At 70.8% G+C, this 109,189-nt stretch carries 106 protein-coding genes (1 of these 106 cut by a window edge); 63 read left to right on the forward strand and 43 right to left on the reverse strand.

Annotated elements, in window-relative coordinates:
- Nucleotides 1–176, reverse strand: partial view of a TetR/AcrR family transcriptional regulator gene (locus AC5L36_RS37270; protein WP_441222120.1) — the 5' end (the start) only. Its footprint begins 415 nt before the window's first position; the window shows 176 of its 591 coding nt (coding positions 1–176); its start codon is at nucleotides 174–176; its stop codon lies beyond the left edge, outside the window.
- 59 nt (nucleotides 177–235) lie between these two features.
- On the opposite strand from AC5L36_RS37270, the gene AC5L36_RS37275 reads away from it, so the two are divergent.
- The 8 genes from AC5L36_RS37275 (at nucleotide 236) to AC5L36_RS37310 (ending at nucleotide 9,076) form a co-directional block, all read left to right on the forward strand.
- Nucleotides 236–580, forward strand: a complete 345-nt coding sequence (locus AC5L36_RS37275) for a hypothetical protein (RefSeq protein WP_441222122.1) — start codon at nucleotides 236–238, stop codon at nucleotides 578–580.
- 283 nt (nucleotides 581–863) lie between these two features.
- A complete protein-coding gene (locus tag AC5L36_RS37280) occupies nucleotides 864–1,934 on the forward strand; it encodes a BMP family lipoprotein (RefSeq protein ID WP_441222261.1) in 1,071 nt (356 codons plus the stop codon).
- A 132-nt stretch (nucleotides 1,935–2,066) separates the two neighbouring features.
- Nucleotides 2,067–3,521 carry an ABC transporter ATP-binding protein gene (locus AC5L36_RS37285; protein WP_441222262.1) on the forward strand — a complete coding sequence of 485 codons (1,455 nt, stop codon included), beginning with the start codon at nucleotides 2,067–2,069 and terminating at the stop codon, nucleotides 3,519–3,521.
- The gene (locus tag AC5L36_RS37290) at nucleotides 3,518–4,777 is read left to right on the forward strand and encodes an ABC transporter permease (RefSeq protein ID WP_441222124.1); all 1,260 of its coding nucleotides are present in this window, start codon (nucleotides 3,518–3,520) and stop codon (nucleotides 4,775–4,777) included. The genes AC5L36_RS37285 and AC5L36_RS37290 overlap by 4 nt, the downstream gene beginning before the upstream one ends.
- A gap of 5 nt (nucleotides 4,778–4,782) precedes the next feature.
- Nucleotides 4,783–6,054 carry an ABC transporter permease gene (locus tag AC5L36_RS37295; RefSeq protein ID WP_441222126.1) on the forward strand — a complete coding sequence of 424 codons (1,272 nt, stop codon included), beginning with the start codon at nucleotides 4,783–4,785 and terminating at the stop codon, nucleotides 6,052–6,054.
- Between the two features lie 9 nt (nucleotides 6,055–6,063).
- Entirely contained in the window at nucleotides 6,064–6,747 is a 684-nt protein-coding gene (locus tag AC5L36_RS37300) for a cytidine deaminase (RefSeq protein ID WP_441222128.1), read from the forward strand.
- Between the two features lies 1 nt (nucleotide 6,748).
- Entirely contained in the window at nucleotides 6,749–8,023 is a 1,275-nt protein-coding gene (locus AC5L36_RS37305; protein ID WP_494909508.1) for a thymidine phosphorylase, read from the forward strand.
- 426 nt (nucleotides 8,024–8,449) lie between these two features.
- Nucleotides 8,450–9,076: a DUF4272 domain-containing protein gene (locus AC5L36_RS37310; RefSeq protein WP_441222263.1), complete on the forward strand. Its 627-nt coding sequence runs from the start codon at nucleotides 8,450–8,452 to the stop codon at nucleotides 9,074–9,076.
- Here AC5L36_RS37310 and AC5L36_RS37315 read toward each other — a convergent pair.
- Nucleotides 9,031–9,870 (reverse strand): putative RNA methyltransferase, encoded by an 840-nt coding sequence (locus tag AC5L36_RS37315; RefSeq protein WP_441222132.1) that lies wholly within the window; start codon nucleotides 9,868–9,870, stop codon nucleotides 9,031–9,033. The two genes, AC5L36_RS37310 and AC5L36_RS37315, sit on opposite strands and share 46 nt — an antisense overlap.
- 9 nt (nucleotides 9,871–9,879) lie before the next feature.
- Between AC5L36_RS37315 and AC5L36_RS37320 the strand changes: the two genes are divergently transcribed.
- The 5 genes from AC5L36_RS37320 (at nucleotide 9,880) to AC5L36_RS37340 (ending at nucleotide 16,260) form a co-directional block, all read left to right on the forward strand.
- Nucleotides 9,880–10,944, forward strand: a complete 1,065-nt coding sequence (locus AC5L36_RS37320) for an adenosine deaminase (protein WP_441222134.1) — start codon at nucleotides 9,880–9,882, stop codon at nucleotides 10,942–10,944.
- Nucleotides 10,945–11,359: 415 nt separating this feature from the next.
- Entirely contained in the window at nucleotides 11,360–14,800 is a 3,441-nt protein-coding gene (locus AC5L36_RS37325; RefSeq protein WP_441222136.1) for a sensor histidine kinase, read from the forward strand.
- On the forward strand, nucleotides 14,797–15,201 hold the full coding sequence (locus AC5L36_RS37330; protein ID WP_441222138.1) for a roadblock/LC7 domain-containing protein: 405 nt from the start codon (nucleotides 14,797–14,799) through the stop codon (nucleotides 15,199–15,201). Before AC5L36_RS37325 ends, AC5L36_RS37330 begins: the two co-directional genes overlap by 4 nt.
- 89 nt (nucleotides 15,202–15,290) lie before the next feature.
- Nucleotides 15,291–15,668, forward strand: a complete 378-nt coding sequence (locus AC5L36_RS37335) for a DUF742 domain-containing protein (protein WP_441222264.1) — start codon at nucleotides 15,291–15,293, stop codon at nucleotides 15,666–15,668.
- Between the two features lies 1 nt (nucleotide 15,669).
- On the forward strand, nucleotides 15,670–16,260 hold the full coding sequence (locus tag AC5L36_RS37340; RefSeq protein WP_173040105.1) for a GTP-binding protein: 591 nt from the start codon (nucleotides 15,670–15,672) through the stop codon (nucleotides 16,258–16,260).
- A gap of 1,121 nt (nucleotides 16,261–17,381) precedes the next feature.
- Here AC5L36_RS37340 and AC5L36_RS37345 read toward each other — a convergent pair.
- Both AC5L36_RS37345 and AC5L36_RS37350 read right to left on the reverse strand, forming a co-directional pair.
- Nucleotides 17,382–20,348 carry a transposase gene (locus AC5L36_RS37345; protein WP_441222140.1) on the reverse strand — a complete coding sequence of 989 codons (2,967 nt, stop codon included), beginning with the start codon at nucleotides 20,346–20,348 and terminating at the stop codon, nucleotides 17,382–17,384.
- 61 nt (nucleotides 20,349–20,409) lie between these two features.
- Nucleotides 20,410–21,354: a SatS C-terminal domain-containing protein gene (locus AC5L36_RS37350; protein ID WP_441222142.1), complete on the reverse strand. Its 945-nt coding sequence runs from the start codon at nucleotides 21,352–21,354 to the stop codon at nucleotides 20,410–20,412.
- A 145-nt stretch (nucleotides 21,355–21,499) separates the two neighbouring features.
- Here AC5L36_RS37350 and AC5L36_RS37355 point away from each other — a divergent pair, with 145 nt between their 5' ends.
- Nucleotides 21,500–21,841 carry a PadR family transcriptional regulator gene (locus AC5L36_RS37355; RefSeq protein WP_441222144.1) on the forward strand — a complete coding sequence of 114 codons (342 nt, stop codon included), beginning with the start codon at nucleotides 21,500–21,502 and terminating at the stop codon, nucleotides 21,839–21,841.
- On the opposite strand, the gene AC5L36_RS37360 is transcribed toward AC5L36_RS37355, so the two are convergent.
- The 12 genes from AC5L36_RS37360 to deoC all read right to left on the reverse strand — a co-directional run bounded on the left by AC5L36_RS37360 (nucleotide 21,831) and on the right by deoC (nucleotide 33,360).
- Nucleotides 21,831–22,514: a permease prefix domain 1-containing protein gene (locus AC5L36_RS37360; protein ID WP_441222146.1), complete on the reverse strand. Its 684-nt coding sequence runs from the start codon at nucleotides 22,512–22,514 to the stop codon at nucleotides 21,831–21,833. The two genes, AC5L36_RS37355 and AC5L36_RS37360, sit on opposite strands and share 11 nt — an antisense overlap.
- A 57-nt stretch (nucleotides 22,515–22,571) precedes the next feature.
- The gene (gene cydC / locus AC5L36_RS37365) at nucleotides 22,572–24,194 is read right to left on the reverse strand and encodes a thiol reductant ABC exporter subunit CydC (RefSeq protein ID WP_441222148.1); all 1,623 of its coding nucleotides are present in this window, start codon (nucleotides 24,192–24,194) and stop codon (nucleotides 22,572–22,574) included.
- Nucleotides 24,191–25,843, reverse strand: coding sequence for a thiol reductant ABC exporter subunit CydD (cydD, locus tag AC5L36_RS37370; RefSeq protein ID WP_441222150.1), 1,653 nt, complete (start codon nucleotides 25,841–25,843; stop codon nucleotides 24,191–24,193). The genes cydC and cydD overlap by 4 nt, the downstream gene beginning before the upstream one ends.
- Nucleotides 25,840–26,832 carry a cytochrome d ubiquinol oxidase subunit II gene (locus tag AC5L36_RS37375; protein WP_441222152.1) on the reverse strand — a complete coding sequence of 331 codons (993 nt, stop codon included), beginning with the start codon at nucleotides 26,830–26,832 and terminating at the stop codon, nucleotides 25,840–25,842. The genes cydD and AC5L36_RS37375 overlap by 4 nt, the downstream gene beginning before the upstream one ends.
- A gap of 12 nt (nucleotides 26,833–26,844) precedes the next feature.
- Nucleotides 26,845–28,107 carry a cytochrome ubiquinol oxidase subunit I gene (locus AC5L36_RS37380; RefSeq protein WP_441222154.1) on the reverse strand — a complete coding sequence of 421 codons (1,263 nt, stop codon included), beginning with the start codon at nucleotides 28,105–28,107 and terminating at the stop codon, nucleotides 26,845–26,847.
- A gap of 117 nt (nucleotides 28,108–28,224) precedes the next feature.
- A complete protein-coding gene (locus AC5L36_RS37385; protein WP_441222156.1) occupies nucleotides 28,225–29,163 on the reverse strand; it encodes a M56 family metallopeptidase in 939 nt (312 codons plus the stop codon).
- 5 nt (nucleotides 29,164–29,168) lie between these two features.
- Nucleotides 29,169–29,546, reverse strand: a complete 378-nt coding sequence (locus AC5L36_RS37390; RefSeq protein WP_441222158.1) for a BlaI/MecI/CopY family transcriptional regulator — start codon at nucleotides 29,544–29,546, stop codon at nucleotides 29,169–29,171.
- 50 nt (nucleotides 29,547–29,596) lie between these two features.
- Entirely contained in the window at nucleotides 29,597–29,737 is a 141-nt protein-coding gene (locus AC5L36_RS37395; RefSeq protein ID WP_441222160.1) for a hypothetical protein, read from the reverse strand.
- A 6-nt stretch (nucleotides 29,738–29,743) separates the two neighbouring features.
- A complete protein-coding gene (locus AC5L36_RS37400) occupies nucleotides 29,744–30,127 on the reverse strand; it encodes a Uma2 family endonuclease (RefSeq protein ID WP_441222162.1) in 384 nt (127 codons plus the stop codon).
- A gap of 35 nt (nucleotides 30,128–30,162) precedes the next feature.
- The gene (locus AC5L36_RS37405) at nucleotides 30,163–30,990 is read right to left on the reverse strand and encodes an aldehyde dehydrogenase family protein (protein WP_441222164.1); all 828 of its coding nucleotides are present in this window, start codon (nucleotides 30,988–30,990) and stop codon (nucleotides 30,163–30,165) included.
- Complete coding sequence (locus AC5L36_RS37410; RefSeq protein WP_441222166.1) at nucleotides 30,980–32,404, reverse strand: aldehyde dehydrogenase family protein; 1,425 nt, start codon at nucleotides 32,402–32,404, stop codon at nucleotides 30,980–30,982. The genes AC5L36_RS37405 and AC5L36_RS37410 overlap by 11 nt, the downstream gene beginning before the upstream one ends.
- A 2-nt stretch (nucleotides 32,405–32,406) precedes the next feature.
- Complete coding sequence (deoC, locus tag AC5L36_RS37415; protein ID WP_441222168.1) at nucleotides 32,407–33,360, reverse strand: deoxyribose-phosphate aldolase; 954 nt, start codon at nucleotides 33,358–33,360, stop codon at nucleotides 32,407–32,409.
- A gap of 38 nt (nucleotides 33,361–33,398) precedes the next feature.
- Here deoC and upp point away from each other — a divergent pair, with 38 nt between their 5' ends.
- Nucleotides 33,399–34,031, forward strand: coding sequence for a uracil phosphoribosyltransferase (gene upp, locus AC5L36_RS37420; protein WP_441222170.1), 633 nt, complete (start codon nucleotides 33,399–33,401; stop codon nucleotides 34,029–34,031).
- A gap of 79 nt (nucleotides 34,032–34,110) precedes the next feature.
- Nucleotides 34,111–34,812, forward strand: coding sequence for a GOLPH3/VPS74 family protein (locus AC5L36_RS37425; RefSeq protein ID WP_441222172.1), 702 nt, complete (start codon nucleotides 34,111–34,113; stop codon nucleotides 34,810–34,812).
- Between the two features lie 5 nt (nucleotides 34,813–34,817).
- On the opposite strand, the gene AC5L36_RS37430 is transcribed toward AC5L36_RS37425, so the two are convergent.
- Both AC5L36_RS37430 and AC5L36_RS37435 read right to left on the reverse strand, forming a co-directional pair.
- On the reverse strand, nucleotides 34,818–36,503 hold the full coding sequence (locus AC5L36_RS37430; protein ID WP_441222174.1) for a phospho-sugar mutase: 1,686 nt from the start codon (nucleotides 36,501–36,503) through the stop codon (nucleotides 34,818–34,820).
- Between the two features lie 42 nt (nucleotides 36,504–36,545).
- Nucleotides 36,546–38,477 (reverse strand): serine/threonine-protein kinase, encoded by a 1,932-nt coding sequence (locus AC5L36_RS37435; protein WP_441222176.1) that lies wholly within the window; start codon nucleotides 38,475–38,477, stop codon nucleotides 36,546–36,548.
- A gap of 182 nt (nucleotides 38,478–38,659) precedes the next feature.
- Between AC5L36_RS37435 and AC5L36_RS37440 the strand changes: the two genes are divergently transcribed.
- Complete coding sequence (locus AC5L36_RS37440; RefSeq protein WP_441222178.1) at nucleotides 38,660–40,228, forward strand: acyl-CoA mutase large subunit family protein; 1,569 nt, start codon at nucleotides 38,660–38,662, stop codon at nucleotides 40,226–40,228.
- Nucleotides 40,229–40,646: 418 nt separating this feature from the next.
- Complete coding sequence (locus AC5L36_RS37445; protein WP_441222180.1) at nucleotides 40,647–41,912, forward strand: amidohydrolase; 1,266 nt, start codon at nucleotides 40,647–40,649, stop codon at nucleotides 41,910–41,912.
- A gap of 1,205 nt (nucleotides 41,913–43,117) precedes the next feature.
- Here AC5L36_RS37445 and AC5L36_RS37450 read toward each other — a convergent pair.
- A complete protein-coding gene (locus AC5L36_RS37450) occupies nucleotides 43,118–43,852 on the reverse strand; it encodes a DUF4349 domain-containing protein (RefSeq protein WP_441222182.1) in 735 nt (244 codons plus the stop codon).
- 322 nt (nucleotides 43,853–44,174) lie between these two features.
- On the opposite strand from AC5L36_RS37450, the gene AC5L36_RS37455 reads away from it, so the two are divergent.
- The 3 genes from AC5L36_RS37455 to AC5L36_RS37465 are packed head-to-tail and all read left to right on the forward strand — an operon-like array spanning nucleotide 44,175 to nucleotide 46,428.
- A complete protein-coding gene (locus AC5L36_RS37455) occupies nucleotides 44,175–44,804 on the forward strand; it encodes an MBL fold metallo-hydrolase (RefSeq protein ID WP_441222183.1) in 630 nt (209 codons plus the stop codon).
- Complete coding sequence (locus AC5L36_RS37460) at nucleotides 44,804–45,664, forward strand: hypothetical protein (protein ID WP_441222184.1); 861 nt, start codon at nucleotides 44,804–44,806, stop codon at nucleotides 45,662–45,664. The genes AC5L36_RS37455 and AC5L36_RS37460 overlap by 1 nt, the downstream gene beginning before the upstream one ends.
- On the forward strand, nucleotides 45,661–46,428 hold the full coding sequence (locus AC5L36_RS37465; RefSeq protein ID WP_441222185.1) for an SCO6745 family protein: 768 nt from the start codon (nucleotides 45,661–45,663) through the stop codon (nucleotides 46,426–46,428). The genes AC5L36_RS37460 and AC5L36_RS37465 overlap by 4 nt, the downstream gene beginning before the upstream one ends.
- Before the next feature lie 93 nt (nucleotides 46,429–46,521).
- Here the strand turns inward: AC5L36_RS37465 and AC5L36_RS37470 are convergent, their stop codons facing one another.
- Nucleotides 46,522–46,977 (reverse strand): gamma-glutamylcyclotransferase, encoded by a 456-nt coding sequence (locus tag AC5L36_RS37470; RefSeq protein WP_441222186.1) that lies wholly within the window; start codon nucleotides 46,975–46,977, stop codon nucleotides 46,522–46,524.
- Between the two features lie 72 nt (nucleotides 46,978–47,049).
- Between AC5L36_RS37470 and AC5L36_RS37475 the strand changes: the two genes are divergently transcribed.
- A complete protein-coding gene (locus tag AC5L36_RS37475; RefSeq protein WP_441222187.1) occupies nucleotides 47,050–48,453 on the forward strand; it encodes an NAD(P)H-quinone dehydrogenase in 1,404 nt (467 codons plus the stop codon).
- A 241-nt stretch (nucleotides 48,454–48,694) separates the two neighbouring features.
- Here AC5L36_RS37475 and AC5L36_RS37480 read toward each other — a convergent pair whose 3' ends face one another.
- Nucleotides 48,695–49,315: a DedA family protein gene (locus AC5L36_RS37480; protein WP_441222188.1), complete on the reverse strand. Its 621-nt coding sequence runs from the start codon at nucleotides 49,313–49,315 to the stop codon at nucleotides 48,695–48,697.
- Between the two features lie 298 nt (nucleotides 49,316–49,613).
- Between AC5L36_RS37480 and AC5L36_RS37485 the strand changes: the two genes are divergently transcribed.
- The 4 genes from AC5L36_RS37485 to thrS all read left to right on the forward strand — a co-directional run bounded on the left by AC5L36_RS37485 (nucleotide 49,614) and on the right by thrS (nucleotide 54,421).
- Complete coding sequence (locus AC5L36_RS37485; RefSeq protein ID WP_441222189.1) at nucleotides 49,614–51,194, forward strand: circularly permuted type 2 ATP-grasp protein; 1,581 nt, start codon at nucleotides 49,614–49,616, stop codon at nucleotides 51,192–51,194.
- Entirely contained in the window at nucleotides 51,188–52,216 is a 1,029-nt protein-coding gene (locus AC5L36_RS37490) for an alpha-E domain-containing protein (RefSeq protein WP_441222190.1), read from the forward strand. The genes AC5L36_RS37485 and AC5L36_RS37490 overlap by 7 nt, the downstream gene beginning before the upstream one ends.
- A complete protein-coding gene (locus tag AC5L36_RS37495; RefSeq protein WP_441222191.1) occupies nucleotides 52,213–53,076 on the forward strand; it encodes a transglutaminase family protein in 864 nt (287 codons plus the stop codon). The genes AC5L36_RS37490 and AC5L36_RS37495 overlap by 4 nt, the downstream gene beginning before the upstream one ends.
- A 127-nt stretch (nucleotides 53,077–53,203) precedes the next feature.
- A complete protein-coding gene (thrS, locus tag AC5L36_RS37500; RefSeq protein WP_441222192.1) occupies nucleotides 53,204–54,421 on the forward strand; it encodes a threonine--tRNA ligase in 1,218 nt (405 codons plus the stop codon).
- Nucleotides 54,422–54,766: 345 nt separating this feature from the next.
- On the opposite strand, the gene AC5L36_RS37505 is transcribed toward thrS, so the two are convergent.
- Genes AC5L36_RS37505 through AC5L36_RS37515 form a run of 3 tightly spaced genes read right to left on the reverse strand, consistent with a single transcriptional unit; the run spans nucleotide 54,767 to nucleotide 56,999 of the window.
- Complete coding sequence (locus AC5L36_RS37505) at nucleotides 54,767–55,564, reverse strand: ABC transporter permease (protein ID WP_441222193.1); 798 nt, start codon at nucleotides 55,562–55,564, stop codon at nucleotides 54,767–54,769.
- Nucleotides 55,561–56,520, reverse strand: coding sequence for an ABC transporter ATP-binding protein (locus tag AC5L36_RS37510; protein WP_441222194.1), 960 nt, complete (start codon nucleotides 56,518–56,520; stop codon nucleotides 55,561–55,563). The genes AC5L36_RS37505 and AC5L36_RS37510 overlap by 4 nt, the downstream gene beginning before the upstream one ends.
- A complete protein-coding gene (locus AC5L36_RS37515; RefSeq protein ID WP_441222195.1) occupies nucleotides 56,517–56,999 on the reverse strand; it encodes a MarR family winged helix-turn-helix transcriptional regulator in 483 nt (160 codons plus the stop codon). The genes AC5L36_RS37510 and AC5L36_RS37515 overlap by 4 nt, the downstream gene beginning before the upstream one ends.
- 86 nt (nucleotides 57,000–57,085) lie before the next feature.
- On the opposite strand from AC5L36_RS37515, the gene AC5L36_RS37520 reads away from it, so the two are divergent.
- Nucleotides 57,086–57,655: a TetR/AcrR family transcriptional regulator gene (locus AC5L36_RS37520; protein WP_441222196.1), complete on the forward strand. Its 570-nt coding sequence runs from the start codon at nucleotides 57,086–57,088 to the stop codon at nucleotides 57,653–57,655.
- Nucleotides 57,656–57,717: 62 nt separating this feature from the next.
- Here AC5L36_RS37520 and AC5L36_RS37525 read toward each other — a convergent pair whose 3' ends face one another.
- Nucleotides 57,718–59,157, reverse strand: a complete 1,440-nt coding sequence (locus tag AC5L36_RS37525) for a GuaB1 family IMP dehydrogenase-related protein (protein WP_441222197.1) — start codon at nucleotides 59,155–59,157, stop codon at nucleotides 57,718–57,720.
- A 10-nt stretch (nucleotides 59,158–59,167) separates the two neighbouring features.
- Entirely contained in the window at nucleotides 59,168–60,898 is a 1,731-nt protein-coding gene (locus AC5L36_RS37530) for an acetyl/propionyl/methylcrotonyl-CoA carboxylase subunit alpha (protein WP_441222198.1), read from the reverse strand.
- 75 nt (nucleotides 60,899–60,973) lie between these two features.
- Between AC5L36_RS37530 and AC5L36_RS37535 the strand changes: the two genes are divergently transcribed.
- The 4 genes from AC5L36_RS37535 to AC5L36_RS37550 all read left to right on the forward strand — a co-directional run bounded on the left by AC5L36_RS37535 (nucleotide 60,974) and on the right by AC5L36_RS37550 (nucleotide 64,599).
- Nucleotides 60,974–61,579 (forward strand): PadR family transcriptional regulator, encoded by a 606-nt coding sequence (locus AC5L36_RS37535; protein WP_441222199.1) that lies wholly within the window; start codon nucleotides 60,974–60,976, stop codon nucleotides 61,577–61,579.
- A 78-nt stretch (nucleotides 61,580–61,657) separates the two neighbouring features.
- On the forward strand, nucleotides 61,658–62,611 hold the full coding sequence (locus AC5L36_RS37540; protein WP_441222200.1) for an ATP-binding cassette domain-containing protein: 954 nt from the start codon (nucleotides 61,658–61,660) through the stop codon (nucleotides 62,609–62,611).
- A gap of 3 nt (nucleotides 62,612–62,614) precedes the next feature.
- Complete coding sequence (locus tag AC5L36_RS37545; RefSeq protein WP_441222201.1) at nucleotides 62,615–63,361, forward strand: ABC transporter permease; 747 nt, start codon at nucleotides 62,615–62,617, stop codon at nucleotides 63,359–63,361.
- 83 nt (nucleotides 63,362–63,444) lie between these two features.
- Nucleotides 63,445–64,599: an MFS transporter gene (locus tag AC5L36_RS37550; protein ID WP_441222202.1), complete on the forward strand. Its 1,155-nt coding sequence runs from the start codon at nucleotides 63,445–63,447 to the stop codon at nucleotides 64,597–64,599.
- Here the strand turns inward: AC5L36_RS37550 and AC5L36_RS37555 are convergent.
- The gene (locus AC5L36_RS37555) at nucleotides 64,577–65,230 is read right to left on the reverse strand and encodes an O-methyltransferase (protein ID WP_441222203.1); all 654 of its coding nucleotides are present in this window, start codon (nucleotides 65,228–65,230) and stop codon (nucleotides 64,577–64,579) included. The two genes, AC5L36_RS37550 and AC5L36_RS37555, sit on opposite strands and share 23 nt — an antisense overlap.
- 42 nt (nucleotides 65,231–65,272) lie before the next feature.
- On the reverse strand, nucleotides 65,273–65,938 hold the full coding sequence (locus AC5L36_RS37560; RefSeq protein ID WP_441222204.1) for a Maf family protein: 666 nt from the start codon (nucleotides 65,936–65,938) through the stop codon (nucleotides 65,273–65,275).
- Between the two features lie 107 nt (nucleotides 65,939–66,045).
- Here AC5L36_RS37560 and AC5L36_RS37565 point away from each other — a divergent pair, with 107 nt between their 5' ends.
- Together AC5L36_RS37565 and AC5L36_RS37570 are read left to right on the forward strand one after the other, a co-directional pair.
- On the forward strand, nucleotides 66,046–66,543 hold the full coding sequence (locus AC5L36_RS37565; protein ID WP_441222205.1) for a SigE family RNA polymerase sigma factor: 498 nt from the start codon (nucleotides 66,046–66,048) through the stop codon (nucleotides 66,541–66,543).
- The gene (locus tag AC5L36_RS37570; RefSeq protein WP_441222206.1) at nucleotides 66,536–67,321 is read left to right on the forward strand and encodes a hypothetical protein; all 786 of its coding nucleotides are present in this window, start codon (nucleotides 66,536–66,538) and stop codon (nucleotides 67,319–67,321) included. Before AC5L36_RS37565 ends, AC5L36_RS37570 begins: the two co-directional genes overlap by 8 nt.
- Before the next feature lie 22 nt (nucleotides 67,322–67,343).
- Here the strand turns inward: AC5L36_RS37570 and mycP are convergent, their stop codons facing one another.
- From mycP to AC5L36_RS37590, 4 genes are all read right to left on the reverse strand, one after another.
- Nucleotides 67,344–68,387 carry a type VII secretion-associated serine protease mycosin gene (gene mycP, locus AC5L36_RS37575; RefSeq protein ID WP_441222207.1) on the reverse strand — a complete coding sequence of 348 codons (1,044 nt, stop codon included), beginning with the start codon at nucleotides 68,385–68,387 and terminating at the stop codon, nucleotides 67,344–67,346.
- A gap of 50 nt (nucleotides 68,388–68,437) precedes the next feature.
- Nucleotides 68,438–69,631 carry a hypothetical protein gene (locus AC5L36_RS37580; protein WP_441222208.1) on the reverse strand — a complete coding sequence of 398 codons (1,194 nt, stop codon included), beginning with the start codon at nucleotides 69,629–69,631 and terminating at the stop codon, nucleotides 68,438–68,440.
- Nucleotides 69,632–69,633: 2 nt separating this feature from the next.
- The gene (locus tag AC5L36_RS37585; protein ID WP_441222209.1) at nucleotides 69,634–70,047 is read right to left on the reverse strand and encodes a hypothetical protein; all 414 of its coding nucleotides are present in this window, start codon (nucleotides 70,045–70,047) and stop codon (nucleotides 69,634–69,636) included.
- Nucleotides 70,048–70,390: 343 nt separating this feature from the next.
- Nucleotides 70,391–70,591: an acyl-CoA carboxylase subunit epsilon gene (locus tag AC5L36_RS37590; RefSeq protein ID WP_441222210.1), complete on the reverse strand. Its 201-nt coding sequence runs from the start codon at nucleotides 70,589–70,591 to the stop codon at nucleotides 70,391–70,393.
- 84 nt (nucleotides 70,592–70,675) lie between these two features.
- Here AC5L36_RS37590 and AC5L36_RS37595 point away from each other — a divergent pair, with 84 nt between their 5' ends.
- From AC5L36_RS37595 to AC5L36_RS37620, 6 genes are all read left to right on the forward strand, one after another.
- Nucleotides 70,676–72,622, forward strand: a complete 1,947-nt coding sequence (locus AC5L36_RS37595) for a serine/threonine-protein kinase (RefSeq protein ID WP_441222211.1) — start codon at nucleotides 70,676–70,678, stop codon at nucleotides 72,620–72,622.
- A 40-nt stretch (nucleotides 72,623–72,662) separates the two neighbouring features.
- A complete protein-coding gene (locus AC5L36_RS37600) occupies nucleotides 72,663–72,881 on the forward strand; it encodes a hypothetical protein (protein ID WP_441222212.1) in 219 nt (72 codons plus the stop codon).
- A 35-nt stretch (nucleotides 72,882–72,916) separates the two neighbouring features.
- Nucleotides 72,917–73,864: a tetratricopeptide repeat protein gene (locus AC5L36_RS37605; protein ID WP_494909509.1), complete on the forward strand. Its 948-nt coding sequence runs from the start codon at nucleotides 72,917–72,919 to the stop codon at nucleotides 73,862–73,864.
- Between the two features lie 132 nt (nucleotides 73,865–73,996).
- The gene (locus AC5L36_RS37610) at nucleotides 73,997–74,635 is read left to right on the forward strand and encodes a peptidoglycan recognition protein family protein (RefSeq protein ID WP_441222214.1); all 639 of its coding nucleotides are present in this window, start codon (nucleotides 73,997–73,999) and stop codon (nucleotides 74,633–74,635) included.
- A gap of 131 nt (nucleotides 74,636–74,766) precedes the next feature.
- Nucleotides 74,767–75,519 carry a GH25 family lysozyme gene (locus AC5L36_RS37615; RefSeq protein ID WP_441222215.1) on the forward strand — a complete coding sequence of 251 codons (753 nt, stop codon included), beginning with the start codon at nucleotides 74,767–74,769 and terminating at the stop codon, nucleotides 75,517–75,519.
- A 68-nt stretch (nucleotides 75,520–75,587) separates the two neighbouring features.
- Nucleotides 75,588–76,322 (forward strand): M50 family metallopeptidase, encoded by a 735-nt coding sequence (locus AC5L36_RS37620; protein WP_441222216.1) that lies wholly within the window; start codon nucleotides 75,588–75,590, stop codon nucleotides 76,320–76,322.
- 655 nt (nucleotides 76,323–76,977) lie between these two features.
- Here AC5L36_RS37620 and AC5L36_RS37625 read toward each other — a convergent pair.
- Nucleotides 76,978–78,570, reverse strand: coding sequence for an acyl-CoA carboxylase subunit beta (locus AC5L36_RS37625; protein WP_441222217.1), 1,593 nt, complete (start codon nucleotides 78,568–78,570; stop codon nucleotides 76,978–76,980).
- Nucleotides 78,571–78,651: 81 nt separating this feature from the next.
- Here AC5L36_RS37625 and AC5L36_RS37630 point away from each other — a divergent pair, with 81 nt between their 5' ends.
- Genes AC5L36_RS37630 through AC5L36_RS37640 form a run of 3 tightly spaced genes read left to right on the forward strand, consistent with a single transcriptional unit; the run spans nucleotide 78,652 to nucleotide 80,390 of the window.
- Complete coding sequence (locus tag AC5L36_RS37630; protein ID WP_441222218.1) at nucleotides 78,652–78,906, forward strand: hypothetical protein; 255 nt, start codon at nucleotides 78,652–78,654, stop codon at nucleotides 78,904–78,906.
- 9 nt (nucleotides 78,907–78,915) lie between these two features.
- The gene (locus AC5L36_RS37635) at nucleotides 78,916–79,776 is read left to right on the forward strand and encodes a biotin--[acetyl-CoA-carboxylase] ligase (protein ID WP_441222219.1); all 861 of its coding nucleotides are present in this window, start codon (nucleotides 78,916–78,918) and stop codon (nucleotides 79,774–79,776) included.
- Nucleotides 79,777–79,820: 44 nt separating this feature from the next.
- Nucleotides 79,821–80,390 (forward strand): PH domain-containing protein, encoded by a 570-nt coding sequence (locus tag AC5L36_RS37640; RefSeq protein WP_441222220.1) that lies wholly within the window; start codon nucleotides 79,821–79,823, stop codon nucleotides 80,388–80,390.
- Between the two features lie 45 nt (nucleotides 80,391–80,435).
- Here AC5L36_RS37640 and AC5L36_RS37645 read toward each other — a convergent pair whose 3' ends face one another.
- The 3 genes from AC5L36_RS37645 to AC5L36_RS37655 form a co-directional block, all read right to left on the reverse strand.
- Nucleotides 80,436–81,098: a GtrA family protein gene (locus tag AC5L36_RS37645; RefSeq protein ID WP_441222221.1), complete on the reverse strand. Its 663-nt coding sequence runs from the start codon at nucleotides 81,096–81,098 to the stop codon at nucleotides 80,436–80,438.
- Nucleotides 81,099–81,169: 71 nt separating this feature from the next.
- Nucleotides 81,170–81,706 (reverse strand): GtrA family protein, encoded by a 537-nt coding sequence (locus AC5L36_RS37650; RefSeq protein WP_441222222.1) that lies wholly within the window; start codon nucleotides 81,704–81,706, stop codon nucleotides 81,170–81,172.
- A 23-nt stretch (nucleotides 81,707–81,729) separates the two neighbouring features.
- Entirely contained in the window at nucleotides 81,730–82,272 is a 543-nt protein-coding gene (locus tag AC5L36_RS37655) for an RNA polymerase sigma factor (RefSeq protein WP_441222223.1), read from the reverse strand.
- 332 nt (nucleotides 82,273–82,604) lie between these two features.
- Here AC5L36_RS37655 and AC5L36_RS37660 point away from each other — a divergent pair, with 332 nt between their 5' ends.
- The 4 genes from AC5L36_RS37660 (at nucleotide 82,605) to AC5L36_RS37675 (ending at nucleotide 87,301) form a co-directional block, all read left to right on the forward strand.
- Nucleotides 82,605–84,452 (forward strand): phosphoenolpyruvate carboxykinase (GTP), encoded by a 1,848-nt coding sequence (locus AC5L36_RS37660; RefSeq protein ID WP_441222224.1) that lies wholly within the window; start codon nucleotides 82,605–82,607, stop codon nucleotides 84,450–84,452.
- A gap of 19 nt (nucleotides 84,453–84,471) precedes the next feature.
- Nucleotides 84,472–85,311, forward strand: a complete 840-nt coding sequence (locus AC5L36_RS37665; RefSeq protein WP_441222225.1) for a hypothetical protein — start codon at nucleotides 84,472–84,474, stop codon at nucleotides 85,309–85,311.
- 76 nt (nucleotides 85,312–85,387) lie between these two features.
- Complete coding sequence (locus AC5L36_RS37670; RefSeq protein ID WP_441222226.1) at nucleotides 85,388–86,497, forward strand: geranylgeranyl reductase family protein; 1,110 nt, start codon at nucleotides 85,388–85,390, stop codon at nucleotides 86,495–86,497.
- Between the two features lie 33 nt (nucleotides 86,498–86,530).
- Nucleotides 86,531–87,301 (forward strand): isoprenyl transferase, encoded by a 771-nt coding sequence (locus tag AC5L36_RS37675; RefSeq protein ID WP_441222227.1) that lies wholly within the window; start codon nucleotides 86,531–86,533, stop codon nucleotides 87,299–87,301.
- Between the two features lie 36 nt (nucleotides 87,302–87,337).
- On the opposite strand, the gene otsB is transcribed toward AC5L36_RS37675, so the two are convergent.
- The 3 genes from otsB to AC5L36_RS37690 all read right to left on the reverse strand — a co-directional run bounded on the left by otsB (nucleotide 87,338) and on the right by AC5L36_RS37690 (nucleotide 89,220).
- Nucleotides 87,338–88,165, reverse strand: coding sequence for a trehalose-phosphatase (gene otsB / locus AC5L36_RS37680; protein ID WP_441222228.1), 828 nt, complete (start codon nucleotides 88,163–88,165; stop codon nucleotides 87,338–87,340).
- A gap of 52 nt (nucleotides 88,166–88,217) precedes the next feature.
- A complete protein-coding gene (locus AC5L36_RS37685) occupies nucleotides 88,218–88,610 on the reverse strand; it encodes a hypothetical protein (protein ID WP_441222229.1) in 393 nt (130 codons plus the stop codon).
- A 169-nt stretch (nucleotides 88,611–88,779) separates the two neighbouring features.
- Entirely contained in the window at nucleotides 88,780–89,220 is a 441-nt protein-coding gene (locus AC5L36_RS37690) for a helix-turn-helix domain-containing protein (protein WP_441222230.1), read from the reverse strand.
- A 280-nt stretch (nucleotides 89,221–89,500) separates the two neighbouring features.
- Between AC5L36_RS37690 and AC5L36_RS37695 the strand changes: the two genes are divergently transcribed.
- The 8 genes from AC5L36_RS37695 to AC5L36_RS37730 all read left to right on the forward strand — a co-directional run bounded on the left by AC5L36_RS37695 (nucleotide 89,501) and on the right by AC5L36_RS37730 (nucleotide 96,461).
- Nucleotides 89,501–89,827 carry a hypothetical protein gene (locus AC5L36_RS37695; protein ID WP_441222231.1) on the forward strand — a complete coding sequence of 109 codons (327 nt, stop codon included), beginning with the start codon at nucleotides 89,501–89,503 and terminating at the stop codon, nucleotides 89,825–89,827.
- On the forward strand, nucleotides 89,824–90,129 hold the full coding sequence (locus AC5L36_RS37700) for a hypothetical protein (protein WP_441222232.1): 306 nt from the start codon (nucleotides 89,824–89,826) through the stop codon (nucleotides 90,127–90,129). The genes AC5L36_RS37695 and AC5L36_RS37700 overlap by 4 nt, the downstream gene beginning before the upstream one ends.
- Before the next feature lie 441 nt (nucleotides 90,130–90,570).
- Nucleotides 90,571–91,977, forward strand: a complete 1,407-nt coding sequence (gene phoH2 / locus AC5L36_RS37705; protein WP_441222233.1) for an RNA 5'-3' helicase PhoH2 — start codon at nucleotides 90,571–90,573, stop codon at nucleotides 91,975–91,977.
- Nucleotides 91,978–92,199: 222 nt separating this feature from the next.
- Complete coding sequence (locus AC5L36_RS37710; protein ID WP_441222234.1) at nucleotides 92,200–92,892, forward strand: aggregation-promoting factor C-terminal-like domain-containing protein; 693 nt, start codon at nucleotides 92,200–92,202, stop codon at nucleotides 92,890–92,892.
- 124 nt (nucleotides 92,893–93,016) lie between these two features.
- Nucleotides 93,017–93,823: a S1 family peptidase gene (locus tag AC5L36_RS37715; protein ID WP_441222235.1), complete on the forward strand. Its 807-nt coding sequence runs from the start codon at nucleotides 93,017–93,019 to the stop codon at nucleotides 93,821–93,823.
- A gap of 49 nt (nucleotides 93,824–93,872) precedes the next feature.
- Nucleotides 93,873–94,508, forward strand: coding sequence for a rhomboid family intramembrane serine protease (locus AC5L36_RS37720; RefSeq protein ID WP_441222236.1), 636 nt, complete (start codon nucleotides 93,873–93,875; stop codon nucleotides 94,506–94,508).
- Nucleotides 94,509–94,581: 73 nt separating this feature from the next.
- Nucleotides 94,582–95,550: an NAD(P)/FAD-dependent oxidoreductase gene (locus tag AC5L36_RS37725; RefSeq protein WP_441222237.1), complete on the forward strand. Its 969-nt coding sequence runs from the start codon at nucleotides 94,582–94,584 to the stop codon at nucleotides 95,548–95,550.
- 74 nt (nucleotides 95,551–95,624) lie between these two features.
- The gene (locus AC5L36_RS37730; RefSeq protein WP_441222238.1) at nucleotides 95,625–96,461 is read left to right on the forward strand and encodes a phosphatidylinositol-specific phospholipase C/glycerophosphodiester phosphodiesterase family protein; all 837 of its coding nucleotides are present in this window, start codon (nucleotides 95,625–95,627) and stop codon (nucleotides 96,459–96,461) included.
- Between the two features lie 586 nt (nucleotides 96,462–97,047).
- On the opposite strand, the gene glpX is transcribed toward AC5L36_RS37730, so the two are convergent.
- Nucleotides 97,048–98,073 (reverse strand): class II fructose-bisphosphatase, encoded by a 1,026-nt coding sequence (glpX, locus tag AC5L36_RS37735; protein ID WP_441222239.1) that lies wholly within the window; start codon nucleotides 98,071–98,073, stop codon nucleotides 97,048–97,050.
- Nucleotides 98,074–98,174: 101 nt separating this feature from the next.
- On the opposite strand from glpX, the gene AC5L36_RS37740 reads away from it, so the two are divergent.
- The 6 genes from AC5L36_RS37740 (at nucleotide 98,175) to hpxZ (ending at nucleotide 102,850) form a co-directional block, all read left to right on the forward strand.
- Complete coding sequence (locus AC5L36_RS37740) at nucleotides 98,175–98,708, forward strand: DUF4245 domain-containing protein (RefSeq protein WP_441222240.1); 534 nt, start codon at nucleotides 98,175–98,177, stop codon at nucleotides 98,706–98,708.
- A gap of 5 nt (nucleotides 98,709–98,713) precedes the next feature.
- The gene (locus tag AC5L36_RS37745) at nucleotides 98,714–99,379 is read left to right on the forward strand and encodes a GntR family transcriptional regulator (RefSeq protein WP_441222241.1); all 666 of its coding nucleotides are present in this window, start codon (nucleotides 98,714–98,716) and stop codon (nucleotides 99,377–99,379) included.
- Nucleotides 99,380–99,435: 56 nt separating this feature from the next.
- A complete protein-coding gene (biuH, locus tag AC5L36_RS37750; protein WP_441222242.1) occupies nucleotides 99,436–100,128 on the forward strand; it encodes a biuret amidohydrolase in 693 nt (230 codons plus the stop codon).
- A complete protein-coding gene (locus AC5L36_RS37755; RefSeq protein ID WP_441222243.1) occupies nucleotides 100,125–100,796 on the forward strand; it encodes a cysteine hydrolase family protein in 672 nt (223 codons plus the stop codon). Before biuH ends, AC5L36_RS37755 begins: the two co-directional genes overlap by 4 nt.
- Entirely contained in the window at nucleotides 100,793–102,379 is a 1,587-nt protein-coding gene (locus AC5L36_RS37760; protein WP_441222244.1) for a regulator, read from the forward strand. Before AC5L36_RS37755 ends, AC5L36_RS37760 begins: the two co-directional genes overlap by 4 nt.
- A 72-nt stretch (nucleotides 102,380–102,451) precedes the next feature.
- Nucleotides 102,452–102,850 (forward strand): oxalurate catabolism protein HpxZ, encoded by a 399-nt coding sequence (gene hpxZ / locus AC5L36_RS37765; protein WP_441222245.1) that lies wholly within the window; start codon nucleotides 102,452–102,454, stop codon nucleotides 102,848–102,850.
- 614 nt (nucleotides 102,851–103,464) lie between these two features.
- Here hpxZ and AC5L36_RS37770 read toward each other — a convergent pair.
- A complete protein-coding gene (locus tag AC5L36_RS37770; protein WP_441222246.1) occupies nucleotides 103,465–103,668 on the reverse strand; it encodes an exodeoxyribonuclease VII small subunit in 204 nt (67 codons plus the stop codon).
- 91 nt (nucleotides 103,669–103,759) lie between these two features.
- Complete coding sequence (gene xseA / locus AC5L36_RS37775) at nucleotides 103,760–104,989, reverse strand: exodeoxyribonuclease VII large subunit (protein WP_441222247.1); 1,230 nt, start codon at nucleotides 104,987–104,989, stop codon at nucleotides 103,760–103,762.
- Between the two features lie 51 nt (nucleotides 104,990–105,040).
- Between xseA and AC5L36_RS37780 the strand changes: the two genes are divergently transcribed.
- Complete coding sequence (locus tag AC5L36_RS37780; protein ID WP_441222248.1) at nucleotides 105,041–106,045, forward strand: 4-hydroxy-3-methylbut-2-enyl diphosphate reductase; 1,005 nt, start codon at nucleotides 105,041–105,043, stop codon at nucleotides 106,043–106,045.
- Between the two features lie 56 nt (nucleotides 106,046–106,101).
- Here the strand turns inward: AC5L36_RS37780 and AC5L36_RS37785 are convergent, their stop codons facing one another.
- The gene (locus AC5L36_RS37785; RefSeq protein WP_441222249.1) at nucleotides 106,102–107,241 is read right to left on the reverse strand and encodes a DNA recombination protein RmuC; all 1,140 of its coding nucleotides are present in this window, start codon (nucleotides 107,239–107,241) and stop codon (nucleotides 106,102–106,104) included.
- 53 nt (nucleotides 107,242–107,294) lie between these two features.
- Between AC5L36_RS37785 and AC5L36_RS37790 the strand changes: the two genes are divergently transcribed.
- Nucleotides 107,295–108,053, forward strand: a complete 759-nt coding sequence (locus AC5L36_RS37790; RefSeq protein ID WP_441222250.1) for a hypothetical protein — start codon at nucleotides 107,295–107,297, stop codon at nucleotides 108,051–108,053.
- Between the two features lie 128 nt (nucleotides 108,054–108,181).
- On the forward strand, nucleotides 108,182–108,847 hold the full coding sequence (locus AC5L36_RS37795; RefSeq protein ID WP_441222251.1) for a hypothetical protein: 666 nt from the start codon (nucleotides 108,182–108,184) through the stop codon (nucleotides 108,845–108,847).
- The last annotated feature ends 342 nt before the right edge of the window (nucleotides 108,848–109,189 follow it).

Consider the following 109,189-nt stretch of genomic DNA (forward strand, 5'->3'; position numbering starts at 1 on the left):
ACCAGATCGGTCTTGCTCTTGAAGTAGCGGTAGACGGCGCCGACCGAGAGGTTTGCCTCGGCGATCACGTCCTGCATCGACGTGCTGTGGAAGCCGTTGCGGCTGAAGCAGGTGTATGCGGCGTCGAGGATCTGCTGCCGCCGCGCGGCCAGGTGTTCGTCCGAGACTCGGGGCATGGCGGCAATTATATAAAACGAATGCTCATTCCGTAAGCGAGGCGGTATTGTCACCGGCCGTGGAGGCTCTGCGACTCATCCTGCTGTACGCCCACCTGATCGGCTTCGCGCTGCTGCTCGGCGGGGTGGTGGTCCAGTACGTCTCGGGGCCGACCCGGATCAACCCGCCGATGCTCTGGGGCTCGATCACCCAGCTCGTCACCGGCATCGCGCTCGCCGCGCCGCTGCGCGACGAGGACGACGAACCGGCCCCGGCCAAGCTCGCCGTCAAGCTGGTCATCGCACTGATGATCTTCGTGATGGTGTTCTTCTCCCGCAAGCGCGACGTGGTCAACAAGGGCCACTTCCTGGCGATCGGCGGGCTTACGCTGGTCAACGCCGCGGTCGCCGTCTTCTGGCGCTGACGCTTGGAGGAAAGTACGACTGGGCGGGAGCGTCAGCGGGTTCGCTTTGGACACTCCGGGTATTACCGATGGCCCAGGAGCCTGTTCTACTACCCGGAACACGGCTCGCGTTCGGTTTGGTGATCTCTGAACCTGCCGGTCACAGGCGGGTAACAGGGGTTCAACAACAGTGCACGAATCTCAGCCGTCGGGCGTACGGAAGCGTACGCTCCCGACCGTGGAAGCACCGCAATCTTTGCGGTGTGCTTTGGGGAAGGAGACCGTCTTGCGCTCTGCGCGTGGGATGCGGGTCGTCTCGTTGTTCGCGGTGGGCGGGCTCGCGCTGAGCGCCGCCGCGTGTGGAGACGCGCCCGAGGAGAGTGGCAATGGGTCGAGCCCAGCCGCTCAGAAGTACACCGCCTGCATGGTGACCGACGTCGGCGGCATCGACGACCGTTCGTTCAACACCTCCGCCTGGAAGGGCATCCAGGCTGCCGTCAGCGAAAATAGCAACATCGAGCCGAAGAGCGTCCAGTCCAGCGCCGAGGCGGACTACGAGCCCAACCTGACCGGCTTCGTGACGCAAAAGTGCAACTTCATCCTGGCCGTCGGTGGCCTCATGACCGACGCCACGAAGAAGGTGGCGTCGGCCAACACGAGCCAGCAGTTCGGCATCGTCGACTCCAACCCGGGTGTGTCCAACGTGTACCCGATGCAGTTCGACACCGCGCAGGCCGCGTTCCTCGCCGGCTACCTCGCCGCGGGCTACTCGAAGGCGGGCAAGGTCGGCACCTACGGCGGCCTGCCGATCCCGCCGGTGACCATCTTCATGGACGGGTTCGCCGACGGCGTCGCGCACTACAACCAGGCCAAGGGCAAGAACGTCCAGGTCCTCGGCTGGAACAAGCAGACGCAGAAGGGCTCCTTCACCAACGACTTCGTGAAGCAGGACGAGGGCAAGAAGGTGAGCGACACGCTCGTCGCACAGGGTGCCGACATCGTCATGCCGGTGGCCGGTGGCGCCGGCCTCGGCACCGCGGCGGCCGCGCAGGCGTCCAACGGCAAGTTCAGCGTGATCTGGGTCGACGTCGACGGGTGTGAGAGCGCCCAGCAATACTGCTCGACGTTCCTCACCACGGTCGTCAAGAACATCCCCGACGCCGTGAAGGAGGCCGTCTCCAAGGGCGCCAAGGGCGAGTCACTGCCCAGCTCGCCGGGCTTCCTCGGCACGCTGGCCAACAACGGCGTCTCGCTCGCGCCGTACCACGAGTTCGACAGCAAGGTCCCGGCCGAGCTGAAGGCCGAGATCGACAAGCTCAAGCAGGACATCATCTCGGGCGCCGTCAAGGTCACCTCGGCGGCTCAGCCCAAGTAGTCGTGCCTTCGTGATCAGGGCGTCCCCCACAATGGGGGGCGCCCTTGTCACCACCCGGACCGGGAGGTTCCGCTGAAACTCGAGCTGCGCGGCATCACCAAGCGGTTCGGTGAGCTGGTCGCCAACGACCACATCGACCTGACGGTGGAGCCAGGAGAGATCCACGCCCTGCTGGGCGAAAACGGCGCCGGCAAGTCGACGCTCATGAACGTCCTCTACGGCCTGCTCCAGCCGGACGAGGGCGAGATCCTGGTCGATGACAAGCCGGTGCAGATCCGCAGCCCCCGGGACGCGATCAACGCCGGCATCGGCATGGTCCACCAGCACTTCATGCTGGTGCCGGTCTTCACCGTCGCGGAAAACGTGATGCTCGGCGCGGAAAACGTGCGCGGCGGGATCGTCGGCTTCCTCGACCGCCGCCGCGCGCGCCGCGAGGTGGAGGAGGTCTCCACGCGGTACGGCCTGCGGGTCGACCCGGACGCGGTGGTCGAGGACCTGCCGGTCGGCATCCAGCAGCGGGTCGAGATCGTCAAGGCGCTCACCCGCGAGGTCGACCTGCTCATCCTCGACGAGCCGACCGCCGTGCTCACCCCGCAGGAGACCGACGAGCTGATCGCCGTGATGCGGTCGCTCAAGGACGCCGGCAAGTCGATCGTCTTCATCACCCACAAGCTCGGCGAGGTCAAGGCCATCGCCGACCGCATCACGGTGATCCGCCGCGGTCGTACCGTCGGCACGGCCACGCCCGACGCGAGCCGCGACGAGCTTGCGGCACTGATGGTGGGGCGCAGCGTGAGCCTCACCGTGACCAAGGAGGCCAAGGAGCCTGGCGCGCCGGTCCTCCAGGTCGCGGGCCTGGTCGTCAACGACGAGCGTGGCCACCAGGCGGTCGCCGGCGTCGACCTCGAGGTGCGCGCGGGCGAGGTGCTCGGCGTCGCCGGCGTGCAGGGCAACGGCCAGACCGAGCTGGTCGAGGCGATCATGGGCCTGCGCCCGGTGCTGGCCGGCACCGTCACGCTCGACGGGCAGCGGATCGAGGGCTGGTCGGCCAAGAAGGTGCTCCGCGCCGGCGTCGGGTACGTGCCCGAGGACCGCAGCGTCGATGGGCTGGTCAAAGAGTTCACGGTCGCGGAAAACCTCGTGCTGGACATCTACGACCGGCCGCCCTTCGGCTCGCGCGGAGTGCTCCGGCCGGACGCGATCGCGGAGTCGGCCCGGGAGCGGATCGCCCAGTTCGACGTGCGGACGTCGTCTCACGAATCGGCCGTCGGCACGCTCTCCGGCGGTAACCAGCAGAAGGTCATCGTGGCGCGGGAGATGTCCCGCCCGCTCAAGCTCTTCATCGCCGCGCAGCCCACCCGCGGCGTCGACGTCGGCTCGATCGAGTTCATCCACAGCCGGATCGTGCACGAGCGCGACATCGACACCGCCGTGCTGCTGGTGTCGAGCGAGCTCGACGAGGTGATCGGCCTCGCCGACCGGATCGCGGTGATGTACCGGGGACGGATCCTCGCTATCGTCCCGCCCGACACCCCGCGCGAGGAGATCGGCCTCCTGATGGCCGGCGTCGTCCAGGAGGAAGGATGAGCCTCACCGAGGAGAAGGCCCCGGAGCAGCACGAGCGGGAGTCCTTCGGCCAGGCGTTTCTGCATGGCCTGTGGGCCGCCAACACGGTCACCGTCACGATCCTGGCGGTCGTGCTCGCGCTCGTCATCGGCGGCATCCTGATCATTATCTCCGACCCCGACGTGCTGGAGACGTACAGCTACTTCACCGCCCGGCCGCAGGACGCGCTGGAGGCGAGCTGGACAGTCGTCAGCGAGGCGTACGCCAACCTCTTCAAGGGCTCGATCGTCGACCCGTCCGCGGTGAGTGCCTGGATCAGCGGCGACGGCGGCTGGGTGCCGGTCTTCCGGCCGATCTCGGAGACGCTGACGTACACGACGCCGCTGGTCTTCACCGGCCTGTCGGTGGCCCTGGCCTTCCGCGGCGGCCTCTTCAACATCGGCGCGCAGGGCCAGGCGATCATCGGCGTGATCATGGCGGCGCTGGTCGGCTTCCTGATCCCGCTGCCGCCGGTCCTCCACCTGATCGTGGCGCTGCTGGCGGGCGCGCTGGGCGGCGCGGTGTGGGGGTTCATCCCGGGCTTCCTCAAGGCGCGCACCGGCGCCCACGAGGTGATCAACACGATCATGCTCAACTACGTCGCGATCTACTTCCTGACCTGGATCATCGTCCAGAAGGGCGTCCAGAACCCGGGCCGCACCGACGCGATCAGCAAGCCGGTCGACTCCTCCGCCCAGCTGCCCCGGCTGCTCGGCGACGACCTGCGGGTGCATCTCGGCATCGTCCTCGCGGTCGCGGCCGTCTGGGCGGTTGCCTGGCTGCTCGACCGATCGACGCTCGGCTTCGAGCTGCGGGCGGTGGGCAACAACCCGGACGCGTCCCGGACCGCCGGCATCAGCGTGACCGCCACGTATGTCGCGGTCATGGTCATCTCCGGCGCACTGGCCGGCCTCGGCGGGGCCAACATGGTCATCGGCTCCACGGCCGACGCGCTCACCCCGCTGGTGGTGGCCCAGATCGGCTTCGACGGCATCCTCGTCGCGCTGCTCGGGCGGGTCAAACCCTGGGGTGTCGCGCTCGCCGCGCTGCTCTTCGGGGCGCTGCGCGCGGGTGGCAACACGATGCAGTCGGTGTCGAGCATCTCGCTGGAGTTGGTGACCGTGCTCCAGGCGCTGATCGTCATCTTCATCGCCGCGCCGGCCCTGGTGAAGGCGATCTTCCGGCTGCGGGCCGCCCGCGCCGCGCGCCTGTCGACGAGCTTGGCGAAGGGCTGGTGACCCCGGTGTCCACGATCACCGCCGACGACACGGTCGTCGCACCGGTCGCGACCGGCTTCTGGACCCGCGCCCGAAAGGTCGGCGCGGGCCTCGCCGCCGCCGGTGTGCTGGCCGCTGTGCTGTTCGGCTCGCTCGCCACGTCACAGACCGTGCGGTTCACGCTGAGCGACGACGCTCAGGGCGCCGCGCTGTCGATCGGCGGCATCGTCGGTGCGATCCTCTTCGGGCTGATCGCCGCCGCCGCGGGCGCCGCCATGTTCGCCGACCGGTGGTTTCCGTGGCTGCTCGGCATCGGCCTCGTCGGCCTGGTCCTGTCGTTCCTGTGCTGGCAGATCAGCGACGCGCCCACCGGGCAAAACTTCATGCCGCTGGTCAACATCGTGCGCGGCACGTTCCTGCTGGCCGTACCGCTGATCTTCGGCGCCCTCGCCGGCGTGCTGTGCGAGCGCTCCGGTGTGGTCAACGTCGCGATCGAGGGCCAGCTGCTGATGGGCGCGTTCGCCGGCGCGCTGGTCGGCACGATGGCGGCCAACGCCTGGGTCGGCCTCGTCGCGGCGGCGCTCGGCGGCGCGTTGATCTCGCTGCTGCTGGCGATCTTCACGATCCGCTACCTGGTCGACCAGGTCGTGATGGGCATCGTGCTCAACCTGTTCGCGCTCGGCCTCACCGGCTTCCTCTACGAGCGGCTGATGCAGACCGACCAGGCCAAGTACAACCAGCCGCCGCACTTCGGCCAGTGGGACATCCCGCTGCTCAAGGAGATCCCGGTGCTGGGGCCGGCGCTCTTCCAGAGCAACATGTTCCTGTACCTCGCGCTGGTTCTCGTGCTCGTCATCCACGTCGGGCTGTTCCGCACCCGCTGGGGTTTGCGCACCCGGTCGGTGGGCGAGCACCCGACGGCGGCCGACACGCTCGGCGTGCGGGTGCTGGGGCTGCGCTACCGCAACGTGCTGCTCGCCGGCGTGGTGGCCGGGATCGGTGGCGCGTCGTACACGCTGCTGCTCTACTCGTTCACCAAGAACATGATCGGCGGCAAGGGCTTCATCGCGCTCGCCGCGCTGATCTTCGGCCGGTGGAGCCCGACGGGCGCGCTGCTGGCCGCGCTCTTCTTCGGCTTCGCCGACCAGCTCGGCGTCTACCTCGGCGCGATCAACAGCGTGATCCCGAGCCAGTTCCTCGCGATGCTGCCGTACCTGGCGACGATCCTCGCTGTCGCCGGCCTGGTCGGCCGGGTCCGCGCGCCTGCCGCTGATGGCAAGCCGTACATAAAGGGGTAAGAAAGACGCGTGGAGATCGACTGGGAGCAGCTGCGCGTGGCGGCTGTGGAAGCAATGCGCAACGCCTACGCGCCGTACTCGAACTACCCGGTCGGGGTGGCCGGGCTTGTCGACGACGGGCGGGTGGTCGTGGGCTGCAATGTGGAGAACGCGTCGTACGGCGTGACGCTCTGTGCCGAATGCGGCATGGTGTCCTCGCTGCACGCGACCGGCGGCGGCCGGCTCGTCGCCGTCTCGTGTGTCGGCGGTGACGGCGAGCCGCTGATGCCGTGCGGCCGCTGCCGGCAGTTGCTGTTCGAGCACGGCGGCCCGGAGTGCCTGGTCGAGGCGGTGCCCCGGCCGCTGCGGGTCGACGAGCTGCTGCCGTACGCGTTCGGCCCGCAGGATCTCGTCGCGGCCGAGGCGTCGAAGGGGCCGAAGGTACCCAGCCGGCTGCTGCGGTGGCGCGGGCGCGGCACCGTCTTCGTGCACCCCGACCTGGCCGCCGGGCAGCGGGTCTGGACCGGTTACTGGGACCGCTCCACCGGCACCGACAGCAAGGAGACCGGCATCCTGGAGGAGGCACCCTCCTGGGGCAACGTCGACGACGCCATCGCGTGGGGCCGGGTGCGTACACCTCGGGTGGTGCTGATCGACGAAGAGGGCAAGATGCGCTGGGTCGGCGAGGGTGACCCGCCGGCGAATGGAGAGTGAGATGGGCTTCGCCGCGGTTGACGTGATCCGCACCAAGCGCGACGGCGGAGCACTGTCCGACGCGCAGATCGACTGGGTGGTCGACGCGTACACCCGGGGCGAGGTCGCCGACGAGCAGATGTCCGCGCTCGCCATGGCGATCCTCCTGCGCGGCATGACGCCGGCGGAGATCGCCCGGTGGACGGCCGCGATGATCGCCAGCGGCGAGCGGCTCGACCTCTCCGCGGTGTCCCGCCCGACCGTCGACAAGCACTCCACCGGCGGCGTGGGCGACAAGATCACGCTGCCGCTGACGCCGCTGGTGGCCGCCTGCGGTGCCGCGGTGCCGCAGCTGTCCGGGCGCGGGCTCGGCCACACCGGCGGCACGCTCGACAAGCTGGAGGCCATCCCGGGGTGGCGGGCGAGCCTGACCAACGAGGAGTTCGTCGCCCAGTTGCGCGACGTGGGCGCGGTCGTCTGCGCGGCCGGCGAGGGTCTGGCGCCCGCCGACCGCAAGCTGTACGCGCTCCGCGACGTCACCGCCACCGTCGAGGCGATCCCGCTCATCGCCAGCTCGATCATGAGCAAGAAGATCGCCGAGGGCACCGGTGCGCTCGTGCTGGACGTCAAGGTCGGCTCCGGGGCGTTCATGAAGTCGGCGGCCGACGCCCGCGAGCTGGCCCGCACGATGGTGGATCTGGGAAAGGCACACGGCGTCGCGACGGTCGCGCTGCTCACCGACATGTCGACGCCGCTCGGGTTCGCGATCGGCAACGCGGTGGAGGTGGCCGAGTCGGTCGAGGTGCTGGCCGGCGGCGGACCGTCCGATGTGGTCGAGCTGACGCTCGCGCTGGCCGACGAGATGGTCGCCGCCGCCGGGCTGCACGTCGACCCGTCGCAGGTGCTGGCGAGCGGCAAGGCGATGGACTCGTGGCGCGCGATGATCCGCGCTCAGGGCGGCGACCCGGCCGCGCCGCTGCCGGTCGCGCGGGAGACCGAGACGGTGCGCGCCGACCGCGACGGCTACGTCTCCACAGTGGACGCACTCGGGATCGGCGTGGCCGCTTGGCGGCTCGGCGCCGGCCGGGCGCGCAAGGAAGACCCGGTGAGCGCCGCGGCCGGCGTGGTGCTGCACAAGCGGCCCGGCGACCCGGTGCGCGCCGGCGAGGCCCTCTTCGAGCTGCGCGCCGACGACGCCAGCCGCATCCCCGCCGCCTTGGCGGAGGCGGCCAGCGCGGTCGAGGTCGCGGACGTCGCCCCGGGCCCGCGCGCCCTGGTCATGGAACGCATCGCCTAGGTCCCAGATGGAGACGCCGCCCCGGACCACGAAGGCAGCTAGTGCGGTGGCCACCTTCACCCAGGCCGGCGAAGCCAGCCAAGGGTTTGTGGCCATCACACTGGAGGTAAAAGGGGTGAGCGCGGCCAGCGGCGGACGGGTGCGGCCGCGGGAGCAACGGCACGGACCACGACGGGCATCGCGGTAGCTCAGATCTGTCTTTTGGGTGGGGGGTGCCCGCCGAAGCCACCCACAGAGTGCGGCGACGCGGGCCCTGACCACCGCTAACGCCGCTGCCGAGATCCATCGGGAAGTGGGCGTGGTGCGGCTCGGCCGAAACGGCTATTCTCCCAGGCCAGGGGGCGCTGCGACGATTGGCAGGGACGTAGACCAGTGGCTGTTCCGGCTCCCGACCCGCGGCACGTGCGCTTGGCCAGCGTCGAGGAGATGCGCCGCCTGCGGCTGCCGCAGCCGCCGCCGCACTTTCCGCTGGTCTGGGAGCCCGGTGACGAGGTCGAGCTGCGGCCGACCGCGGAGATCGAAGCGCGCGCCGCGATCTTGCACGTGGTGCTCGCCCGCTGCTTCGGTATGCCGCCCCAGGCGGCGATGAGCTGGCTGCTCGGCTCGCACCTGGTCGACCAGGTGACGCCACCGGAGTGGCAGTTCGTGATGGGCGGGCGTGGCGACCACCGCTCGTTCGTGCTGCACCACGACGCCGTGTACGCGCTGGCCTGGCTCCTCGGCCTCTCCAAGCACCTCGACCCGGAGCAGGTCGCCGACGACCGGCTGGTGGAGCTGCTGCCCAACCTGCCCGCGGGGGAGACGTTCGCGGAGTGGCGCTCGCGCACGCTGGCCGCGCCCCGCTCGGCGCTCGACGCCGCCACCGTGCTCGACTTCTACTACTGCCTCGACTGGGGCTACCTCGAGGCCGAGCGGATCGGCGCGCCGCTGCCCGGCGAGATCGACGCCAACGCGATCGGCCAGCGGAGGTGGGCCCTGGAGTGGGCGGTGATCTTCCGGGGGCCTTATCACGATCCGCCGGCCGGCTGGGAAGAGGTCGACCTCTCCACGTAGACGCCCAGCCGCACCGAGGCGGTCACGGTGACCGGGCCGTCCAGCGCCACAGGGGTGGTGTGCCACGCGCTCGGTCCCATCCCGACCAGGGTGGCCGCCTCCTGTGGGCTGAGCGTCAGGGTGCGGGTGAGCGCGGTCTCGCCGGCGAGGGCGAAGTGGCCGTCGAGGCTGGCCGCCACCCGCTCGGCCTTGTCCGGGTCGACCTGGAGCAGCGACAGCCGCTGGACGAGCTCGGCGAGGTGGTCCGGACCGGGCGTCACGACCAGCAGTGCCCCGCCCGGCCGCAGCACGCGGCGAAACTCCGGGCCGTTGCGCGGCGCGAACACGTCCAGCACCACCCCGGCCGCCCCGTCCGCCACCGGCAGCCGGCCCCAGGTGTCGCAGAGGGCGGCGCCGGCCCGCGGGTGGGCGCGCGCCGCGCGGCGCAGCGCCGGCTTCGAGACGTCCAGGGCCAGACCGGGCGCGGCCGGCAGGGCGTCCAGCACCGCCGCCAGGTGCCGGCCGGTGCCCGCTCCGGCGTCCAGGACCAGACCGCCTTGGTACGCGGCGCACGCCGCCTCCGCCAAGGCGGCCGAGATGAAGTCGTAGTGCCCGGCGGCCAGGAACTCGGCGCGTGCCGCCACCATGTCGGCGGTGTCGCCCGGGTGCGGGGAGCGCCCGGCGCTCAGGTTGACGTAGCCCTGGCGGGCGATGTCGAAGCTGTGGCCGTGCGGGCAGCGCAGCGCTCCGGGCGCGGTCTCGAGCGGCTCGCCGCAAACCGGGCACCGCAGCTCTGCGACCACGTCAGCGTCCATAATCTTTCCATGGTCGCAATCGCGTACGAGGACATCGTCAAGGCCCCGAAGGCCCTGTTGCATGACCACCTCGACGGCGGGCTCCGCCCGGCGACGATCATCGAGCTGGCGGCCGACGTGGGCCATCCGCTCCCGGCCACCGACCCGGGCGAGCTGGCCAGCTGGTTCGTGTCAGCCTGCGACTCCAGGTCCCTGGAGCGTTACATCGCGACGTTCGAGCACACGGTCGCGGTGATGCAGACCGAGGCGGCGCTGCACCGGGTAGCCGCCGAGTGCGCGCTCGACCTGGCCGACGACGGTGTGGTGTACGCCGAGGTGCGCTTCGCCCCCGAGCAGCACCTGTCCCGCGGGCTCACCCTGGAGCAGGTGGTCGAGGCGGTGCTCGCCGGGTTCGCCGATGGCGCGACGCGTGCGGCTGCCGCGGGCCGGCCGATCCGCATCGGCACGCTGCTCACCGCGATGCGCCACGCGGCCCGCTCGCAGGAGATCGCGGAGCTCGCCGTCCGCTACCGGGACACCGGGGTGGTCGGCTTCGACATCGCGGGCGCGGAGGCCGGCTTCCCGCCCACCCGGCACCTCGACGCGTTCGAGTACCTCCAGCGGGAAAATTTCCACTTCACCATCCACGCCGGCGAGGCCTTCGGGCTGCCGTCGATCTGGCAGGCGATCCAGTGGTGCGGCGCCGACCGGCTGGGCCACGGCGTGCGGATCGTCGACGACATCACCGGTGACGTGCTGGGGCGTCTCGCGGCGTACGTGCGCGACAAGCGCATCCCGCTGGAGCTGTGCCCGTCCTCCAACGTGCAGACCGGCGCGGCGCCGTCGATCGCCGAGCACCCGATCGGCCTGCTGCGCGACCTGCGCTTCCGGGTCACGGTCAACACCGACAACCGCCTGATGAGCGGCACGTCCATGTCTCGGGAGATGGCGCTGCTGGTGGAGGCGTTCGGCTACGGCTGGGCCGAAATGCAGTGGTTTACGATCAATGCGATGAAGAGCGCTTTTATCCCCTTTGACGAGCGCCTCGCGATCATCAACGAGATCATCAAGCCCGCTTACGCGAAGTTGTTGTAGAACGGTGCCTCCGCCCGGTCCTCAACTGTGGCGATTCGGTCAGGCGGGGCGCACCGAGTGGTTGCTTGGCGGTATGCACGCAGTGCGTAAACCGGCACTTCGGCCTTGCCGTCGTTGGCCGGTCGGGCAATGGTCGGCAACGCGGCAGCGTCGCCATCCTTGGCGAGGTGGTCATCACGGCCCAGATCTAGGCGGGACAAGTTGGACAGCACGTGCGGTCACAGTCAGTAATTGAGCGCGGACGCATTGCTATCAATAGCTACCTTCGCCCGATTGCGGGGACGGTTAGGGCGAACCTGGCCTTTCTCTTTGACACGGGTCGTGATGGAATCTCGGGGGTTCGACCCGACCGGGTCGGTCGATGAGCGGTGCCCAGTTTGACGGGCCGGGTGCCGGAGCTGGAGAGGGCGGTGACGTGAGTAAGCAGCCGAAGACGGCGGACTCTGTCATGTCGCGTCTCCGCCGGCCGCTGGGCCGGCTTCGCGATCTCCCGATTTGGTCCAAGCTTGGCCTGATCATGATCGTGCCCACGCTGGCGACGATCGGGGTCGGCACCAACGGCCTCATCGAGCACCTCGGCACGGCAAACGACGCCGACCGAGCGCGCACGCTCTCACAGCTTTCCGAGGCATCCGGCGCTCTGGTGCACAACCTGCAAAACGAGCGGGCCGCCGCGGCGATGCTGCTCGGCGCCACCGATCAGGCCGGCAAGCAGAGGTACAACGAGGCGTACACGAAGGTGCAGCCGACGGTCGACGAGACCAAGCGGCCCTACCAGCAGGAGCGCAACGCGCTCAACGCCGACGACCTCCCGGCCAACTTCCGGGACACGCTCACCACGATCGACCAGCGCCTCGCGGACCTGCCCGCGATCCGCAGCCAGGTGACCAACGCCAAGCTCCAGCTCAGCCAGACCACCAACAACTACACGACGCTGCTCACGAGCCTGATCTCGGTGCGCGACTCGGCGGCACAGCTCGCCGGCGACACGACCCTCGGCGACCAGATGCGCGCCGGGGCCGCGCTCGCCCGCTACAAGGAGTTCATCTCCCAGGAGCGGATCGTCGGCCTCAGCATCATCAGCACCGGCGCGTTCACGCCCAACCTGCGTAGGGAGTACATCGAGACGCAGACCGGGCAGGAGCAGGCGGTGCAGGCGTTCAAGGCGGTCGCCACCAGCACCGACGGCGAGTTCTTCGACCAGACGGTCGCCGGCTCCGACCTGCGCAAGGTCGAGGGCTACGCGGGCTACCTGCAAAGCCTCGCCGGCTCCGACACGAGTGACCGGCCGTTCGACGCGGCGAGCTGGGATACGGCGCTGCTGGCGAAGGCCGACCTGGTCCGCGAGGTCGAGACCTCCGTCGACGGCGAGATCGTCGACCGCGCCACCACGCTGCGTGACCAGGAGTACGAGCAGCTGCTCGTCGAGGCCGGCGTGCTGCTCGGCGTCCTCCTGCTCGCGATCCTCTTCGCCTGGGCGGTCGCCCGCTCGATGGCCCGGTCGCTGCGCGAGCTGCGGCACGGCGCGCTCTCCGTCGCCCAGTACGGGCTGCCGCAGGCCGTCTCCCGCCTCCGCGACCCGGCCCTGTCCAGCCAGCTCTCGCCGGTGCAGGTGGCCAACCAGATCGCCGAGCCGCTGCCGGTCCGGAGCAAGGACGAGTTCGGGCAGGTGACCGAGGCGTTCAACGCCGTCCACCTCGAGGCCGTCCGCACCGCCGCCGAGCAGGCCGCGCTGCGCGCCTCCGTCGCGACGATGTTCGTCAACCTGGCCCGCCGTTCGCAGATCCTGGTCGACCGGCTGATCGGCCACCTCGACCGGCTGGAGCGCGGTGAGGAAGACCCGGACCGCCTGGCCGAGCTCTTCCAGCTCGACCACCTGGCCACCCGGATGCGCCGCAACGACGAAAACCTCCTGGTCCTCGCCGGTGCCGACTCCACCCGCGTCCAGCGCGAGCCGGCCGCCCTCATCGACGTGCTGCGGGCCGCCCAGTCCGAGGTCGAGCACTACACGCGCATCGAGTTCGGCGTGATCGACCGCGACATCGAGGTCGCCTCCAGCGCGGTCAACGACCTCGTCCACCTGGTCGCCGAGCTGTTCGACAACGCCACCGCGTTCTCGCCGCCCGACTCGCACGTCATGGTCGAGGCGCGCCGGGTCGGCGACCGCGCCGTGCTGTACGTCGAGGACCGCGGCATCGGCATCACGCCCGACCAGATGCACGACCTCAACGAGCGGCTCGCCACGCCGCCGTTGGTCGACGTCGCCGTTTCCCGGATGATGGGCCTCGTCGTGGTCGCGCGGCTGGCCGCCCGCCACGGCGTCAAGGTCGAGCTGCGGCCGGCTAGCGAGCGTGGCACCGTTGCCGACGTGACCCTGCCGACATCGGTGCTCGTGCCGCGCGCGCTCTCCGGGCGCAACGAGCCGGGTGTGCCGCAGTTCCAGGGCACCCCGCATACCGCACCGCCGACGCCGATGCCGGTGCCGGTGCAGCGCCCGCCACTGGGCCCCACGCCGCTGGCCCTGGAAAGTGGTCCGCCCTCCGTCCCGCCCGGGCGGCCGTTCGACCCCGCCCCGCTCAACGGTGGCCGCATGGTCGGCCCCTCGGGTCCGCCGCAGCGGTCGATGCCCGCCTGGTCCGACCTCACCGGCGCGGCCTCGGCGCCCAACGGCACCACCAACGGCTCGGGCACGATGTTCAGCCCGCGTACGCCGACGAACGGCCAGCCGGGCGACCCGCTGCCGCAGCGTCGGGGCCAGCAGGACCACTGGACCGTCGACGGCGAGGTGACCAGCGCCCCTCCGGCGCCGGGCATCCCGCGCCAGATCCCGGCCAATCCGGAGACGCGCGGCGGCTTCCCGCCGGTGCCGCCGGTGTCCGCTCCGCCCGTGCCGCCGGTTTCCGCGCCGCCGGTCCCGCCGCAGGCTCAGGTGCCGCCGCCCGCGTCGGCGCCACCGGTGACCCCGTCCCGGCCCACCCAGGCCACGCCGCCGGTCGTGCCGGCCTCTTCGGCGCCGCCGGCCTGGCCGCCGGTCAGCGCGGCGGAGACGGGCCCGACGACCACGCCACCGGTCCCGGAAAAGCTCGCCGCGGCGCTCGACATGACCGCCGAGCTGCCCAAGGTCACCAGCCGAAACGACCCGAGCGCGACCACTCCGCCGGCCGCTGCCACGCCCGCGTCCGAGGCGACCGCCCCGGCGCCGGCCGCGGCCACGGGGCCGACGACCGCCGCACAGGCCGGGCAGGCGGCCAAGCCGCGGTTCGCAGACGAGACCATGGAGCTGCCGATCTTCCGCGAGTTGGAGTCGGCCTGGTTCCGCACCGGGCGGCGTGCTGCGCCAGAGGAGCCGCGCACACCGTCCGCGCCAAACGGTGACTTCGTCACCGTCGACGCCGCACGACCGGCCAGCCCCGCCCCACAGGGCACCCCGACGGCCAGCGCGCCCACCGCCACACCGGTGCCCGCCGCGGCCACGCGCCCGTCCGTCCCGCCACCCTCCGGTGGCAACGGCAACGGCGCGCGCCGGGAGCCAGCGGGCGGCTGGCAGACCGCCGCTGACGACGGCTGGCGCGCCGCCAGCGCCGCGGCTGAGCGGCCGGCCGCCGAGACCACCCAGGCCGGGCTCCCCAAGCGGGTGCCGATGGCTCAGCTCGTGCCCGGTGGGGTGGACAAGGGCGCCGCTGCCGTGCAGCGTCGTACACCAGAGGCGGTGCGCGGTCTGCTGTCCGCGTACCACCGAGGGGTGCAGCGTGGTCGCACGCACCCCAAGGACGACCAGCCGACACCTTCGGGGGAGACCCCGCAGACCGGTTTGGGCCCCGCGGCCGGGAGCGGCCAGAAGGAGCATGAGGGATGACAACAACGCAGGATCTCGGCTGGCTACTCGCCAACTTCGCCGATCGGGTGCCGGGCGTGGCCCACGCGGTCGCGGTGTCCGCCGACGGTCTGCTGCTGGCAGCGTCGCGTGATCTTCCGCGCGACCGGGCAGACCAGCTCGCGGCCATCGCGTCAGGGCTCGTCAGCCTCACCCAGGGAGCGGCGCGGTGCTTCGAGGGCGGCGCGGTGCTCCAGACAGTGGTCGAGATGGACAACGGCTTCCTGTTCCTGATGTCGATCTCGGACGGCTCCTCCTTCGCCGTGTTGGCAGCGCGCAGCTCCGACGTCGGCCAGGTCGGCTACGAGATGGCGCTGCTCGTCGACCGCGTGGGCGACGCGCTGACGCCCGCTCCGCGTACGACCGCGGGCATGTTGGGTTGAGCGCACAAGCGGTCCGACACGGGGGGCCGCTGATGCACGGATTCTGTTCGAGATTTGTTCGGGTCGACAGGAGGGGGTGAACGGCGATGATGGCGGAACGCGACGAGCCGACCGGTGCGCTGGTGCGACCATATGCCGTTACCCGCGGCCGGACCCGTCCCAGGCTTGAGATCGCGCTCGAGGCGCTCGTGGAGACCACCGTAAGAGGACGGTCCGCGGGCAATACGAAGGGCGGTCAGGGCCGGGAGCATCAATACATCGCCGCGCTCTGTGACGGCCGGCTGCAATCGCTCGCGGAGATCGCGGCGCGGATGCAGCTACCGCTCGGGGTGGCCCGGGTCCTCATCGCCGACATGGCCGCCGACGGCCTGCTCGCGGTGTACGAGCCGACGTCCCTCGACGACGCCAACGACGCGGTGGGCACTGAATTGCTGGAGAGGGTGCTGAGTGGACTTCGCAGGCTCTGACATGTCGCAACGCCCGCCGCTGACGGGGCGCGTGACGTCGGCGAAGATCGTCATCGCCGGTGGGTTCGGCGTTGGCAAGACGACACTGGTCGGCTCGGTTTCGGAGATCACGCCGTTGACCACCGAGGCGATCATGACGTCTGCCGGCGTCGGCGTGGATGACACCCGGCAGGTGCCGGGCAAGACAACCACCACGGTGGCCATGGACTTCGGCCGCATCTCGATCGACCGCGACCTGATCCTCTACCTGTTCGGCACCCCCGGCCAGACCCGTTTCTGGTTCATGTGGGACGAGCTGGTACGCGGGGCCATCGGCGCGGTCGTGCTCGTCGACACGCGCCGACTCGCCGACTGCTTCGCGGCGATCGACTTCTTCGAGCACCGGCGGCTGCCGTACCTGGTCGCCATCAACTGCTTCGACGGCATGCAGTACCACGACCCGCAGGACGTGCGCGACGCGCTCGCCATCTCCAGCGAGATCCCCGTGGTCAGCTGCGACGCCCGCAACCGCGAGTCCACAAAGCACGTGCTCATCTCCCTTGTGGAGTACGTGCTGAGCATGCGCCGCTCCCGGGCGGTAGCACCCGCCTGAGGGCTCGCCACACCTCGCCGCCGGCGGGCCGATGCCCGTCGGCGGCTGCGTGCCATGTGGATATACCCCGGTCCGCGTCACCTGCGGACCGCATGCTCCCGCGGGCACCGCTCCGGCCGGCGGCTCGCCAGCGCTCGCCGAAACCCCGGCCTCCGCTGCCATGTCCGCGGCACAAGCCCGCAGGCAAGGCCATGATCGGCGGCTAGTCCGGCGGTTGTGCGTCGAGCCGTGCCCTTGCTGCTTTCCCCGATGATCGTTCGCCCGATACCCACACTCTTGCCGGCGTGTCGCGTCGTTTCCGGGCGAACGATCATGACGCCGCCCACACGCCGAGCCGCATCCCCCACCAGTGGAAGGGTGGGCCGGCTACCGCCGGTCATGGTGTTCGCGGCCCGGTCAACCCCCGAGTCGCAGCCAGCGTGCTCCCACCGCAACCACCCACCAACAACGCGAAAACAAGGCGAGGCGCCCCCGGTCCGGAGCCTGGGGCCCCCCGCCGGAGGCGCACCAACCACAACCCGAAAGGAACGGAGAAGCGGATCAAACTCCAAAGTCGAGCGGCCCCTATGGGCCCCGTCCGCCTCACCGACGGACCGTATGTTCCCGCGGGCACCGCTCCGGCCGGCGGCTCGCCAGCGCTCGCCGAAACCCCCGGCCGTGCACTGCCAGGTCCGCGGGACAAGCCCCGAAGGGTCTTCGCGGCCCTAACTCTGCCATCCTGACGCAGCGTAACCAGCCAATGGGGGCGAGACTTCGAGATCTTGGAGACGTAGGGTTGAAATAGCGCCTTACTCTCCCAGATCCCGAATCTCGCGCCGTTCACACCGCCGCAGCGGTTACTCTCGGCGACGGAACCCTTGTTGCTTTCCCGGATCGCCGATCCGGGAACAGGCATTGTGGACAAACGTCGACCACTGCCTGGCACAAGCTCATCCCCCCGCCCCTTCTCGCCGGGCCGGTTGCGCGCAGGGATGAGCGTGACCAACGGCGGACGGGTGAGGCCGCGGGAGCAGCGGTCTGGACCACGACGGACATCGCGGTAGCTCTGGTTCGCCTCGGAGCCGCACAGGCCGAGGCCACCTCGACCCCGCGAGAGCTTCGCGGGGCCGGGGGTGTGAGGGTTAGGAGCGGTAGCCGGCGGAGCGGTACTCGTCTTCGCGGTCTACCGAGTCGCGGCTGAAGTCCCAGCCGCCCGCGGACTCGCGGCCCGGGCGGCCGCCGACCGCGTACCCGCCGATCTCCTGCCCGCGACGCCAGCCGCGGAAGTAGCCGGTCGTGTGGGCGGCGATGCTCTGCGCGTCGCGGACGATGCGCAGCGGGCGCTCCTCGCGGGGCGGTAGGGCGGAGCCGGGCACCAGGTTGGCCTGGGGTACGCGGCGGGGCAGGCCCGAGGTGGTCTCGGCGCCCACGGACGGCGTGGCGGCCTGTGAGGCGGCGCGCCAGCCGGTGTCGGCGGACGAGGTCCAGTCGATCTGGTTTTCGTCCTCCGGGTGGCCGACGAACCACGCGGAGCGGGTCTGCGCGAAGATCAGCAGGTCGCCGTCGCCCTCTTCGGCCACTGGCACGGCGCTGCGCTCCACCGCGCGCCGGGAGCGGGCGGTGCGGGCACCGCGGTCGCTCGTCTCGGCGTCGACGAGGCGCAGGGACGGGGCGTCCAGCGCGGTCATGCCGGTGAGCGGGCGGTCGTCGAGCGCGCGGTCGGCCAGCGGTGGCGGCTCCACCAGGCGCAGCATCGGCGGCTCCTGGGGCAGGTCGTCCGCCTGCCACGGCGGCTTTACGCGGCCGTCCGTAGCGGCCTGCTGAGCGGGCCGGTCGAGCTCGCTGTAGCCCGAGTAGGGTTGGTCGCCGTTTGCCCGCTGGTGGGCCCCTCCGCGGGCCGCCGGCTCAGCGTCGAGACGCGATCGCGCCGCTGGCTCGGCGTCGAGACGGGACCGGGTCGCTGGCTCGGCGTCGAGACGGGACCGGGTCGCTGGCTCGGCGTCGAGACGGGACCGCGCCGCTGGCTCGGCGTCGAGACGCGATCGGGTCGCCGGCTCCGCGTCGAGACGCGATCGCGCTGCCGGCTCGGCGTCGAGGCGGGACCGGGAGGCCAGCTCGGCGTCGAGGCGGGACGGGGCTGCCGGCTCGTCTCGGCGCGACCGGGTGGGCAGGTCGGCGTCGGAGCGGGACCGGGCCGCCGGCTCGTCGAGGCGGGACCGTGAGGGCTCGGTGTCCAAACGGGAGCGGTCGTTGTCGGACGAGTTGACCAAAGGCCAGGCGGCGCGGGAGCCGGGCTCGGGCGCGTGTCGCGGCAAGGGCACGCTCAAATCCGTAGCACCAAAACCACCGGGAGTGGGCGAGACACCCTGGTCGGGCGGCGGTGCGTCGTGCCGGGTGTTGGGGCGCGGCGGGATCGGCGTGGGGCGCTGGCGCTCGGCGCGCGCGTTGTTGATCGCGGCGGTGGTGAGCGTCGCGCGGAACGGCTCGCCGCTGTCGGCCGGCGCCAGACCACGCTGGCTAGGCACCACGGCGGCGGGCGCGATCGGCGTGATGCCGGGCGGCGGAGGCGGCGGCGCGGAGACGGGCCTGTTGCTCACCGGCTCGGGGTGGTGCGCCGGCTCCGGCGGGCGCGGCGGCTCGGGCCGGGAAAGCGGCATCGCGATCTGTGCGGTGTCGGCCATGCCGTTGCCATACACCGTCGGGGGCGCCGGCCGCGCGGGCGGCGCCGAGGAGCGGATCGGCAGCGGCGTGGGCGCGCTGATGGCCGCCGGGGCCATCGGGCGGCTCGCCGGGGGCGGCGCCACGGGCGGGCGCACGACCGGCTCGGCCGAGGCGGCCGGAGCGAGTGGCGGCGCGGAGGCCGGAGCGACCGGCGGCGCGGACGCCGGTGCCATCGGCGGGGCCGAGGCTGGCGCGGCCGCGGGGCGGGCGGGCGGCTCGGCGTGACGGCGGCCGGTGTCTCCACCGCGCGCGGCGGCGGGGCGGTTGACCGGCGGGGGCGCGACCGGCGGGCGGGTAACGGGCGCGGGCGCTACCGGCGGCGTGGTCAGCGCCTGCGGGATCGCGGGGGCGGCGCTCGCGGCGGCGGGCTCGGGGCGGGCCCGGCGGCCCACACGGGTCGGCGCGGGCTCCTCGGCCGGCGGGCGGACGGCGTGCAGGCCGGCGCCGGTCGGTGCGGCGGACTGGGCCGTGCCAGCCGTCGACCGGCGCAGCGTGCGGCGCGTGGCCGTCGTGGCCGGAGGGGCGGTCAGGCGGGCGCTCAGCGTCGAGATGAGGGCGTCGCAGCCGAGGTCACAGGCACGCACGGCGGCGACCGCCTGGCGCACGGTCTCGGAGATCGCCGGCACCAGCGCCTTGCTCGTGCTGCCGCGGCGCGGGGTCTCGGCGATGGCCACCCGCAGCGCCGTGATCTTTTCGGAGACCGTCTCGGCGTCGGCGATGCCCTCGGCGGCGAGCTGGCTGATCACGGCGTCGGTGGCGGAGGTGGACTCGCGCCCCCGGCCGGTGGCGGTGCCGTTGAGCAGGCTCGGCTCGGGCAGGGCATCGAGCACCGCGAGTGACACCGGCTCGGCCGGGTCGGGGTACGCGCGCAAGGCGGCCGGGTAGAGCTCGCGAAGCACCTCGCGCAGCGCGACAGCGGCGGAGAGCCGGCCGTTGCAGAGTGCGGCGTGTGCGGCGAGTACCGGCTTGTAGGCCAACAGGTCACGCGGGACGGGCAGGACGACCGCGGAGAGGGCACCGGCCTGGAGGGCGCGCGCGAGGCCGACCGCACGCCGCTCGGCGGCGGGAGACTCCATCTCCTCCACCGATTCGTCATCGGCGAAGCGCTCTGCGTAATCGTCGACCGCGTCGTCGTCGGCGATGGCGAGCGGGCGCCCGGCTGCGGTGAGGAGCGACGGGACCAGGTGATCGTCGCTGTCCGCGGCGATCGCCACCCCGGTCGGCCCGCTGGAACGCTCCACGAGCAGCGCGCCCAGCTGGGCATAACCCCCAGGGTCGTCGCTGACCTCGCAGACGTCGAGCAGTCGCCCCGCGTCATCGACGACAGCGACCGTCAAACGAGACTCGGCCGCCGACGCCAGACCGCAGTACACGCGCACGAGCGCCACGGCGTCGTCCTCCTCCCCGGACTTGAGCGTGTGCCAAGGACTGATGCTCCCTGGTGAGGGGTCAGTCGCGCCAGTCCACAGCGGCAGAGATCTTGCCGATAATCGTGCGCCAGCCGAGACTTGCCTGTTGTGCCCCGATTTTCTTGAGCCGCCGTCGACCCCGGAAGGCACCCAGACCACCACCCGCGGCGGAACGAAGTGCCTCGTCAAGGTCATCGAGGGGCGACCCGGGGGACAGGGCGGTAAGGACCGGCGTGAGGCGCAGGGCGTACGCCAGGTCGCGGGCCGCCTCGCCGGCCTCGATCAGCAGGTTGACGTCCCAGGTGTCGTGGCCACCACGCAGGTTTTCCACGACGAGATCCAGCTCGTACGAGTCTTCGTCGGACGGGGCCACGTGGCTCGGCTGGATCCGCTCGACCACCTCGGGCCACCCGTCGACCTGAGCGAGGTCGTTGGGCGCGCCGGAGCGCACGAAGGTCACCAGCGACTCGGGGCTCTTGAAGAGCAGCAGCCGCCCGCGGTGGCTGAGGAAGACCGGCACCTCCTCGGCCGCCGCCTCCTCTTCCTCGTCGTCGAACTCCTCGGCCGAGGGCTCCTCCGAATCTTCGTCGCGCGCGTGCTTGCCGCGGCGCGCGATCTCCTCGGTGTCGTCGTCCTCGTCGTCTTCGTCCGGGAAGTCGTCGTCGAGGATCACCACGGTGTCCTCGTCGTCTTCCGGCACGGCGTGCTTGGCCCTCGCCTCGAACGGGTCGTCGTCGTCACGGTCGCCGACCTCGGTGGGGGTCAGCGAGGTGGAGAGGCGGTATGCCCGGAGCGTGAAGCCCACGCCGGAAGGCAGCGCGATCTCGACGGGATCGATCTTCGTATCGGCCCACAAGGACGAGTCACCGACCGACGACTCTGGCTCGTCGCTGTCTTCTTCGAGCTCCTCGGCGAGATCCTCGTCGATCTCGAGGTCGGGCTCGGGCTTGTCGGCGTCCGGCCGGTTGGGCGACTGGCGGGCCACGCTGACCTCCGTGTGGGCTCAGGTCTGGCACCGGCCCGATGGCTGTCGGGTCGGCGACTCTGCGCACACAGTAGTAGCCCGTCCTGCGCGACGAACGCCCGCACCCCGTTGGAGAAGCCCGCGCAGATCGGTAGTCTTACTACCTATGAAGTCGCAGGCCCTGCACGGACACCTCGATGCGCTGCTGCTTTCCGTCCTGGAGGGCGGCGCGCTGCACGGCTACGCGATCATCGAGGCGCTCAAATCCCGCAGCGGCGGCACCCTCAACCTGCCCACCGGCACCATCTATCCCGCGCTGCGCCGGCTGGAGCGGGCCGGACACGTGGAGAGCGAGTGGAGCACGGTCAACGGCCGGGAGCGCCGCACCTACCGCCTCACCGACTCCGGCCATCGCGCGCTCGCCGGCGAGCGCGCCAGCTGGGAGGAGCTGAGCACGACGGTGGGCCGATTCCTGGGACCCACCACGACGGGACCGGCTACGACGTGACCGGTCGGCGGCGCGGCGCTGCGGTAACGCAGGTCACCGCCGACCTGACGAGCCAGCCGTACGCCGCCGCCACCACCAGCCCGCCCACGATCATCGGCGGCCAGGTGAGCGCCGTGTCCCAGAGCGACACCGACCAGAGGTAGATGACGGTGCTGGCAAGCCAGGTCAGGCCCACGATCGAAAGGGCGGCGAGCCCGATCGCCCGCACGGTGTGGCGCCCGGTCGGGCGGCCGCGCCGGGCGGCCCACGCCAGCCACAGGTAGACGGCCAGCGCCAGCCCGGCCCAGACGTACCCGAGGTGATCCTGCGCCCGCGAGATGAGCAGGTATCCCTCCGGTGGATGGGCGCCCGCGGCCGACCACGGCGAGCCGCGCCACATGAAGTCGGCCAGGGTGGCGAAGAGCGCCGGCACCAACACCATCGTCAGCGCCAGCCGCCGGGCCGCGCCGAGGCCCAGCTCCGCCTGGTACTCCGGGGCGAGCACGCGGACCTCGCCGAACTCGGCCACCGCGAGCCGCTCGGCCTCCGCGCGGGGCAGGCCCTCCTCCTGGTACGCCTCCGCCGCGTCCGCCAGGCCGTGCCGGGCCTCGCGGAGCATGTCGCCCTTGAGCCGGCCGGGTCCGGTGAGGGCACGGTCGAGCGCGCGGACGTACTCGTCGATGGGCGCGTGCATGGCCCCGAGCGTGCCACGCGCCGGCGGTACACGGCATCCGGGAGCGGCCCTAAGGGCCTATCCGGCGGCGAGGTAGCCGCGCTCGGCCACCTCTTGGGCGAGCCACTGGTCGCGGTACCAGCCGGGTGCCTCCACCAGCTCGGCATGGGTGCCCCGCGCCACCACCCGGCCGGCCTCCAGCACCAGCACCTCGTCCATGCCCTCGAGCCCGCGCAGCCGGTGGGTGACGAGCACCACCGCGCCGCGGGCCGCTGCGAGCACCCCGGCCAGCACCTCGTCGGCCGCCGCCGGGTCGAGCCCCTCGGTGGGCTCGTCGAGCAGGAGCACAGCCGGGTCGAGTAGCACCGCGCGGGCCAACGCCAGCCGCTGCCGCTGCCCGCCAGACAGCTGGCCGCCGTCCTCGCCGACGACCGTTTCCCAGCTCTCGGGCTGGTCCAGTACCCAATCGAGGAGGCCGGCCGCCGCGCAGGCCGCGGCCAGCTCGTCGTCGGTGGCGTCGGGGCGGCCGAGGAGCAGGTTTTCCCGCACGGTGGCGTGGAAGACGTACGCCTCGGCGAGCAGCCCACCCACCTCACGCGGCGACCCACCCCACTCGGCCAGCGCGGCCAGCAGCGTGCTCTTGCCCGCGCCGCTCGGCCCGACGACGCCGAGCCGGCGGCCGGGCGGAAGGTCGACACGGACCCCGTCGAGCGCCGCCGGCCCATCGGGGCGGTATCGCACGGTGATAGCTGAAATGTCCACAGAGGACGGCGCTGACGGCGGCGCCTCCACCAGCAGGGAGGAAACCCGTGCCAGTGGCGCCCGCAAGGCGACCCACTGCCGAGCCGCCGCGACAAGAGCCAGGCAGGTCTCGACCGCGGCGAGCGTGCCGACGGCCAGTACGCCGACGAGCACCCCGTCGACGTCCGCCCGCAGCGCGATCGCCGCCACCGCGCCCGCTGTGGCGCCGGAGACGAGCACACCTGCCGCGTCCACCGCCCAGCCGGCCGTGGCGAGCCGCCGCTCCAGCCGGGACAACTCGCCGGCCCGGCGCCGGGCCGCGTCGAGGGCGGTGCCGGTCGCGCCGTACGCGGCCAGGTCAGCCGCCCCGTGCGTCAGGTCGACCGCGTCGTTGGCGAGGGCGCCGCGCAGCGGTGCGACCTGCTCGGCGGTACGCCGGGTCAGTGCGGTGGCCGCCGCGGGCAGGGCGGCGCCGGCGACAAGCAGGCCCACCGCGAGCGCGGCCGCGGCGGCGGGAGAGATCAGGGCCGCCCCGCCGACCGCGAGCACGCCGACGGCGGCCGCCGCCGCACCGGGGACGAGCACCCGCAGCAGCAGGTCCTGCACCGCGTCTACATCGGACACCACGCGGCTGAGCGCGTCACCGGAGCGGGTGGGGCCGGGACGGGCGGCGAGCGTCGCGAAGACTCGCGCCCGAACGTCCGTGAGGATGCGCAGCACCGCGTCGTGACCGGTGAGCCGCTCGGTGTACCGGAGCACACCCCGCCCGATCGCGAGCGCGCGTACCGAGACGATCGCGACCGTGAGCGCGCTGATCGGCGGCTGGCCCGCGGCCGTCATCAGCAGCCAGGTGGCGGTCGCCATCAGCGCCACGCCGGCCGCCTCGGTGCCGGCGGCGAGCAGCCCCGCGCCGATCAGCCGGCCGAGGTAGGGGCGGGCGAGCCGCAGGACGGCGCTCATGCCGGCGCCTCCGCGAGCGCGACCACGTGCCCGTCCGTCACCCGGAGCACCCGGTCGGCCTCGGCCAGCAGCGCGGGGCGGTGGGCTACCATCAGCGCCGTGCGGCCGGCCACCAGCCGCCGGGTCGCCTCGAGCACGGCCGCCTCCGAGCCGCCGTCGAGCCGGGCGGTGGGCTCGTCGAGGAGCAGGATCGGCGCGTCGCGGATGAACGCCCGGGCCAGCGCCACCCGCTGCCGCTGCCCGCTGGACAGGCCGTGGCCGCGCTCGCCGAGCACCGTGTCGAGCCCGTCGGGCAGGGCCTCGACCACGTCGTCCAGCGCGGCGACCTTGACTGCCATCCGCAGCGCTTCGTCGGAGGCGTCGGGCGCGCCGAGCCGGATGTTTCCGGCGAGCGAGGCGGCGAAGAGGTGGGCCCGCTGCGGCACCCACGCCAGCCGCCTCCGCCAGGCGTCGAGGTCGAGGGTGGCCAGGTCGACGCCGTCGATCAGGACCCGCCCGGCGGTCGGCCGTACGAAGCCGAGCAGCAGCCCCAGCAGGGTGCTCTTGCCGGCGCCGCTCGGCCCGATGATCGCCACCCGCTCGCCGGCCCGGATGGTCAGCGAGACGTCCCGCAGGGCGACCGTCCGGTCGTACTCGACCGTGACCGACTCCAGCCGGATCTCCCGCACCGGACCGGGCGCGACCCCGGCGGTCGCCGGAGACTCCACAGTGGAGAGGGACAGTGCCGCGTCGAGCGCGGTCAGCCCTTCCACGCTCGCGTGGAAGCGGGCGCCGGCCGCGCGCAGCGGCAGGTAGGCCTCCGGGGCGAGCAGCAGCACCAGCAGCGCCGTCTCCAGCCCCACGCCGCCCTCCAGCAGCCGCAGGCCGATCGGCACCGCGACGAGCGCCACCGAGAGCGTGGCGACGAGCTCCAGCACCATGCCGGAGAGGAACGCGATCCGCAGCGTCCGCATCGTCGCCGTGCGGTGCTCGTCGGCCATCCGGCGGACCACCTCGACCTGCGCCCGCTCCCGCCCGAACGCGCGCAGCGTGGCAAGCCCCGCCACCATGTCGAGGAAGTGGCCGCCCAGCATCGACAGCCGCCGCCACTGGCGCTTGGTCGCCGCCTCGGTCTGCCAACCCAGCAGCGCCCCGAAGATCGGGATGAGCGGCAGCGTCACCGCCACGATCAGCGCGGAGCTCCAGTCGGCGAAGACCATCCGCCCGAGCACCGCGACCGGCACGGTCACGCCGAGCACGAGCTGCGGCAGGTAGCCGGTGAAGTACGCGTCGAGCGCGTCGAGCCCGCGCCCGGCCAGGGTGGCGATCTCGCCGGCCCGCTGCCCGGCCACCCACTGCGGGCCGCGCCGCCCCACCGCACCGAGCAGCTCGCCGCGCAGCGCCGCCTTGACCGTGGCCGCCGCGCGGGCCGCGACGACGCCCTGCCCCCACACCACGCCCGCCCGCGCGGCCACCGCCACCACGAACCCGGCCAGCGCCGCCCGGTCCAACCGCCCGCCCGCCGCCGCGGCAAGGAGCGCCGCCAGCGTCGTGGCCTGGGCGATCACGACCACCGCGGCGGCCACGCCGAGGAGTGCGAGCGCGGCGAACTGACGCCGGGTCGCGGGGACCCGGCGCAGCAGGCGTGGATCGAAGGGGCGGCGACTCACCAGTACACCGGCGCCCGGCCGTCGATCCGTCCGCGAAAGATCCACCAGGACATCACCTGGAAGCTTAATAAGGCCGGAACGAGTGGCACCGCGAGCCAGCTCAGCAGTCGCAGCGTGGGACCGCTCGCGGCGGCGTCGGCGACGGTCAGGCTGGCCGCCGGATCCACGGTGGAAACCAGCGCGTAGGGCCAGAGGGCAAGGCCGACCAGCGCCACCGGCACGACCAGCGCCACCGACGTGGCGGCGAAACCCACGCCCGGCCGCCCCCGGGCGAGCGCGCCGCCGGCGACCACCAGCGCCGCCACCAGCAGACACAGCAGTGGTACCGCCGCCGCCGGGCGCTGCACCGCGTCGCGTACCCGGGGAGAGAGAAGGCCCACGACCGTGGTGGCCGTGACCGCGGCGAGCGCCCACGGCGCTAGGCGGCGGCCGATGGTGGCGTGCCCGCCGCCGGGCAGCCGCAGCGCGAGGAACGCGGCGCCGTGCACCGCCACAAGAGTGAGCAGCGTCACTCCGGACGCCGCCGCGAACGGCGTGACGATGTGCCCCACCCCCTCGACGTGACCGTCTTCGTGCAGCGGCACGCCCTGGAGGAGCCCGCCGAGGACCGCGCCCCAACCCAGCGCGGCGAGCGCGCTGCCCCCGATGATGGCGCGGTCCCACGCCGTGCGGCCGTGTGCTGGCCGGCTGCGTAACTGCACCGCGGCGGTGACCACGAGCACGCCGGCCAGCGCCAGCACCACGGCCGGGTACAGGCCGGAGAGCAGCTCGCCCTCCAGCATCGGGAACGCTCCGAAGAGGATGCCGACCGCCGCCACCAGCCAGACCTCGTTGCCGAGGAAGAACGGGCCGAGCGCGGTGAGCACCGCCCGCCGATCTTCGCCGGTGCGGGCCCGGGCGAGTAGGAGGCCGGACCCGTAGTCGAAGCCGCCGAGCACGAAGTAGGCGGCGAAGAAGAGGCCGAGCAGGCCGTACCAGATGGTCGCCACGGTGTGCCTCCGTCAGGCCAGGACCGGCTCGGGCCGGTCGGCGGGTACGGGCAGCGGCTCGTCCGGCCGGCGGCCGAGTGCTGGGTCGGCCGTGCCGCGGTGCGCGACGCGGGCGAGCAGCACCCAGTCGGCGACCGCGAGCCCGAGCAGCAGCACGGTGAAGCCGACGAACGAGCTGAGCATCACCGCGCCGCTGGTGCCGGTGACCGCGTCTTCGGTGCGCAGCAGGCCGTACACGACGAAGGGCTGGCGGCCGATCTCCCGGAAGAGCCAGCCGAGGATCGCCGCCACGAACGGCAGCGGCGTGGCGACGAGCAGCAGGTAGAGCGGCACCTTCAGGCGGATGATCCAGTCGCGGTAGAAGAACGGGATGAACACCCAGATCCACATCAGCGCGAACGCGATGAGGATCATGAAGCCGAGCGCCGCGCTGGCGCCCACCGGGGGAAGGTAGTCAGCCGGGCTGCCACCGAAGCGGGCGGCGAAGTCGGCGGCGGCCGCGTTCTTGTCCGCCTCGTCGCCGAGTTTGGTCGGCTGGAGGCGGCCGAGGTAGCCGAACTGGGCGAAGCCGAAGCCCATCACCAGCGTGATGCCGATGCTGGCCGTGACGACGCCGATCCGCAGCGACTTGCGCCATGCCTCGTAGTCGGGGTTTCGGCGGATGAGCTGCCACGCCGCGATGCCGGCCACGAGGAAGCCGCCGGTCGTGAGCGCGGCCGACAGCACGTGGCCGAGCGCCATGCCGAACGTCTCGTTGCGCAGCAGCGCCCCGAAGTCGGTGAGGTGGGCGATGCGGTCGCGCTCCTCGTATCCGACCGGGTGCTGGAGCCACGAGTTGGCGACCAGGATCCAGAACGCCGAGGCGTACGCGGTGATCGCGACGCCGTAGAGGAGCGCGAGGTGCGCCCCGCGCCGCAGCCGGTGCCACCCGAAGATCCACATGCCGAGCAGCGTCGACTCGAGGAAGAACGCCACCAGCGTCTCGATCGCCAGCGGGGCGCCGAAGACGTTACCGACGTAGCGCGAGAGGCCGCTCCAGTTGAGCCCGAACTGGAACTCCATCACGATGCCGGTGGTGATGCCGAGCGCGTAGTTGACCAGGTAGAAGGTGCCCCAGAAGCGGGTGAGCCGCTCGTACACCGGCTTGCGGGTGACCAACCACGCGGTCTGGAAGTAGACCAGCAGCGTGACGAGACCGAGCGTGACGAGCACGAAGAGAAAGTGGATCGAGGTGGTGGTCGCGAACTGAAGGCGCGCGAGGAGCAGCGGGTCCATGGGCCCTCCCGGGTCGGCGGCTCTTCAGTCAGCCTACATGTAGGACGTCTACCTAATTCTACGACGTCCTGTAGTAGATGACTGTACAGTGCGGCCCAGCGCGGTGAGGGGCGCGGGTTATCCGACGAAGAGCGCGACGGTCGTGGCCACGAGGGTCGCCGTGACGCCGAGCGCGATCGCACCCCGCACGCGCGGCGGGCGACCGGCGGTGCGCAGCCGGCGCACCCGGGCGTCGAGGTGGCTGTCGGCGATGCTGAGCGTGATCGGCAGCGGGCGCGCGGCCCGGCTCTCCGCGATGCCGAGCGCGCCCGCCGGCGTCACCCGGGACGGCGCGGCGGCGAAGCGCAGGAGCGCCGCGGCCAGCGCATCGTCCATGTGGTGCCGCCGAGCCCGGTCGTCTGCCCGCATCTCGACGAGCAGCGCAACGGTGTCGCGCGCGGCCCGCACCCACGCCGCCCAGGGCAGCGCCCGGCACAGCGCCGTGAACGGCAGCAGCACCAAGTCGTGCCGCTCGTCGGCGTGTGCCCGCTCGTGCGTGAGCACGGCCGCGAGCTGGGCCCGGTCGAGCAGGCTGAGCGTGCCGGCGCTGACCACGACGGTCGGCCGCACACCCGGCAGGCAGTAGGCCGCGGCGCTCGGGTGGTCGAGCACCAGCGCGCCGGGAGCGGCCGGGTCGTCGCGGGCGACGAGCGTGAGCAGGTCACGGTGGCGGCGCTGCGCGCTCAGCGCGCGAAGTCCACAGATGACGGTCGTGCCGACCAGCACCCCGCCCACGCCGAACCCACCCGCGACCAGCGCCGCGTGCGCCAGCCCGAAGCCCGGCACCAGCTCACCCGAGGCGAGCCGCACGAGAGCGTCACCGACGCCGTCGTCGTAGGGCGCGAGACCGGCCGCCAGCGGCAGCCCGATGGCCGCCAGCCCGAGCGCGAGCCCCACCGCCTGCCAGCAGACGATCGCGACGCGCGGCGAATCGTATGTCCAGGTCGACCGCGTCAACACCTGGGCGGTGAGGTAGCACGCCAGCACGGCGACGGCGAAATGCACGGCGTACACCATGGCGGTCAGTCTTTCCTGTCCGCTTTGCCGTCCGCGGCTTCCTCGGCCAGGGCCGCCCGCAGCACCTCGGCCTCGGTGCCGCTCACGGAACGGGCGAAGCGCACCAGCGCCGCGTCGCGGCTGCTGGACAGGTCGAGGGCGTCGAGCATGAGCTGAGCGATATACGCCTCACGGCTCGCGGCCGGCCGGTAACTCCACGCCCGCCCGGCCCGCTCGCGCTCGACCATCTCCTTGCCGGCGAGCCGATCCAGCACGGTCATGACCGTCGTGTATGCCAGCTCGCGGTTGTGCAGGGCCTCGGCGACCTCCCGCACGGTCAACGGCGTGCCGCGATCCCACAGCACGTCCATCACCGCACGTTCCAACTCACCCAGCCGCATCACGCCATAGATGCTACCGGGCTTGTCTCGCGGCCCGCGATCATGAGGACAGCTCAGCCCAGACCGTCGCGCTCCAGCTCGGCAAGTGTGGCCCGCCGCCGCTCGACGTATTCACTCATGTCGGATGGCTTCTGTGCCAACTCGTACATGATTATCTGAGCGCCCCAGGGATCGCCCTCAATTGGCTCGGCCAACCAATACTATGGTATTCCTCGATCGGCATACCATGTGGGATTGCGATCTTTTTTATCGGAAGACGGAGACCGAACTTCGGCGATCAAGGCCAAAGCGGCCGGATCGTGCCATGCGGCATTCGGGTCGGTTGGTCGGTCGTGGAAGACGCCGACTTCTGCCACACGAGCGTCCTTGCGGGTGCGCAGCACGCCAACTTGGGTAAATGCAAATCGGCCAGCTCTTACAAATATGTCGCGTAGCGCGCTCTCAACGTGCTGATGCCACAGCCGGGCCGGAGACATGACATACAAATTACCATTGTGGACCTCGGCACGTACGCCCTGTGGGAGGTTCTCCAGGTCGTCAATTGTCCACTCGTCGGCGATTGGTATGAACTCGGTAATGGTCACCTCGCCTCCCTCCATATGCCGCCTCAGCTTACCGGCTAAATGCCCTTGGGGTGCCAGACGGTCTTGGTTTCGAGGAAGGCGGTCATCCTGCCGACGCCCGGGTCTGCGGTCCAGTCCACCGGGCCCGCCGGCGGGCGTACCACGCGCTTGAGGTTGTCGGCCGCGGCCTCCTCCAGCGAAGCCGCCAGCGCCCCCTCCCGGACCCCGGCCAGGTCGAGCGCGTTGACGTCCATGTGCGCGGCCAGCCAGGGCCCGGTCTCGGCCACCTTGCCGGTCAGGATGTTGACCACGCCGCCGGGCAGGTCGGAGGTGGCCAGCACCTCGGCCAGCGTGACCGCGGCGAGCGGGCGGCCCTCGGCGGCGAGCACCACCACCGTGTTGCCCGTGACGATGGCCGGTGCGACCACGCTCACCAGGCCGAGCAGCGGCGACTCCGGCGGGGCGACCACGCCGACCACGCCGGTGGGCTCGGGCGAGGAGAGGTTGAAGTACGGGCCGGCGACCGGGTTGGCGTTGCCGTACACCTGGGCGATCTTGTCGGACCAGCCGGCATACCAGACCCAGCGGTCGATCGCGGCGTCGACGTCCGCCTCGGTCTCGCCGAGCGCCACGAACTGGTCGCGCCGACCCTCCAGCATCTCCGCGGCCCGGTAGAGGATCTGCCCCCGGTTGTACGCCGTGGTGCCTGACCAGCCCTTCACCGCCGCGCGGGCGGCGACCACCGCGTCGCGCACGTCCTTGCGCGAGGCGAGTGCGACGTTGGAGTCCTGCACGAGATACGACCGCCCCGACTCGCTGCGTGGAAACTTTCCGCCGATGAAGAGCTTGTACGTCTTGCGGACCGCCAGGCGACTAGACGTCAAGGTAGGCCTCCAACCCGTGCCGGCCGCCCTCGCGACCGTAGCCGGACTCCTTGTACCCGCCGAACGGCGACGCCGGGTCGAACTTGTTGAACGTGTTGGCCCACACCACGCCGGCGCGCAGCCGGTCGGCCATCCACAGGATCCGCGAGCCCTTGTCGGTCCAGACGCCGGCGGAGAGACCGTACGGTGTGTTGTTGGCCTTTTCGACCGCCTCGGCCGGGGTGCGGAAGGTGAGCACCGACAGCACCGGCCCGAAGATCTCCTCGCGGGCGATGCGGTGTGCCTGGGTGACGCCCGTGAAGATCGTCGGGGCGAACCAGAACCCTCGATCCGGCAGCTCGCACGGCGGCGACCACCGCTCAGCGCCCTCCTCGGAGCCGATCTCCGAGAGCGTGCGGATGCGCTCCAGCTGGGCGGCCGAGTTGATGGCGCCGATGTCGGTGTTCTTGTCGAGCGGGTCGCCGACGCGCAGCAGCGCCATCCGCCGCTTGAGCGAGGCGAGCACCTCGTCGTACACCGACTCCTGGATCAGCAGCCGCGAGCCGGCGCAGCACACATGCCCCTGGTTGAAGAAGATGCCGTTGACGATGCCCTCGACGGCCTGGTCGATCGGGGCGTCCTCGAAGACGATGTTGGCGGCCTTGCCACCGAGCTCCAGCGTGACCTTCTTGCGGGTGCCGGCCACCGCGCGCGCGATCGCCCGCCCCACGTCGGTGGAGCCGGTGAACGCGACCTTGTCGACGCCCGGGTGCGAGACGAGCGCGTGGCCGGTCTCGCCGGCGCCGGTCACGATGTTGACCACGCCGGGCGGCAGCTCCGCCTCCTGGCAGATCTCCGCGAACACGAGCGCGGTCAGCGGCGTGGTCTCGGCCGGCTTGAGCACGACCGTATTGCCGCAGGCCAGCGCGGGCGCGATCTTCCACGCGAGCATGAGCAGCGGGAAGTTCCACGGGATGACCTGCCCGGCCACACCGACAGGGCGGGGGTCGGTGCCGAAGCCGGCATACCCCAGCTTGTCGGCCCACCCGGCGTAGTAGAAGAAGTGCGCGGCGACCAGCGGCACGTCGACGTCGCGCGACTCGCGGATCGGCTTGCCGTTGTCGAGCGACTCCAGCACCGCCAGCTCGCGGCCGCGCTCCTGGATGATGCGGGCGATCCGGAAGAGGTACTTGGCGCGCTCGCGGCCGGGCATCCTCGACCAGACGTTCTCGTACGCCGCGCGGGCCGCGCGCACCGCACTATCCACTTCGGACTCAGTCGCCCAGGCGACCTCGGCGAGCACCTCTTCGTTGGCCGGGTTGACGGTCTTGTTGCGCACTTCGCCGTCGACCCACTTGCCGTTGACGAACAAGCCGTACGACGGCTTGATGTCTACAATGGAGCGTGACTCGGGCGCGGGAGCGTATTCGAACATCGTCAGTCCACAGTGAAGTAGTCCGGACCGGAGTAGTGTCCGGTCTTCAGCTTGGTGCGCTGCATCAGCAGGTCGTTGAGGAGCGTGGAGGCGCCGAAGCGGAACCAGTCCGGGTCGAGCCAGTCTTCGCCGGCGGTCTCGTTGACCACCACCAGGTACTTGATCGCGTCTTTCGTGGTGCGGATGCCGCCCGCCGGCTTGACGCCCACCTGGCGGCCCGACGCGGCCCGGAAGTCGCGGACGGCCTCGAGCATGACCAGCGTCACCGGCAGCGTCGCGGCGACCGGCACCTTGCCCGTCGAGGTCTTGATGAAGTCGCCGCCGGCCAGCATGGCCAGCCAGGAGGCGCGGCGCACGTTGTCGTACGTGGCCAGCTCGCCGGTCTCCAGGATGACCTTGAGGTGGGCGCTGCCGCAGGCGTCCTTCACGGCGACGATCTCGTCGTACACCTCCTGGTAGCGCCCGGACAGGAAAGCCCCCCTGTTGATCACCATGTCGATCTCGTCGGCCCCGGCCGCGACGGCGGCCTTGGTGTCGGCGAGCTTGACGTCGAGCGGCGCCTGCCCGGACGGAAACGCCGTGGCGACACTCGCGAGATGCACGCCGGAGCCGCGCAGGGCGTCGAAAGCGACCGGCACCATCGCCGGGTAGACGCACACCGCGGCGACGGCCGGGCACGACGGGTCGGCCGGATCGGGGCGCCGGGCCTTGGCGGAGAGCGCCCGCACCTTGCCGGGCGTGTCCGCGCCCTCCAGGGTGGTCAGGTCGACCATCCGGATCGCGAGGTCGATGGCCCACGCCTTGGCGGTCGTCTTGATCGAACGCGTCCCGAGCATGGCGGCCCGCTGCTCGGCGCCGACCTGATCCACCCCGGGCAGTCCGTGCAGGAATGCGCGCAATGTCGCATCCGAACGCCCTATGTCGGCCAGCGCCGCCGACGTCGCTGTCGCCGTCATACCGCGAGTCTAGACACGAGAACGGTAGGTTGACCGCCGTGGACGTACTCGTCGTTGACCACCCCCTGGCCCAGTCGCGCCTGACCGCGATGCGCGATGCCCGCACCGACTCGGCGGCGTTCCGCGCCGCGCTCCACGAGCTCACCACCATGCTCGTGTACGAGGCCGCCCGCACCCTGGCCGTCGAGCACTACTCGATCCAGACGCCGGTCGCGCCGACCGAGGGCACCCGCCTGGCCAACCCGCCGCTGCTCGTGCCGGTGCTCAGGGCCGGCCTGGGCATGGCCGACGCGGCGCTGGCGCTGCTGCCCGAGTCGTCGATGGGCTTCGTGGGCCTGGCCCGCGACGAGCACACCTTCGAGCCGCGCGCGTACATGGAGTCGCTCCCCGTCGACCTCGCCGGCCGCCCGGTCTTCGTGCTCGACCCGATGCTCGCCACCGGCGGCTCGCTGGAGCACTGCTGCCGCCTGCTGGCCGACCGCGGATGCACCGACATCATCGTGCTGTGCGTGCTCGCCGCGCCCGCCGGCATCGAGCGCCTCGAGCGCTCCGGCCTGCCGTTGCGCCTGGTCACAGCCTCGATCGACGAAGGCCTCAACGACAAGGCGTTCATCGTCCCCGGCCTGGGTGACGCGGGCGACCGCCAGTTCGGCGGCATGCCCCGCTTCTGAGGAGCGGCAGCCCCCGCTTCTGAGACCAGGCTGGGAGGGTGAGTGCGTGAATAGCGTGAACGGGATACCGTTCGGGGCCATGAGCTCCGTTGCGTTGGCCGAGGAACTGCTGCTGCTCGCGTATGACAACGAGTCCGGCAAGGCCATCGGCTCCCGGATCGGTCTCGACCTGGGCATGGCCGCGGCCGTGCTGGTGGAGCTGGCACTCGCCGGTCGGATCGCGTACTCAGACGGCACGATCATCGTCACCAACGACAAGCCGATCGGTGAGCCGATCGCCGACGACGTCCTCGCCCGGATCGCGTCCGACACCCCGCATACGCCCGCCTCCTGGGTGCAGCGGCTGCGTCACGGGCTGCGTGGCCGGGTGCTGGCCGACCTGTGCGCCCGCGGCGTGATCTGCGACGTCGACGAGACGGCGATGGAGGGCTACGTCCACCTGCACCGCTACCCCACGATCGACGCCTCGGTGGAAAACGAGGTCCGAGACCGCCTCAGCAAGGCGCTCAACGGCGACGGGGTGCCCGCGGAGCGCACGGCGGCCCTGGCCACGCTCGTCGCGGCCGTGCGGATGGAGCCGACGCTGGGCCTGTCCGTCGAGGAGACCCTGGAGGCGCACAACCAGCTGGAGAAGATCGGCGGCGGCGCCGGCTTCACCGGCAACGTGAGCCTGGAGGAGTCCACGATCCGCCCGAGCGTCGCGCTGGTCATCGCGGCGCTGGCCAAGGCCATCCAGCAGGCGCTGGGCACTCCCCGCCCCGCGACCCCGGCTGGCGGCTGACCGGGTCACCAGATCCCGAGCGCGGCCGCCGTCTCCGTACGTAGGGCCCGCACCGACGCCGCGGCGCGTTCGCGGGCTCCGGCCACGTCCTCGTCCACGACCGGCTCGACCACTTCCAGGTACGCCTTGAGCTTCGGCTCCGTGCCGGACGGGCGGACCACCACGCGGGCGTTCTCGGTGCGCAGGATCACCACGTCGGCGTCGGGCTGGAGATCCTCCACCGAGGTGATCGCGTCATCGAGGAGCGCGTCCGGCGTCTTCTGCCGCAGGTGGGCCATGATGTCCTGGATCTCGTGCGGCGCGTCGACGCGCACCGAGAGCTGGTCGGTCACGTACACGCCAAACTCCGAGGCCAGCTCGTCGAGGCGGTCGGCGAGCGTGCCCAGCCCGGCCTTCAGCCCCGCCGCGAGCTCGGCCACGGTGAGGGCGGCGGTGATGCCGTCCTTGTCGCGGACGTGGTCAGGCGCCACGCAGTAGCCGAGCGCCTCCTCGTATCCGAAGACCAGGCCCTCGCCGGCCCGCACGATCCACTTGAACCCGGTGAGCGTCTCCGCGTACGGCACGCCGCGCGCCGCGCACATCGCCTTGAGCAGGGAAGACGACACGATCGTGGTGGCGTACAACCCGCGCTTGCCCTGCCGCATGAGGTGGTCGGCGATCAGCACGCCGACCTCGTCGCCGCGGAGCATCCGCCAGCCGCGCACAGGGTCCGGGATGGCCACCGCGCACCGGTCGGCGTCCGGGTCGTTGGCGATCGCGATGTCCGCGCCGTTGGCCGTGGCCAGCGCGACGACCCGGTCGATCGCGCCCGGCTCCTCCGGGTTGGGGAACGCCACGGTGGGGAACGCCGGATCCGGCTCGGCCTGCTCGGCCACGACGGCCGGCCGGGCGAAGCCGGCGCGGGCGAACGCCGCCGCCAGCACCGCCGCGCCGACCCCGTGCAGCGGCGTGTACGCCACCGCGAGGTCGCGCGGGGTGTCCGGGTCGACCACCGCCACCGCGCCATCCACATAGGACGTGATCAGGTCTTCGCCGAGCACCTCGCCCGGCGCGCCGAGCGGCACGTCCGCGACCCGGCCGACCGCCTGGATCGCCGCCTCGATCTCCCGGTCGACGGGCGGCACGATCTGCGCGCCGTCGCCGAGGTAGACCTTGTAGCCGTTGTCCTGGGGCGGGTTGTGGCTGGCCGTCACCATCACGCCGGCGGCCGCGCCGAGCGTGCGGATCGCGTAGGCCAGGACGGGCGTCGGCAGCGGGCGGGGCAGCACCAGCGCCTCCCGGCCGGCCCCGGTGGCCACCCGGGCGGTCTGCTCGGCGAACGCCTTCGAGCCGTACCGCGCGTCGTACCCGATGACGAGCGGACCTTGCGCCCCGCGGGCGGCGAGCCAGCCGACGAGCCCGGCCGCCGCCCTTGTGACGACGGCGAGGTTCATGCCGTTGGGGCCGGCGCGCAGCGGGCCGCGCAGCCCGGCGGTGCCGAACTCCAGCGTGCCGGCGAAGCGGTCGGCCAGGTCGGCGGCGCTGGCCGGCAGCTGGTCGAGCACGGCGCGTAACTCGTCCCGGCTCGCCGGGTCGGGGTCGTCATCGAGCCATGCGAGTGCGCGCCCTACGTGGGTGCCCTCATGCTGCGGCTGGGAGCCGCGGTCGCCCACGACGTCGCGTGCCCCGAATTCCGCCGAGGTTTCCTCCATGCCGCTTTGATAGCACGTGTCCGGTAAGACCGCGCGACCGGCTCACGCGGTGAGCTGGAAGGTCCGCACCATCTCGTCGAAGATCTGCTTGCTGTCGGCGAACTTGCTCTCGGGCGCCGTCAGGTAGAACGAGTAGGCCTTGCCGCCCTCGACGACCGCGCGCCAGACCCCGTGCCGCATGTCGCCGCCGGAGCCGCAGGTGTACTCCAGCTCGGCGGCCGGCTTGCCGGCGACCTCGACCTCGGTGAGGCCCAGCTCGGCGTAGGGCCGCGCGCAGTTTTTCGACACGTTGTCGCGGAGCCGGTTACCGGCGCTCTGTAGGAACCGCACCGGCTCGGCCTTGGAGTTTTCCACCAGGATGCGCACCCGGCGTCCCTTGTCGGCCGGGTCGGTGTAGTCGAAGAAGACGCCGCTGCCGCCGGTCTTCTTCCACCCCTTGGGCACGTTGAGGCTTACGCCGCGCTCGGCGTGCTGCTGGGTCTCGAACGACGGCGCCACCGGCTCCGACGAGACGTTGCCCGCCTGGGCCGGCGTGTTGTCGCCGTCACCGCCACCGCCGCTGAGCAGCACGATGCTGCCGAGCAGCACCACGGCCGCGACGCCGGCCGCGGCGGCGATCTGCACGTTGCGCGGCCAGCCCTTGACGGTCGTGACCAGCTGCGCGCCGGTGCGGCGGGCGGTCTCGACAAGCGCCGCGCCCCGGCCGGCCGGCTTGGCACCGGGCGGGCCCCAGCCGGGCCGCTCCCAGGCGGGCTGGGCGCCGGTGGGCGCGTCGTACCGCGCGGCGGACTGGACCTGTGCGTGCGGCGGGATCGGCGCGGTCGGTGCGGCGCTCGTGGACTCGTCGTAGCGGGGCGCGACGCCGGTGGGCTCGTCGTAGCGAGGCGCGCCGACCGGCGCGGGCGACTGCGGCGCGGCTCCACCCTTTTGCAGCTCGCGGAGCCGGTCGGTGAGCGACTCGCCGGGCTGGAGCATCGCCCGCCCGCCGATCTGCCCGCTCGGCTGCGGCGCGGGCGCCGGCGCCGGTGGCTGCCAGCCGGAGCGCTGGGCGGGCACCACCGCGTACGGGTCGGTCATCATGTGCGCCGGCGCCTTGCTGGCCAGCGGGCCGGCGAGCAGCTCGCGGAGCATGTTGCGGGAGAGCATCACGTCGTAGCGCCGGGACGGGTCCTTCTCCAGCAGGCCGAAGAGCACCTGGGTGAGCGCGCCGGCCCGGCTCGGCGGGGCGGGCGGGTCTTCGACCACGGCGTGCATGGTCTCGATCGGGTCACCCTTGTCGAACGGGGGCCGGCCCTCCACCGCCGTGTAAAGCGTCACACCGAGCGAGAAGAGGTCACTGGGCGGCCCGAAGTCTTGCCCCATCGCCCGCTCGGGCGAGATGAAGTGTGGCGAGCCGAGCACCATGCCCGGCGTGGTGAGCTGCACGTCGGTGGGCATCCGGGCGACGCCGAAGTCGGTGAGCACGCAGCGGCCGTCGGTGCAGATCAGCACGTTGGCCGGCTTGACGTCGCGGTGCAGCACGCCGATCGCGTGCGCGACCTCCAGCGCGCCGAGCAGCGCGATGCCGATCTTGGCGACCGCGCGCGGCGCGACCGGCCCGTCCTCGATGATCATGTCGGCGAGGCTGCGCGCGTCGAGCAGCTCCATCACGATCCACGGCCGCCCGGACTCGTGGACCACGTCGTAGACCTGCACGACGGCCGGGTGCTGGAGCGCGGCGGCGGCGCGGGCCTCGCGCAGCGTCCGCTCGTACATCGCGTCGCGGTCGCTGGGCGCCATCCCCGGGGGAAGGATGACCTCCTTGACCGCCACGTCTCGCCGAAGCAGGGTGTCGGCGGCGCGCCAGACGGTGCCCATGCCGCCGTGCCCCACGGCCGCACGCAGCGCGTATCGACCGCCGATGGTGGTGCCTGGTGCCGCGCGTCCGTTGGTGGGGCTGACTTGTCCGCCACTCCACGTCGGAATCTGAGTCACTGGTTATGCCACCGAGGGGGATCGAGGGGCCGGGGAACCAACCCCCCTATCTTGCGGGGTAGCTCGCCCGGAGAAAAGTCGCGGGGCCCGGGTTCACTGGTTGTGGTTGGTTGACGGCCTAGCGTACAACTTGTGTGGTATCCCTCACGCGACGTCGAGCCGTGTCGCCTTAGGATCCGTTAATGAGCGAGTCGGGCTTTCCCATCAAACCCGTATACGACGAGAGCGACCTTCCGGATCAGCTCGCGTCGCGCCTGGGTGTGCCGGGTGAGTACCCGTACACCCGCGGCGTCTACGGGACGATGTACACCTCCCGGCCGTGGACCATGCGACAGTACGCCGGATTCGGCACGGCCGCCGAATCCAACGCGCGCTACCACCAACTGCTCGCCGCCGGCACGACCGGCCTCTCCGTCGCGTTCGACCTGCCCACGCAGATGGGCTACGACTCGGACGACCCGATGGTGCACGGCGAGGTCGGCAAGGTCGGCGTGGCCATCGACTCGCTCGACGACATGCGGCTGCTCTTCGACGGGATCCCGCTCGACAAGGTCTCCACGTCGATGACGATCAACGCGCCCGCCTCGCTGCTGCTCCTGCTCTACCAGCTGGTGGCCGAGGAGCAGGGCGTGCCCGGCCCCGCGCTCAACGGCACGATCCAAAACGACATCCTGAAGGAGTACATCGCCCGCGGGACGTACATCTTCCCGCCGAAGCCCTCGCTGCGTCTTGTCGCCGACACGTTCGCGTACTGCCGCGCGGAGGTGCCGCGGTGGAACACGATCTCGATCTCCGGCTACCACATGGCCGAGGCGGGCGCGACGCCCGTGCAGGAGATCGCCTTCACGCTCGCCAACGGCGTCGAGTACGTGCGCACCGCCCTCGCCGCCGGCCTCGACGTCGACCACTTCGCGCCGCGCCTGTCGTTCTTCTTCGTGGCCCGCACCACACTGCTGGAGGAAGTGGCGAAGTTTCGCGCCGCCCGGCGGATCTGGGCGCGGCTCATGCGCGACGACTTCGGCGCGCGCGACCCGAAGTCGTGGATGCTCCGCTTCCACACCCAGACCGCGGGCGTGCAGCTGACCGCGCAGCAGCCCGAGGTCAACCTGGTACGGGTCGCGGTGCAGGGCCTCGCCGCGGTGCTCGGTGGCACGCAGTCGTTGCACACCAACAGTTTCGACGAAGCGATCGCGCTTCCGACCGAAAAGGCGGCCCGCCTCGCGCTGCGCACGCAACAGGTGCTGGCGTACGAGACCGACCTGACGTCCACAGTGGATCCGTTCGCGGGGTCCTATGTGGTCGAAGCGATGACCGCCGAAATCGAGACGGCGGTGGTGGAGCTGATGGACCGCGTGTTCGCGCACGGCTCCTCGGTCGACGCGATCGAGACCGGCTTCCAAAAGCGGGAGATCGAGACCTCGGCGTACAAGGTGGCGCGGGAAATCGACGCGGGCGAGCGGATCGTCGTTGGCGTCAACAGGTTCGCGCTCGACGAAGAGGAGCCGTACGAGCCGCTGCGGGTCGACCCGACGATCGAAAAGGCGCAGGCGGCACGGCTGGCCGAGCTGCGCCGTTCGCGCGACACCGGCACGGTCGAGCGGGCGCTGGAGGACCTGCGAGCCGCGGCGAAGGGCACCGAAAACGTGCTTTATCCGATGCGTGAGGCGTTGCGCGCGCGTGCCACCGTGGGAGAAGTCAGCGGAGCACTTCGTGAGGTCTGGGGCGTCTACCGCCCGTCGGATCGATTTTGATCTTTTCGGCGGGATTGCCGAACGATCCGTGAATGTGAGCCGTACTCACGGGGTATCCGTGATTGACGGACGGGATGTGCGGGCGGTGGGGCGCCGGCGTGCCACTGTTGGCCATCCGCCGATCGCGTTCGTCCGCGTGGGTGGCGCGCCCGCCCAGGCGGGCAAATTTGAGTGGATTTACTGGTTTGCGAACTGGCCGACGTGACCGACGAGACCGTCACGCGTTGTAGGAGGTGTGGGACACTTGGGGTCGTTAGAAGGCGACACAAACCGTGTTCCGCAGCTTGCCGAACGCTCCTACCTGGGCTTACGTAACGCTCCGCGAGCCCACCGCTACCAGAACGATGTTGCGCAGCGTCACCGTTCTGGGTCTAGGCTGTCCGAGTCCTATCCCATCCACAGTGATCGAGAATTCGACGTGACGAGTGCGTTGACGCTGTCCTCGAGTGGCAGCCCGCTGGCATCGTCGTGGCCCGAGACACCACCCGGGGCCGACCCGCTGCCAGGCCAGCTAGACCGATGGCTCGCCTCCCGGGGCGCCGAGCTGGTAGCCGTACGACGTCACATTCACGCCCATCCGGAGCTTTCCAACCAGGAGTTCGAGACCGCCGCGCTGGTCGCCCGCGAGCTCGCTGTGGCGGGGCTCTCACCGCGCTTCCTGCCCAAGGGCAACGGCGTGATCTGCGACATCGGCGAGGGTGACCGGGCGATCGCGCTCCGCGCTGACCTCGACGCGCTTCCGCTGATGGACACAAAGGACGTTCCGTACCGGTCCACTGTGGATAACGTGGCGCACGCGTGTGGTCACGATGTGCACACGACGATCCTGCTGGGCGTCGGCCTCGCGCTGGCCCAGCTCGCCGAGCGCGGCGAGCTGCCCGGCCGCGTGCGGCTGCTCTTCCAGCCGGCCGAGGAGCAGATCCCGTCCGGCGCGCCCGACGTGATCGCCGCTGGCGGCCTCAAAGACGTGGCGGGCATCTACGCCCTGCACTGCGCGCCCCAGCTGCCCACCGGGCTCGTGGGGGTGCGTTCCGGCCCGTTCACCGCGGCGGCCGACACGGTCGAGGTCCGGCTGAGCGGCCGCGGCGGCCACACCGCCCGCCCGCACCTGACCGCCGACCTCGTGCACGCACTCGGCCGCGTGATCGTCGACGTGCCGTCGCTGCTCGACCGCCGGGTCGACCCGCGCGCCGGCGTCTCCATGGTCTGGGGCCGCGTGCACGCCGGCGAGGCATACAACGCGATCCCGTCCGAGGGCAGCCTCAAGGGCACCGTGCGGGTGCTCAACCGCGAGGCCTGGCGCGAGGCGCCCGAGCTGATCAAAAAGCTCGTCCAGGACGTGATCGCCGGCACCGGCGCGAACGCCGAGGTCATCTACACCCGCGGCGTCCCGCCGGTGATCAACGACCGCATGGCCTCCGCGATCATCGCGGGCGCGGCCGGCGCGGCGCTCGGTCCCGACCGGGTGGTCGAGGCCGAGATCAGCATGGGCGGCGAAGATTTCGCCTTCTATGTGGAGCAGGTCCCGGGCGCGATGATCCGGCTCGGCACCGGCATCCCGGGCGCCGACGCCCCGCTCGACATCCACCAGTCGGGCTTCGACGTCGACGAGCGCTGCATCGGCTACGGCGTGCGGGTGATGGTGCACACGGCCCTGGCCGCCCTGTCGACCCCGATGCTCTGACCCAAATCACACCCTAGGCCGCGCCCGCTCTCCGCGGGCGCGGCCTGTCTGTGCGAGCGGGCTGTCTGTGCGCGGGGCCGAAGATCAATTGGGCTACCGCGATGTCCGCTGTGGTCGATGCCGTTGCTCCCGCGGCCTCACCCATTCGCTGTTGGTCCCGGTTAGCCCCTTCACGCAAACCGGAATCGCGGTCCCATCACGTCTGGCCAAGGAGATCCGTCGCTGTGATCTCAAAGCGTTGGTGCGATAAGGAGATTCGGGCTACCACGGCGTCCGTCGTGGTCCGGACCGCTGCTCCCGCCGCCGCACCGTCCGCCGCTGGTCACGAACGGCCAGATCTTGGTACGCATGCGCCCCCGGAGGGGCCAATCCGTACCAAGATCTGGCGGGCCCGGTGGTAACCGCTGCCGATCATGGTCTTGCCCGGGGCTTGCATCGCGGGTCCGGCAGTGGAAGGCCGGGGGATTCGGCTCGGGCTACGAGCCGCCGACCGGGAGCGGTGCCCGCTGGAGCAAACGGCCTACAGGTGACGCGGATGTGGGCAAATATGTCTCCATCCATCTCACGAAGGGCGAGGCACCCCGACGCCGAAGGTCTTTAGAGATCTTTCGGAGTCGGGGGACCTGGCTATGGATTTCTGTTAGGACGAAGATTTGGGCTACCGCGATGTTCGTCGTGGTCCGGACCGCTGCTCTTAACGGCGAGGGCGGACAGCGGAACTTCGTCGCGGACAGTAACGGCCACGGGGGTATGCGAACAGCGCGCAGTTGAGATCCAGGAGAGTTTGGGCGTTATTTCAGCCCTAAGTCCGCTAGATCTCGAAGTCCCGGCCCTCGGGCTGGCTACGGTGCGTCAGCGCGGCGGAGGGTAGGGGTCTGCACCGCCCGCGAAGATCCTCCGGGCTTGTCCCGCGGACCCGGCAGTGGACGGCCGGGGATGTCGGCTCGCCCGCGAGCCGCCGGCCGGGAGCGGTGCCCGCGGGAGCATACGGTCCGCGGCTGACGCGGGCGTGGGAAAATTCTGCCCTGGAAGTAACGCCAGGCCGGGCGGGACCCTGACTCCGAAAGGTCTCTAGAACCGCCATCCCAACGTCTTTGACGTTGCGTCACCAACGGGGAGCAGTACTCACGTGGCCACGCTCAAGTGTTTGAAATGGCTTCACGGCCCGGGAGCCGGCGGCTTGGCCGGCTCCCTCGGTCGGCGGGCTAGGGAGATGGCGGCGTCGGTGCTGGTGTTTGTGGAGCGGGCATCGCGCGGAGCCGCTGGCGGTGGTGGCGCCGGGCGAGCCACACCGTCCCCAGCACGACCGGGACGATCACGATCAGCCAGGGGAGCAGCAGGCCCACGATCGTCAGCAGCAGGACCAGCGCTCCCACCAGGCCGGTCCAGCCGGCCTTGAGGCCGGTCATGAAGCCGATCTCGTCGTCGTCTTCCGTGACGACCTCGGCCTGTGGGGCCAGCAGCGTCACGGTGATCGTGGAGAGGGCGGTGAGGTCGTCCATCCGGCGCTTCTTGGCCTCCAGCGAGGCAAGGTCGGCCTCCCGCTTGGCCAGCTCGCCCTCCAGCATCACGAGGTCGCTGAGCGACTTGGCCTGTGCGAGCAGCCGCCGGCCGCTGTCCACCCGGGCTCGCTGGCTGCTGATCCGGGCGTCCAGATCGAGCGCCTCCTCGGTGACGTCTTCGGTGGTGATGTCGCGTTGCTGCTGGTCGCCGAGCTTGGCGAGCTGGTCGACCACCGCGCCGAACTTGGGGGCCGGCACCCGCAGCACGATCGTGGCCTCGGCGTACGAGTCGTTGCTCGACCGTTTGTCGCCGCCGACGAAGCCGCCCGAGCCGGTGGCGATCGACGTGGCCTGCGCGGCGGCGGCGCCCACGTCCTTCACCCGCACCGTGATCGAGCCGGTGTAGATGATCGCCCGGTCGTCCAGGCGGTACTTCACCGGAGCGCCCGCGTCGGCATCCGCGCCCGGCTTCTCCGCCGCATTCGGAGCCGCATCCGCCCCTTGGGCGGGTGCCGGAGCCGCCTCGTCGACGGACGAACTGGCCGAATCCGAGCCACCCTCACCGCCACAGCCTGCCGCGACGAAAGCCACCACGCCGGCCGCGAGCGCGACCCTCCACAACTTCTTCCTGTGCGACATCTATCTGCCCCCTGACGGATCCGTGTCTGCCACTGGTGTTTCCTGGGACGAGCCCCGACCGTCCGCCGGTTCCGGCAGACTGCCTTGCGGGTAGTCACGGTTGGAGGACGAGGAGGTCACGATGCGGTTGACGAAGTACGGTCACTCCTGCGTACGGATCGAGCGCGACGGTGCGGTCCTGGTCATCGACCCCGGCGAGTTCAGCGGGCGGGAGCCGCTCGACGGGGCGGACGCCGTGCTGGTCACGCACGAGCACCCCGACCACGTCGACGTGGAGGCGGTGGCCGAGGCGTGCGAGAAGAACCCGTCCCTCCGGGTCTACGCGCACGCGGGCACCGCGTCCACTCTGGACCGGCTGGGCGCCGCCGTGACCACTGTGGAGTCGGGCGACTCGTTTCAGGCGGCCGGCTTCGAGGTGAGCGCGTGGGGCGGGCTGCACGCGGTCAACCACCCGGAGATCCCGCGCGTATCCAACCTCGGCTACCTCGTCGAGGGTGAGATCTACCACCCGGGTGACTCGTTCGACCCGCCGTTCGGTGCCGAGGTCGGCACGCTGTTCGTGCCGGTGTCCGCGCCCTGGCTCAAGCTGGCCGAGGCGATCGAGTTCGCCCGCGCGGTGCGACCCCGCCGGGCGTACGCGCTGCACGACGGCGTCCTCAACGAGCGCGGCCTGAAGATCGTCAACACGCACCTGGGGCGCCTCTCCGGCACGGACTACGCTTGGCTGCCGCCCGGGACTACGATCAACTGATGCGCGGCGACGTCGGCGAGCGCCTGTACAGCGCACCTCCGGAGGGCTTCGTCGCCGCCCGGGACGAGGCGGTGGCGGCGGCCAAGGAGGCGGGCGACCTCGATGCCGCGCGCGAGATCGCCAAGCTGCGCAAGCCCACCGTCGCCGCCTGGATCGTCAACCTGCTCGCGATCCAGCGGCCCGACCTGATGGGTGAGCTCGTCGAGCTGTCCCGCGCGCTCCGCGCCGCCCAGCGCGACCTCAAGGGTCCGCAGCTGCGTGAGCTGTCGGCGCAGCGGCGGCAGGCGGTCACCAGCCTCGTCAACGAGGCCCGCAAGCTCGCCCTCAAAGCGGATCCGGCGCTGTCCCGGGCCAAGCTGCCGCTGGGCGAGGTGGAAAACACCCTCACGGCCGCGCTGTCCGATGAGGACGTCGCCACCCAAGTGCGCTCCGGCCGGCTGGTGCGCGCCGCCGCGTACGCGGGTTTCGGCGAGGTGCCGCGACCACAGCTGCGGCTGGTGACGGCGGGAGAGGAGGCGGTGGCGCCGGAGCGGCCGGCCCAGCGCGCCGAAGACCAGACCGGTCCACTTGAGAGGGAGCTGGCCGCCGCCCGCACCGCGCAGAAAAAGGCCGAGTCCGACCTGGAGCGGGCCGTCAAGGCCGAGCAGCGGGGCGTCGACGACCTGGCCGACATCGAGGCCGAACTGGCCGAAGTGGAGCGCCGTCGCGCCGCCGCCGAAGAGGAGCTGAGCCGCCGCAAGCTGGCCCGCAAGGCGGCCGAGCGGGCGGTGGCGACGGCCCGGCGGCACACCGGCGACGTGGAGGGCGCACTGGAGGCTCTCGACCCGGACCGCATCGGAAGGGCACAATCTGGCGAGTGACCCCCGAACAGGCCGCAGCCGCCGCGAAGGCGGGCGTCCTGGAGCTGGGTGGGGCATTCAGCGAAGACCCGCGTACGCTGCGGCGCGCCCGCATGATGGGCCTGTCCGGCTGGGCGTTCTACGTCGCCGGACGGGGCGGTGCGCTGGGCGACGTGCGCACCGACACCGTGGCCGCGGCGCTCGGCTTCATCGCGCCCGACGCGGTGGTCGACGGGTGGGAGGCCGCCCGCCGGGTCGTGCCGCCCATGGAGGTGGCCGCCAAGCGGCTGGCCGAGTGCTGCCGGTGGGGCATCGAGCACCTGGAGGGCTTCCCGCGCGTGGGGCGCATCGTAGAGCTGGTCCAGCGCATCGTGGTGTCCGCCGACCCCGCTGGGATGCCCCTGTTCGCGGCATGGCGCGCGATGCCCGTGCCCGAAGACGCACCCGGGGCGCGCGCGGCCGTCCTCCTCCACCTCCTGCGGGAGTTTCGGGGCGGCGGCCACCTGCTCGCGGTGCGGGCGAGCGGGCTCACTCCACTTGAGGCGATCATCGCCGGGCCGGATGGCGAGGCGGGCGCGGTGGCCTTCGGCTGGCAGCCGCCCTACCCGCCGATCGGCCCGCTCGTGCGCCGTCGCATGTGGGCGGAGGCGGTCACCGACCGGATCACCGCGGACGCGTTTTCGGTGCTGGAGTCGGCCGAGCGGGTCGAGCTGGTGGGCCTGCTCGACAGCGCGCTCCGCCTGTTTCGCGACGAGCCGCCCACGCCACCCAACGGCCAGGCCTAGTGCGGTGGCCACAAACGTTGGCCGGCTTCGCCGGCCCGGGTGAGCCGCGGCCGAAGGCGGCCGCTCACCCGGTGAAGGTTTGTGGCCACCGCACTAGGGGGACGCGGTGTTCGTGGGGCGGCTGCGCAGCTCGGCCACGTAGTCGTCGGGCGCGCCCGCCTTCTCCGCCGCGTTGGCGATCTCGGAGAGGTACCACGCCGTCGGCATGCCGCCCTCGTACCCGTCGAAGACGTAGACCCACGCGGTCATCTCACCGTCCAGGGTGACCACTCGGACGGTCAGCTTGCGGTATGTCCCCGCCACGACGCCCTCGACCTCGTCGAGCTGGGACGCGTCCCAGGGGTGCACGTCGTAGAGCGCGACGAAGACCCGATCACCCGGTGACTCGACAATCGTGGTGACGGCTCCTTCCCAACCCAGCACCCCCTCGCCGGCGAAGGTGAGGCGCCAGCCTTCCAGCCAGCCGGTGCCCACCATGGGCGAATGCGGACAGTAAGCACGCATCCGTGCGGGATCGAGGTTTGAGCCATACGCGGCGTAATGACGCACGGCGATGACGATAGCCCGGCGGACCGGTGGGGGAGAATACGACAGAGCGTGTCGGATCCTTCTGGGGGGAAAATGAGTCGCATCGTGATCATCGGGGGCGGACCGGCGGGGTACGAGGCCGCACTCGTCGCCGCCCAGCTCGACGCCGATGTCACCGTCGTCGAGGCCGATGGGGCGGGCGGGGCGTGCGTCCTGTCCGACTGCGTGCCATCGAAGACCTTTATTGCCAGCTCAGACGTGGTGACCGGCTACCGCGACACGGATGAGTTCGGCGTCCACTCGGATGGCCTGGAGGCGGTGACGGTCGACGCCGAGGCGGTGCACTCGCGGGTCAAGCGGCTCGCCCTGGCCCAGTCCGGCGACATCCACGCCAAGCTGATCAAGGCGGGCGTCACCTTCGTACACGGTCGGGCGCGTCTCGGTGACGACACGCTCGGTCACACCCACCAGGTGAGGATCACGCCGGACGGCCGTGACTCGGAGTATTCGGTCGACGCCTCCACCGTGCTCGTCGCGACCGGCGCCACCCCGCGCGTGCTGCCCGACGCGGTGCCCGACGGCGAGCGGATCCTGACCTGGCGCCAGGTGTACGACCTGCCCGAGCTGCCCGACCACCTCATCGTGATCGGCTCCGGCGTGACCGGCGCCGAGTTCGCCAGCGCCTACCTGGCCATGGGCGTCAAGGTCACGCTCGTCTCCAGCCGCGACCGGGTCATGCCCCACGAAGACGCCGACGCCGCCGCGGTGATCGAGGAGGTCTTCCGCTCACGCGGCATGAGCGTGCTCGGCAACTCCCGCGCCAACGCGGTCCGCCGCGACGGCGACGGCGTGCGCGTAGAGCTCGCCGACGGCCGGGTGGTCGCCGGCTCGCACGCCCTGATGGCCGTCGGCTCGGTGCCCAACACCGCCGAGCTGGGCCTCGCCGACTACGGCGTGACCGTGGCCAAGGGCGGCTACCTCACGGTCGACCGCGTCTCCCGCACCAACGTGCCCGGCATCTACGCGGCCGGCGACTGCACCGGCGTGCTGCCACTGGCCAGCGTCGCCGCGATGCAGGGACGCATCGCGATGTGGCACGCGCTCGGCGAGGCCGTCCAGCCGCTGCGGCTGCGCACCGTCTCCGCCAACGTCTTCACCGACCCCGAGCTCGCGTCGGTCGGCGTCTCCCAGGGCGAGGTCGACTCCGGCAAGGTGCCGGCCCGCTCGGTGATGCTGCCGCTGTCCGGCAACGCCCGCGCCAAGATGCAGGACCTTCGCGACGGCTTCGTCAAGCTCTTCTGCCGGCCGGCGACCGGCCAGGTGGTCGGCGGCGTGGTGGTCGCGCCCAAGGCCAGCGAGCTGATCCTGCCGATCACGCTGGCGGTGGAAAACCGCCTCACCGTCGACCAGCTGGCCCACACGATCACCATCTACCCGTCACTGTCCGGCTCGATCGCGGAAGCCGGGCGGCAGCTCATGCTCCACGAGATCGATTGATTTGCCCGGGTCCGCGTGGGTTGCGGCCGCCGCTCCCGCCGGAGACCGCGGCGGTCGGCGGCTCGCGGGGCGAGCCGAGATCCCCGACCTCCGCTGCCATGTCCGCGCGCCAAGCCCACCCCACCCACCCCCAAGAGGGCAGCCCTCTTGGGCGTGAATTCCCGGCAGGGGTCCCGTGTACCCGCCCAGACGGTGACAGGGCTGCCCTCTTGGGGCAGGGCCGGTGGGCTTGGCGCGCGGACTAGGCCTTGGCGGGGTCTGGCTGCTCGGTGGGGGTGGGTGCGGGGCGGCTCAGGGCGAGGATCCAGCCGGCGGCGGCGAAGACCCCCGCCGCGAGGGCGGCGACCGCGACGAGTCGCCAGGCCGACTGGGTGAGCGCGGTGCCGCCGAGGTGGCCGACCACGCCCCCGTATGTCGCCCAGAGCAGCGCCGCCGCGCCCTCGTAGATCAGGAACAGGCGGGCGGGGTAGCGCACGCGCCCGGCCTGGAAGCAGGCGGCCATCCGCCCGCCGGGCACGAAGCGGCACAGCAGGATCACCATCGGCCCTGGGCGGCGCAGGCCCCGGGTGAAGCGGATGACGGCCTTGCGGGCTCGGCCGCGGGCCGGCACCGCGCGGGTCGCGTCCACCTGGCGGGCCGAGCGGCCCAGCAGGTAGCAGACCAGGTCGCCGCCGAAGACGCCGAGCGCGCCGACGCCGATCGTGACCGGGAGGCTGAGGTCGCCGTAGACGGTCAGGGCGCCGCCCGTGATCATCAGGGCCTGGGTGGGCACAACCGGGATGAAGGCGTCCATGGCCAGCAGCGCCATCAGCAGTAAATAGGCGGTCAGGGGCGAGGCGACGCTGGTGAGCAGGTCTGCCACGGCCACCTCCCTACGCGCCCCCGCGCCAGGATAGTTTCCGGCATGCCCGTCCCGGGCGCGATTTGCTCTCAGCGAGATCTCAGCTCGGCTTACCGGATACCGGCGTCCGGTAGGCGTACCGTTGCGGATGAGCGCAGAGCCCCCGCCGGGTCCCCCGTTCCTGGCGTGCCGCGCTCATCGGTCCGGCGGCAGGTCCCGTGCCGCCGGACCGGCCCAAGGAACACGGCGTGACCTGCATGGATGGGTCCTCGTAAGATCCTGTTACCCGGGCGCAACGAGATCGGCGTAGCGTCAGGCCATGGCGGACTTGTTCGAGGATTACCGCCTCGGCCCGGGGTGGGACGAGATGTTCGGCGAGCCAGGCATGCCCCGCTCCACGTACGAGGCCTTGCATGCCACCCTCCAGCCGCTGTCCAGCGCCGAGCTGGGCATCCGTGCGGAGGTGCTGGCGCGGGCGTTCCTCGATCAGGGCATCACTTTCGCCCTCAAAGGGGTGGAGCGCCCCTTTCCGCTCGATATCGTGCCGCGGATCATCGCCGCCGAGGAGTGGCGCACGGTCGAGGTTGGTGTGGCGCAGCGGATCCGGGCGCTGGAGGCCTTTCTCGACGACGTGTACGGCGCGTGTCAGGTGCTCGCCGACGGCGTCGTGCCCCGGCGGATCGTGGTCACCAGCGCACACTTCCACCGCGAGGCGGCCGGGATCAACCCGCACAACGGCGTGCGTATCCACGTCGCCGGTGTCGACCTGATCCGCGACGAGCAGGGCACGTTCCGGGTGCTGGAAGACAACGTGCGGGTGCCCTCCGGGGTCAGCTACGTGATGGAAAACCGGCGGGCGATGGCGCACGTGCTGCCCGAGGTGTTCGCCGCGACCCGGATCCAGCCCGTCGAGTCGTACCCCGGTCAGCTCTTGCGGGCCCTGCGCGCGGCCGCGCCGGTCGGGGTCAGCGAGCCCACGGTGGTGGTCCTGACGCCCGGCGTGCACAATTCGGCCTATTTCGAGCACGCGTTGCTGGCCCGCGAGATGGGCGTCGAGCTTGTCGAGGGGCGCGACCTGGTCTGCGTCGGCAACGAGGTGGCCATGCGCACGACGGCCGGCGAGCAGCGGGTCGACGTCATCTACCGGCGGATCGACGACGAGTTCCTCGACCCTGTGCACTTTCGGGCCGACTCGGTGATCGGATGCGCGGGCCTGCTCAACGCCGCCCGCGCCGGCCGGGTCACGATCGCCAACGCGGTGGGCAACGGGGTGGCCGACGACAAGCTGCTGTATACGTACGTGCCCGACCTCATCCGCTACTACCTCGACGAAGAGCCGATCCTGCCCAATGTGGAGACATACCGGCTCGACGACGACCCGGACGTCCGCGCGCACGTGCTCGACCGCCTCGACGAGCTGGTGCTCAAGCCGGTCGACGGCTCCGGCGGCGCGGGCATCGTGATCGGCTCGCAGGCCACCGACGAGCAGCTGGCCGCGGTGCGCTCGCTCATCGAGCAGGACCCGCGCGGGTGGATCGCGCAGCGCGAGGTGGCCCTGTCGATGGTGCCGACGCTGGTGGGCAACAGGTTGCGCGCCCGCCACGTCGACCTGCGGCCGTTCGCGGTCAACGACGGCGAGAAGGTGTGGGTGCTGCCCGGCGGGCTGACCCGGGTGGCGCTGCCCGAGGGCGCCCTGGTGGTCAACTCCAGCCAGGGCGGCGGTTCCAAAGACACGTGGGTGCTGACCGGGGCGGCGAGCCCGGTCGAGCCCGAGGCGGTGGAGGCGGAGCCGGTGGTGGTCGTGCCCAGCCCGCGCAGCCCCGATCCAGGCCCGGGGGCCGGTCCGGTGGCGGTGCAGCAGCAGCAACAGCAACAGTCCACCCGGGACGCCTCGTGCTGAGCCGCATCGCCGAGTCGCTCTACTGGATCGGCCGCTACGTCGAGCGCGCCGAAGACACCGCCCGCATCCTCGACGTACACCTGCACCGGATGCTGGCCGACCCGTGGGTCGACGAGCAGACAGCGTGCCGTTCGCTGCTGGGTGTCATGGGCGTCGCCACTGTGGATGCGCCGGCAACGTCCGGTCCGACGAGCGGAGCGACGAGGACGGACGTTGCCGGGGCCAGTGGCGCCCAAGCAGGTGGAGCTCCGATCGAGGCGCAGGTCTCCGCGGCCCGGGTGGTGGGCCTGCTGGGGCTCGACGAGCACAACCCCAGCTCGGTCGTCGGCGCGCTGGCCGCCGCCCGGGAAAACGCCCGCGGCGCGCGCGAGACCGTCTCCTCGGAGATGTGGGAGACGCTCAACGCGACCTGGCACGGCCTGCCCGACGCCCGGCGGAGGGTCGAGCAGCAGGGCGTGCACGCGTTCTTCCGGTGGGTGCGCGAGCGGTGTTCCGTGCTCGCCGGCCTGACCGACGCGACGATGAGCCGCGACGAGGGGTGGCTCTTCCTGGTGCTGGGCCGGAGCGTGGAGCGCGTCGACATGACCGCGCGGCTGCTCTCCACCCACGTGCGGGCCGGTGGCAGCATCCCCTCGTGGCTGACGCTGCTCCGGTCGTGCGGGGCGTGGGAGACCTATCTGCGTACCTACCGCGGCTCGCTCGCCGACCGGCACGCGGCCGAGTTCTTGCTGCTCGACCGCCTCTTCCCGCGCTCGGTCTTCGCCGCGCTCTCCAGCGCCGAGGCGTGCCTGAGCGAGCTGGAGCCCGACCACGGCCGCGCCGGGGTCGCCACCGACGCGCAGCGGATCGTCGGGCGTGCCCGCACCAACCTGGAGTTTCGCGGCGCCGACGAGCTGATGGCCGACCTCGGCTCGGTGCTCGCCTCGCTTGAGCGCACCTGTTCGCAGGTCAACGACGCGGTGTCACGCCGCTACTTCCGCCAGACGTCGGCGGTGCTCTGGGTGTCGGGGGCGGTGGCATGAGCGCGTCGAGCTGGCGGCTGCGCGTGCAGCACAAGACCGGTTTCACGTACGCGGGGACGGTGGCCGCCTCGTACAACGAGGCCCGCATGTCGCCGCGCAACGAGGCCCGCCAGGCGGTGCTCGACGCGCGGGTCGAGGTGTGGCCGCCGGCGCGCACCTACCGCTACGAAGACTACTGGGGCACGGTGGTCACCGCCTTCGACGTGCACGCGGCACACGAGACGCTCCAGGTGACCGCGACCGCGACGGTGGAGACCCTCCCGGCCGGCGACCTGATCCCGGCGGACGGCGGGGCGAGTTGGGCCGAGCTCGCCGTGCCGGAGACCGTCGACCGGTGGCACGAGCTGCTGTTGCCGACCCCGCGCACGGCGCTCGACGAAGACCTGACCAAGCTCGCCGAGCGGGTGCGCGGCGAGCATCCCAACCCGCACGCCGCCGCGCTGGCCACCTGCACGCTGGTGCGCGAAGAGGTCGAGTACGTGCCCGGCGCCACCGGCGTGCAGACCGACGCGGTGCAGGCGTGGCGGCAGCGCAAGGGCGTCTGCCAAGACATCAGCCACCTTGTCGTGGGGCTGTTGCAGGCCATGGGCATGCCGGCCCGCTACGTCTCCGGCTACCTGCACCCCTCGCCGGCCGCCGCCATCGGCGAGGCGGTCGTCGGCCAGAGCCACGCCTGGGTGGAGTGGTGGGTCGGCCGGTGGACGGCCTTCGACCCCACCAACGGCATCCCGATCGGCGAGCGACACGTCGTGGTGGGGCGCGGCCGCGAGTACGGCGACGTGCCACCGCTCAAGGGTGTCTACTCCGGGCCGGTAAACAGCGGGCAGGGTGTGGAAGTCACTGTCACGAGGCTCCGCTAGCCGCTATCCTGGGCCGCATGCGTAGCGCAGTAGTCACGACGACGCCGGGACGTCCCGGCGTGACCTCGTGATGCGCTAATCCTGAGGCCCCGGGCGAGACCGCCCAGGGGCCTTTCTCGTCTCCGCGGTGGGTCGCCCACGAAAGGAGACGACAATGATCGACCATCGCAAGCTCGGCCGCGAACTGGAGCTCTTCCACTCCGACCCGCTGGCCGGCGCGGGCCTGCCGATCTGGCTGCCCGCCGGCGCCGCGGCACGCCACGCTGTCGAGGAGTACATCCGCGAGGAGGAACGGCGTGCGGGTTACCAGCACGTGTACTCGCCGCCGATCGCCAAACGGCAGCTGTACGAGCTTTCCGGACACCTGCCACACTTCGCCGAGGACATGTTTCCGCTCATGCGGATGTCGGCGGACGACGAGTTCGCGCTGCGGCCGGCGCTCTGCCCGCACCACGCGCTGGTCTACCGCTCGCGCGGACGGTCCTATCGCGACCTTCCACTTCGGATAGCCGAGCTGGGTGGCCAGTACCGGGCCGAGCGCTCCGGAGTGCTCGGCGGCCTGAGCCGGGTCCGCTCGATCTGGCTCAACGACGGGCACAACTTCTGCCCGCTCGAACAGGCCGGCGAGGAGGTCGCCGCGGCCCTAGAGATGATCAAGCGAGCGCATGCCGCGCTCGGCGTGCGGCCGGCCGGCTTCCGCCTTTCCCTGCACGGTGCGGGTGACAAGTACGTCGACAACCCGCCGATGTGGGAGCGCACCGAGGATCTGCTCCGCGGCGTGCTCAAGGACCTGGACGTGTCCTATGTGGAGGCGGCGGACGAGGCGGCGTTCTACGGCCCGAAAATCGACGTGCAGGTGGTCGACGCGGGCGGCCGCGAGATGACCCTGTCGACCGTACAGCTCGACTTCCACCAAGCGGCCCGCTTCGAGCTGTCCTATGTAGATCGCGACGGGGCGCGGCGACGCCCGGTCATCGTGCACCGCAGCGTGGTGGGGAGCATGGAACGGCTGTTCGCGTACCTCATCGAGGTGCACGAAGGCGCGTTCCCGATCTGGTACGCGCCGGTACAGGTGGAGATCATGCCGGTCGGCGACGTACCGGTCGCGCGCTTCCGCAACGCCGCCATCGCCGCGGGCCTCCGCGCGGAAGTGGCCGCGGAAGGCACCCTGGGAGCCCGGATCCGCGACGCCGCCCGCCGCAAGGTGCCGTACGTAGCGGTCATCGGCGAGCGCGAGGCGTCCGCCGGCGCGGTGTCACTCCGCGCCCGCGGCGAGGGCGGCGACCAAGCCGTCCTGCCCGAGGCCGAGGCGCTGGCCCGGATCGCGGCGGCCGCCACCCCTTAGAGGGGGGTCTGCGCTTGGCCCGCGTCCGCGTCAGCGGTAGATCGTTTGCCCCCGCCGGGGGCAAACGATCATGGCGCCGCCCGGCGATCCGCCGGGTCCTTGTGTTTCGCGGCCCGGTCAACCCCCGAAGCCGCAGCCAGCGTGCGAAGCCCGAGGCTCCGCCGGAGGCGCCGAACCAACCGCAACCACGCACGCGGCCGCTGCCTGGGCGCACGAACGGGGCAGCTCGACAGCAACTGGCGAGCGCGACCAACAGCGGACGGGTGAGGCCGCGGGAGCGACGGTCCGGACCACAGCGGACATCGCGGTAGCCCAATATTTGAAATGCCCCCAAGCCGGCGACCCTTAGTTGATGGCGCGACGCATGAAGCCACGCACCCCGATCGCCGTGAAGATGGCTCCCGACGCGACGAGCACCAGCAGGCAGATCCAGGCGGGGATGTGCGGGACCTCGGGGACCACCGCGGCCCGCACGCCCTCGGACAGGTAGGTCAGCGGGTTCAACGCGGTCACGACCTGGAACCATCGCATCGAGTCCAGCGACTGCCATGGATACTGCGTGGCGCCGGTGAACATCAGCGGCGTGAGGATCACCGCGAAGATGACGCTGATCTTCGAGGGCGGCACCATCGTGCCCAGGGCGAGGCCGATGCCGGCACCGACCCAGCTGCCCAGCACGAGGCTGGCGATCAGCAGCGGTACGCCGTCGGAGTGCCATGGTGCCGAGCCGAGTACGAGCGCGCCGATCGGAAACATCACCACCGCCGAGGCGAGTGCGCGGATGATGGCGAGCAGCAGCTTTTCCACCGCAACGAGGTAGGTGGGCAGCGGCGCGAGCAGCCGGTCTTCGATCTCCCGGGTGAAGCTGAACTCCATGATCAGGGGGAACGAGACGGTCTGGAGCGCGGTGAGAAACGCGGTCAGCGCCACGATGCCGGGCAGCAGCAGGTGGGCGTAGCTGTCGGTGACGTATCCGCCGGCGTTGAGCACCTTGGCGAAGACGAACAGCATGAACAGGGGCTGGAGCGCCACCTGGGCGAGGAACACCCAGAACTCCTTGCCGGTCACGAAGACGTCGCGCCAGAGGATGGCGCGGAAGGCCTTCGCGGCCGAAGGGCGCGCCTCGGTGTCCAGCGTGGTCATCGCAGGCCCCTTCCGGTGAGTTCGATGAAGACGTCCTCGAGGCTCGCCGCTCCCATGTGGACGTTGGTGAGGGTCGCCGACCGTCCATTCAGGACGGCGATGACCGGCGCGAGGACGGTGGCGGGATCGGTGGTCAGGTAGAGGCGGATCGGGCCGCTGGCCACCGCTTCGCCGCGCTCGACACCCTGCACGTCGGTGAGTGCCGCGACCAGCTTGTCGGGGTCGTCGCCGTCGCCCGGCGTCACGGACACCTCCAGCACCGAGTGCCCGGCGAGGCTGCGGGTCAGCCCCGCGGGCGTGTCGAGCGCGAGCAGCTTGCCGTGGTCGACGATGCCCACCCGGTCGGCCATCTCGGCCGCCTCGTCCATGTCGTGGGTGGTGAGCACCACGGTCACGCCGCGGGATCGCAGGTCGCGCACCCGCTCCCACATGAACAGCCGGGACTGCGGGTCGAGGCCGGTGGTCGGCTCGTCCAGGAAGAGCACCTTCGGCTCGTGCATCATCGCCCGCGCGATCATGAGGCGCTGGGCCATGCCGCCCGAATACCAGTCGACCTTGTCGTCGGCCTGGTCGGCCAGGCCGAATTCGTCGAGCATGGCCGCGGCCTTCGCGTTGCGTTCGGCGCGGCCCATCCCGTGGTACGCCGCGTGGAAGGCGAGATTTTGCCGCGGCGTGAGGGATCGGTCGAGGTTGGTCTGCTGTGGTACGACCGCGAAGAGCTTGCGCGCCGCCACCGCGTCGCGGATCACGTCGACGCCGGCCACCCTCGCCTCGCCGCTCGTGGCCTTGACCCGGGTGGTGAGCACACCGATCGTCGTCGACTTGCCGGCGCCGTTGGGCCCGAGCAGGCCGAAGATCTCGCCGGGCTCCACCGAGAACGACAGCCCGTCGACGGCGTTCACATCGCGTTTCGGGTATCGCTTGACGAGGTCGCGGACCTCAACCGCGTGCGTCATGAGCTCTCCTCCCCGTGCAGGATGGGCACTTCTGCTGCCTCCGTGTCGGTCATGTTGGCGATGACTTCCAGCAGGAACTCGCGGATCACCTGCGCCTTTGCCGGGTCGGCGTCGATCGACGTGAGCGGCCTGGGATTGCGGATCATGCTGATCAGCGACTGGGCCGCGACGGCGCCGTCCAGCGTCAGCGCGAGCCGCACCGCGCGCCGGTCGGTGCCGTCGCGCCGCCGCTCGACCAGGCCGGCCTTTTCCAGCGTGTCGACGATGCCGGTGAGCGTGGGGGGCTTGACGAAGCAGAGCACCGCGAGCTCGCCGTGGCTCAGCTCGCCGCGCCCGTGCAGGGCCAGCAGCACCGACATCCCGGAGTTGGTGAGCCCGTATCTCTCCGCGAGCAGCCTGTTCCACCGCTGGGAGACGCGCTGCCCGGCGAGGAGCAGCAGCCGCCCGATCGGCACGTCGTGCAGGGTCACGAGTTCCACGGGCGATATGTTAGCCCCCTGATTATTAGGCGCCAAAGTATTTTCGCCACCGGCTTAACTTGTCGGTGGCAAGTTAAGGTGGCGGGATGACGGAGAAGCGCTCGTACCACCACGGCGACCTGCGGCGCGCGCTGCTCGCGGCGGCGGCGGACGCGATCGCCGAGTCCGGCCCGGCCGCGCTCAGCCTGCGCGACCTGGCCCGGCGGGCGGGCGTCTCACACGCGGCGCCGGCACACCACTTCGGCGACAAGGCCGGGCTGCTCACCGCGCTCGCCATCGAGGGTTTCAACCGGCTGGCCGACGCGCTCGACAAAAGTCGCGAGCAGACCGGCAGCCTGCTCGAGTCCGGCGTGGCGTACGTGCGCTTCGCGACCGAAAACCGGGCGCACTTCGAGGTGATGTTCCAGCCCAGCCTCTACGACCGCGACGATCCCGAGGTCGTCGCCGCGGGGCAGCGGGCGGGGGCGGCCCTGAGCGCCGGCGTGTCCACACTGGACGAGCCGCCGTCGCCCGAGGACGCCCGCGAGACCGAGCTGGCGGCTTGGGCGATCGTGCACGGCTTCGCCACGCTGTGGCTGGCCGGCGCGCTTCGCGACCCGCTCGGCGACGATGCCGGCGAGGCCGCCCGACCGGTAATCCGCAGGCTTTTCGACTGACCCGCGCTCGTGATCAAAGCTCCTCTCAAGCAGTTCTCACTGCTCGAGAGGAGCTTGGATCATCACCAGCTTGTCGGCAGCGGCATGCCCTCCGTGTATCCGGCCGCGCTCTGCACGCCCACCAGCGCCCGCTCGGCCAGCTCGGGGAGGGTCGAGGCGCCGGCGTACGTGCACGCGCTCCGCACGCCGGCCACGATCTCGTCGATCACGTCTTCGACGCCGGGGCGGGCCGGGTCGAGGTACATCCGGGCGGTGGAGATGCCCTCCTCGAAGACCGCCTTGCGGGCCCGGTCGAACGGGGTGTCGTCGGCGGTGCGGGCGCTGACCGCGCGGGCCGACGCCATGCCGAAGTTCTCCTTGTACCGCCGGCCGTCCACGTCGGTGTAGAGGTCGCCGGGTGACTCGTACGTGCCGGCGAACCACGACCCGATCATCACGTTGGAGGCGCCGGCGGCGAGCGCGAGAGCCACGTCGCGGGGGTGCCGCACGCCGCCGTCGGCCCACACGTGGCGGCCGAGGTCGCGGGCGGCGGCGGAGCAGTCGAGCACGGCGGAGAACTGCGGCCGCCCCACGCCGGTCATCATGCGGGTGGTGCACATCGCACCCGGCCCGACGCCGACCTTGATGATGTCGGCACCCGCGTCGACGAGGTCGCGCACGCCCTCGGCGGTAACCACGTTGCCGGCCGCGATCGGCACGCCCGGGTCGAGCGAGCGCACCGCCCGCAGCGCGGCGAGCATCCGCTCCTGGTGGCCGTGCGCCGTGTCCACGACCAGCGTGTCGACGCCCGCCTCCAGCAGCGCGGCGGCCTTGCCGCGGACGTCGCCGTTGATGCCGACCGCGGCCGCGACCCGCAGGCGCCCCTTGTCGTCGAGCGCCGGCTGGTAGAGGGTTGCGCGCAGCGCGCCCTGGCGGGTCAGCACGCCGACCAGCCGCCCGTCGATGTCGACCACGGGCGCGAACCGGCGCCGCCCGGCCGCGAGCCGGTCGAAGCCCTCGCGGGGGTCGGCCTCCGCGCGGACCGTCAGCAGCTCCGTGGACATCACGTGCCGCACCTGCGCGAACCGGTCGACGCCCTCGCAGTCGGCCTCGGTGACCACGCCGACCGGGCGACCGTCGTCGTCGACCACCACGACCGCGCCGTGTGCCCGCTTGGGCAGCAGGTGGATCGCGTCGCCGACGGTGTCGGTGGGGCCGAGCGTGATCGCCGTGTCGTGCACCAGGTGCCGCTGCTTGACCCAGGAGATGACATCCGCGACCACGTCGAACGGGATGTCCTGCGGGATCACCGCGATCGCGCCGCGGCGGGCCACGGTCTCGGCCATCCGGCGGCCGGCCACGGCCGTCATGTTGGAGACGACGAGCGGGATGGTCGTGCCCGTGCCGTCGGTGGTCGCCAGGTCGACGTCGAGCCGTGAACCGACCTCCGAGCGGACCGGTGCCATGAAGACGTCGCTGTAGGTCAAGTCGTGCGCGGGCGCCGCGCCGTTGAGAAACCGCACTCTGAGCAGCTTATTTGAGCTCGCATATCGCCGCACCGGCAGTAACGACATCGCCCACCTGGGCGGTGAGGCCGGTCACAGTGCCGGCCTTGTGGGCGTTGAGCGGCTGTTCCATCTTCATCGCCTCCAGGACCACGACCGTGTCGCCCTCGGCCACGGTGTCCCCGTCGGCCACCGCGATTTTGACGATCGTGCCCTGCATGGGCGAGGTGAGCGCGTCTCCGCCGGCGGTCGCGGCCGCCGTGCTGCCCCTGGCCCGCCGCGGAGCCGGAGCTGCCCGGACAGGAGTGGCGGTGGTGGGGAGGGTGACCTCGAGGCGCTTGCCACCCACCTCGACCACGATGGTCTCGCGTTCTGCCGCCTCGCTGGCCGCGGCGCCGCCGGCGAAGGGCGGCACGGTGTTTTGCCACTCCGTCTCGATCCACCGGGTGTGCACGGTGAACGGCTCGGCGGTGAACGCGGCGTCGCGGACGATCAGGCGGTGAAACGGCAGCGCGGTGGCCATGCCCTCCACGACCATCTCGTCGAGAGCGCGGCGGGCACGTTCGAGCGCCTCGGTGCGGGTCTCACCCGTGATGATCACTTTGGCCAGCAGCGAGTCGAAGTTGCCGCCGATCACACTGCCGCTCTCGATCCCGGTGTCGACCCGCACGCCCGGCCCTTCAGGCAGGCGCAGGCGGGTGACCGCGCCGGGCGCGGGCAGGAAGTTGCGGCCGGGGTCTTCGCCGTTGATCCGGAACTCGATCGAGTGGCCGCGCGGCACCGGGTCAGCTTGTAGCCGCAGCCGCTCGCCGTCCGCGACCCGGAACTGCTCGCGTACCAGGTCGATGCCCGCGGTCTCCTCGGTGACCGGGTGCTCGACCTGGAGGCGGGTGTTGACCTCCAGGAACGAGATGGTGCCGTCGCGCCCGACCAGGTATTCGACGGTGCCGGCGCCGTGGTAGCCGGCCTCGCGGCAGATCGCCTTCGCCGACTCGTGGATCTGCTTGCGCTGGTCGTCGGTGAGGAAGGGCGCCGGTGCCTCCTCGACGAGCTTCTGGTGGCGGCGCTGGAGCGAGCAGTCGCGGGTGCCCACGACGATCACGTTGCCGTGCTGGTCGGCGAGCACCTGGGCCTCGACGTGGCGGGGCTGGTCGAGGTAGCGCTCGACGAAGCACTCGCCCCGCCCGAACGCCGCCACCGCCTCGCGCGTCGCCGACTCGAACAGCGCCGGAATCTCGTCCATCTCGCGGGCGACCTTGAGCCCGCGCCCACCGCCGCCGAACGCCGCCTTGATCGCGACCGGCAGGCCGTGCTCCCGCGCGAACGCCACGACCTCCTCCGGCCCGGACACCGGGTCGGAGGTGCCGGGCACGAGCGGCGCGCCGGCCCGCTGGGCGATGTGCCGCGCGGTCACCTTGTCGCCGAGGTCGCGGATCGCCTGCGGGGTGGGGCCGATCCAGGTCAGGCCGCTTTGGATCACGGCTTCCGCGAAGTCGGCGTTTTCGGCCAGGAAGCCGTAGCCGGGGTGGACGGCGTCGGCCTCGGCCTTGCGCGCGACGTCGATGAGCTTGTCGATGCGCAGGTAGGTCTCGGGTGCGGTGTCACCACCGAGCGCGTACGCCTCGTCGGCGAGCGTGACGTGGAGGGCGTTCCGGTCGGAGTCCGCGTACACGGCGACGCTGGCCAGGCCGGCGTCGCGGCAGGCGCGGATGACCCGTACGGCGATCTCGCCCCGGTTGGCGATGAGGACCCTGCGCATGAACGGGAGTGTACGACCCCGAGGAGCCGAGAAGTTACTAGCAGGTTAGTCAAACTTGTCTATTACGCTTGTCGCGTGTCGACAACCCGCATGATGATCCTCGGCCTGGTCAACTGGATGCAGCCCGTCCATGGCTATGACGTGCGGCGCGAGCTGCTCAGCTGGAGCGCCGATAAATGGGCGAACGTGCAGCCCGGTTCCATCTACCATGCACTCCGCAAGCTGACCGAGGAAGGGCTGCTGCGCGAGGTCACCACCGAGCAGGTGGGGATGCGGCCGGCCCGCACCACGTACGAGATCACTGAAAAGGGCCTGGACGAGCTGGACCACCTGCTGCGTGGCTACTGGTGGGAGATCAAGCCGGCCACCGATCCGTTCTTCGCGGCACTGGCGTTCCTGCCGGCGCTGCCCCGGGAGGAAGCCGCGGCGGCGCTGCGCAATCGGGCGGCCCAGCTGCGCGCGGCCAACGAAAGCATGGGGCTGGCGGCCGAGAAGGGCTGGCTCCGCGAGAAGCCGGCCAACGTGACCTGGATGTGGGAGCTGATGGCCGCCCGCAACGACGGCGAGATCGCGTGGTGTGAGCGGGTGGCCGGGCTGGTCGAGTCCGGCGTGTCCTACCTGCCCGAGAAGACGACGCCGATGGCGGCCGGCTGGGAGCGCTGGCAGGAGCACGTCGAGTAATAATCAACCTTGACTAGAGACGACATATCGCGTTAGCGTGTGGCGGCAGTCAACCACGTCCGACGGGGAGCGACGTTCATGATCGAGACCAAGGGCTTGCGGAAATCGTTCCGCTCCCGCCAAGGGCGGGAGGCCAAGATCGTCGAGGCCGTGCGTGGCGTCGACCTCTATGTCGCCGAGGGCGAGATCTTCGGCTTCCTGGGCCCCAACGGGGCGGGTAAGACGACCACTCTCCGCATGCTCGCCACGCTGATCGAGCCCGATGGCGGTGAGGCCACCATCGCCGGCGCCGACCTGCGCCGCGCCCCGGGCGAGGTGCGCCGCCGGATCGGCTACGTCGCCCAGGGCGGCAGCACGTGGGATGAGGTGAGCGCCCGCGAGGAGCTGGTGCTGCACGCGAGGATGTACGGGATTGGCAAGGCCGAGGCGCAGCGGCGGGCGGTCCGCGCGCTCGACGCGTTCCAGCTGGCCGAGTTCGCCGACCGCAAGTGCAAGACCTACTCGGGCGGCCAGCGCCGCCGGGTCGACGTCGCGCTCGGCGTCATCCACGACCCCAAGGTGGTCTTCCTCGACGAGCCGACCACCGGCCTCGACCCGCAGAGCCGGGCCCACATGTGGGACGAGATCCGCCGCCTGCGCGCCGAGGGCATGACGATCTTCGTGACCACCCACTACCTCGAAGAGGCCGACGCGCTCTGCGACCGGCTGGCCATCATGGACCACGGAGAGATCGTCACCGAGGGCACGCCCGACGAGCTCAAGCGCGAGGTGGCCGGCGACGTCGTGACCGTGGGGCTCAATGGCTCGACTCCCGAGGCGGCCCAGCTGCTCGACGCCGAGAGCTTCGTCAACAAGCTGGAGACCGTCGAGGGTGGCCTCCGGCTGTATGTGGACCACGGCGCCACCGCGATCCCGCAGATCCTCCGCAAGCTCGACGGCGCCGGCCTCCACCTCGGCACGATCGAGCTCCACCGACCCAGCCTTGACGACGTCTTCCTGGAGAAGACCGGCCGTAGCCTCCGGGAGAGCTGACCGATGAAACTGCTTCGTGACACCTGGCTGATCTTCCAGCGGCAGATGCTGCTCGTGCTGCGCAACCCGGTGTGGCTGATCATCGGCGTCCTCCAGCCGCTGTACTTCCTGCTGCTCTTCGGCCCGCTGCTCCAGGACGCGCTCCAGGTCGACAGCGCCGCCGACGCGTACCGCATCTTCGTTCCGGGCCTGCTGGTGATGCTGGCGATGTTCGGTGCGATGTTCACCGGGTTCGGGCTCATCGCCGAGCTTCGTGCCGGTGTCATCGAGCGCAGCCGGGTCACGCCGGTGAGCCGGGTCGCGTTGATGCTCGGCCGGGCGCTGCGCGACGTCGCCACGCTGCTCTTCCAGGCCGTGCTCATCACGGTTTTGGCGATCCCCTTCGGGTTGACGGTGCGGATCGGCGACGTGCTGCTGGCGTACCTCATGCTCGGCCTTATCGGCGTGATGATGTCCGCGCTCTCCAACGCGCTCGCGCTCAAACTGCGCACCGAAGACGCCCTGGCCCCGCTGATGAACGGGCTGGCTCAGCCGCTCTTGCTGCTTTCCGGCATCCTGCTGCCGCTGTCCGGATGGGTGGCGACGGTGGCCAACTTCAACCCGTTCTCCTGGGCGGTCGACGCGAGCCGGGCGCTCTTCGCCGGGGATCCCGGTGACAGCACCGTCTGGCAGGCGTTGCTCATCCTGGGCACGCTCACCCTGCTGGCGATCCTCTGGTCGGCCCGATCGTTTGCCCGCAGCGTCCGCTGAGACCTGCGTCTCATCTGTCCCGGGGCACGGACCACGCGCTTAGCGTAAGGACCGTGCCCCATTTAGTACATGACCGCGTAACGGTGCTTGTCTATGCCCAGCTGGGGTTGTGGGGCTTCTTCCTGTACGGCTTCGGCCCCGTCGTCCCGCTCCTCCGCGACGAGCAGGGCACGACCGCCGCGGTCGCCAGCCTGCACAGCACCGGCCTCGCGGCGGGCGGCCTGATCGGGGCGTCGGCGTTTCCGTGGCTGGTCGGGCGGCTGGGGCGCGGAGGAGTGCTGTGGCTGGCGCTCGCCGGGGTGGCCGGCTCGGTCGTCGTGCTGTGCGCGTTCGAGCCGCTGCCGGCGACGCTCGGCGCGGCGGTGCTCGCCTCGACGTTCGGGACGATGATCGTCATCGGCGTCAACGCGGCGCTCGCCGACCACCACGGCCCCGGCGCCACCGCCGCGATCAGCGAGGCGAACGCGGTCGCCGCCGGCGCGGGCGTGTTGGCGCCCATCGTGATCGGCCTGTCGGCCAGCGCCGGCTTCGGGTGGCGTCCCGGGATCGCCGTCGTGGTCGGCCTCATCGCGCTGCTCTTCGCCGCCGGTTTCCTTTTCCGGGTACGCCTTCCGGCGGTGGTGGCCCCGCCGTCGACGGTTTCCGGCCGGCGCCCGCTGCCCCGCTCCTACTGGCTGGCCTGGGCGATGATGAGCGCGACCGGGTCGGTGGAGGTCTGCCTGTCGCTGTGGGCGGCGGACGTGTTGCGCACCCACGCCGGCATGTCACCCGCCGCCGCGTCCGCGACGGTGGCGGCGATCGTCGGCGGGATGTTCGCGGGGCGGCTCGTGGGCTCGGCGCTGGCCCGGCGCGTAGCCCCGGTGCCGCTCCTGCTCGGCGCGCTGGCGACCAGCCTGGTGGGGTTCGCCATCTTCTGGGCGTCCTCGGTGGCGTGGGTCGCGGCGGCCGGGCTGATGGTGCTCGGCCTCGGCAACGCCATGCACTTTCCACTCGGCGTGTCGATGGCGCTGGCGGTGGCCGACGGGCAGCGCGACCGCGCGTCCGCCTACGCGATGTACGCGTCGGCGATCGGGTTCGGCATCGCTCCGGTCGCGCTGGGCTGGGTGTCCGACGGGGTGGGGCCGCACCGCGCGTTCCTGCTGATGCCGCTCTTCATCGCGGTGGCCGCGGTGCTCGCGGTGCGGCTGCGTCGCGCCATGGCTGTCCGCGAGGCGGTCAGCGACGGCGCGCCAGCGTGAGTCCATCCGCTATCGGCAGCATGACGACCTCGACCCGCTCGTCGCGTGCGGCGATGTCGTTGAACCGCACGATCGCCTCGTCGCCTTCGTTTTCCGGCGCAAGCACCCGCCCGTCACGCAGCACGTTGTCGACCACGATCAGCCCGCCCGCCCGGGTGCGTGGCACGAGCTCCTCCCAATAAGTGGGGTAGCCAGTCTTGTCCGCGTCGATGAAGGACAGGTCGAGGTGGGGCTCCGCGGGCAGCTCTCGCAGCCGCTCCGCCGCTGGCCCGATGCGCAGGTCGATCCGGTCGCTCACGCCGGCCCGCTCCCAGTAGCGCCGGGCCACCGACGTGTACTCGTCGGAGATGTCGAAGCACACAAGCTTGCCGCCATCGGCCAGTCCGCGCGCCATCGCCAGCGACGACAGCCCGGTGAACGTGCCGATCTCCACCGCGTGCCGCGCGCCGACGAGCTTGGCCAGCAGCGACAGGAACGCCGCCTGCTCCGGCGCCACCTGCATCTGCGCGTCGGAAGGCAGCGACCGCTCGGTCTCCTCGATGAGGTCCCGCATGATCTGGTCGGGCGGTGAGCCGTGCGCGACGGCGTACGCGTGCAACTCATCGGTCATGGGCAACGTCTTGACGGTCATGGGGTTGAGCCTAGGCTTCTCGGGCGTGGCCGTGGCCACGGCTCAGCCGATCGCCGGCCCTGCCTCGACGCGGTGACTCCAGAGCTCGGTGATGGAGTGGCCGAGGTCGGCGAGCAACGCGCGCAGGAGCGGGAGCGACAGCCCGATCACCGTCCCCGCGTTGCCCTCGATCCGATCCACGAACGCCCCACCGATCCCATCGATCGTGAACGCGCCGGCCACGTTGAGCGGCTCGCCCGTCGCCACGTACGCCGCGATCTCGTCGTCGGTCACCTCCGCGAAGTGCACGACGGTCGAGGCGACCGCGGCCGCGCGCGCGTCCCCCTTGATCACGCAATGACCGGTGTGCAGCACGCCCGACTGCCCCCGCATCCGCTGCCACCGCTTGAACGCCTCACTCGCGTCGCCCGGCTTGCCGTAGACCTCGCCCTGGAACTCCAGCACCGAGTCGCACCCCAGCACCAGCGTGTCTCCGGGCGGCAGATGACCGGCGACGATCGCCGCGAGCACCCGGTCGGCCACGGCCTGCGCCTTGCGGCGCGCAAGCTCGAGGCAGAGCTGCTCGGCGCTGGCGGCCTCGATGCCCGACTCGTCGACCCCGCTGACCAGGACCTCCGGCTCGATGCCAGCGGCCTGAAGCAGCCTGCGCCGGGCCGGGCTGGCCGAGGCGAGGACGAGCCGCGGCCGGATGTGAGAACGAGTACGCACGGTGATGACGGTACTTGCCGCTCCTTCGATGCAACCGCCCGGCACGGTCGGGCGTGACTAGATTCTGATGCCGCGGCCTCGCCGCGGAGCAACTCTGGGAGCCGCCCGTGCCGGAAATCGACAGCTTCGACGCGTTCTACGCCGAGAGCCGCCAACGCCTCTTCGACTGCCTGTACGCGGTCACCGGCAACGCGGCCGAGGCACAGGACGCGGTGCAGGAGGCCTTCGCGCGGGCATGGCAGCGGTGGTCGACCGTCCGCGAGTACGGCGACCCCGAAGCATGGGTACGCACAGTAGCCAGACGCATCGCCATCAGCCGCTGGCGCCGCGCCCGCACCGCCCTCCTCGCCCACCGCCGCCACGGCCCCCCACCCGCAATCCCCGGCCCGAACCCCGACGCGGTCGCACTGGTCGCCGCGCTGGCCCGCCTACCCACCCCCCAACGCGTCGCGATCGTCCTCCACCACCTGGTCGGCCTACCAGTGGCGGAAGTGGCCCGCGAAACCGGCGTACCCACCGGCACCGTCAAGGCCCGCCTGGCCCGCGGCCGCCGCACGCTGGCCGACCTCCTATCCCTGGACCCGACGGAGGACACCCATGTCTGAGCAACTCACCGTCCTCTTCGAGCAACTGCGCGGCAGCCGGCCCCCGGCACCCTTCGCCCCGCCCGAACAGGTACGCCGCCGCGGCCGGCAGCGCAGCCACCGCCAGGCGTTGGCCGCGGGCTCGGCCGTGCTCGCGGTGGCTGGGCTGGGTACGGGCTGGACCTTGGGCACAGCCGGCGAGGACCCAAAACCCCCGACGGTCTCGCTCGTGCCACCCACGTCGCGGCAGTCACCGTCCGCATCCCCAACACCCACTCTGGGACCACCCGCGGTCATAACGGACTCACGGCTACTGAAGCCCGACGCCTTCACCGCCATCAGCGGTGTCAGCTCTGGGGAGATCGACGACGGCGGCTCGAACGGCCCCGACTGGCCATGGCTGACGGTAGTAAGCGGATGCCCCGACTATAGAGCCGAGGACTACCCTACGATCGCTAAGCGCCATGACGCGCGCCACCTCGCCTATTCCAAAGGCATGTGGAACGCCTGGGAGGCCGTCGAAAGCTACCCCGATGCCGTGGCCAACCTGACCGACGTACGCCGGGCGATCGCGACGTGCCCGGCATTCCAGTACCCGGGCGGCGTCGAGATCCGGCAGACGGTGGTCGCAGAACGTTTCGCCGGCGACGATTCGCTGCTGGTCCGGGTGGAGCGCGCCAGCGTCGACTACATGGTGGTAGTGCGAGTGGGCAATCTGGTCGCAACGCTGATGTATCCGACTGGGCCGGAAGACGACGCAAAAGCCATTGCGGACGCGATGGCGGCGCGGCTGCGCTGACCGCCGTCCGCTCGCTTGGGCCCTAGCTGGTGGGCGGACGGCGCCTTCGTAGCGCGAGGAGCGTCGCGGTCGCCCCAACGGCCAATGCCGCCACCACGACCGCGGCCCATATCCCGGCACGGTCGCTCCCACCATGTTCGTCTGGCGGCGCGGCGGCGGCAGTTGTGCTCGGATCGTTGGTGGCCGAGGTTAGGGGCGGCACGTCGGCGGTAAGGGCAGCGACGAGATTGAGGACACCATAGCCGTACTGCTCATCCCGCCCAGGCGCCCCTTTGTCAGTGGCCGTCGCGGTAAGCCGGTGGACGACCTCGCGCGCCGAGAGGTCCGGATATTTACTCCGCACGAGCGCGACAGCTCCGGATACAATGGCGGCCGCGTCGGAGGTCCCAGTGCCTTTGCGGTAGAGGCCTTTATAGCTGGTGCTGTAGATTTCCACGCCGGGCGCGGAGATCGCCACCTGCTTACCGGTAACGGATATATCGGCGTGGTTGCCCTCGCGATCAGTAGCCCCCACGGCAAGCACCCCGTCATAAGCCGCGGGAAAACTGACACCAAGGTCACCCGGCTTGTTACCGGCTGACGCAACGACCACAATATCTGCGCGAATCGCGGCGTCAATTGCTTGACGAAGACGCACCGACGGGCTCCCGCCAGAAGATACGTTGATTACATCTGCAGTGCGTTGGGTTGCCCACTCAACGCCCGAAGCCAGGTCCTCGCTGCTTCCTTGCTTTTCCAGGCTTTCGATCCGTACTGGCAGGATGTTGCTCCGAGGCGCGATCCCCAATGCTCCGCTGCTCGATGCTTGACCGTGAGCGGCGATGAGTCCAGCTATCCCGGTGCCGTGAGAATCGGAATCTATCTGACCGTTGCTTTTTCCTGAAAGTACATCGGTACCAGGTAGAAGGTTGTTGCGCAGATCTGGATGGGGATCGACGCCAGTGTCGATTACGGCGACGGTTATCCCTTCGCCGCGACTGTGTGCGTGGGCCTGTACCGCGTTTAGGTATTGCAGGTGCCACTGGTCATCGCGGATCTTGTCAAGGTCGATGACGTGAGAGCTCATTACTGTTGTTGCGGCGGAGGCAACGATGATAGCCTTAAACCTACTCCATATCACTGATCTATTCCGATTACTGGTCCGGTATCTATTTCTCTTTCCCATCGAATGGGTTCGATTACGGGTGGAACGCCCTCCTTGAGCTCCCAATGGGTGTCCGCTTGTCCATGAGGAGAGGTGTGCTTGCCTTGTCGGTCCGGGCGGCTGCTGGTTGCGCCGAAGATTGGCGGAGTGGATCCAATGTGACTAGCATTAAGGTTGTTTCTTTGTGATCCGCTAATCAGACCTCCAGCGGGATTTACTCGCCTGTCGTCTCGTCGGATTTGCGCTTCGGGTGTGGTGTGCATAGCGCGCGGACCAATTGTTCCTTCCGTTGAGATGAGTGGCCCTCTCCTAGTCTCCGTCCTACCTTCTGGAGTCACGCGGTCCGGCGGCCTCAGCGTCCTCAGTGGTCGTGGAGTTTCGCCAAGATTCTGGCGCGATGCGACTACGGAATAGCCGGAGACCTCAACGCCTGATTTCGAAGGCGAGGCGGCGGCGGAGGATCGGGCTCCTCCGACCGTTTCTTGTGCGAGGTTCCCAGTTTCTCCTAAATGTCGACCGAGCCTAGGTTCTTTCGCGGTGGTGCCGTAAACGTTGGGGTCTCCTCCGTTCTTGTTCGTCACTGCTTCGTACGTAGGGGGTTGGCGGATGGCTGCTTCGGCCTCGACCAGGGTGTGGCTCAGGGTGTACATGATCGCGCGTCCCCGGCTGTTCAACCGCTCCAGGTCTTGGCTGCTGGCTGGCGCCGCGCCGATCACCGTTGGGGCTTCGGCGGCCGCGTTCAGGGCGGCCAGGTCTGTGTACTCCTGGAGGGCGCGCGACTTCGCCACATACTCGTCGTGTAACGGCTTCAGGTCGCGTCGCGCGGACGCCAGAGCTCCCACCGTTGCTGCCAGTGTCGAGTAGTTGGCGGCGGCTACCTCGTGGGTGGTGCGGACGTTTTGGATCAGGAAGTCGAGGCGGGCCACGTACGCGGCGGCAGCCGTGTTGCGGTCTGGGGGCCAGACTTCGGCGAGGTTGGCGCGGTATTGCTCCAGGCGACGCAGATGTGTCGCGGTCAGCTCCGCGGCTTTGCGCCAGCCGATCACCAGGCGCCAGTGGTCGTCGCTCTGTTGGTTTTCCAGCACGCGCCACATCGCCGGCAGATCACGGTCGTACCAGCTTGTGCGGGCTGGCGCGCCTGGCACGCCGCTGCGGTCCCAGGCCATGGTCAGGCTTCCGGAGGGGGAGGCGGCGCGGCGGCGGCGGTGCGGTCCAGGGCGGACTCGACTTCGGTGGCCTTTGCCGCCGCGAAGGCGTCCGTCTCGCCGTACATCTTGCTGACCTCGGCGGCCGCTGTGGCAAGGCCCCAGGTGGCTTCTTGGTAGAAGTAGACGAGATCAGAAGTGTTGAACTGTGACGTGCGGTGGGCGTGCAAGAAGCTGGTCAGCTCGTCGAACGATTCTGGCGGCTCGGGAAGATCTATTGCCATGTCGTCGGTGACGTACGGGAGGTGGGCAGCATAGTTGTCGACCACCTCGGCGCGTAGCTGTGCGGCGAGCTCTTCCATCCGGGTGATGTCGGCGTCGATTTGTGCGTAGCCGCCGAGCCATGCTGGACCGGAATCATCCGCTGGTCGTGCCATCGGGCCTCCGACAAACTGTCGAAACGGCTTATGTCCTACCCGATGAGGTTAGTCGACGTCGACGAGTTACGGCGGCCCGCCAAGCATCCTAATGTGGTGCCCGCGTGGCTGTTCCCTTGATCGGCGTGACGGGGACGGCTCCGCCTCGTGATCGTGGTATTTAGCTGCCCCCATAGGGGCAGTAGGCGTCCACGATCTGTTCGCGCGCGGCCGCAACGCACACCGATCAAGGAACGACCCCCACGCCGATCAAGGAACGACCCCCACACCCATCAAGAAAAGACGCCCACGCCGATCAAGGAAAGACCTTCACGCGGATCAAGGAAGACGGGCGTGAGGAGCCCTAGCGAAGTGACGATCTCCAGCCCACCCGGCCGCCGCTGTTGGGGCGGGCGCTGCGGGCCCACGCGGACCTGGGGGTGGCCGGCGCTGTGGGGGTGGCGGCCGCGCGGCGGCGGAGCAGCACGGCGCCGACCAGGGCGGCCAGCTCATCGGCTGTTGGAGTGCCCTTGACCACCCGAAAGAACGGCTCCGCCTCCGACATGAAGGCAGCGTACAAGAGAGAACACAGTCACAAACCCTCACATCCGCCGGTGTGCGTCACACCTCGGGCGGGTAAGTTCTTCGGGTGTCTCCCACTCCCACCCAGCTTGTCGCTGACCGCTACCGGCTGCTCGAGCCGCTCGGTCAGGGTGGTATGGGCCGGGTGTGGAAGGCTAGCGACGAGGTGTTGCACCGCGAGGTCGCGATCAAGGAGCTGGTGCCGCCGCCGGGGTTGACGACCGAAGAGCGGCAGGAGATGCGCGAGCGGTCGTTGCGGGAGGCGCGGGCGATCGCGCGGCTCAACAATGTCAACGTCGTGCGCATCTTCGACGTCCTGCGCACCGACGGCGATCCGTGGATCGTGATGGAGTACGTGGCGTCGCGTTCGTTGCAGGATGTGCTCGCACACGACGGGCCGGTGTCGCCGGCGCGGGCGGCGGAGATCGGCATCGGGATGCTCGGGGCGCTGCGGGCGGCCCACCGCTCGGGCGTGGTGCACCGGGATGTCAAGCCGGCCAACGTGTTGCTCGCCGAAGACGGGCGTGTGGTGCTCACCGACTTCGGGCTGGCGACCGTGCCGGGCGACCCGAACGTGACGCGTACCGGGCTGGTGCTCGGCTCGCCGGCGTACATCGCGCCGGAGCGGGCGCGCGATGGCACGGCCGGGCCGGAGGCCGACCTCTGGTCGCTCGGCGCGACGCTCTACGCGGCGGTGGAGGGGCAGTCGCCGTTCGCGCGGCCGTCGGCGATCGGCACGCTGGCCGCGCTCGCGACGGAGCCGGTGCCGACGCCGCGCCATGGTGGCGCGCTCAAGCCCGTGCTCAACGGCCTGCTGCGCAAGGATCCCACCGCACGGATCAACGCGGACGAAGCGGAGCGCCTGTTGCGCCGCGCGGCCGGCCGCCGGCCCCGCGCGACGCTTTCTCTCCTGGATGGGGTACGCCGGCCGTCCGCCATCGAGCGCCGGGATCCGTTGCCCGACGTGAAGCCGACGACGGTGGTGGCCGCCGCCGAGCCGCCGACCAAGGCGCTCGCCAAGCCGCCCGCGGCGGCGGCACCGGCCGCGAAAGCCGAGATCGCCACCAACCCAGCCGACGCAGCCACCAACCCAGCCGACGCAGCCACGAAACGAGCCGACGCGGCCACGAAACAAGCCGACGCGGCCGCACAGCCGGCCGAGGGGGCTACCAAGACGGCGGAGGCGCCGAAGCGGGACGAGGGGGAGACCAAGGTCGCCGTGCCGGCGCCCCGCACGCCGGGTGACGCCATGCTGCCGGTGGTGCCGGGCAAGGACGACGAGGCGGTCGAGAAGGCGGCGGAGGCCGCTCCGGCGCTGATACCGCCATCGGCTCCCCGCCTGGCCCGAGTCGCAGTGGTCTCGGGGGCCGCCATCCTGCTCGTACTATCGCTGATTTTGATTCTTGCTCTCAACAACGGTGACCGTGAACCGGCCGGCGGTGGCGGCGCCACGACGAAGCCGACGCCGGCCGCGACGAGCGCCGCGCCGCCGACGACGGCGGCCGCGGAGCCGACCACCGGCGCGCCATCCACGCCGAGTGCCTCTCCGCCGAGCCCGAGCGGTGTGGTGCTGCCGGCCGGCTGGCGCATCTACAAGGACAGCACGGGCTTCTCCGTCGCGGCGCCCGCGGGGTGGAGGGTGAGCCGGGAGGGCACGATGGTGTTCTTCCGGGAGCAGGGCGGCGAGGGGCGCGTGCTCGGCGTCGACCAGACCGACCAGCCCAAGCCCGACCCGGTCGCCGACTGGACCTCGCAGGAGGCGGACCGGCGCGACGGCTACAACGGCTACAAGCGGGTGAAGATCGCGCCGGTCGACTACTTCGACAAGGCGGCCGACTGGGAGTGGACGTACACGAGCCGTAACAACAACCGCCTGCACGTCGTCAACCGCGGCTTCATCACCTCACCAAACCAGGCATACGGGATCTACTGGTCCACGCTCGACTCCACGTGGAAGGCCAACCTGAAGTACTTCTCCCTGGTAGTGGAGAGTTTTCGCCCCGCGAGCGACTAAACCGGCATGACCGCCGCCGTACAGGGGTACTGCTTACGGCGTGAGCTACCGACAGCATGTACTGAAGCCGAGCGTGGCGCTCTGGGCGATGACCGGAGTGCTGCTGCTCTACAGCCTTGGCATCGTGGTCGTGCTGCTCACCCTCTCCGCAGTCGTGATCGGCTTCGGTGCCTGGTGGGCAATGCGGCAGCACCATCCCCATCCCGTGGCGGTCGGCAGGGCCCGGCCGCGCCGGCAACCGAACGTCATCAATCGATAACTGGCAGTTGCTGACCGCGCCTCCAGTCGGGAACCATGGAGCCCGACCTACCGACGATTGGCGGGTACGGGATGACGCAGTTCCAGCGTGGCTACTCCGCACAGGAGGACGAGATCTCCCAGCTGATGGGAGAGGCGCTGGAGCTCTACCGGAGCGGTAACCTCGACCGGGCCCGGCGCAAGGGTGAGGAAGCCATCACCCTGTGCCGGGACCTGGCGGCCGTCGAGCCGGACGATCCGCAGCATCAGCGGGTGCTGGCCTCGCTCCTCTACAACCACGCGGTCGTCCTCAACCGCATGGACCGGCGGGCGGCCGCGCTGGCCGCGGTCCAGGAGGCTTCGCGCATCTACGAGGAGCTCGTCGCGCTCGACCCGGCGTTCGAGCCGCTGTACGCCGACGCGCAGACCCGGGTGGGCGCCACGTACACCGGGTTGGGCCGCACCGAGGAGGCCGTCGCCTGCCACCGGCGCGCGGTCAGCACATACCTCTCGCTCCCGCCTGACGTGGCCGTGGAGCGGGGCATCGCGCGGGCGATGAGCCTGCTGGCGTCCGCCTTGGAGGCTGACGACCGGCCCGACGAGGCGATGGCGGCGGCGGACGACGCGCTTCGCCGGTACGCCGACCTCGACGCGCGCGACCAGCTGCCGCTCGACGCGGCCGGCTTCTACGCGCTGACCGCCCGCACGCTCGCCCGCCTACATGCCCGGCGCGCCGAATACGAAGAGGCGGCGAGCGCGAGCGCGATCGCCGTGACGGTGTACCGGCTGCTGCTGGAGCAGGTGTCGCCCGAGTGGGGCGAGCCGCTGGCCGCCGCGGTCGGCGAGCGCGCCGCGCACATGTCCGCGGCGGGCCGGCCCGAGGAGGGCCTCGACCAGGCGCGCGACATGCTCCACCTGGTCCGTTCGCTGGACGAGCGCCAGCCCGACACCTACATGACCGCCTTCACGCGGCTGGCCGCGGTGGTGGCCACCCTCGAAGGCTGAGCTCGTGATCAAAGCTCCTCTCAAGCAGTTCCAACCGCTTGAGAGGAGCTTTGATCACGTTGAAGCTGGCACTTTCCTCCACATCGATGGATGGCTACGGTAACTTTTGCCATCCATCGAAGGAGGTCTCTCGTGCCAGAACGACGAACGTTGCTCGCGGGCGCCGCCGGTGCCTTGCTCGGCGGTGTATTCGTGGCCGGCCGCGCCGAGGCGGCAGCCACCCCGCCGCGCGTCTACACCCGGGCGGAGTGGGGCGCCCGGCCGGCCACCGGGTCGATCCGCTACCTCGACCGCCAGCCGGACCACATCGTGGTGCACCACACCGCCGGCGCCAACACCACGGACTACTCGCTGGCGGCCGCGTTCCGCCACTCGAAGTGGATCCAGGACCTGCACATGGACCAGAACGGGTGGATCGACTCGGGCCAGCAGCTCACCATCAGCCGCGGCGGCTACGTCATGGAGGGGCGGCAGCTCAGCCTCCGCGCCATCAACGAGCGCCAGCACGTGAGCGGCGCGCAGACCGCCAACCACAACGACCACACCATCGGCATCGAAAACGAGGGCATCTACGTCTCGGCCACGCCGCCGGCCGCGCTCTTCAACTCCTTGGTACGCACCTGCGCGTGGCTCTGTGACGTGTACTCGCTCGACCCGTTCGGTGCGATCGTCGGCCACCGCGACTACGTGGCGACTCAGTGCCCGGGTGACGTCTTCTACGCCCGCCTGCCCGAGCTGCGCCAGCGCGTGGCGGCCGAGCTGGGTGCATGAACCGGCCGCGAAAAATTTCCACAGGATCTATTGCGATCATGGTTAGTTTCCTTCAAAGATGTCAAGAAATATCCATCCTTGTTGGTCCCTAGTCCTGGGGAGGCACTATGACCAGCACCAGCACAGATGGCATGGCTAGACGCACGCGCACGGGCCTTCGGCGGCTCGCCGGCGCCGCGCTGGCGATGGTGGCCGCGACCGCGACGGTGGTGGGTGTCTCCGCCACGCCGGCCATGGCCGCGACGACCCCCGGCATCGACGTCTCCAACCACCAGGGCGCGATCAACTGGACGAGCGTGCGCAACGCCGGCATCCAGTTCGCGTTCATCAAGGCGACCGAGGGCGTCTCGTACCAAGACCCCCGCTTCGACACCAACTACGTCGCTGCGTACAACGCCGGCGTGATCCGCGGGGCCTACCACTTCGCCCTGCCGGACCGCAGCAGCGGCGCGGTGCAGGCCAACTTCCTGGCCAGCAATGGCGGCGCCTGGTCCGCCGACAGCCGCACCCTCCCGGCCGCCCTCGACCTGGAGGCAAACCCCTACGGCGCCTACTGCTACGGCCTCAGCACGGCCGGCATGCGCAGCTGGGTGCAGAGCTTCCTCGACCAGTACCGCGCCCGCACCGGCCGGCACGCGGTCATCTACACGACCACCAGCTTCTGGAACACCTGCACCGGCAGCTGGAGCGGCCCGTGGGCGACCAGTCCACTGTGGGTCGCCCGCTGGGCCAGCACCGTGGGCGCGCTCCCCCCGGGCGCACCGTTCTGGACCTTCTGGCAGTACACGAGCACCGGCTCGGTCGCCGGCATCTCCGGCAACGTGGACCGCAACCACTTCAACGGCGCCCGTGACCGTCTGATCGCACTGGCTAACAACACGTAGTGGTCCTTCCTGGGGCGGTGCCGTCGGCGCCGCCCCACTCATAGCGTCGTCGGCTAGGCTCGCCGGCTGTGGCTTCGGTAGACGGTTTGACAGACGCATGGGACTGGCTCTTCGGCGGCCAGCCCGACCCGCCGCTGCTGCTGGTGATCCTCACCGGCGTGGCGGCGCTCGCCGTTGTGCTGACCCGGATGGCATGGCGCATCGCACGCAACGCGATCACCATCGCGCACGAGGGCGGGCACGCACTGATAGCGCTGCTGACCGGGCGCAAGCTACGCGGCATCCGGCTGCACTCGGACACCTCGGGCCTAACTCTCTCCGCGGGCCGCCCGACCGGGCCGGGCATGGCGTTCACCCTGCTGGCCGGCTACATAGCCCCGTCGCTGATCGGCCTGGCCGGCGCGTGGCTGCTGGCCGGCAACCGCATCCGCCTCCTGCTGTGGGTGGCCGTGGTGCTGCTGCTCGCGATGCTCGTGATGATCCGCAACGCGTTCGGCATAGTGTCCATTGTGGTCACCACCGGCGCCGTCTTCGGAGTGTCGTGGTTCGCGTCGCCGGACGTGCAGTCGGTCTTCGCGTACGCGGGCGTGTGGTTCCTCCTCCTCGGCGGCGTCCGCCCGATCGGCGAGCTGCAAACCCTCCGCGGCCGCGGCCAGCTGCCCGACTCCGACGCCGACCAACTGGCCGGCATCACCCACGTGCCCGGGCTCGTCTGGGTGGGCTTCTTCGGCCTTGTCAACCTGGGCGCGCTCGCCCTCGGCGGCTACCTCCTCGTCAAGCCCTTCGTGGATGACCTGATGTAGGTCACCGTCCCGCCCACCGCACTCGAGAGCTTCCGGAGCCGGGGGTAGCTTCCTACGTAGACAGAGATGTGAGCTACCGCGATGCCCGTCGTGGTCCAGACCGCTGCTCCCGCGGCCTTACCCATCCGCCGCTGGTCACGCTCACCCCGGCGGCTGCGCCGGGCCTTTACGGCCCCGGCTGGGTAGGTGCGCGCGGGATGCATTTGCTCTGCTTCCCCAGAGTGGCCACCCCCACGCCTCCACGGGTCCGCGGGACAAGCCCACCTGGGCGGTCTTCGCGGGCAGTCGACGCAGCGTGACCAACCCGGGGTTGGGACGTCGAGATCTAGGAGAGTTAGGGCTGAAATGGCGCCCTAACTCTCCTAGATCTGGAATCTCGCGCCGCTCACACCGCCGCAGCGGTTACTCGCGGCGACGAAACCCCGCCGCTTTCCCGGATCGCCGATCCGGCAACGGGCATTGTGGACAAACGTCGACCACCGCGTGGCGCGAGCTCAATCCGCTCCCCGCCGGTTGCGCGCAGGGTTAGCGCGACCAGCGGCGGACGGGTGACGCCGCGGGCGCAACGGTCTGGACCACGACGCACATCGCGGTAGCTCAAATCTCTGTCTAAGTAGGGGTTCAGGGGCGAAGCCACCCCGACTCCGAAAGGTCGCTAGAGGGGGATGTTGCCGTGTTTCTTCGGCGGCAAGGTCTCTCGCTTCGTGCGGAGCGCGCGCAGGGCGCGGACGATCTGGACGCGCGTATGCGAGGGTTGGATGACCGCGTCGACGTAGCCTCGCTCGGCGGCGACGTACGGGTTGGCGAGCGTGTCCTCGTACTCGGTGACGAGCTCCGCCCGTAGCGCCGCCGGGTCGTCCGCATTGGACAGTGCGGCGCGATGCAGGATGTTTACCGCGCCCTGCGCGCCCATCACCGCGATCTGCGCGGTGGGCCATGCGAAGTTGAGGTCGGCGCCGAGGTGCTTGGAGCCCATGACGTCGTACGCACCGCCGTACGCCTTGCGCGTGATGACAGTGACCTTCGGGACGGTGGCTTCGGCGTACGCGTAGATGAGCTTGGCGCCGCGCCGGATGATGCCTTCCCACTCCTGGCCCGTGCCGGGCAGGAAACCGGGAACGTCCACAAAGGTCAGTACCGGGATGTTGAACGCGTCGCAGGTGCGTACGAAGCGGGCGGCCTTCTCCGACGCGGCGATGTCGAGGCACCCGGCGAAGTGCATGGGCTGGTTGGCCACCACGCCGACCGGGTGTCCCTCGACGCGGCCGAAGCCGACCACGATGTTCTGCGCGAACAGCGCGTGCACTTCGAGGAACTCGCCGTCGTCCAGCACGTGCTCGATGACGCGGTGGATGTCGTACGGCTGGTTGGCTGAGTCGGGGATCAGCGTGTCGAGGGCGAGGTCGTCCTCGCTGACGTCCAAAGAGGACGAATTCGGGAACGTCGGCGCGTCGTCCATGTTGTTCGACGGTAGGTAGGACAGCAGCGCCTTGACGTAGTCGATCGCGTCCTCCTCGTCGGTGCCGAGGTAGTGCGCGTTGCCGGAGCGGGTGTTGTGCGTGCGGGCGCCGCCCAGCTCCTCGAAGCCGACGTCCTCGCCGGTGACCGTCTTGATCACGTCGGGGCCGGTGATGAACATGTGGGACGTCTGGTCGACCATCACGGTGAAGTCGGTGACCGCGGGGGAGTACACCGCGCCGCCCGCGCACGGGCCCATCACCAGCGAGATCTGCGGGATCACGCCGCTGGCCCGCACGTTGCGGAAGAAGATCTCGCCGTACAGGCCGAGGCTGACCACGCCCTCCTGGATGCGGGCGCCGCCGGAGTCGTTGATGCCGATCACGGGGCAACCCGTCTTCATCGCCAGGTCCATGACCTTGACGATCTTCTCGCCGAAGACCTCGCCCAGCGAGCCGCCGAAGACCGTGAAGTCCTGGGCGAACACGCACACCTGCCGGCCGTCGACCGTGCCGTAGCCGGTTACCACGCCGTCGCCGTACGGCCGGGTCTTGTCCAGGCCGAAGTTGGTCGAGCGGTGGCGGGCCAGCTCGTCCATCTCGACGAACGAGCCCTCGTCCAGCAGCATCGCGATCCGCTCGCGGGCGGTCTTCTTGCCACGGGAGTGCTGCTTTTCCACGGCGCGGGCGGAGCCGGCGTGCGTCGCCTCGTCGACCCGGCGCGAAAGGTCCGCGAGCTTGCCCGCGGTGGTGTGTACGTCGATCTGGGCGGCGCTCTCCTGAACGGTCACTACTGGATGGTAACGATCGGCGGATCGGCAGGTCGCCGGAGTCGTTTCGCGGCAAATGCCCTGTTCGTTGTAGTCGACGTGATGGTCATTGGTCTCGCGCTCATCGTGAGCGGGGCGATCGTGCTCTACGCGCTGCGCCGTGCGCTCTGGCGGCGGCTGGAAGAAGACGGGGAACCGGAGGCGCCGCCGGTCGAGCGGGTGCACTACGTCGGCCCCGAGGACGACGCGATCGACACCCCCCTGGACGACGGCGTCGGCGAGTACGGCTCGCGTCCCATCTACGTGCCACCGGAGCGCGGCACGGTGTACGTGTCGCGGGGTGTCGACCGCGATTAGGCTCGGCGGGTGACCTCGCCGTACACAAACCTGGACCGGCCACCGCTCAACGCCCGGCGGCTGGAGGCGGCGCTGGTCACCGAGACCGGGCCGTGGACCCGCCTCGACCTGCGTGCGGAGACCGGCTCCACCAACGCGGACGCGGTGGCGGCCGCGCGTGCGGGTGAGCCGGAGGGCCTGGTGGTCGTCGCCGAGGCGCAGACCGCGGGACGCGGCCGTCGGGGGCGCACCTGGACCTCGCCGCCACGCGCGGGCCTCACCACCAGCGTGCTGCTCCGCCCCGGAGTCGCCGTGCCCGAGCGGGAGTGGCCGGCCGCGCCGCCGTCGGCCTACGGGTGGCTGCCCCTGCTGGCCGGGGTGGCGCTGGTCGAGACCGCGACCCGGCTGGCCGAGGTGCCCGCGGTGCTCAAGTGGCCCAACGACCTGATGGTCGGCGACCTCAAATGCGCCGGCATCCTCGCCGAGGGCGTGCCCGACAGCGGCGGCGCGCCGGCGGTCGTGGTGGGCATCGGCCTCAACGTGACGCTGCGCGCGAACGAGCTGCCCGCGGACCGGCCGGCCACCTCGCTCCAGCTGGCCGGTGCCGCGATGACCGACCGTGACCCGCTGCTGCGGGCGCTGCTGCGCGGGCTCGGCGGCTGGTACGCCCGATGGCGCCTCGCCGCTGGTGACGCCGCCGAGTGCGGGCTGCTGGAGGCGTACCGGCACCACTGCGGCACGATCGGCCGGAGCGTGCGGGTGCGGCTACCCTCCGGCGCGGAGCTGGCCGGCGAGGTCACCACCATCGACGCCGACGGGCAGCTCGTCGTCCGCACGACAGGCGGCGGCAGCCAATCCGTTGCCGCGGGGGACGTGCTCCACGTGCGTTGAAGCGCTACCGTCAGCCCGTCACGAATGTGAATGAGGAGGTTGGCGTGGCCTTTCCGGAAGACGTGCTCACCAAGGACGAGCACGTCGTGCTGCACATGCACCCCCACTGGAAGGAGGCGATCCGGCCGGTACTGGTGCTGGTGTTGGCACTCGTCGGCCTGGTTGCCGCCTGGATCTTTCTCCCCGACGGCGGTGGTGGCACCATCACGCTCTACGTCATCGCCGCTGCGGCGCTCGTCGCCGTGCTGTGGCTGACGCTCTGGCCGATCCTGGTCTGGCGGACGACACACCACGTCTTCACCAACGAGCGTGTGATCCTGCAACACGGGGTCTTCTCCCGCGACCGGCGGGACATCCCGCTCGGCCGGGTCAACGACCACTCGATGAGCCAGACGTTCATCGAGCGCCTGCTCGGCTGCGGCACGCTCACGATCGAGTCCGCCGGTGAGCGCGGCCAGTCGCTGCTCCGCGACATGCCCGCCGTGGAAAAGGTCCAGACGACGCTCTACGAGCTGATCGAGGCCAACCACGACAAGCACAGCCTCGGCGACGAGGAGATGCGCGACATCATGCGGGAGTCCAACCGGGAGGCCCGGGAAGCCCAGCAGCCGTAAGCCGGGGCAAAGTTTGAGGGCGCCCGCGAGGGCGCCCTCAATGTGTCAGTGGGCCGTGGATCTCCGGGCCGCGTCGAGCTCGACCGCGAGCTCGGCGTCGAGCGCCACGTCGTCGATCGGCGAGGCGAGCTCGGCCTCCAGCGGCTCGGTCAGCTCGTCGAACTCCGCGGTGCGGGCCTGCGCCGGCACGGCGGCCGACGACGGGGTGGGCTCTTCCAGCGCGTCGACGATCTCGGCGACCGGGTCGAGGTGGGGCTGGTGCGCGACGCCCGCCGGCTGCGGCCGGAACACGAACGTGCGGTAGGACCAGAACCGGAACGCCATGCCGAGCACGAGGCCGACGGTCTTGACGAGGTTGAGCGCCAGCAGGCCGTTGATGTCCAGCCCGTACTTGGCGACGGCCAGCACGCCCAGCTCGATCACCAGGCCGGCCGCGTTGAAGAGGAAGAAGAGCGAGTATTCGCGCCGCATCGCCGACTTGGACCGGTCACGGAACGTCCAATGCCGGTTCATGAAGTAGGACGACGTGGTCGCGACAACGGTCGCTATGACCGTCGCCTTCAGCTGCCCGTCCGCGAGAACGGTCAGCACCAGAGCGTTGAACAGTGCGTAGTTGAGGACGGTGTTGGCGCCACCGACCGCGCCAAACTTCAGCGCCTCCTTGAGAAACTTCTGCCAACGCTCCGGTAGCAGGCGGACAAGACGCATTCGGCCACCTTACGGCAGTCTGGCGGCCGCGTCCCCACGACCGGCTGGAGGTTTGCTGAAGGTCACGCCCGCTACTTGCTCTCCGTAACTGTCGCGGGCACGGGCTGTGTATCGGGATTAAGGAATACCCAGCGCCGGTAGGACCAAAAGCGGAATGTGGTGCCCATCGCAGTGCCGACGATGTTTGCGGAAATGTTATCCACGATCGGGTTTTGGAATACCGGCCACACGCTGCCCAGGCCGTAGTGGGAAATGGCCAGAGTGAGCAGGCTGAAGCACAGGCCGATCGCGTTCAGCACGAAGTAGAGGATGTACTCCCGGGCGAGGTTGGACCGCGCGCGGTGGCGCCAGGTCCAGAACCGGTTGCCGACGAAGGCGACGCTCGCGGCGATCGCCGTGGAGAAGACCTTGGCGGTCAGCGACTCCATGTCGAGCACGGTCAGCGCGATGTTGAACAGCACCAGGTCGACGCCGAACGCGATGATGCCGACGGTGCCGAACTTACCCAGCTCATGGACAAGGTGCCCGAAACGGTCCCAGAGCCGGCGCAAGAGCCCCGGTCTGGAGTCGGAAGACGCCGGAGGCTCACCCGTCACGGTTGCGGACACGCAGTCGAGGGTACCGGCTCCGGTCATCCCGTATGGGACGCCTCCCGTGCATATATCTGACGCAGCCGCTCGCGCGCCCGGTACGCCAGCGCCGCCACCCCGCCGGGGGTGAGGCCCAACCTCGGCGCGACCTGCGCGTGCGGCTCACCCTCGATCTCGGTGTGCCACAGCACCGTGCGCCACCGCTCGGGCAGCTGGGCGAAGGCGCGCGCCGCCTGGGCCCGCTCGAGCTGCACCACGGCCGTGTCCTGAAACGGCTCGCCCCGTTCGTACCGGGTGAGGTCGTCGGTGAACTCGATCCGCTGGTCCCGCCGCACGCGGTCGTAGCGCACGTGGCGGAGCGTGGTGTGCAGGTACGCGCGGAACGCCACGTCCGGGCCGCGCCCGGCGCGGAGCACCGCGAGCACCTTCGCGAACGTCTCAGCCACGAGGTCGTCGGCGTCCGCCGGACATCGCACCAACGTGTACGCCAGGCGTCTGGCGGCGTCGGCGTGGCGGGCGTAGAGCGCGCCGTACGCGGTGCTGTCGCCGTCGCGTACGGCCGCCAGAAGGTGTGCGTCACTCAACTCGACATGGGTAGTCACTGTCGCCTCCGGGGGATTAATCAGGCGTAACAGGAGCTAACCAGCACCTTAGGGCAATTCGGTCGTACCCGGAAGGGGTGAGGGGCCCGCAGGAAGGTTTGCGTGAAACTGCGCGTGGGAGCGCGGAAAACGTCGTGAGAAGTCACAAACGCCGTACCTTGTGCAGATTTTCACAACCGTCCACGCTGCCCCGACCCGCTCCTCGGCTTACGCTGAGTTGAAATCCCGATGACTCGAACCGGCGCGTCGGACCGTCCGACACGCCCGCTCCGCGCATCCCGATTTCCGGTCAACGTCGACCAAAGGAGACAGTTATGACGGCCCCACCGGCGACCGTTCGAGGGCTCGATCACGCCCCCACCAACCACCGGAAACTGCTCTCCTGGGTCCGCGAGGTGGCCGAGCTGACGACACCGGACGAGGTCGTCTGGTGCGACGGCTCAGCCGAGGAGTGGCGCCGGCTCACCGACGAGCTCGTCGAGGCGGGCACGTTCGTGCGGCTGGCCGACGACCGCAAGCCCAACTCGTTCTGGGCGCGCACCGACCCGACCGACGTGGCACGGGTCGAGGAGCGCACGTTCATCTGCTCGGTCGACGAGGCCGACGCTGGCCCCACCAACAACTGGGTGGCGCCGGACGAGATGAAGCGCACGATGACCGCGCTCTACCGGGGATCCATGCGCGGCCGCACGATGTACGTCATCCCGTTCTGCATGGGCTCGCTCGACGTGCCGGAGCCGATGTTCGGCGTCGAGCTGACCGACAGCCCGTACGTGGTGACCTCGATGCGCGTCATGACCCGCATGGGCACCGAGGTGCTCGCGGCGATGGGCGACGACGCCTGGTTCGTCCCCGCGCTGCACTCGGTGGGCGCGCCGCTCGAGCCGGGCCAGGACGACGTGTCCTGGCCGTGCAACGAGACCAAGTTCATCTCGCACTTCCCGGAGACCCGGGAGATCTGGTCGTACGGCTCCGGCTACGGCGGCAACTCGCTGCTCGGCAAGAAGTGCTACTCCCTGCGGATCGCGAGCGTCATGGCGCGCGACGAGGGGTGGCTCGCCGAGCACATGCTGATCCTCAAGCTCACCTCGCCCGAGGGCACCGTGCGGTATGTGGCCGGCGCCTTCCCGTCCGCCTGCGGGAAGACCAACCTGGCCATGCTCCAGCCCACGATCCCGGGCTGGAAGGTCGAGACGATCGGCGACGACATCGCCTGGATGCGGTTCGGCGACGACGGCCGGCTGTACGCCACCAACCCGGAGTACGGGCTCTTCGGTGTCGCGCCCGGCACCGACTGGAAGACCAACCCGAACGCCATGCGCACCCTCGACGTGGGCAACTCGGTCTTCACCAACGTCGCGCTCACCGACGACGGCGACATCTGGTGGGAGGGCATGGGCGAGCCACCCGCGCACCTCACCGACTGGCGCGGCGGCGACTGGACGCCGGACTCCGGCGAGCTGTCGTCGCATCCCAACTCGCGTTTCTGCACACCGATCACGCAGTGCCCGATCCTCGCGCCGGAGTACAACGACCCGCGCGGCGTGCCGATCGACGCGATCCTCTTCGGCGGGCGGCGCAAGACCACGATCCCGCTCGTCACCGAGGCGCGCGACTGGGTGCACGGCGTCTACCTCGGCGCCACGCTCTCCTCGGAGACCACGGCCGCCGCGACGGGCAAGGTGGGCGTCGTGCGTCGCGACCCGATGGCCATGCTGCCCTTCATCGGGTACAACGCCGGCGATTACTTCCGGCACTGGATCGAGATGGGCAAGGGCGCTGGAGACGGAGCCGGCGACCCCGAAAAACTTCCAAAGATCTTCTACGTCAACTGGTTCCGCCGGGGTGACGACGGCCGCTTCCTCTGGCCCGGTTTCGGGGAAAACTCCCGCGTGCTCAAGTGGATCGTCGAGCGGCTGGAGGGCCGGGGTGCCGCGGTCGAGACGCCGATCGGCCACGTGCCGGCGCCGGACGCGCTCGACCTCAGCGGCCTCGACGTGAGCCGGGCCGACATCGAGGCCGCGCTGCGCGTCGACCCGGCCGAGTGGAAGGCGGAGATTCCGCAGGTCACCGAGTGGTTCGAGAAGTTCGGCGACAAGCTGCCGGGCGTGCTCTGGGCGGAGCTCGACGCCCTGAAGGCAAGGCTGGACGCCGCTCCCTGATCCCAGGGAAGCTGGGCGGGTGACCGCCACGCGTGCCGCCGTGACCCCGGTCCGGCGGCCGCCGGCGGTCCGGGCCCTCGTGGTCCTGCTCGTCGCGACGGCGGCGGCCACCGTCGCGACCGAGGCCCTCAACTGGTGGTACACCGACGAGCAGGGCTTCGGGCTCGCCGTGCGCACCGGCTGGGCGATGCTCCGCGCGCTCGGTTTCCTGATCCTGATCTGGCACGTGCGGCGGGGGCGGGCCGGTGCCAAGCCGTTCGGCCTGATCCTCGCGGTCACCACGGTCTTCGCGGTCGGACGCCTGCTCGTGCCGCGCGACGGGCTGCCGGCACTGCCCGGCGTCGCGGGCTTCGCCGGCCTCGCCCTCCTCTGCGCGGCCGTGGTGCTGCTGCTCTACCGATCGCCTTCGGTGGGCGGCTACCTCGTCCGCCACCCGAGCCGCCTGGTGATCGACCGCAAGGGCGTCTCCTGGCAGGAGGCGGCGCCCCGGCGGCCGCAGGCGACCGGGTGGCTGCTGACCGCGCGGGTGGCCGCGTTCACGTACGCGCCGCTGATGCTGGTGCCGTGCCTCGTGTCGATCGGCGCGATCCCGGACCACGGCCCGTTCGCGCTGTCGGCCGTGGTGCTGTGGTTTCTTGTCGCGCTCGGGGTGAGCAACGTGGTACTGCCCACCACCTTCTTCATGCTGCGCGGCCGCCGATGGGCACGCGGCCTGATGTGGGGTATCACCGCCCTCGTGTTACTCGTAGACCTGCCGCTGTGCTGGTGGCTGCTGGGCGCGGACGGCCTGATCCGGGACGGCGCGCCGCTGGTCGTGGCCGCCGGCCTCACCCACTACGGCATCTGGCGGGCGCGATGAGCGAGCGCAGCGAGCGAATCATCGGGCGCGGTGCGCTTGGAGCCTCGTGGCAGCCCGCAGCGAAGCGAGGACGGCCATGAGCGATTATGACGTGGCCGTCGTGGGTGCCGGGCCGGCCGGGGCGAGCGCCGCCCTCGCCGCGCGCCGGGCCGGTGCGAGTGTGCTGCTGCTCGACCGCGCTGACTTCCCCCGCGACAAGCCGTGCGGTGACGGGATCGCGCCGCACGCGGTCGACGTGCTCGCCGGGCTCGGCGTGCCCGACCCGGTCGACGGCTACCCGCCGGTGCCCGTGCTGCGGCTCGTCAGTCCGAGTGGCGCGGAGGTCGCCCGGACACTGCCCCGGCCGGCGTACACGGTGCCCCGGAAGGTCTTCGACGCGCGGCTGGTGGAGGCCGCGGTGGCCGCCGGTGCGGAGCTGCGCCGGCATACCGTCCGCGAGTTGGCGGAGCGCGACGGCCAGGTGGTGGTCGACGGCGCCTTCACCGCCCGCGCCCTGGTCGGCGCGGACGGCGCCGGGTCGGTGGTGCGGCGGGCGCTGGGGTTCGCGCCCAACCCCGACGGCCACCTCGCGATCGCGATGCGCGGCTACGCGCCGGCCCGGCCGGTGGTCGAGCAGCTGATCGTGACGTCGAGCGCGGGCTGGCCGGCGTACGCGTGGTCGTTTCCGATCGGCGACGGGCGGGCCAACATCGGATACGGCGAGGTGCTGCGCGGCCGGCCGCTCACCCGCGCCCACCTGCTCGACCGGATGGCCGCGCTGCTGCCCGGCCTCGACCCCGCCGGGGTGACCGGGCTGCGCGCACACCACCTGCCGCTCTCCACGCGGCGGCCACCGGCGGGGCGGGGCCGGATGGTGCTTGCCGGCGACGCGCTCTCGCTGATAAATCCGTTCACCGGCGAAGGCATCTTCTACGCGGTGCTGTCCGGCGCGCTGGCCGGTGCGGCCGCCGCGCGGGGCGAGGGCGTGGCCGGGCGGTACACCGCGGCGCTGCGCCGCCGGCTCGGCCGTCATTTCCGTCACAGCCGCGCCGCGGCGTGGCTCGGCGGCCGCCAGCGGATGGTCGACGCCGCGGTGCGCGCGGCCGCCCAGGACGCCCGTGTCTTCGGCACGCTGGCCGAGTTGGGGCTCGGCGAGGGACTGCTGGATGCCCGCACATTGGTACGGATCGGGTTCGCCGCACGGTAGTGGATCGGTCCGGTAAGCCCTACTCTGCATAAGGTGAATCTGCGGAGCCTTGTCTACTCGGTGTACGAGCGGCGGCTGACCCGGAAGCTGATCGGCAAGCCGGTGCCCAGTCACGTCGGCGTGATGTGCGACGGCAACAGGCGCTGGGCCAAGGAGATGGGGTTCATCGACCCCAACGACGGCCACCGCATGGGCGCCGTGAAGATCAAGCATCTGCTCGACTGGTGCGACCGGGCCAATGTCGGTCACATCACGCTCTACCTGCTGGCGACGGACAACCTGCGCCGGCCGGCGGGCGAGCTGGAGCCCCTCCTGCGGATCATCGAAGACCTGGTGACCGAGCTCGCCGAAGACGGCAACCCGTGGCAGCTGCGGGTCGTGGGCGCGCTCGACGTGTTGCCCGGCGAGACCGCCACCGTGCTCAAGGCGGCACAGGAGCGCACCGTTGGTCGCACCGGCGGCGCCCAGGTCAACCTCGCGGTCGGATACGGTGGCCGGCGCGAGATCGCCGACGCGGTGCGGTCGCTGCTGACCGAGCACGCCCAGGCCGGCGGCACGATCGAAGAGCTGGTCGAGGTGCTCGACGTGGAGCACATCGCCGAGCACCTGTACACGCGCGGCCAGCCCGACCCCGACCTGATCATCCGGACCAGCGGCGAGCAGCGGCTGTCCGGCTTCCTGCTGTGGCAGTCGGCGCAGTCGGAGTTCTACTTCTGCGACATGAACTGGCCCGACTTTCGCCACATCGACTTCCTCCGCGCCCTGCGCGCGTACGGGCAGCGCCAGCGCCGTTACGGCGCCTGAGCCGTCGCTCAGGGCGCGGCCTGACTGACCGGTGAGTCAGGCGCGCAGCGTCTCCAGCGCCTCGGCGAGAAACTTGCCCAGCGCCTGTGGCGAGTCGATGGTCAGGTCGGCGGCGCGGGCCACCTCTTGCCCGGTCTCCGGGTTGGCCACCGCCACGCGGATGCCGAAGAAGCGGTCGTCGGCCGCCTCCAGCTCGCGCAGCGCGTCGAACGCCTTGATGTCCGACACGTCGTCCCCGAAGTACCACGCGCAGCCGGCCGTGGACGCGACGTCGCGGATGACCATGCCCTTGTCGCGGTCGACCGGGGGCTTGATCTCGATCACCATGCGGCCGGTCTGCACGCGCAGCCCCAGCCGCTCGGCCTCCGCCCGGCCCCACGCGTCGACCTGCTTGGCCAGGTGGGGATTGGTGCGGTAGTGCAGGGCGACGGACAGCCGCTTGTATTCGACCAGGGTGCCCTCGGGCAGCTCGACCCCGGCCCGCTCGGCGAGCTCGGCCATCATCGGCACCCACGGCAGGGCGGCCGGCTCGGTGACCGTCTCGCCCGAGCCGTGGCTGTGCTCGAGGCCGTACAAGCCATACAGGTCTACGTCGGTCAGGTGGCCGAAGCGCTCGCGCAGGAAGTCGACCGGGCGCGCGGAAACCACCGCGACGCGCTGCACCGACTCGGCGAGGCCGGCGATGGCGGCCATGACCTCAGGCACCGGCTGGACCGCGTTGGGGTCGTCGCCAACCGGTGCCACCACACCGTCGAAGTCGAAGAAGAGCACGCACTCCGCGGCCCGGGCGCTGGTGATCTGCCACGCCTGGTCCGCGGTCAGGGGACGGGACGGGCGCTGGTTACCCGCATCGTTCGGCCGCACGGGCGTCAGCGTACCGAATGAATGACCTGGCGTTCGACGGTCGAGTAACGGATCAGTCGTCGCTTCCGGTCATGGCCCGCCGGCCGGAGCGGAATCCCAGCTGGACGACGCTGCCCTCGCCGCCCGCGCCCATGGGGCCGCTGTCGTGGCCCTGGCCCAGCAGGTACCCCTCGACGAAGCCGGTGTTGCGGTCGCCGGTGCGGTCGTCGAGCTCCGCCAAGCGGACGACCAGAAACTCGCTAATCGCGCTCAGCCGGTCGTTGACCCGCTGGTAGAACTCGGCCATCACGGCGACGAGCGTCGTCACTGCGGCAACGGCGACAGCGAACAGGTTGACCACGATTGGCACCTGTCGCGAGCTCAGCACTCCGACCAAAATGTTGGCGGTCACGCACAGGGTGACCGCGACGGTGGCGACGACGACCGCGCTCCATTTCAGGGGCATGGAAGACCCCCTCCTCTTGTCCCGCAGGGCTGTGTCCGGCCTTGTCCCGTCCCCCCGCCGACGACGAGCCCAAGCAGTACGAAGTGGACGGTAACCCGCCGTGCGTCCAGGCACAGCAGTTTGCGACAGCAAGGCCAGCCTTCTTTCGCCATTTGGAGACTTGGCGTGCCTAGCTGGCCCTTTTGCGGCCTTTGCGGGAGTCGGAGGGGACTGGCGGCCGGTAGGCGAGGTACCGGACGGTCTCCCTAATGTGGAACTTCTCGGCATCGGAGACGTTGGGGTCGACGAGGCGGCGCAGCAACGCCTCCACGTCGGGGTCCATCGGCGGTGCCGTCGGTGCCGGTCGGGTGGGGGCGGCGTCGGCCCAGCCGAGCACGCCGAAGGCGACGGTCGGGTTGATGCCGAGGCCTTCGCAGAAGGCCACCACCCGCTCCGCCTCGGGGTCGCTGGCCCACTCGCCGCGGACCCATCTGTTGATGGTCTGGCGGGACACGCCGGTGCGGCGGGCCACCTCGGAACCGGTCCAGGCTCGGGTCGCGCGCGCGTCTGCCAGCGCTTTACGTACGAATGCGGCGAAAGCGATCTTTCGCCCAGGCGTGCTGTCCGGCACCGGGTGACGGTACGGCCAGTTCGCCGGCCCACTTTCTCGTGAACCGGCACTGTCCCGTGCGCGTGACGGGTCATCATCAACATCGCGTACCCGGTATTTCCTTCTCTTGAGGGGTGCCACGCCGTTAGGGTAGGTCGTCTGTATGTCTCGCACATATCGGCCGAAAAGATGATGCTGTCACGCGTATGAGACGCCGTACGCTCTGTCACGTGCTTGGGACGAATAGTAGTCAATGGTGTCACGTATGCGTGACAGGGAGGCAAGGGGCAGGAGGCGACGGATGACCGAGGTTGAGACGCGAGCGGATGCCTTCGGGCTGATCGCCGAAGGCGTTGCGGCCGGGCTGAGTGCCCCCTGGCGGCTGTACCTGGCCCGTGGCTCGCGTTACGTGTCGCTCAACGTCGGCAACCGGTCGGAGTGGGATTCCTGGCGGACCCACCTTGGCTGCCCCGAGTTGAGCGTGCGCGTGTACGACGCGGGAGGCGACATCCGCCGGTCGTCGGTGGCGGAGGTGGTACTCGGCGGGTGCCGGATAAGCGTGGAGCTCGTCGAGGAGGTGAGCATGACGGACATCAGTCGGCTGCTGGATGCCGAGGTCGATCCATGAGCCCCTTCTTCGCCCTGTTCTTCGTGCTGCTTCTGGGATCTTCGAGCTACGCGGCCGGCCGGCTGCACGGCCAGCTGAGCTATCGCATCGGCTACCGGTTCGGGTACCGACAAGGCTATTTGGACGGCGATCGCGGGGCCTGGAACCGGCGACGCCGTGAGGCGCAGGCGGCCAAACCCCCACCAGCGGACGGCAAGCCGCTGAACAGGCCGGTGGTGGTGCGGCAGGGAACCACGTACACCAGCGCCTCATTCGTGGGAGCCGTGTCCAACGGCGGAAGGCACTCCACTCGCGTGGGGTGAACGGCTCCCTCAGGGGGTCGTACGGCCAGACCGGTGGTCGTACGACTCGCCGACCGGGATGCGCGCAGGGGGCACGCATCCTGGTCGGCCCCTCCCAGCCGGCCCGTCCGACCCTGGGTTTGCAGCCGCCCTCGGGTCGGGCGGGCCGGCGCCAAAAACGTGGCGCTGGTCGCACTCAGCCCCGGGACCACCGGCGGGCCGGTGGTCCCGGTTCCAGCGCACTGTAGGGGTTTCATCACGGCGCGCCGCCCGGCGTGTACTAGCCCAAGTTGGCCTTGGCCGGTTAGCTTCTACCCATGGCGCGGGGTCATCCCAAGCCATCCGGCCGGCCCGGGACCTTGCGTTTTAGCGCCACGGGACCTCGCATCCGACCCCGTGACTCCGGGCACCGGACGAGGCGGATCGCGGGCGTTCCGGGTGCACGCTCGCCGGAGCAGGCCTGTGACGACTCGCCGTACCAACCCCCGGGCCACCAACCAGGACCCAGCCGCCACGCCCCCCAACCGCCGCCCGAAGTCCACCCGCGCCGCTACGGCCGAGCCCGCTCCTACGGAGCCGGCCACAAAGTCGTACGTGCTGGACACCTCGGTGCTGCTGTCCGACCCGGCGGCCTTCTACCGGTTCAACGAGCACGAGGTGGTTCTCCCCCTGGTCGTCATCTCCGAGCTGGAGGGCAAGCGACACCACCCGGAGCTCGGCTGGTTCGCCCGGCAGTGCCTGCGGATGCTCGACGAGCTGCGCATCAAGCACGGCCGCCTGGACGCACCGCTGCCGGTCAACGACCTCGGCGGCACGCTGCGGGTGGAGCTCAACCACGCCGACCCGTCCGTGCTGCCGCAGGGCTTTCGCAACGAGTCCAACGACGCGCGGATCCTCTCCGTCGCCCTTGGACTCGCGGCCGAGGGGCGCGACGTCACGCTGGTGAGCAAAGACATGCCGCTGCGGGTCAAGGCCGCGTCGGTCGGCCTCGACGCCGACGAGTACCGGCACGGCCAGGCCAGCGATCCGACCTGGACCGGCATGGCCGACCTGGAGCTGACCGAGGATCAGGTCAACCGGCTGTACGCGGGCGAGGCACTCGACGTCGACGAAGCCGCCGGGCTGCCGTGCCACACCGGCCTCGTACTGCACTCCTCGCGCGGCTCCGCGCTGGGCCGGGTGCTGCCCGACAAGACCGTGCGCCTGGTGCGCGGCGACCGCGAGGCGTTCGGCCTGCGGGGGCGTTCGGCCGAGCAGCGGGTCGCGCTCGACCTGTTGCTCGACGAGTCGATCGGCATCGTGTCGCTCGGCGGGCGGGCCGGCACCGGCAAGTCCGCGCTCGCGCTCTGCGCCGGCCTCGAGGCCGTGATGGAGCGGCGCAAGCACAAGAAGGTCATCGTCTTCCGCCCGCTGTACGCCGTGGGTGGCCAGGAGCTCGGCTACCTGCCCGGCTCGGAGTCGGAGAAGATGTCGCCGTGGGCCCAGGCGGTGTTCGACACCCTGGGCGCCGTGGTCCACGAAAACGTGATGGACGAGGTCATGGGCCGCGGCATGCTCGAGGTGCTGCCGCTGACCCATATCCGGGGCCGCAGCCTGCACGACGCGTTCGTGATCGTCGACGAGGCGCAGTCACTGGAGCGGGGCGTGTTGCTGACCGTCCTGTCCCGGATCGGCCAGGGCTCGCGGGTGGTGCTCACCCACGACGTGGCCCAGCGCGACAACCTGCGGGTCGGCCGCCACGACGGTGTCACCGCCGTGATCGAGGCCCTGAAAGGACACCCGATCTTCGCGCATGTCACACTCAACCGGTCGGAGCGGTCACCCATCGCCGAGGTGGTCACCGATCTGCTGGAGGACATCCCGCGGTAGGGCTCGGATTCTGTCCATATTTGCCCTGGTAAACGGCGTGGCGCAAGTCACAAAGAGCTGACGCGCTTCCCCAACCGTCTCACTGTGCGCAATGGTGTCCTGCGGGCACCCGCGCCACACCGGCACCTTTCGTCGGTCGAGGGGCAGGTGCCCACGGCGCGGACAGCCGTCCCCCTTACCGCTGTCCGCACCGTGTCCTTGCCCCCGACGAAGGGACACTTCGTGAGTCGGCTGTGGAGCCGGTTCGGCATCCGGGCGTTGGCCCTCGCACTGCTCGCATCGGGCATCGGCGGTGGCTACTACCTGGCGCAGGACCAGGAAACCCAGCAGCAAGGGATCAGCGCTCAGCTGGCCGCCGATGCCGATCAGGACGAGATCGAGTACGTCAAGGAGCGCCACCGCGAACACATGATCGCGACGGCGCACCAGCGTGAGGCCCAGCGGATCGCCGCCGAGAAGGCGGCCGCCGCGGCGAAGGCCGAGGCCGAGCGGGCCAAGAAGGCCGCCGAGGCGGCGAGCCGCAAAAAGCGCGAGGAGCAGGAAGAGAAGGAGCAGGAGAACAACACGGCGACGAAGCCGTACACGGGCCCGATCCCGACCTCCTGCAACCAGTACAGCGGCAACCGCAAGATCGGTTGCGCGATCATGCTCCAGAGCGGCTTCAAGCTCGACCAGTTCCCCTGCCTGGACAAGCTGTGGACGAAGGAAAGCGGCTGGAACCACAAGGCCCGCAACCCCTCCTCCGGGGCGTACGGCATCGCGCAGGCGCTACCCGCCGGCAAGATGTCGTCGGCCGGCGACGACTGGGAGACCAACCCGGCGACCCAGATCAAGTGGGGCCTGGGCTACATCAAGGGCCGGTACGGCGATCCCTGCGGCGCGTGGGCGCACTCGCAGGACGTGGGCTGGTACTGACCCGCTGACGATCGCGGAAAGGGTGCGCACCTCGCCGGTGCGTACCCTTTCTGGCGTTTCGTGACAAGGATTGTGCGGACCAACCGTCCATACTGGGCGAACTGCCTATATCGGAGGGTTTCGCATGCGTGGTGCCGGGTGGCTCGGCGCGCTGGTCGCCGGCGCGATGGTTGGCTCGATCGCGGCGGCCGGTGCGGCCGCGGCGGCGCCCGTACCCCCGCCCACGCCACATACCGAGATCGTCGGCGGCGAGCTCGCCGACGACGGGCAGTTTCCCTGGGTGGTGCGCCTCTCGGTCGGCTGCGCCGGCGCACTGACCGCCCCGCGGGTGGTGCTCACCGCCGCGCACTGCGTCGAGCGCACCGGCTTCTACAGCGGCCTCACGATCATCGCCGGCTCGGTCGACCAGCACTCGCCGGACGCGATCCGGGTCAAGTCGCGGTACGTGGTCCGCGCGCCCGGCTTCCGGGACGCCACCCGGGGCGACGACTGGGCGCTGATCCAGCTCGCCCAGGAGATCGACCTGCCGCTGCTCCCGCGCGCCGCCGACGGGTCGTCCGACCACGGCATGTTCACGATCATGGGGTGGGGCGCGACCCGGGAGGGCTCGACGACCCAGCAGCGTTACCTGCGCACGGCCGAGGTCCCGTTCGTCAGCGACCGCCAGTGCGGCCGGGCGTACCGGGACGCCGGCTACCCGTACGTCTCCAGCGAGATGATCTGCGCGGGCGACACCCGGCGCGGCGGCGTCGACGCGTGCCAGGGCGACTCGGGCGGGCCGATGGTGCGCCGCGACGCGGCCGGCGAGTGGGTCCACGTAGGCATCGTGAGCTGGGGCATCGGCTGCGCCCGCCGCGACTACCCCGGCGTCTACACGCAGGTCTCCAAGTTCGCCGAAGTGATCGAGCGCAAGACGCGTGAATTGAGCTGACCGCTCGCTCATTTGGCGGTGGCCGCCGCGGCCTGGTAGCAACGGGAGCGTGGCTTACGGCGGCACCTCAAGCGGCGATCCAAACCGCTTCGGCACGGAGGCGTTCTACGCCTCGCTGGGGCGCGCGTTCGTGGCGATGTGCGCGGTCATCCCGGTGCTTTTCGCGATCGAGGCGCTGGACGGGTGGCTCGGCAACCCGTTCGACTCCAGTGTCGGCATCGTGCCGCACCGCATCGAGGGTCTCGACGGCGTCTTCTTCGGACCGTTTCTGCACCACGGCTTCGACCACCTCTACAGCAACAGCGTGCCGCTGATCCTGCTCGGCACGTTCGTGCTGGCCGCGGGTGCCAGGCGGTTCCTGTTCTCGACCCTGTTCATCGTCTTCGCCAGCGGCCTCGGCGTGTGGTTCACCGGCAACCCCAACACGATCGTCGTGGGCGCGAGCGGGGTCATCTTCGGATACCTCGGCCTGCTGCTCATGCGCGGCCTCGTCGAGCGCAGCTGGTGGAACCTCGGGGTGGTCTTCCTCGTCGGCCTGCTCTACGGCTGGCAGCTGATCGGCGGCATCCTGCCCTCCGACCCCCAGGTCTCCTGGCAAGGGCACCTCTTCGGCTTCATCGGCGGCCTCGTCGCGGCGATCCTCTTCCGGCGAAAGCGGGCCGACTCGTCCTACCCGCTGATGTAGTCCTTGCCGGGCGCTGGCGGGTGTGCCTACCGTCTGGACCAGTTGGGTGCCTACGGAAGGCTACGGTGGACGCATGCGCGAGGTCGATGTCGCGATCGTGGGAGCCGGACCCACGGGTCTCTACGCGGCGTACTACGCCGGGTTCCGCGGGCTCTCGGTGGCGGTCATCGACGCGCTGCCCGAGCCGGGCGGCCAAGTCACGGCGATGTATCCGGAGAAGGCGATCTACGACGTCGCCGGCTTTCCCGTGATCAAGGGCCGAGACCTCGTGGCAAACCTCGTCGAGCAGGCCGCGCCCTACAACCCGGAGTACATCCTGGGCGCCCGCGCCGAAGAGCTGTCCTATGTAGACGAGCGCCCGCTCCTCTCGCTCGGCGGCGGAGAAAAGCTGCAATGCGGCGCCATCATCATCACCGGCGGCCTGGGCAGCTTCAGCCCGCGCCCACTGCCGGCCGCGGCCGCGTTCACCGGCGGCGGCCTCGTCTACTTCGTGCCCCGCCTCGCCGACCTGGCCGACCACGACGTGCTCATCGTCGGCGGTGGCGACTCGGCGTTCGACTGGGCGCTCGCGCTGGAGCCCCTGGCCAAGTCGATCACGCTGGTACACCGCCGGGAAAAGTTCCGGGCCCACGCGGCGACTGTGGCCCGCGTGCAGCAGCTGCCGGTGCGCATCGTGGTCAACGCCGAGGTGAGCAAGCTGCACGGCGAGGAGCGGGTGACCGGCGCCGACATCACGGTCAAGGGCGGCAGCGCCGAGACCATCCCGGTCGACACGGTCGTCGCGGCGCTCGGCTTCACCGCCGACCTCGGCCCGCTCGCCGAGTGGGGCCTCGAGCTCGACAAGCGGCACATCAAGGTCGACAGCACCATGCTGACCAACCGCCCACGCGTCTTCGCGGCCGGTGACATCGCCGAGTACCCCGGCAAGGTGCGGCTGATCGCGACCGGCTTCGGCGAGGCGGCCACCGCGGTCAACAACGCCGCCGTCGCCATCGACCCGGGCGCCCACCTCTTCCCAGGTCATTCGTCCGACGCGGGTTGATCGTCACCACAGATTCACCTTCGTTCACTAGGGTCCTGTTTTGTTGGCACCCATCGAAACGGGGGAGAATCTCGATGTTCCGACGCGTACTCACCGTGCTGGCGGTCGCCGGCGCGCTCGTCGCCACCGCGGCGCCGGCCGCACAGGCCGGTGGACACCACGGCCGGCCCGACAAGCCGTTGCCGCGCGCCCACGCGCACAACGACTACGAGCACGAGCGGCCGCTGTTCGACGCGCTGAGCCACGGCTTCACCAGCGTCGAGGCGGACATCTTCCTCATCGACGGCGAGCTGCTCGTCGCGCACGACCCGGAAGACATCGTGCCGGGCCGCACGCTGCAAAAGCTCTACCTCGACCCGCTGGCCCGCCGCGTCCGGGCCAACCACGGCACCGTCTTCCGGGGCAGCAAGCAGCAGCTCCAGCTCCTGGTCGACATCAAGAACACCGGCGCGGCCACCTACACCCAGCTGGACAAGGTGCTGCGGCGCTACAGTTCCATGCTCACCACGTACGCGTACGGCAAGGTCCACCAGGACGCGGTCACCGTCGTGATCAGCGGCGACCGCCCGCGCGAGCTGATGGAGAGCCAGACCGTGCGCCGCGCGTTCTACGACGGTCGCGGCCCGGACCTCGGCGGCGGCGCGCCAGCCTCGTTCATGCCGCTGATCAGCGAAAACTGGACCGGCGTCTTCACCTGGCGGGGCGTGGGCCCGATGCCGGCCGGCGAGCGCGCCTTCCTGCACCAGGCCGTTGCCGCCGCGCACGCCAACGGCCAGCGGGTCCGCTTCTGGGCCACGCCAGACCTGCCCGGCCCGGAGCGCGACGCGGTCTGGCGCGAGCTGATCGCCGCCGACGTCGACCACATCAACACCGACGACTTGGCAGGTCTGGAAGCCTTCCTCCGCGCCTAGCCTCATCACGGGCGTCCGTGGCGATTCTTGGCCCCTGTGGGGGCATGTTTTCGCCACGGACACCCGTGTCCGGTGACGTGCGCGACGCGCATACCGTCTCCGGAGAGGTTTGGATGCGGGGTTGCGCTTGTCGTGAGGGTTTCAAGCTGATTTGCCCGCGTCCGTGTCAGTTGTAGACCGTATGCTCCCGCGGGCACCGCTCCGGTCGGGGTTTCGGCGTCGCTGGCGCTCGCCGAAACCCCGACGCTCCGCTGCCGGGGCCGCGGGACAAGCCCACACGCCCCGTCAAGATCCCTGATCTTGCGCTACCCAGCTATCCCTTGATCGGCGCCAGAGCCGATCAAGGAGGACGCCCGACTTTGCCTTTCGAATCGGGGTTTCGTGGCCGCGCCTGCCGCAGCCACCTCCACGCCGAAAGCTCGATAGAACGCGTCCAGCGGGCGACGCGCGCGGTTTTTCCATCGTGGATCGGGGAGCAACGGCATGGACCACCGCGGACATCGCGGTAGCTCGAATACTCAAAATGTTTCGAGGCCCCGGAAGCTCGCCAGCAGGTGCGGCGGGCCCAGGCCGGCTACCACTCGCCTCAGGTGAGGTCGGCGAGTGGGCGGCCGTCGAAGTCGACGGCGGAGTAGAGGGCTAGCTTCTCCAAGCGGTGATATGAGTCGATCACGCGGATCGTGCCGCTCTTGGAGCGCATGACGATCGACTGGGTGTAGGCGCCGCCGGCGCGGTAGCGCACGCCCTTGAGGAGGTCGCCGGTGGTGATGCCGGTGGCCACGAAGAAGCAGTTGTCGCCGGTCACGAGGTCGTCTGTGGTGAGCACGCGGTCGAGGTCGTGGCCGGCGGCGAGCGCCTTCTCGCGCTCGGCGTCGTCGCGGGGCCAGAGCTTGGCCTGCATCGCACCGCCCATGCACTTGAGCGCGCACGCGGCCGTGATGCCCTCGGGTGTGCCGCCGATGCCGACCAGCACGTCCACATCGGACTGCTCGCTCGCGGCGGAGATGGCGCCGGCGATGTCGCCGTCGGAGATGAAGCGGATGCGGGCGCCGGTCTGGCGTACCTCGTGTACCAGATGCTCATGCCGCGGACGGTCGAGGATGCAGACCGTCACGTCGGACATGCCGGAGTTTTTGACCTTGGCGATGCGGCGGAGGTTTTCGGTCACGCCGGCGTTGATGTCGATCACATGTGCGCAGTCGGCGCCGACGGCCAGCTTTTCCATGTAGAAGACCGCGCTGGGGTCGAACATCGCGCCGCGCTCGGCCACGGCCAACACCGCGATCGCGTTGGGCATGCCCTTGCTCATCAGCGTGGTGCCGTCGATCGGGTCGACCGCCACGTCGACCTCCGGGCCGCTGCCGTCGCCGACCTGCTCGCCGTTGAAGAGCATCGGCGCGTTGTCCTTTTCGCCCTCGCCGATGACCACGACGCCGCGCATCTGGATCGAGTTGATCAGCTTGCGCATGGCGTCTACGGCGGCTCCGTCGCCGCCTTCCTTGTCGCCGCGGCCGACCCACCGGCCGGCCGCCATGGCCGCCGCCTCGGTGACCCGGACCAGCTCGAGGGCGAGGTTGCGGTCGAGATCCTGGGGGATGCGGTCCTGGGCCATGACGGTCCTCCTCGCGACGCTGCGGGGTGTTGGGCTGCCCAAATCTTTTCATGGCCGGGGGCTGAACGCCCGTTCGGTCGGCGTACTGAGAAGATGGTTACGTGGACCAGCCGACGCCGCCGCCCGTCGCCAACTCGCGCACGCCGCGCGACATGGTGCTGTCGCTGATCGTGCTGCTCGTCCCCGTGCTGCTGGTGGTGTTGATCTACCGGGTGGTCCAGGGCGGCGACAAGCCGGTCGAGGTCGACACCGCGCCGGCGGTGGCGCAGGCGCGCTCGGCCAACGCGTTTCCGGTCGCCGAGCCCACCGGGCTCAGCGACGACTGGCGGACGATCAGCGCCGTCTTCCAGAAGACGGAGGGCGGCCAGATCCTCCGCCTCGGGTACGTGACGCCGGATGGCGCCGGCCTCCAGCTGATCCAGAGCGACGTGTCGCCGGAAAAGCTGCTGCCCGCCGAGCTGACCAAGAGCGGGCGGCCGGCAGGCACGATCAAGCTCGACGGGCAGAGCTGGCAGCGCTACACGGCGCGTCCCGGCGAGCGGGCGCTGGTGCTCCTGGAGCGCGATCGGACGATCGTCATCGTGGGTGGCGCCCATGAGGAGGAGCAGCGCGAGCTGGCCACGGCCGTACGCTGAATGCCGTGACCGACCTCGGAGCCGCGTCCGTCGACGGCGAGCTGGAGAGCTTCAGCCTCGTGGAGCTGGCCGTCCTGCGCCTGCGGCGCGAGATCCTCAGCGGCCGCACCGATCCGGGTGAGCGGCTGGTCGAGGAGCAGCTCACCCGCCGCCTCGGGATCAGCCGGGCGCCGCTGCGCGAGGCACTGCGCCGGCTGGCCGAGCAGGGGCTGGTCGAGCACGTGCCACGCCGGGGTGTGCGGGTGGCCACGCTCTCCGACCGCGACGTCCAGGAGCTCTACGACGTCCGCGACGTGCTGGAGCGCCACGCGATCGCCGCCGCGCTGCCGCTGCGACGGGACGCCGACCTGGCCGGGCTGCGCGCGGCCCTCGACCAGATGCGCGAGGCGACCCGGGCCGGCGACCGGCTGCGGATCGCCGAGGCACACCGCCACTTTCACGTCGCGGTCGTGGCGCTCGCCGGAAACCGGCAGCTCAGCGCGATGTACGAGTCGGTCCTGGTCAAGCTCCAGCTTTACATGGCCCGAAACCTGAGCCGCGAGGCCGAGGTGGCCCAGCCGGAGGACGGCGTGCACCGGCACGAGCGGCTGCTGGCGGCGGCCGCGGCGGGCGACCCGGACGCGATGCTCGCCGAGCTGGCCGGCCATGGCGCCCGCTCCTACCTGGCGTAATTGCGCCGTTACCTGAGCGACTTTGGTGGGAAACGGTACGGTCGACAATCGACTGTATGCCAGGCTCAACCATCGGGCCCGTCAAGGCCGACCCCTATCTCTGGCCGTACGACGGCGCGGCTCCGGTCGCGCGCACCGCCCTGCTCTGCATCGACTGGCAGACCGACTTCTGCGGACCCGGTGGCTACGTCGACAGCATGGGCTACGACATCGCCCTCACGCGGGCCGGACTGCCCGCGACCCAGCGGCTGCTGTCGCACGTTCGCGACCTCGGCATGCTGGTCATACACACCCGCGAGGGGCACGACCCGGACCTCGCCGACCTACCGCCCAACAAGCGCTGGCGCTCAGCCCAGATCGGTGCCGAGATCGGCTCCGCCGGGCCGTGCGGGCGCATCCTCGTCAAGGGCGAGCCGGGCTGGGAGATCGTGCCCGAGGTCGCGCCGGCACCAGGCGAGGTGGTGATCGACAAGCCGGGCAAGGGCGCCTTCTACGCCACCAACCTCGACCTCGTGCTGCGTACGCACGGCATCACGCACCTCATCCTCACCGGCATCACGACCGACGTGTGCGTGCACACGACCATGCGCGAGGCCAACGACCGCGGGTACGAGTGCCTGATCCTCTCCGACTGCACCGGCGCCACCGACGCGGGCAACCACGCCGCCGCGCTGCACATGGTCACCATGCAGGGCGGCGTCTTCGGCTGCGTCGCCACCTCCGACGCGGTCATCGAGGCCACCTCGTGATCGCGGTCGAGGCGCGGCCGGGACCGTTCGCGTTCGACCCGGCCAGCACCGCCCTGCTGGTCATCGACATGCAGCGCGACTTCCTGGAGCCGGGCGGCTTCGGCGAGGCGCTCGGCAACGACGTCGGCCAGCTCCGCCGCACGATCGCACCGCTCGCGGCGCTGCTCGCCGGCTGGCGGGCGGCCGGGCTGCCGGTCATCCACACCCGCGAGGGGCACCTTCCCGACCTCTCGGACTGCCCGCCGGCCAAGCTCGCCCGGGGTGCGCCAAGCATGCGCATCGGCGACGAGGGGCCGCTGGGCCGCATCCTGGTACGCGGCGAGTACGGCCACGACATCGTGGACGAGCTCGCGCCCGCGCCGGGTGAGCCAGTCGTCGACAAGCCCGGCAAGGGCGCCTTCTACGCCACCGACCTCGGCACGCTGCTGGAGGAGCTCAAGGTGGCGAGCCTCGTCGTCACCGGCGTGACCACCGAGGTCTGCGTGCACACCACGGTCCGCGAGGCCAACGACCGCGGGTACGAGTGCCTCGTGCTCGCCGACTGCGTCGGGTCCTACTTCCCGGAGTTCCAGCGGGTGGGGCTCGACATGATCGCCGCACAGGGTGGGATCTTCGGTTGGGTCGCCGACTCGACCGACGTGCTCAGGGCTCTTCAGGAGGAGTCGTGAAACTTCCGTACTGGGTGCGCGGGGACACCAACGCTTTCTTCGGTTTCGGCGTCAACGTGCTGGTCAACGTGCTCACACTGACCGGCTTGTGCATCGGCGTCGTGCACATGGCTTCGGGCGACGTCTTCGGCACGGTGCTGCCGGCGCTCGGCGTCGCGCTCGTCTTCGGCAACATCTACTACACGTACCTGGCGCGGCGGCTGGCCCGGAAGGAGCGGCGCACGGACGTGACCGCCATGCCGTACGGGCCGAGCGTGCCGCACATGTTCATCGTGATCTTCGTGATCATGCTGCCGATCTACCTGCGCACCAATGACCCGCTGCGGGCGTGGCAGGCAGGGCTGGCATGGGCGTTCATCATCGGCGTGATCGTCCTCATTGGAGCGTTCGTCGGGCCGTACATCCGCAAGTACGCGCCGCGCGCCGCGCTGCTGGGCACGCTGGCCGGCATCTCCATCACGTTCATCTCGATGAACCCGGCCGCGCAGATGTGGGACATGGCCTGGATCGCGCTGCCGGTCTTCGCGCTGCTGCTCGTCGGCCTGCTCACCGACGTCAAGCTGCCCGGCAACATCCCGATCGGCCTCGCCGCGCTGTTGCTGGGCACCGCGATCGGCTGGATCGGCGGCGCGATGTCGGTGCCGGACGTCTCGTCGGCCGCGGGCGACATCGCCGTCGCGGTGCCGGATCTCAAGCTCGGTCTGCTCTTCGACGGGCTCGGCGACATGGCGCCGCTGCTGGCGACCGCGATCCCGCTGGGCGTCTACAACTTCACCGAGGCGATGACCAATGTGGAGAGTGCGGCGACGGCGGGCGACAACTACAACCTGCGCAGCGTGCTGCTCGCGGACGGTGCCGGCGCGGTCATCGGATCGGCGCTGGGCTCGCCCTTCCCGCCGGCCGTCTACGTTGGACACCCAGGCTGGAAGGCGGCGGGCGGCCGCACCGGCTACTCGATGGCGACCGGAGTGGTCATCGCGCTGCTCTGCTTCCTCGGCATGTTCGGGTTGCTCGGCGCGCTCTTGCCGACGCCCGCCATCGTGCCCATCCTGCTCTACATAGGACTACTGATCGGCGCGCAGGCTTTCCAGGCCACACCCCGGGCGCACGCGGCCGCGGTGGTCGCCGCGCTGATCCCCAACATCGCCTCCTGGGCGAGCGGCCAGATGGACAACGCGCTCGCCGCGGCCGGCACCTCGGCGGCACAGGTCGGCGACGAGGCGCTGGAGGGCGCCGGCGTCTTCTACCACGGCCTGCTCGTGCTGGGGCAGGGCGCGATCCTGGCGGGCCTCGTGCTCGGCGCGATCGTCGCGTTCGTCATCGACAAGCGCTTCTGGCACGCGGCTGTCTTCGCCGGCTCGGGGACGGTGCTCTCGTTCGTCGGCCTCATCCACGGCGAGAAGGTCGAGTGGAACGCCAACGGGCAGGTCGCCCTCGGCTACCTCTTCGTGGCGGTGGTATGCGTGGTGTTCGCGCTCGGCAAGGTGCCACCCCGCGAGCCCGAGCCGGACGAGGTCGGCGCCGAGGTGCCCGCACCCCGGCCAGCTCCGGACCTGGAAAAGGCCGCGGCACCGGCCGCCTGACCCACACGTGGGGCGTCGGTCGCGGGGCCCGCCGCGACCGCCGCCCCATCCCCACGAGAGGACACACGCCGCATGGAGATCAACCGGCCCGACGTGGTGGCCGAGGTCGCCGCCGCCTTCGCCGCGTACGAGGACGCTCTCGTCTCCGGCGAGCCGGACCGGATCGTCGACTTCTTCTGGCAGTCGCCGGAGACCATCCGCTTCGGCATCGCCGACCACCAGGTGGGCATCGAGGAGCAGCGGGTCTGGCGGTGGGCACAGCCGCCACTCCCGCCCGGCCGGCGGCTGAGGGAGACCCGGATCGCCACGTTCGGCGCCGACTACGCCGTGGTCAACACGCTGTTCGACTACCCCGGCGGCACCGCCGTGGGCCGGCAGTCGCAGACCTGGGTGCGCCTCCCGTCGGGCTGGCGCATCGTGGCCGCCCACGTCTCCGAGCCGGCGGCGTCGGTCGTGGGGCCAGACCGATAACCGAAGAGATTCTGAGCTACCGCGATATCCGCCGTGGTCCGGACCGCTGCTCCCGCGGCCTCACCCGTCCGCCGCTGGTCGCGCTCACCCCCGCGTTTGGTCGCGGTCACTCTTTGCCTGCGGCGGGTGCGCGGCCCGCGGTGCAGCGGTGTTTGTCCACAATGCCTGTTGCCGGACAGGCGGCGGAGATGTGAAACGGGGCTCCGTTGCTCTGAGTAACCGCCGCCGCCGTGCGCACGGCCCGAGATTCGAGATCTTGGAGAGCTTGGGCGCTATTTCAACCCTAACTGCCCTAGATCTCGACGTTCCTACCTCAGCTTGCTGACGCTGCGTCACAGACGGTGGCCGGCGAGGCCGGCCCACCCTGTGCGGGCAGGAAAATCCGTTCGAGACGAGTGGCATGGGTCCGGACCGCTGGTCCCGCGCCTCACCCGTCCGCTGCTCGTCCCGCGGCCTCACCTGTCCACTGTGGGCGCGCGGGTTGGTCTTGCACCGCGGGCCTGGCAGCGGAGGTCGGGGGTTTCGGCTCGCTCCGCGAGCCGCCGGCCTGCGCGGTCTCCGGCGGGAGCGGCGGTCCGCCGCTGACGCGGCCCGGGTAGATGTCCGGGGCTTGCTCAGTTTTCTTCGCGGGCGGCCTTCGCGGCGTCGAGGCGGGCGCGGGCGCCGTCGAGCCAGCGCTGGCAGATGTCGGCCAGCTGCTCGCCGCGCTCCCACAGCGCGAGCGACTCTTCCAGCGAACCGCCGCCGGCCTCCAGCCGCTCGACCACGCTGGCCAGCTCGGCGCGGGCCTGCTCGTAGCTCAACTGGGTGTCGCTCATGGCCGTCCTCGCTTCGCTGCGGGCGGCCACGAGGCTCCAAGCGCACTGAGTCTGATGATTCGCTCGCTCCGCTCGCTCATGGTCGGTCACCCTACGCGGGTGAGTCGGTCACCTGGGCGGACAGGTCGCCTTCGGCGAGCCGTAGCCGCAGGTCGTCGCCCTTGGCCACGTCGGAGGGTGAGCGGACGACGTGGCCGTCGGCGCGCTGGACGATGGCGTATCCGCGTTCGAGTGTCGCGGCGGGTGACAGCGCGCGCAGGCGGGCGAGGGTGTGGCGGAGGTCGCCGGCGGCCGCGGCGAGCTTGTGGTCGAGCGTGCGTGCGGTGCGGTCGCGGAGGGCGGCCACCTCGGTCGCACGCTGCTCGATCATGACCTGTGGGCGGGCCAGGACCGGGCGGGAGCGGATCGAGTCGAGGCGGTGCTGCTCGCGGTCGAGCAGGCCGGTCACCGCGCGGCCCAGCCGCTGCCGGGCGAGGCCGATGAGGCGCAGCTCCTCGGCCAGGTCGGGCACGATCCGCTTGGCGGCGTCGGTGGGCGTGGAGGCGCGCACGTCGGCGACGTAGTCGAGCAGCGGGATGTCCGTCTCGTGGCCGATCGCGCTGACCACCGGTGTGCGGCAGTCGAAGACCGCGCGGCACAGCGCCTCGTCGGAGAAGGGCAGCAGGTCTTCGACGCTCCCGCCGCCGCGCGCGATGATGATCACGTCGATCGTGTCGTCGCCGTCGAGCACTTTGAGCGCGTCGATGATCTGGGGTACGGCGGTCGGGCCCTGCACCGCGACGTTGACCACGCGAAACTCCACCGCCGGCCACCGGCGGCGGGCGTTGGTCAGCACGTCGCGCTCGGCGGCCGAGGAGCGTCCGGTGATCAGCCCGATGCGCGCCGGCAGGAATGGGGGCCGCCGCTTGCGCTCCCGCGCGAATAGTCCCTCGGCGGCCAGCAGCTTCTTCAGCTTTTCCAGGCGGGCCAGCAGCTCACCCAGCCCCACCTGGCGGATCTCGTCGGCGCGCAGGCTGAGCGTGCCCCGCGCGGCGTAGAACTCGGGCTTGGCGTGCAGGACCACCCGGGCGCCCTCGTTGAGCTCCGGGGCGCCGATGTCCAGTACATCCCGGTTTGTCGTAACAGTCAGGCTGAGGTCGGCGGACGGGTCACGCAGGGTGAGGAAGACGGTGCTCGCGCCCGGGCGCCGGCTGATCTGGGCCACCTGGCCGTCCACCCAGACCCACCCGAGCTTGGATACCCACGAGCCGATCTTCTGGCTGACCACCCGGACCGGCCAGGGCTCCTCGGGCGTGCTCTTCGGGGCTTCGGGCTGCGTCACGCAGGCCAGCCTATGTGTCGAACGGCGTAATCCGGGTCTCGACCACGGCGGGTGGGGCGGAGCGGCACGTACGATGGCCGGGTGACCGAGATCCGCAAGCGCGTGCTGCTGGCCAAGCCCCGCGGATACTGCGCCGGCGTCGACCGCGCGGTGCAGACCGTGGAGGAGGCGCTCAAGCTCTACGGGCCGCCGATCTACGTGCGCAAGCAGATCGTGCACAACAAGCACGTGGTGTCGACGCTCGAGGCCAAGGGCGCCATCTTCGTCGAGGAAAACGAGGAGGTCCCCGAGGGGGCCACCGTGATCTTCTCGGCGCACGGGGTCGCCCCGGAGGTGTACGAGCAGGCCAAGGCGCGTTCGCTCAAGGCCATCGACGCGACCTGCCCCCTGGTGACGAAGGTGCACCACGAGGCCAGGCGGTTCGCGGCCGACGACTACGACATCCTGCTCATCGGCCACGAGGGCCACGAGGAGGTCATCGGCACGGCCGGCGAGGCGCCCGCGCACGTCCAGCTCGTCGACGGCCCCGAGGGCGCCGACAAGGTGACGGTGCGTGACCCCTCGAAGGTGGTGTGGCTCTCCCAGACGACGCTCTCCGTCGACGAGACGATGGAGACCGTGGCCCGGCTCAAGCAGCGGCTGCCGTTGCTCCAGTCACCGCCCAGCGACGACATCTGCTACGCCACGCAAAACCGCCAGCACGTGGTCAAGGAGATCGCGCCGGAGTGCGACGTGGTGCTCGTCGTCGGCTCGCGCAACTCGTCCAACTCGGTGCGCCTGGTCGAGGTGGCCCTCGACGCCGGGGCGCGCGCCGGCCACCTGGTCGACTACGCGCACGAGATCGCCGACGAGTGGCTGGAGGGCGCCACCACGGTCGGCGTCACGTCGGGTGCCAGCGTGCCCGACGAGCTTGTCACGCAGGTGCTGGAGCACCTCGCCGCGCGCGGCTTCGCCGACGTCTCCGAGGTGACCACCGCGGACGAGCGGCTGATCTTCTCCCTCCCGCAGGAGCTCAAGCGCGACATGAAGGCGGCGGCCGCGTCGCGCACGGCGTGATCAAAGCTTCTCTCAAGTCGTGCCAACGACTTTGATCACGGGCGACCGCGGCCCGCTCAGTCGGAGACCAGCTCCGGCGCTTGAGGCTGGCGGGGAGCCAGCTCGACCTGGGGCGGCACGGGCAATTCGTCGTCGGAGACGCCCAGCTCGGCGAGCTTGCGGGCGCTGACAAGCACGCGCGCCTCCAGTGAGCCGACCGCCCGGTTGTACGCGCTCACCGCGCCACCCAGCGCCCCACCCAGCCGGCTCACGTGCTCGCCGAGCGTGGAAAGCCGCCCGTACAGCTCGCGGGCCAGCGTGTGCACCGCCACCGCGTTGCGGGCCAGGGCCTCCTGGCGCCACACGTACGCCACCGTGCGCAGCAGCGCCATCAGTGTGGCGGGGGTGGCGAGCACCACGTTGCGGGCGAAGGCGTGCTCCAGGAGGGTCGGGTCGCGCTGGAGCGCCGCGTCGAGAAACGGGTCGGCCGGCATGAAGAGCACCACGAACTCGGGCGTCTGCTCGAACGCCGACCAGTACGACTTTGCCGCCAGCGCGTCGACGTGGCCGCGCAGGTGGCGCGCGTGCTGGTCGAGGTGGGTGTCGCGGCCGCGCTCGTCGCGCGACTCCATGGCCGCCAGGTAGGCCTCGAAGGGCGCCTTGGCGTCGACCACCACGGACCGTCCACCGTGGAGCTTGACGACCAGGTCGGGGCGGACACCCTGGATGTCGTTGGCGGCCGTGACCTGCTCGGCGAAGTCGCAGTGCTCCAGCATGCCGGCCGCCTCGACGATGCGCCGCAGCTGGTGCTCGCCCCACCGCCCGCGGACCTGCGGCGCCCGCAGCGCGGCCACGAGCTGCTTGGTCTCGGTGCGCAGCTCGCCGGAGACCGTGGACATCGAGCGCACCTGCTCGCGCAGCTCCGCGTAGGCGTCGACGCGCTCCCGCTCCAGCTCGGCCACCCGCAGCTCATAGCGGCGCAGCGTCTCGTGCAGCGGCGCCACCGCCCGCGCGACCGCCTCCTGCGACTGGGCCGTGGCCTCATAGGACAGTGCGCGCATCGACTGCTCCAGCCGCTCTTCACCCTCGCGGGTGGCGTGCAGCGTGGCGTCGAGGCGGGCGATCTCCGCGCCGGCCCTGGCCCGCGCGGCCAGCCACCCCACGGCGCCCCCGGCGGCCAGACACACGATCACCACACCAAGCGTCGAAATGTCCACGTCCGTGAGCTTGCCAAACGAGTACGACGAATTCGGCCGGGTACCGTCGTGACATGGAGTGGTTCTTGCTGGTCGTGCTCGTCGTGCTGATCGCCGGCGGCGCGTTCTGGCTGCGCCGGGCGAGCGCGGCACGGCACGCCCGGGAGCTGGGCGACGCGCGGGCCGAGGCACAGCGGTGGTACGAGCGGCTGGGTGGCCAGGTCATGAACCTGCACGGCGACGAGCCGGCAGTCCGGCAGGCGCTGGTCGACGCGGGTGAGCGGTACACGGCCGCGGGCAGCCAGCTCGAGCAGGCGCGCACGGTGCGGCAGTTCGCGCTGGCCCGGGAGACCTCGCTCGAAGGGCTCGCGTACGCGCGGGCGGCACGGGTGGCGCTCGGGCTGGACCCGGGCCCCGACCTGCCGCCACTGGCCGCCGCGCAGGGCGCCGGGCAGCTGACCGTGGAGCGCGAGGTCGACGTGCGGGGCCAGCACTTCAAGGCGGGGCCGCGGCCGGGCGACGACACGCCGTACTACTACCCGGGTGGGCGGGTGCAGGGCCGTCCGGTGCCGGCCGGCTGGTACTCGCAGCCGTGGTGGAAGCCGGCCCTGGCCGGTGCCGCCGGCGCGATCGGCGGCCTGCTGATCTTCGACGCGCTCTTCTCGCCGGCCTTCGCCGACCCCGGCTACGCCGAGGGCGACGGCATGGACGCCGACGCCGATGGGGGCGACGGTGGCGACGCGGGCGGCGACTACGGAGGCGACTACGGCGGCGGCGACTGGGGCGGCGACGCCGGCTTCGGTGGCGGCGACTTCGGCGGCGGCGACTTCTAAGGCGGCGCCGGGCCGGGCGTGTGGCGGGTCGCCCCTGGATCGACGGGACAGGGGCAGGGCAGCCGGAGCGGCCAGGGTAGGGCTAGCTGGATGGTGTTCGCACCACTGGCGGGGCAGAGTTCTTTAGCGTGAGTGTTGACACGCATTCGAGGGTGGGGAGCCAGGCGGTGGCGGTCCGGCCGGTGCGAGCCTGGTGGTTCGCGGCCGCTGCGGTGGCGTTCGGTGCGGCAGCGGTGACGGCGATCGCGCAGGCCACAGGGCACTTCCACTGGTGGGCCGGCTTCGTGCTGATCCCTGGCGCTTTCATCGCGGCGGCCGGCGCGCCGCTGCTGACCCGCGGCGGCGGCCGGGCCATGACGGGCTACCTGGTTGCCTGGGTAGGCGTGATCGTCTTCACGGTCGGCGCGATGCTGATGTTCGGCGTCATGACCGAGGGCTGGCCGGTGATGATCATGCTGCCGACGCTGGCGGTCGCCGGCACGTACATCTGGCGCCCGGACCACCCCCTCGCGAGGGCGTTCCACCGCACGGTCGCGACTCTCGCGCTCTGCGGCACCACGCTCGGCGTGATCTTCCTGCTCATGAATACCGACGTCGTCGACTTCGGCGACACCGACTGGTGGGGCGGCTTCATGATGGCGGCCGCGGTGGCCGTCGCGCTCAACGGGCTGGCGCTGCTCCGCCATCAGATCGAGTACCGGCTCCAGGCCGTCACGCTCGCGGTCTTTCCCGCACTGATCGTGTTCCTGCTCGGCCTGAGGTTCATCCGCGGCGACTGGCCGACCGACTTCTGAGCGTGGCCTGACGATTTGAGCTACCGCGACGCCCGTTCCCGCGGGCACCGCTCCCGGCCGGCGGCTCGCAGAGCGAGCCGAAATCCCCGCCGTCCACTGCTAGCTCCGCGGGACAAGCCCCGGGGGCGAAACCTTCGCCGCCACCGATGATCGTTCGCCCGATACCCGCACTCTTCCCGGCGTGTCGTGTGGTTTCCGGGCGAACGATCATAGCGCCGCCCACATGCTGAGCCACATCCGCAGGTCCGCCCCGACGGGCTTGCGGCGCGGACCTGGCAGCGCGGGTCGGGGATCTCGGCGAGCGCCAGCTCGCCGCCGACCCGCGCGGTCTCCGGCGGGAGC

This window comes from Phytohabitans sp. LZ39, from assembly GCF_059359075.1.

Excerpts from the sequence above, each read along its gene's own strand:
- AC5L36_RS37580 (WP_441222208.1), bottom strand. The coding sequence starts at position 69,631 with ATGGCCTGGGACCGCAGCGGCGTGCCAGGCGCGCCAGCCCGCACAAGC.
- AC5L36_RS37280 (WP_441222261.1), top strand. The coding sequence starts at position 864 with ATGCGGGTCGTCTCGTTGTTCGCGGTGGGCGGGCTCGCGCTGAGCGCC.
- AC5L36_RS37615 (WP_441222215.1), top strand. The coding sequence starts at position 74,767 with ATGGCTAGACGCACGCGCACGGGCCTTCGGCGGCTCGCCGGCGCCGCG.
- AC5L36_RS37455 (WP_441222183.1), top strand. The coding sequence starts at position 44,175 with ATGCGGTTGACGAAGTACGGTCACTCCTGCGTACGGATCGAGCGCGAC.
- AC5L36_RS37510 (WP_441222194.1), bottom strand. The coding sequence starts at position 56,520 with ATGACGCACGCGGTTGAGGTCCGCGACCTCGTCAAGCGATACCCGAAA.
- AC5L36_RS37555 (WP_441222203.1), bottom strand. The coding sequence starts at position 65,230 with ATGACCGTCAAGACGTTGCCCATGACCGATGAGTTGCACGCGTACGCC.
- AC5L36_RS37305 (WP_494909508.1), top strand. The coding sequence starts at position 6,749 with ATGGGCTTCGCCGCGGTTGACGTGATCCGCACCAAGCGCGACGGCGGA.
- AC5L36_RS37730 (WP_441222238.1), top strand. The coding sequence starts at position 95,625 with ATGTTCCGACGCGTACTCACCGTGCTGGCGGTCGCCGGCGCGCTCGTC.
- AC5L36_RS37430 (WP_441222174.1), bottom strand. The coding sequence starts at position 36,503 with ATGGAGGAAACCTCGGCGGAATTCGGGGCACGCGACGTCGTGGGCGAC.
- AC5L36_RS37670 (WP_441222226.1), top strand. The coding sequence starts at position 85,388 with ATGAGCGATTATGACGTGGCCGTCGTGGGTGCCGGGCCGGCCGGGGCG.
- AC5L36_RS37790 (WP_441222250.1), top strand. The coding sequence starts at position 107,295 with ATGGAGTGGTTCTTGCTGGTCGTGCTCGTCGTGCTGATCGCCGGCGGC.
- AC5L36_RS37410 (WP_441222166.1), bottom strand. The coding sequence starts at position 32,404 with ATGTTCGAATACGCTCCCGCGCCCGAGTCACGCTCCATTGTAGACATC.
- AC5L36_RS37695 (WP_441222231.1), top strand. The coding sequence starts at position 89,501 with ATGACCGAGGTTGAGACGCGAGCGGATGCCTTCGGGCTGATCGCCGAA.
- AC5L36_RS37585 (WP_441222209.1), bottom strand. The coding sequence starts at position 70,047 with ATGGCACGACCAGCGGATGATTCCGGTCCAGCATGGCTCGGCGGCTAC.
- AC5L36_RS37570 (WP_441222206.1), top strand. The coding sequence starts at position 66,536 with ATGTCTGAGCAACTCACCGTCCTCTTCGAGCAACTGCGCGGCAGCCGG.
- glpX (WP_441222239.1), bottom strand. The coding sequence starts at position 98,073 with ATGGCCCAGGACCGCATCCCCCAGGATCTCGACCGCAACCTCGCCCTC.
- AC5L36_RS37385 (WP_441222156.1), bottom strand. The coding sequence starts at position 29,163 with ATGGTGTACGCCGTGCATTTCGCCGTCGCCGTGCTGGCGTGCTACCTC.
- AC5L36_RS37590 (WP_441222210.1), bottom strand. The coding sequence starts at position 70,591 with ATGTCGGAGGCGGAGCCGTTCTTTCGGGTGGTCAAGGGCACTCCAACA.
- AC5L36_RS37630 (WP_441222218.1), top strand. The coding sequence starts at position 78,652 with ATGGTCATTGGTCTCGCGCTCATCGTGAGCGGGGCGATCGTGCTCTAC.
- AC5L36_RS37700 (WP_441222232.1), top strand. The coding sequence starts at position 89,824 with ATGAGCCCCTTCTTCGCCCTGTTCTTCGTGCTGCTTCTGGGATCTTCG.
- mycP (WP_441222207.1), bottom strand. The coding sequence starts at position 68,387 with ATGAGCTCTCACGTCATCGACCTTGACAAGATCCGCGATGACCAGTGG.
- biuH (WP_441222242.1), top strand. The coding sequence starts at position 99,436 with ATGCCAGGCTCAACCATCGGGCCCGTCAAGGCCGACCCCTATCTCTGG.
- AC5L36_RS37715 (WP_441222235.1), top strand. The coding sequence starts at position 93,017 with ATGCGTGGTGCCGGGTGGCTCGGCGCGCTGGTCGCCGGCGCGATGGTT.
- hpxZ (WP_441222245.1), top strand. The coding sequence starts at position 102,452 with ATGGAGATCAACCGGCCCGACGTGGTGGCCGAGGTCGCCGCCGCCTTC.
- cydC (WP_441222148.1), bottom strand. The coding sequence starts at position 24,194 with ATGAGCGCCGTCCTGCGGCTCGCCCGCCCCTACCTCGGCCGGCTGATC.
- AC5L36_RS37685 (WP_441222229.1), bottom strand. The coding sequence starts at position 88,610 with ATGCCCCTGAAATGGAGCGCGGTCGTCGTCGCCACCGTCGCGGTCACC.
- AC5L36_RS37770 (WP_441222246.1), bottom strand. The coding sequence starts at position 103,668 with ATGAGCGACACCCAGTTGAGCTACGAGCAGGCCCGCGCCGAGCTGGCC.
- AC5L36_RS37505 (WP_441222193.1), bottom strand. The coding sequence starts at position 55,564 with ATGACCACGCTGGACACCGAGGCGCGCCCTTCGGCCGCGAAGGCCTTC.
- AC5L36_RS37495 (WP_441222191.1), top strand. The coding sequence starts at position 52,213 with ATGAGCGCGTCGAGCTGGCGGCTGCGCGTGCAGCACAAGACCGGTTTC.
- AC5L36_RS37425 (WP_441222172.1), top strand. The coding sequence starts at position 34,111 with ATGAGCTCCGTTGCGTTGGCCGAGGAACTGCTGCTGCTCGCGTATGAC.
- AC5L36_RS37380 (WP_441222154.1), bottom strand. The coding sequence starts at position 28,107 with ATGGACCCGCTGCTCCTCGCGCGCCTTCAGTTCGCGACCACCACCTCG.
- AC5L36_RS37320 (WP_441222134.1), top strand. The coding sequence starts at position 9,880 with ATGGTCGCAATCGCGTACGAGGACATCGTCAAGGCCCCGAAGGCCCTG.
- AC5L36_RS37335 (WP_441222264.1), top strand. The coding sequence starts at position 15,291 with ATGGCGGAACGCGACGAGCCGACCGGTGCGCTGGTGCGACCATATGCC.
- AC5L36_RS37440 (WP_441222178.1), top strand. The coding sequence starts at position 38,660 with ATGAGCGAGTCGGGCTTTCCCATCAAACCCGTATACGACGAGAGCGAC.
- AC5L36_RS37530 (WP_441222198.1), bottom strand. The coding sequence starts at position 60,898 with ATGCGCAGGGTCCTCATCGCCAACCGGGGCGAGATCGCCGTACGGGTC.
- AC5L36_RS37520 (WP_441222196.1), top strand. The coding sequence starts at position 57,086 with ATGACGGAGAAGCGCTCGTACCACCACGGCGACCTGCGGCGCGCGCTG.
- AC5L36_RS37355 (WP_441222144.1), top strand. The coding sequence starts at position 21,500 with ATGAAGTCGCAGGCCCTGCACGGACACCTCGATGCGCTGCTGCTTTCC.
- deoC (WP_441222168.1), bottom strand. The coding sequence starts at position 33,360 with ATGACGGCGACAGCGACGTCGGCGGCGCTGGCCGACATAGGGCGTTCG.
- AC5L36_RS37475 (WP_441222187.1), top strand. The coding sequence starts at position 47,050 with ATGAGTCGCATCGTGATCATCGGGGGCGGACCGGCGGGGTACGAGGCC.
- AC5L36_RS37330 (WP_441222138.1), top strand. The coding sequence starts at position 14,797 with ATGACAACAACGCAGGATCTCGGCTGGCTACTCGCCAACTTCGCCGAT.
- AC5L36_RS37545 (WP_441222201.1), top strand. The coding sequence starts at position 62,615 with ATGAAACTGCTTCGTGACACCTGGCTGATCTTCCAGCGGCAGATGCTG.
- AC5L36_RS37645 (WP_441222221.1), bottom strand. The coding sequence starts at position 81,098 with ATGCGTCTTGTCCGCCTGCTACCGGAGCGTTGGCAGAAGTTTCTCAAG.
- AC5L36_RS37360 (WP_441222146.1), bottom strand. The coding sequence starts at position 22,514 with ATGCACGCGCCCATCGACGAGTACGTCCGCGCGCTCGACCGTGCCCTC.
- AC5L36_RS37725 (WP_441222237.1), top strand. The coding sequence starts at position 94,582 with ATGCGCGAGGTCGATGTCGCGATCGTGGGAGCCGGACCCACGGGTCTC.
- AC5L36_RS37315 (WP_441222132.1), bottom strand. The coding sequence starts at position 9,870 with ATGGACGCTGACGTGGTCGCAGAGCTGCGGTGCCCGGTTTGCGGCGAG.
- AC5L36_RS37660 (WP_441222224.1), top strand. The coding sequence starts at position 82,605 with ATGACGGCCCCACCGGCGACCGTTCGAGGGCTCGATCACGCCCCCACC.
- AC5L36_RS37605 (WP_494909509.1), top strand. The coding sequence starts at position 72,917 with ATGGAGCCCGACCTACCGACGATTGGCGGGTACGGGATGACGCAGTTC.
- AC5L36_RS37485 (WP_441222189.1), top strand. The coding sequence starts at position 49,614 with ATGGCGGACTTGTTCGAGGATTACCGCCTCGGCCCGGGGTGGGACGAG.
- AC5L36_RS37290 (WP_441222124.1), top strand. The coding sequence starts at position 3,518 with ATGAGCCTCACCGAGGAGAAGGCCCCGGAGCAGCACGAGCGGGAGTCC.
- AC5L36_RS37340 (WP_173040105.1), top strand. The coding sequence starts at position 15,670 with ATGTCGCAACGCCCGCCGCTGACGGGGCGCGTGACGTCGGCGAAGATC.
- AC5L36_RS37310 (WP_441222263.1), top strand. The coding sequence starts at position 8,450 with ATGCGCCGCCTGCGGCTGCCGCAGCCGCCGCCGCACTTTCCGCTGGTC.
- AC5L36_RS37540 (WP_441222200.1), top strand. The coding sequence starts at position 61,658 with ATGATCGAGACCAAGGGCTTGCGGAAATCGTTCCGCTCCCGCCAAGGG.
- AC5L36_RS37460 (WP_441222184.1), top strand. The coding sequence starts at position 44,804 with ATGCGCGGCGACGTCGGCGAGCGCCTGTACAGCGCACCTCCGGAGGGC.